General features: G+C 45.3%; 93 protein-coding genes, 9 tRNA genes, 1 rRNA gene, 1 pseudogene and 1 riboswitch (1 of these 105 running past the window's edge). Of the genes and pseudogenes, 95 read left to right on the forward strand and 9 right to left on the reverse strand.

All coding sequences use genetic code 11. From position 1 onward, the window contains the following. Positions 1-56: 56 nt before the first annotated feature. The 17 genes from DXA57_RS09790 (at position 57) to DXA57_RS09875 (ending at position 14,685) form a co-directional block, all read left to right on the forward strand. Positions 57-2,961 (forward strand): 23S ribosomal RNA (locus DXA57_RS09790). Positions 2,962-3,054: 93 nt separating this feature from the next. Next, positions 3,055-3,126 (forward strand) — tRNA-Asn (locus tag DXA57_RS09795). Positions 3,127-3,175: 49 nt separating this feature from the next. Next, a tRNA-Glu gene (locus tag DXA57_RS09800) sits at positions 3,176-3,247 on the forward strand. A 20-nt stretch (positions 3,248-3,267) separates the two neighbouring features. After that, positions 3,268-3,340: transfer RNA gene (locus tag DXA57_RS09805), tRNA-Thr, on the forward strand. Between the two features lie 4 nt (positions 3,341-3,344). After that, positions 3,345-3,418: transfer RNA gene (locus tag DXA57_RS09810), tRNA-Ile, on the forward strand. A gap of 31 nt (positions 3,419-3,449) precedes the next feature. After that, positions 3,450-3,523 (forward strand) — tRNA-Asp (locus DXA57_RS09815). 32 nt (positions 3,524-3,555) lie between these two features. Continuing rightward, a tRNA-Val gene (locus tag DXA57_RS09820) sits at positions 3,556-3,628 on the forward strand. A 33-nt stretch (positions 3,629-3,661) separates the two neighbouring features. Next, a tRNA-Leu gene (locus DXA57_RS09825) sits at positions 3,662-3,747 on the forward strand. 281 nt (positions 3,748-4,028) lie between these two features. Continuing rightward, positions 4,029-4,202: riboswitch (cobalamin riboswitch) on the forward strand. A gap of 238 nt (positions 4,203-4,440) precedes the next feature. Further along, the gene (locus DXA57_RS09835) at positions 4,441-5,190 is read left to right on the forward strand and encodes a class I SAM-dependent methyltransferase (protein ID WP_158571294.1); all 750 of its coding nucleotides are present in this window, start codon (positions 4,441-4,443) and stop codon (positions 5,188-5,190) included. A gap of 1 nt (position 5,191) precedes the next feature. Next, a complete protein-coding gene (gene nikB / locus DXA57_RS09840) occupies positions 5,192-6,127 on the forward strand; it encodes a nickel ABC transporter permease (protein WP_243005769.1) in 936 nt (311 codons plus the stop codon). Then, positions 6,124-6,963: an ABC transporter permease gene (locus tag DXA57_RS09845; protein ID WP_117767081.1), complete on the forward strand. Its 840-nt coding sequence runs from the start codon at positions 6,124-6,126 to the stop codon at positions 6,961-6,963. The genes nikB and DXA57_RS09845 overlap by 4 nt, the downstream gene beginning before the upstream one ends. A 70-nt stretch (positions 6,964-7,033) precedes the next feature. Continuing rightward, positions 7,034-8,563: an ABC transporter substrate-binding protein gene (locus DXA57_RS09850; RefSeq protein ID WP_117767083.1), complete on the forward strand. Its 1,530-nt coding sequence runs from the start codon at positions 7,034-7,036 to the stop codon at positions 8,561-8,563. 3 nt (positions 8,564-8,566) lie between these two features. After that, on the forward strand, positions 8,567-9,361 hold the full coding sequence (locus DXA57_RS09855) for an ABC transporter ATP-binding protein (protein ID WP_199612713.1): 795 nt from the start codon (positions 8,567-8,569) through the stop codon (positions 9,359-9,361). Next, positions 9,351-10,307, forward strand: a complete 957-nt coding sequence (locus DXA57_RS09860; RefSeq protein WP_117767085.1) for an ABC transporter ATP-binding protein — start codon at positions 9,351-9,353, stop codon at positions 10,305-10,307. The genes DXA57_RS09855 and DXA57_RS09860 overlap by 11 nt, the downstream gene beginning before the upstream one ends. Positions 10,308-10,564: 257 nt before the next feature. Continuing rightward, positions 10,565-12,058, forward strand: a complete 1,494-nt coding sequence (locus DXA57_RS09865) for an N-6 DNA methylase (protein WP_117767087.1) — start codon at positions 10,565-10,567, stop codon at positions 12,056-12,058. Positions 12,059-12,272: 214 nt separating this feature from the next. After that, a complete protein-coding gene (locus DXA57_RS09870; RefSeq protein WP_117767089.1) occupies positions 12,273-12,986 on the forward strand; it encodes a response regulator transcription factor in 714 nt (237 codons plus the stop codon). After that, entirely contained in the window at positions 12,961-14,685 is a 1,725-nt protein-coding gene (locus tag DXA57_RS09875) for a sensor histidine kinase (protein ID WP_117767091.1), read from the forward strand. Before DXA57_RS09870 ends, DXA57_RS09875 begins: the two co-directional genes overlap by 26 nt. A gap of 170 nt (positions 14,686-14,855) precedes the next feature. Here DXA57_RS09875 and DXA57_RS09880 read toward each other — a convergent pair whose 3' ends face one another. Then, positions 14,856-16,019, reverse strand: coding sequence for a DUF4317 domain-containing protein (locus tag DXA57_RS09880; RefSeq protein ID WP_117767093.1), 1,164 nt, complete (start codon positions 16,017-16,019; stop codon positions 14,856-14,858). A 406-nt stretch (positions 16,020-16,425) separates the two neighbouring features. Here DXA57_RS09880 and DXA57_RS09885 point away from each other — a divergent pair, with 406 nt between their 5' ends. The 23 genes from DXA57_RS09885 (at position 16,426) to DXA57_RS09990 (ending at position 40,450) form a co-directional block, all read left to right on the forward strand. After that, entirely contained in the window at positions 16,426-17,979 is a 1,554-nt protein-coding gene (locus DXA57_RS09885; RefSeq protein ID WP_117767095.1) for an ABC transporter substrate-binding protein, read from the forward strand. A gap of 123 nt (positions 17,980-18,102) precedes the next feature. After that, a complete protein-coding gene (locus tag DXA57_RS09890; RefSeq protein ID WP_117767097.1) occupies positions 18,103-19,023 on the forward strand; it encodes an ABC transporter permease in 921 nt (306 codons plus the stop codon). Positions 19,024-19,040: 17 nt separating this feature from the next. Continuing rightward, positions 19,041-19,961: an ABC transporter permease gene (locus DXA57_RS09895; protein ID WP_117767099.1), complete on the forward strand. Its 921-nt coding sequence runs from the start codon at positions 19,041-19,043 to the stop codon at positions 19,959-19,961. 37 nt (positions 19,962-19,998) lie between these two features. Further along, positions 19,999-20,973: an ABC transporter ATP-binding protein gene (locus DXA57_RS09900; protein ID WP_117767101.1), complete on the forward strand. Its 975-nt coding sequence runs from the start codon at positions 19,999-20,001 to the stop codon at positions 20,971-20,973. 17 nt (positions 20,974-20,990) lie between these two features. After that, a complete protein-coding gene (locus tag DXA57_RS09905; RefSeq protein ID WP_117767103.1) occupies positions 20,991-21,959 on the forward strand; it encodes an ABC transporter ATP-binding protein in 969 nt (322 codons plus the stop codon). Between the two features lie 347 nt (positions 21,960-22,306). Continuing rightward, positions 22,307-22,927, forward strand: coding sequence for a flavodoxin family protein (locus tag DXA57_RS09910; RefSeq protein ID WP_117767105.1), 621 nt, complete (start codon positions 22,307-22,309; stop codon positions 22,925-22,927). Between the two features lie 158 nt (positions 22,928-23,085). Further along, positions 23,086-23,979 (forward strand): YitT family protein, encoded by an 894-nt coding sequence (locus tag DXA57_RS09915; protein WP_117767332.1) that lies wholly within the window; start codon positions 23,086-23,088, stop codon positions 23,977-23,979. 290 nt (positions 23,980-24,269) lie between these two features. Further along, positions 24,270-24,343 (forward strand) — tRNA-Arg (locus tag DXA57_RS09920). 58 nt (positions 24,344-24,401) lie between these two features. Next, the gene (locus tag DXA57_RS09925) at positions 24,402-26,495 is read left to right on the forward strand and encodes an NlpC/P60 family protein (protein ID WP_117767107.1); all 2,094 of its coding nucleotides are present in this window, start codon (positions 24,402-24,404) and stop codon (positions 26,493-26,495) included. A 74-nt stretch (positions 26,496-26,569) separates the two neighbouring features. Beyond that, the gene (locus tag DXA57_RS09930; protein WP_117767109.1) at positions 26,570-26,980 is read left to right on the forward strand and encodes a DUF1700 domain-containing protein; all 411 of its coding nucleotides are present in this window, start codon (positions 26,570-26,572) and stop codon (positions 26,978-26,980) included. An 18-nt stretch (positions 26,981-26,998) separates the two neighbouring features. Beyond that, positions 26,999-27,766 carry a threonine/serine exporter family protein gene (locus DXA57_RS09935; RefSeq protein WP_117767111.1) on the forward strand — a complete coding sequence of 256 codons (768 nt, stop codon included), beginning with the start codon at positions 26,999-27,001 and terminating at the stop codon, positions 27,764-27,766. Further along, positions 27,763-28,227 carry a threonine/serine exporter family protein gene (locus tag DXA57_RS09940; protein ID WP_117767113.1) on the forward strand — a complete coding sequence of 155 codons (465 nt, stop codon included), beginning with the start codon at positions 27,763-27,765 and terminating at the stop codon, positions 28,225-28,227. Before DXA57_RS09935 ends, DXA57_RS09940 begins: the two co-directional genes overlap by 4 nt. Positions 28,228-28,231: 4 nt before the next feature. Further along, the gene (locus DXA57_RS09945; RefSeq protein WP_117767115.1) at positions 28,232-29,296 is read left to right on the forward strand and encodes a PTS transporter subunit IIC; all 1,065 of its coding nucleotides are present in this window, start codon (positions 28,232-28,234) and stop codon (positions 29,294-29,296) included. A 75-nt stretch (positions 29,297-29,371) separates the two neighbouring features. Then, positions 29,372-30,484 (forward strand): DUF362 domain-containing protein, encoded by a 1,113-nt coding sequence (locus tag DXA57_RS09950; RefSeq protein WP_117767117.1) that lies wholly within the window; start codon positions 29,372-29,374, stop codon positions 30,482-30,484. Positions 30,485-30,575: 91 nt separating this feature from the next. Continuing rightward, positions 30,576-32,228 carry a Na+/H+ antiporter NhaC family protein gene (locus DXA57_RS09955; RefSeq protein WP_117767334.1) on the forward strand — a complete coding sequence of 551 codons (1,653 nt, stop codon included), beginning with the start codon at positions 30,576-30,578 and terminating at the stop codon, positions 32,226-32,228. A gap of 129 nt (positions 32,229-32,357) precedes the next feature. Further along, on the forward strand, positions 32,358-32,501 hold the full coding sequence (locus DXA57_RS17205; protein WP_158571295.1) for a hypothetical protein: 144 nt from the start codon (positions 32,358-32,360) through the stop codon (positions 32,499-32,501). A 21-nt stretch (positions 32,502-32,522) separates the two neighbouring features. Beyond that, the gene (upp, locus tag DXA57_RS09960) at positions 32,523-33,152 is read left to right on the forward strand and encodes a uracil phosphoribosyltransferase (protein WP_117767119.1); all 630 of its coding nucleotides are present in this window, start codon (positions 32,523-32,525) and stop codon (positions 33,150-33,152) included. Continuing rightward, a complete protein-coding gene (locus tag DXA57_RS09965) occupies positions 33,127-33,678 on the forward strand; it encodes a GNAT family N-acetyltransferase (protein ID WP_158571296.1) in 552 nt (183 codons plus the stop codon). The genes upp and DXA57_RS09965 overlap by 26 nt, the downstream gene beginning before the upstream one ends. A gap of 147 nt (positions 33,679-33,825) precedes the next feature. Further along, on the forward strand, positions 33,826-34,440 hold the full coding sequence (locus DXA57_RS09970; protein ID WP_117767336.1) for a GNAT family N-acetyltransferase: 615 nt from the start codon (positions 33,826-33,828) through the stop codon (positions 34,438-34,440). Positions 34,441-34,512: 72 nt separating this feature from the next. Then, complete coding sequence (locus DXA57_RS09975; RefSeq protein WP_117767123.1) at positions 34,513-35,532, forward strand: LacI family DNA-binding transcriptional regulator; 1,020 nt, start codon at positions 34,513-34,515, stop codon at positions 35,530-35,532. 346 nt (positions 35,533-35,878) lie between these two features. Next, positions 35,879-37,057: an AGE family epimerase/isomerase gene (locus tag DXA57_RS09980; protein ID WP_117767125.1), complete on the forward strand. Its 1,179-nt coding sequence runs from the start codon at positions 35,879-35,881 to the stop codon at positions 37,055-37,057. Then, a complete protein-coding gene (locus DXA57_RS09985; protein WP_117767127.1) occupies positions 37,047-38,222 on the forward strand; it encodes a glycoside hydrolase family 130 protein in 1,176 nt (391 codons plus the stop codon). The genes DXA57_RS09980 and DXA57_RS09985 overlap by 11 nt, the downstream gene beginning before the upstream one ends. Positions 38,223-38,725: 503 nt before the next feature. After that, entirely contained in the window at positions 38,726-40,450 is a 1,725-nt protein-coding gene (locus tag DXA57_RS09990) for a phospho-sugar mutase (protein ID WP_117767129.1), read from the forward strand. Positions 40,451-40,584: 134 nt separating this feature from the next. Here DXA57_RS09990 and DXA57_RS09995 read toward each other — a convergent pair whose 3' ends face one another. Further along, positions 40,585-42,135, reverse strand: a complete 1,551-nt coding sequence (locus tag DXA57_RS09995) for a response regulator (RefSeq protein WP_117767131.1) — start codon at positions 42,133-42,135, stop codon at positions 40,585-40,587. 37 nt (positions 42,136-42,172) lie between these two features. After that, positions 42,173-43,933 (reverse strand): sensor histidine kinase, encoded by a 1,761-nt coding sequence (locus tag DXA57_RS10000; protein WP_117767133.1) that lies wholly within the window; start codon positions 43,931-43,933, stop codon positions 42,173-42,175. A gap of 313 nt (positions 43,934-44,246) precedes the next feature. On the opposite strand from DXA57_RS10000, the gene DXA57_RS10005 reads away from it, so the two are divergent. From DXA57_RS10005 to DXA57_RS10020, 4 genes are read left to right on the forward strand one after another with little or no spacing between them, the layout of a single operon-like run. Beyond that, positions 44,247-45,800 (forward strand): extracellular solute-binding protein, encoded by a 1,554-nt coding sequence (locus DXA57_RS10005; RefSeq protein ID WP_117767135.1) that lies wholly within the window; start codon positions 44,247-44,249, stop codon positions 45,798-45,800. A 39-nt stretch (positions 45,801-45,839) separates the two neighbouring features. Then, entirely contained in the window at positions 45,840-46,754 is a 915-nt protein-coding gene (locus DXA57_RS10010; RefSeq protein ID WP_117767137.1) for an ABC transporter permease, read from the forward strand. Positions 46,755-46,766: 12 nt separating this feature from the next. Then, positions 46,767-47,651 (forward strand): carbohydrate ABC transporter permease, encoded by an 885-nt coding sequence (locus DXA57_RS10015; protein WP_117767139.1) that lies wholly within the window; start codon positions 46,767-46,769, stop codon positions 47,649-47,651. Positions 47,652-47,670: 19 nt separating this feature from the next. Continuing rightward, on the forward strand, positions 47,671-49,086 hold the full coding sequence (locus DXA57_RS10020; protein WP_117767141.1) for a sulfatase family protein: 1,416 nt from the start codon (positions 47,671-47,673) through the stop codon (positions 49,084-49,086). 235 nt (positions 49,087-49,321) lie between these two features. Here the strand turns inward: DXA57_RS10020 and DXA57_RS10025 are convergent, their stop codons facing one another. After that, on the reverse strand, positions 49,322-51,115 hold the full coding sequence (locus tag DXA57_RS10025; RefSeq protein WP_117767143.1) for an ABC transporter ATP-binding protein: 1,794 nt from the start codon (positions 51,113-51,115) through the stop codon (positions 49,322-49,324). Between the two features lie 282 nt (positions 51,116-51,397). Between DXA57_RS10025 and DXA57_RS10030 the strand changes: the two genes are divergently transcribed. Next, positions 51,398-52,471: an SEC-C metal-binding domain-containing protein gene (locus tag DXA57_RS10030; protein WP_158571297.1), complete on the forward strand. Its 1,074-nt coding sequence runs from the start codon at positions 51,398-51,400 to the stop codon at positions 52,469-52,471. Between the two features lie 23 nt (positions 52,472-52,494). Next, entirely contained in the window at positions 52,495-53,214 is a 720-nt protein-coding gene (locus DXA57_RS10035) for an MBL fold metallo-hydrolase (protein ID WP_117767147.1), read from the forward strand. On the opposite strand, the pseudogene DXA57_RS17915 reads toward DXA57_RS10035, so the two are convergent. Then, a pseudogene (locus DXA57_RS17915) lies at positions 53,123-53,368 on the reverse strand (hypothetical protein); the annotation flags it as partial. The gene DXA57_RS10035 and the pseudogene DXA57_RS17915 sit on opposite strands and share 92 nt — an antisense overlap. Positions 53,369-53,829: 461 nt before the next feature. Continuing rightward, the gene (locus tag DXA57_RS10045) at positions 53,830-54,744 is read right to left on the reverse strand and encodes an AraC family transcriptional regulator (protein ID WP_117767151.1); all 915 of its coding nucleotides are present in this window, start codon (positions 54,742-54,744) and stop codon (positions 53,830-53,832) included. Between the two features lie 267 nt (positions 54,745-55,011). Here DXA57_RS10045 and DXA57_RS10050 point away from each other — a divergent pair, with 267 nt between their 5' ends. From DXA57_RS10050 to DXA57_RS10155, 22 genes are all read left to right on the forward strand, one after another. After that, the gene (locus DXA57_RS10050) at positions 55,012-56,292 is read left to right on the forward strand and encodes an ABC transporter substrate-binding protein (RefSeq protein WP_117767153.1); all 1,281 of its coding nucleotides are present in this window, start codon (positions 55,012-55,014) and stop codon (positions 56,290-56,292) included. 89 nt (positions 56,293-56,381) lie between these two features. Further along, positions 56,382-57,251 (forward strand): carbohydrate ABC transporter permease, encoded by an 870-nt coding sequence (locus DXA57_RS10055; protein WP_117767155.1) that lies wholly within the window; start codon positions 56,382-56,384, stop codon positions 57,249-57,251. After that, complete coding sequence (locus DXA57_RS10060; protein WP_243005765.1) at positions 57,251-58,087, forward strand: carbohydrate ABC transporter permease; 837 nt, start codon at positions 57,251-57,253, stop codon at positions 58,085-58,087. The genes DXA57_RS10055 and DXA57_RS10060 overlap by 1 nt, the downstream gene beginning before the upstream one ends. Positions 58,088-58,112: 25 nt before the next feature. Further along, positions 58,113-60,137, forward strand: coding sequence for a glycoside hydrolase family 31 protein (locus DXA57_RS10065; protein ID WP_117767157.1), 2,025 nt, complete (start codon positions 58,113-58,115; stop codon positions 60,135-60,137). A 13-nt stretch (positions 60,138-60,150) separates the two neighbouring features. Beyond that, positions 60,151-62,067: a glycoside hydrolase family 127 protein gene (locus tag DXA57_RS10070; RefSeq protein ID WP_117767159.1), complete on the forward strand. Its 1,917-nt coding sequence runs from the start codon at positions 60,151-60,153 to the stop codon at positions 62,065-62,067. 542 nt (positions 62,068-62,609) lie between these two features. After that, complete coding sequence (glmM, locus tag DXA57_RS10075; RefSeq protein ID WP_117767161.1) at positions 62,610-63,968, forward strand: phosphoglucosamine mutase; 1,359 nt, start codon at positions 62,610-62,612, stop codon at positions 63,966-63,968. Between the two features lie 3 nt (positions 63,969-63,971). Then, a complete protein-coding gene (gene glmS, locus DXA57_RS10080; protein WP_117767163.1) occupies positions 63,972-65,810 on the forward strand; it encodes a glutamine--fructose-6-phosphate transaminase (isomerizing) in 1,839 nt (612 codons plus the stop codon). A gap of 144 nt (positions 65,811-65,954) precedes the next feature. Beyond that, the gene (locus DXA57_RS10085; protein ID WP_117767340.1) at positions 65,955-66,539 is read left to right on the forward strand and encodes a TetR-like C-terminal domain-containing protein; all 585 of its coding nucleotides are present in this window, start codon (positions 65,955-65,957) and stop codon (positions 66,537-66,539) included. Between the two features lie 229 nt (positions 66,540-66,768). Next, on the forward strand, positions 66,769-68,739 hold the full coding sequence (locus DXA57_RS10090; protein WP_117767165.1) for an oleate hydratase: 1,971 nt from the start codon (positions 66,769-66,771) through the stop codon (positions 68,737-68,739). A 610-nt stretch (positions 68,740-69,349) separates the two neighbouring features. Continuing rightward, a complete protein-coding gene (locus DXA57_RS10095; protein ID WP_117767167.1) occupies positions 69,350-70,585 on the forward strand; it encodes a hypothetical protein in 1,236 nt (411 codons plus the stop codon). Positions 70,586-70,671: 86 nt separating this feature from the next. Beyond that, positions 70,672-71,364, forward strand: a complete 693-nt coding sequence (locus tag DXA57_RS10100) for an HAD family hydrolase (RefSeq protein ID WP_147345683.1) — start codon at positions 70,672-70,674, stop codon at positions 71,362-71,364. A 79-nt stretch (positions 71,365-71,443) separates the two neighbouring features. Then, the gene (locus DXA57_RS10105) at positions 71,444-72,274 is read left to right on the forward strand and encodes an Rpn family recombination-promoting nuclease/putative transposase (protein WP_117767171.1); all 831 of its coding nucleotides are present in this window, start codon (positions 71,444-71,446) and stop codon (positions 72,272-72,274) included. A 366-nt stretch (positions 72,275-72,640) separates the two neighbouring features. After that, positions 72,641-72,817 carry a hypothetical protein gene (locus DXA57_RS17210; RefSeq protein WP_158571298.1) on the forward strand — a complete coding sequence of 59 codons (177 nt, stop codon included), beginning with the start codon at positions 72,641-72,643 and terminating at the stop codon, positions 72,815-72,817. Positions 72,818-73,161: 344 nt separating this feature from the next. Continuing rightward, positions 73,162-73,431, forward strand: a complete 270-nt coding sequence (locus DXA57_RS10115; RefSeq protein WP_117767176.1) for a hypothetical protein — start codon at positions 73,162-73,164, stop codon at positions 73,429-73,431. 125 nt (positions 73,432-73,556) lie between these two features. Next, on the forward strand, positions 73,557-75,341 hold the full coding sequence (locus tag DXA57_RS10120) for a sensor histidine kinase (protein ID WP_117767178.1): 1,785 nt from the start codon (positions 73,557-73,559) through the stop codon (positions 75,339-75,341). Continuing rightward, positions 75,313-76,863 (forward strand): response regulator transcription factor, encoded by a 1,551-nt coding sequence (locus tag DXA57_RS10125; RefSeq protein WP_117767180.1) that lies wholly within the window; start codon positions 75,313-75,315, stop codon positions 76,861-76,863. The genes DXA57_RS10120 and DXA57_RS10125 overlap by 29 nt, the downstream gene beginning before the upstream one ends. A gap of 203 nt (positions 76,864-77,066) precedes the next feature. Continuing rightward, positions 77,067-78,314, forward strand: a complete 1,248-nt coding sequence (locus DXA57_RS10130; protein WP_117767182.1) for an ABC transporter substrate-binding protein — start codon at positions 77,067-77,069, stop codon at positions 78,312-78,314. A 62-nt stretch (positions 78,315-78,376) separates the two neighbouring features. Beyond that, positions 78,377-79,273 (forward strand): carbohydrate ABC transporter permease, encoded by an 897-nt coding sequence (locus DXA57_RS10135; protein ID WP_117767184.1) that lies wholly within the window; start codon positions 78,377-78,379, stop codon positions 79,271-79,273. A gap of 14 nt (positions 79,274-79,287) precedes the next feature. Further along, positions 79,288-80,121: a carbohydrate ABC transporter permease gene (locus tag DXA57_RS10140; RefSeq protein ID WP_117767186.1), complete on the forward strand. Its 834-nt coding sequence runs from the start codon at positions 79,288-79,290 to the stop codon at positions 80,119-80,121. 69 nt (positions 80,122-80,190) lie between these two features. After that, a complete protein-coding gene (locus DXA57_RS10145) occupies positions 80,191-80,961 on the forward strand; it encodes an amidohydrolase family protein (RefSeq protein WP_147345684.1) in 771 nt (256 codons plus the stop codon). Between the two features lie 727 nt (positions 80,962-81,688). Further along, positions 81,689-82,021 (forward strand): hypothetical protein, encoded by a 333-nt coding sequence (locus DXA57_RS17495; protein ID WP_243005766.1) that lies wholly within the window; start codon positions 81,689-81,691, stop codon positions 82,019-82,021. A gap of 44 nt (positions 82,022-82,065) precedes the next feature. Continuing rightward, positions 82,066-82,662, forward strand: coding sequence for a class I SAM-dependent methyltransferase (locus tag DXA57_RS10155; RefSeq protein ID WP_117767190.1), 597 nt, complete (start codon positions 82,066-82,068; stop codon positions 82,660-82,662). Positions 82,663-83,063: 401 nt separating this feature from the next. Here the strand turns inward: DXA57_RS10155 and DXA57_RS10160 are convergent, their stop codons facing one another. Together DXA57_RS10160 and DXA57_RS10165 are read right to left on the reverse strand one after the other, a co-directional pair. Then, positions 83,064-84,530, reverse strand: coding sequence for a nicotinate phosphoribosyltransferase (locus tag DXA57_RS10160; protein WP_117767192.1), 1,467 nt, complete (start codon positions 84,528-84,530; stop codon positions 83,064-83,066). Between the two features lie 199 nt (positions 84,531-84,729). Next, a complete protein-coding gene (locus tag DXA57_RS10165; protein WP_117767194.1) occupies positions 84,730-85,899 on the reverse strand; it encodes a cation diffusion facilitator family transporter in 1,170 nt (389 codons plus the stop codon). A gap of 414 nt (positions 85,900-86,313) precedes the next feature. Here DXA57_RS10165 and DXA57_RS10170 point away from each other — a divergent pair. From DXA57_RS10170 to DXA57_RS10210, 9 genes are all read left to right on the forward strand, one after another. Further along, positions 86,314-86,385: transfer RNA gene (locus DXA57_RS10170), tRNA-Gln, on the forward strand. A gap of 284 nt (positions 86,386-86,669) precedes the next feature. Next, positions 86,670-87,422: an acyl-[acyl-carrier-protein] thioesterase gene (locus DXA57_RS10175; protein WP_117767196.1), complete on the forward strand. Its 753-nt coding sequence runs from the start codon at positions 86,670-86,672 to the stop codon at positions 87,420-87,422. A gap of 21 nt (positions 87,423-87,443) precedes the next feature. Beyond that, positions 87,444-88,277: a CvfB family protein gene (locus DXA57_RS10180; RefSeq protein WP_117767198.1), complete on the forward strand. Its 834-nt coding sequence runs from the start codon at positions 87,444-87,446 to the stop codon at positions 88,275-88,277. 122 nt (positions 88,278-88,399) lie between these two features. Then, positions 88,400-88,633 (forward strand): polya polymerase, encoded by a 234-nt coding sequence (locus DXA57_RS10185; protein WP_117767200.1) that lies wholly within the window; start codon positions 88,400-88,402, stop codon positions 88,631-88,633. 82 nt (positions 88,634-88,715) lie between these two features. After that, complete coding sequence (locus DXA57_RS10190) at positions 88,716-89,312, forward strand: class I SAM-dependent methyltransferase (protein ID WP_117767202.1); 597 nt, start codon at positions 88,716-88,718, stop codon at positions 89,310-89,312. After that, the gene (locus DXA57_RS10195; RefSeq protein WP_117767204.1) at positions 89,305-90,213 is read left to right on the forward strand and encodes a CPBP family intramembrane glutamic endopeptidase; all 909 of its coding nucleotides are present in this window, start codon (positions 89,305-89,307) and stop codon (positions 90,211-90,213) included. The genes DXA57_RS10190 and DXA57_RS10195 overlap by 8 nt, the downstream gene beginning before the upstream one ends. Positions 90,214-90,230: 17 nt before the next feature. Beyond that, complete coding sequence (locus tag DXA57_RS10200) at positions 90,231-93,713, forward strand: DNA polymerase III subunit alpha (protein WP_117767206.1); 3,483 nt, start codon at positions 90,231-90,233, stop codon at positions 93,711-93,713. A gap of 68 nt (positions 93,714-93,781) precedes the next feature. Next, a complete protein-coding gene (gene pfkA / locus DXA57_RS10205; RefSeq protein ID WP_117767208.1) occupies positions 93,782-94,756 on the forward strand; it encodes a 6-phosphofructokinase in 975 nt (324 codons plus the stop codon). Next, positions 94,753-95,535, forward strand: coding sequence for a TrmH family RNA methyltransferase (locus DXA57_RS10210; RefSeq protein WP_117767211.1), 783 nt, complete (start codon positions 94,753-94,755; stop codon positions 95,533-95,535). Before pfkA ends, DXA57_RS10210 begins: the two co-directional genes overlap by 4 nt. Positions 95,536-95,583: 48 nt before the next feature. On the opposite strand, the gene DXA57_RS10215 is transcribed toward DXA57_RS10210, so the two are convergent. Continuing rightward, entirely contained in the window at positions 95,584-97,356 is a 1,773-nt protein-coding gene (locus DXA57_RS10215; RefSeq protein ID WP_117767213.1) for a sigma-54-dependent Fis family transcriptional regulator, read from the reverse strand. Between the two features lie 230 nt (positions 97,357-97,586). On the opposite strand from DXA57_RS10215, the gene DXA57_RS10220 reads away from it, so the two are divergent. The 18 genes from DXA57_RS10220 to DXA57_RS10305 form a co-directional block, all read left to right on the forward strand. Then, entirely contained in the window at positions 97,587-99,149 is a 1,563-nt protein-coding gene (locus DXA57_RS10220; RefSeq protein WP_117767215.1) for a hypothetical protein, read from the forward strand. Between the two features lie 80 nt (positions 99,150-99,229). Further along, the gene (locus DXA57_RS10225; protein ID WP_117767217.1) at positions 99,230-100,198 is read left to right on the forward strand and encodes an ABC transporter permease; all 969 of its coding nucleotides are present in this window, start codon (positions 99,230-99,232) and stop codon (positions 100,196-100,198) included. An 11-nt stretch (positions 100,199-100,209) separates the two neighbouring features. Further along, the gene (locus DXA57_RS10230; RefSeq protein WP_117767219.1) at positions 100,210-101,088 is read left to right on the forward strand and encodes a carbohydrate ABC transporter permease; all 879 of its coding nucleotides are present in this window, start codon (positions 100,210-100,212) and stop codon (positions 101,086-101,088) included. A 16-nt stretch (positions 101,089-101,104) separates the two neighbouring features. After that, complete coding sequence (locus tag DXA57_RS10235) at positions 101,105-102,271, forward strand: sialidase family protein (RefSeq protein WP_117767221.1); 1,167 nt, start codon at positions 101,105-101,107, stop codon at positions 102,269-102,271. 18 nt (positions 102,272-102,289) lie between these two features. After that, a complete protein-coding gene (locus DXA57_RS10240; protein WP_117767223.1) occupies positions 102,290-103,444 on the forward strand; it encodes an iron-containing alcohol dehydrogenase in 1,155 nt (384 codons plus the stop codon). Positions 103,445-103,456: 12 nt separating this feature from the next. Then, positions 103,457-104,515 (forward strand): 4-hydroxythreonine-4-phosphate dehydrogenase PdxA, encoded by a 1,059-nt coding sequence (pdxA, locus tag DXA57_RS10245; RefSeq protein WP_117767225.1) that lies wholly within the window; start codon positions 103,457-103,459, stop codon positions 104,513-104,515. 13 nt (positions 104,516-104,528) lie between these two features. After that, positions 104,529-105,824 carry a four-carbon acid sugar kinase family protein gene (locus tag DXA57_RS10250; protein WP_117767227.1) on the forward strand — a complete coding sequence of 432 codons (1,296 nt, stop codon included), beginning with the start codon at positions 104,529-104,531 and terminating at the stop codon, positions 105,822-105,824. Between the two features lie 2 nt (positions 105,825-105,826). Then, the gene (dapA, locus tag DXA57_RS10255) at positions 105,827-106,723 is read left to right on the forward strand and encodes a 4-hydroxy-tetrahydrodipicolinate synthase (protein ID WP_117767229.1); all 897 of its coding nucleotides are present in this window, start codon (positions 105,827-105,829) and stop codon (positions 106,721-106,723) included. 253 nt (positions 106,724-106,976) lie between these two features. Beyond that, the gene (locus DXA57_RS10260; RefSeq protein WP_117767230.1) at positions 106,977-108,182 is read left to right on the forward strand and encodes a cell wall hydrolase; all 1,206 of its coding nucleotides are present in this window, start codon (positions 106,977-106,979) and stop codon (positions 108,180-108,182) included. A 92-nt stretch (positions 108,183-108,274) separates the two neighbouring features. Next, a complete protein-coding gene (locus DXA57_RS10265; RefSeq protein WP_117767233.1) occupies positions 108,275-109,345 on the forward strand; it encodes an L-threonylcarbamoyladenylate synthase in 1,071 nt (356 codons plus the stop codon). Next, a complete protein-coding gene (locus DXA57_RS10270; protein ID WP_117767235.1) occupies positions 109,332-109,793 on the forward strand; it encodes an arsenate reductase/protein-tyrosine-phosphatase family protein in 462 nt (153 codons plus the stop codon). Before DXA57_RS10265 ends, DXA57_RS10270 begins: the two co-directional genes overlap by 14 nt. Next, complete coding sequence (gene rpiB / locus DXA57_RS10275; RefSeq protein ID WP_117767237.1) at positions 109,787-110,218, forward strand: ribose 5-phosphate isomerase B; 432 nt, start codon at positions 109,787-109,789, stop codon at positions 110,216-110,218. The genes DXA57_RS10270 and rpiB overlap by 7 nt, the downstream gene beginning before the upstream one ends. 26 nt (positions 110,219-110,244) lie before the next feature. Beyond that, positions 110,245-111,192: an AAA family ATPase gene (locus DXA57_RS10280; RefSeq protein WP_117767239.1), complete on the forward strand. Its 948-nt coding sequence runs from the start codon at positions 110,245-110,247 to the stop codon at positions 111,190-111,192. A 3-nt stretch (positions 111,193-111,195) separates the two neighbouring features. Then, complete coding sequence (locus tag DXA57_RS10285; protein WP_117767241.1) at positions 111,196-112,284, forward strand: DUF58 domain-containing protein; 1,089 nt, start codon at positions 111,196-111,198, stop codon at positions 112,282-112,284. After that, a complete protein-coding gene (locus DXA57_RS10290; RefSeq protein WP_117767243.1) occupies positions 112,281-114,050 on the forward strand; it encodes a transglutaminase-like domain-containing protein in 1,770 nt (589 codons plus the stop codon). The genes DXA57_RS10285 and DXA57_RS10290 overlap by 4 nt, the downstream gene beginning before the upstream one ends. Positions 114,051-114,131: 81 nt before the next feature. Then, entirely contained in the window at positions 114,132-114,440 is a 309-nt protein-coding gene (locus DXA57_RS10295; RefSeq protein WP_117767245.1) for a rhodanese-like domain-containing protein, read from the forward strand. A gap of 73 nt (positions 114,441-114,513) precedes the next feature. Then, positions 114,514-115,080 (forward strand): phosphodiesterase, encoded by a 567-nt coding sequence (gene yfcE / locus DXA57_RS10300; protein WP_117767247.1) that lies wholly within the window; start codon positions 114,514-114,516, stop codon positions 115,078-115,080. After that, positions 115,077-115,343 carry the beginning of a THUMP domain-containing class I SAM-dependent RNA methyltransferase gene (locus DXA57_RS10305; RefSeq protein ID WP_117767249.1) on the forward strand. Its footprint extends 894 nt past the window's final position, so the window shows 267 of its 1,161 coding nt (coding positions 1-267); it begins with the start codon at positions 115,077-115,079; its stop codon lies off the right edge, out of view. Before yfcE ends, DXA57_RS10305 begins: the two co-directional genes overlap by 4 nt.

Below are 115,343 nucleotides of genomic sequence, written 5' to 3' on the forward strand. Positions count from 1 at the left end.
ATGAACTTGATAAAAACCCAGACCAACTGCCGTGACGCTACATGGCAGAGAAAGTTGGTTAAGCGAATAAGAGCGCAGGGTGGATGCCTTGGCACTAAGAGCCGATGAAAGACGTGATAAGCTGCGAAAAGCTTCGGGGAGGAGCAAATATCCATTGATCCGGAGATATCTGAATGGGGAAACCCAGCTGAGCAAACCTCAGTTATCCATACGCCAATCCATAACGTATGGAAGGGAACCCGGTGAACTGAAACATCTAAGTAGCCGGAGGAAAAGAAAGAAAACTCGATTTCCAGAGTAGCGGCGAGCGAAATGGAAGGAGCCTAAACCAGCGTGCGTGCATGCTGGGGTTACGGACTGCACAAGCCATTGTGAAAGCCATTGTGAAAGGTTAAGGGAACGGTTTTGGGAAAGCCGGCCAGAGAGGGTGAAAGCCCCGTACCTGAAAACCGGACACAGGCGGCAGGATCCAAAGTACCACGAGACACGAGAAACCTTGTGGGAAGTCGGGGGGACCACCCCCCAAGGCTAAATACTACTTAGTGACCGATAGCGCATAGTACTGTGAAGGAAAGGTGAAAAGGACCCCGGGAGGGGAGTGAAAGAGAACCTGAAACCCTGTGTTTACAAGCTGTGGAACATCTATATACGATGGACCGCGTACTTTTTGTAGAACGGTCCGGCGAGTTACGCTGGCTGGCAAGGTTAAGGACCCAAGGTCCGGAGCCGGAGGGAAACCAAGTCTTAATAGGGCGGAATAGTCAGTCAGAGTAGACCCGAAACCGGGTGATCTACCCATGTCCAGGTTGAAGTTGCCGTAAAAGGCAATGGAGGACCGAACGCACATCCGTTGAAAAGGGTGGCGATGAGGTGTGGGTAGGGGAGAAATTCCAATCGAACCCGGAGATAGCTGGTTCTCCTCGAAATAGCTTTAGGGCTAGCCTCGACAGAGTCTGATGGAGGTAGAGCACTGAATTTCCTAGGGGACGTCAAAGTCTACCGAAGAATATCAAACTCCGAATGCCATCAAGATGCTTGTCGGGAGTCAGACTGCACGAGATAAGTTGGGCAGTCAAAAGGGAAAGAGCCCAGACCTCCAGCTAAGGTCCCAAAGTGCGTGTTAAGTGGAAAAGGATGTGGGATTTCAAAGACAACCAGGATGTTGGCTCAGAAGCAGCCATACATTCAAAGAGTGCGTAATAGCTCACTGGTCGAGAGGTCCTGCGCCGAAAATGTCCGGGGCTGAAACACGACACCGAAGCTGAGGAATTGGACGCAAGTCGAATTGGTAGAGGAGCATTGCATGCGCGACGAAGCAGTACCGTAAGGAGCTGTGGAGTGCATGGAAGAGAGAATGCCGGAATGAGTAGCGAGATGGAGGTGGGAATCCTCCAGGCCGAATATCCAAGGTTTCCAGAGTAAAGCTGATCTGCTCTGGGTAAGTCGGGACCTAAGGCGAGGCCGAGAGGCGTAGCCGATGGACAACAGGTTGAGATTCCTGTACTGCTGTATATCAGAACTGTGGGGACACAGAGGGAAAGCACAGGCGCGGAACGGAAAGCCGCGTGCAAGCGAGGTACCGGACTGGTAGGAAAAACCGCCAGCCAACGGGAAGGCGTGATGCGTACCGAAATCAAGTAGGGAAGTGTGTGAGCCAGCTGTCAAGAAAAGCCGCTATTGCGTATACAGTACCCGTACCGTAAACCGACACAGGTGGATGAGGAGAGAATCCTAAGGCCGGCGGAAGAAGTATTGTCAAGGAACTCGGCAAAATGACCCTGTAACTTCGGGAGAAAGGGTGCCTCGAAAGAGGCCGCAGAGAATTGGCCCAAGCAACTGTTTAGCAAAAACACAGGTCTATGCGAAACCGAAAGGTGAGGTATATGGGCTGACGCCTGCCCGGTGCTGGAAGGTTAAGGGGAGATGTTAGAGCAATCGAAGCATTGAACTTAAGCCCCAGTAAACGGCGGCCGTAACTATAACGGTCCTAAGGTAGCGAAATTCCTTGTCGGGTAAGTTCCGACCCGCACGAAAGGCGTAATGATTTGGGCGCTGTCTCGACAATACATCCGGTGAAATTGAAGTACCAGTGAAGATGCTGGTTACCCGCGCCAGGACGGAAAGACCCCATGGAGCTTTACTCCAGCTTGATACTGGGATTCGGTATTGCATGTACAGGATAGGTGGGAGGCTAAGAAGCATGGACGCCAGTCTATGTGGAGCCGCTGTTGGGATACCACCCTTGCGGTATTGGATTTCTAACCAGCCGCCGTGAAACCGGCGGTGGGACAATGTCAGGCGGGGAGTTTGACTGGGGCGGTCGCCTCCGAAAGGGTATCGGAGGCGCCCAAAGGTTCCCTCAGAATGGTTGGAAACCATTCGAAGAGTGCAAAGGCAGAAGGGAGCTTGACTGTGACACCGACGGGTGGAGCAGGTACGAAAGTAGGGCTTAGTGATCCGGTGGTATTAAGTGGGAATGCCATCGCTCAACGGATAAAAGCTACCCTGGGGATAACAGGCTTATCACTCCCAAGAGTTCACATCGACGGAGTGGTTTGGCACCTCGATGTCGGCTCATCGCATCCTGGGGCTGTAGTAGGTCCCAAGGGTTGGGCTGTTCGCCCATTAAAGCGGTACGCGAGCTGGGTTCAGAACGTCGTGAGACAGTTCGGTCCCTATCCGGCGTGGGCGCAGGATATTTGAGAGGAGCTGTCCTTAGTACGAGAGGACCGGGATGGACTGACCTCTGGTGCACCGGTTGTTCCGCCAGGAGCATAGCCGGGTAGCCAAGTCGGGAAGGGATAAACGCTGAAGGCATCTAAGCGTGAAGCCCCCCTCAAGATGAGATATCCCATGCGAAAGCGATAAGACCCCTTGAAGACGACGAGGTAGATAGGTCAGAGGTGGAAGCACAGCAATGTGTGGAGCTGACTGATACTAATAGGTCGAAGGCTTAACCAAAAGGTTTTGGGTAGGAAAGATTCGGATGGAAGAAATAAATTTCTGTGTGTGGTTTTGAAGGTACATACCATAAAGGTAGTTACCTTTAGATAATCCTCGATAGCTCAATGGCAGAGCATTCGGCTGTTAACCGAAGGGTTGTTGGTTCGAGCCCAACTCGGGGAGTTAAAAGGAAACCTGCAATAAACAAGCTTCCTTTTTTAATTACTTTTTTGGCTCCTTGGTCAAGCGGTCAAGACATCGCCCTTTCACGGCGGTAACACGGGTTCGATTCCCGTAGGAGTCATTATGATATTTAGTTTTCGTGCCGATGTGGCTCAATTGGCAGAGCAGCTGATTTGTAATCAGCAGGTTATCGGTTCGAGTCCGATCATCGGCTCTCTGGACCTTTAGCTCAGTTGGTTAGAGCAACCGGCTCATAACCGGTCGGTCCCGGGTTCGAGTCCCCGAAGGTCCACTTCTATTGGAAAATATCATAGTATATGTTTGGCCCAGTGGCTCAGTTGGTTAGAGCGCCGCCCTGTCACGGCGGAGGTCACGAGTTCGAGTCTCGTCTGGGTCGTTTACAAGTCTTACTTGTAAATTTCATAATTTGGGGTCTTAGCTCAGCTGGGAGAGCATCTGCCTTACAAGCAGAGGGTCATAGGTTCGAGCCCTATAGGCCCCATTTACTCATTTATTTTTATATATGAGTGTGATTGCCGGCGTGGCGGAACTGGCAGACGCACAGGACTTAAAATCCTGCGGGACTAACCTCCCGTACCGGTTCGATTCCGGTCGCCGGCATACTTAGGAACCCTTGAGAATCAAGGGTTTTTTTGTTGTTTGAATTTCTATTCTCTATTCACCGTACTAAGTTCTTATTTGTCCATACATAATCCATGATGCTTTTTTGATCCCAACAGCTTGATACAAAAGGGGTTAGCCTTTATTCAGAAAACTTCTTGACAAATATTTGACAAAAAACTATAATGAGATGAAGTGTAACGATTCAGAACGCTTAGCGCAACAGAAACAGGTCTGACTTTTTATGCTGCTGAGGCACTGAACTGTTACGCAAAAAATAAATAATTTCAGCATTCAAAACTATATAAGCGAATCGCTTATGGAAACGGGTGAGAATCCCGTACAATGCCGTTGCTGTGTAGGAGGAGTTTTCTTCAAAATGCCACTGGGAAACTGGGAAGGCGGAGAAAACGTAGATACCTGAGTCAGAATACAGGTTTTGAATGTATCAACTTACTGCGTGCCACAGTACAGAAGATCTGACGACAGAGAACTGCCGGTGTATTGTTGTACGCGCAAATACACCGGCTTTTTGTATGTCATGGAAAAAACAGCGGAAGCTATCTGTTATACAAAAAGACTTCTATACAGGACAGGATTTTTCTATTTCAAAGAAAAATTTAGCGTGAAAAAAATCTGCCTTGTTCTGAACAGTTACAAGATAAATAAAAAGAAAGAAAAGAGATGAGAGAGATGCCGCATATTGAAGAAATCAAAGATTATTGGAACATGCGTGCCAATGGGTTTTCTATGGCCGTTGAAGAAGAACTGAAAACAGAATCGAGGAAAGAATGGGAACAGATCTTTCGCGAAAATATCGAAAAAGAAAATGCAGATGTTTTGGATGACGGTACAGGCGCCGGCTTTTTTTCGGTGATTTTAAGCAAACTGGGACATCAGGTGACCGCTATTGATTATTCTGAAGAAATGACAGAGCAGGCAAAGAAGCGATTTGAAGCAGAAGGAGCAGATGTTCTGATTCGTCAGATGGATGCACAGAAACTGGAGTTTGCCGATGAGAGTTTTGATGCAGTAGTGTCTAGGAATGTACTGTGGAATCTGGATGATCCGGCAGCCGCTTATCAGGAAATGTATCGGGTCCTGCGTCCAGGTGGAAAGTTGATCATCAGTGACGGAAATATGTATCTTTACATACACGATGAAGAGTATGCAAGACTTCATGAAAAACAGATGGAAGAAATGAAAAAGAAACCGGAAACGAAAGTCAGTCTTCATGGTAAATACAATGTAGATCATGTGGATTTTTCCATTATTGAAAGAATAGCAGAGGATCTGCCCATGAGTCGTAGAAGAAGACCTCAGTGGGATTTCGAGCAGCTGATCTCACTTGGATTTGATGATATTCATGTAAAATTTCAGGGAAGGGAACTTCCTATGAGCTTTTTGATCATTGCAGAGAAGAAAGAGGTGCAGCGTGTCTAAGATGATCCGAAAGAGACTGGTGTCTCTTGTGATTATTTTGTTTGGACTTTCAGTTCTGACATTCGGCCTTACTTACCTGCTGCCATCTGATCCGGTGGAAGAACTCATCACTTCCATGGGAGGAAGTCACGATCCGGAAACCATTGCAAAGCTGGAAGAACAATATGGAACCAGCAGGCCATTTTTTGTGCAGTATGCAGATTGGATCAAAGGCGTTGTATTTCATGGAGATTTTGGGGTTTCCGTAAAGTATAACAAACCGGTAAAAGAGGTCATCGCACAGAAACTCCCGAATACGGTAAAGCTGGCCTGCACCTCATTTCTTACGATGATTCTGATTTCCTTTCCGCTGGGGATTCTTTCGGCAATTTACAAAGACAGGATCGCAGATTATATCATTCGTTTTCTGTCATTTATTGGAGTATCTATGCCAAGCTTCTGGTTTGGAATGTTGATGATCTGGATCTTTGCAGTCCGGTGTGGCTGGCTTCCGGTAGCGGGTTCTTCATCCTGGAAGCATGTTATCATGCCGACTCTGACACTTGCTGTTGGAATGAGCTGCTACTATATCCGCAGGATCCGTGCAGTGATGGTGGAGCAGCTCAGTGAAGAATATATTACCGGCTGCAGATCCAGAGGAATCGGAAGATTGAAGATTATTTTCTGTCATGTGCTGCCGAATTCTCTTCTGGCAGTGGTGACTATGCTCGGAATGTCTTTCGGAGGCTTGCTGGGAGGAACCATGATCGTGGAGACTGTATTTAGCTGGAACGGAATCGGACAGGTTTGTACTACAGCGATCTCTGCCAGAGATTATTCCTTGATTCAGGGATATACCATGTGGATGGGCTTCATTTATGTGATTGTAAATCTTCTGGTTGACATCTCGTATTCGTTTATTGATCCGAGGATTCGAAGGGGGATGGCACAGAAATGAAAAGAAAAATGAGTCCGACCATGAAAAAAGCATGGATCCGTTTTGCAATTTTGGTTTTGCTTACCCTGATTTTTGTGTTTTTTGCATTGTTCGCCAGTGTTCTGGCACCATTTGATCCATTGGAAAGCCATTATGCAGATATGTTAAAGCCGCCAAACTCCACCTACCTGTTTGGAACGGATCAGTTAGGCCGGGATCTGTTTTCCAGAATTTTATACGGTGGAAAAAGCTCTCTTCTGATCGCATTTGCAGTTACGGCAATTATTTCTACAGTGGGAATTCTGATCGGGGCTATTGCGGGGTTTACCGGAGGATTTTTTGATAATGTGCTGATGCGTTTTTCTGATATGCTGATGGCATTTCCGGGATATATTTTTACCATTGCTCTCGTAAGCTTTATCGGTATTGGTTTGCCGAATATGATCCTTGCCATGTCTTTGACCGGATGGACTTATTATGCCAGAATCAGTAGATCCCTGGTACTCAGTGTGAAAAATAATGTGTATATCGAGCAGGCACGTCTGGGAGGAGCTTCACGTATAAGAATTTTGCTGTATTATATCATTCCGAATGTACTGCCGTCTTTGCTGGTAAATATTTTTCAGGACATCGGGGGAAAACTTCTGACCATTTCCGGACTTTCTCTGCTGGGACTTGGTTCTCCGCCACCTGCACCTGAATGGGGCTTTATGCTTTCGGAAGGAAAGAACTATATGTATTCGGCTCCCTGGATGCTGATTTTTCCAGGCCTGGTGATCCTGGTCAGCGTTGTTATTTTCAATCTTCTGGGGGATTGTATTCAGGATCTGATGAATCCCAAGGAGAATGTGTGGTAGACAAGGTGCATGCCTTTCTAATAGATAGCCTTATAAATTACTTTTCATGAAAAATCAAAGGAGGAACCAAATGAAAAAAAGATTAAAATCCTGTATTCCCGCACTTCTGGCAGCCGCTATGCTTTCCGGCAGTTGTACGACTGTATTTGCTGCAGAAAGCGACAGCCACCTGAACGTGGCTATGTTTATGTGGATGGAAGGACTGGATCCGGCAGAAGGATGGAACGGCTGGACCACCATGCGCTGTGGTATTGGAGAAACACTTTTGACAGCAAATGAAAATATGGATGTTGTTCCCTGTCTGGCTGATTCCTGGGAGCAGGTAGATGATCTTACTTATAAGTTCCATATCCGTCAGGGCGTGAAATTTTCCAACGGAAATGATATGACACCGGAAACAGTAAAGGAATCTATCGAGCGTACCGCAGAGCAGAACAGCCGTGGCGGAAACCTGATGCTGGACAGCATTGAAGTAGATGGTGAGTATGTGATCTTTAAGACGACAGAACCGTACAGTGCGTTTCCTTACTATCTGACAGAACCGATGTGTATTATCGTGGATACAACGGTTGACACTAGCAACTATAACAATGCACCGGTATGTACAGGTCCTTATGTATGTACGGAATTTGTAACGGAAGAAAAATATGAACTGGCAGCCAATGAATATTACTGGGGTGGTAAGCCCGGAACAGACACCATCACGGTTCTGAATGTGGCAGATGATACGAAAGTAAGCGCAATACTGGCAGGTGATATCGATGTTGCGGTTGCCCCAAGCGCTACGACGCTGTCTCAGGTGGAAGGAAATGACAGCATTGAGATGGTAAAAGTAACCGGAACCAGAGAAAATGATCTGGAAATGAACTGCAGAGAGGGGCGTCCTACCGCAGATGTGAACTTAAGAAAAGCACTGTCCTGTGCGATCGACCGTGACGTGATCGCACAGATTGCAGGAGCCGGTTATGCACAGGCGCTTGGAAAAGCATTCCCCGACAGTGTAGGATATGATGAGGGAAAAGAAGTAGAAAGCCAGACTTATGATGTGGAAAAGGCAAAGGAATATCTGGCAGAAGCCGGTTATACTGATGAGGACGGAAATGGCTATGTAGAAAAAGACGGAGAAGAGCTGGTACTGAACATCGCACTTCGTTCCAATGCTTCTACCGCTGTTTATCAGGCAATGCAGGATATGTGGAAAGCAATCGGTGTTCATGTGGAAATCCAGCTCATGGAGAACACTTCTGAAATTCGTGAAAGCGGAGAGTTTGATTTCATGAGCGGCGGCTGGCAGACAGTAAACAATGCAGATGGTCAGTCTTATTTAAAGAACCGCTGGTCTGACAATGGACCGGACAACTATACGGCTTTCCACAGCGATGCATTCCAGGATGTTATGGAACGTCTGGATGCGGCATTTGATTATGAGGAGCGTGTGCAGTGTTTCGTAGATGCCGAGCAGGTTCTGACAGAAGAGTGCCCCACCATTTTCCTGTATGCAAACGAAAATGTAACGCTGATCAATACCGATACGGTAGAAAACGTAACGGTATTCCCGATCGATTATTATATGATTACAGCTGATTGGACAGCAAAATAAAGAATGAACATGCTGGATATTAAAAACTGTACGATATGTTATCAAAATGGTACACCGGCAGTATCTGATGTCTCCCTTTCCGTCTCGGAAGGGGAGATTGTCAGTATTGTAGGGGAAAGCGGAAGTGGAAAAACGACGCTTATCCGGGCAATTCTTGGGTTATTGCCGCCAGGAGGAAAAATCATCGATGGAGAAATCCTGTTTAACGGGATGGATCTGGTGAAAACAGATGAATTGCGGATGCAGGATATCCGGGGAAAAGAAATTGCAATGATTTTTCAGGATGTAGGTGCAGCATTGGATCCGATCCGGAAAATCCGAAGCCAGTATGAAGAAGCAATTGCGGTGCATGAAAAGCAGCCAAAGCACCGGTGTATAGAAAAAGCGGTGGATATGTTGAAAAAAATGCATCTGACAGACCCGGGCAGAGTATTGAATTCCTATCCCTTTGAACTGTCCGGAGGAATGAAGCAACGGGTAGGAATTGCCATGGGAATGACAGCAAAACCGAAACTGCTTCTGGCTGATGAACCGACTTCAGCACTGGATGTGACGATTCAGGCGCAGGTGGTGCATCAGATGAAAGAACTTCGGGATAAATACGGGGTGACGATCATTCTGGTGACTCATAATATGGGAGTTGCTTCTTATCTTTCTGATAAAATCGGTGTGATGTGCAGAAGCAGAATGGTAGAATTTGGTACAAGAGAGGAAATTATTTATCATCCAAAAGAATCGTATACAAAGGAGCTGCTAGAGGCAGTCCCGAAGCTGGGAGGGGAACGTTTTGCAAAATAAGGAAAAATTGCTGGAAGTTTTTCATGTGAGTAAAGTGTTTCCGGTAAAAAAACAGCAGCTTCGCGCCGTATCCGGTGTGAGTTTTTCTATTTCCCGGGGAGAGATTCTGGGGATTGTAGGAGAAAGCGGATGTGGAAAGAGCACTCTGGCCAAAATACTGGTTGGCTCGCTTCCGGCTTCGGAAGGAAAAATGATACTGAATGGAGAAGATTATACTCAGCTAAACGGAAAAGAAAAACGGAAATTTCGAAGAAATATCCAGATGGTATTCCAGGATCCTTTAAGTTCATTTTCTCCAAGAATGAAAATTGGGACATATCTTTGCGAGCCCAGAAGAAATTATGACGGAATTTCAAAAAAGGAAGCAATGAAGGAAGCAGAAGAACTTCTGGAGAAAGTAGGACTTCCGAAAGAATTTGTACTTCGTTATCCTCATGAACTTTCTGGCGGACAGTTGCAGAGAGTGGCAATTGCCAGAGCCATTGCCATACAGCCGGCGCTTCTGATCTGTGATGAGGCAACGGGGGCACTGGATGTGTCGATACAGAATCAGATTGCCAGGCTTTTGGTGGAGCTGATCGAAGAGCAGAATATGGGCTGTATTTTTATCGGACATGATCTGGCACTGGTGCGAAGTGTGACACAGCGGATTGCAGTGATGTATCTGGGAAGAATTGTGGAACTTTTGGACAGTGAACACCTGGAGCAGAAATGTTGTCATCCCTATACGAAAGCACTTTTAAATTCTGTTTTTGATGTTTACTGCAATCAGGAAGCGGAGATCCATTTATTGGAAGGAGATCCTCCGAGTCCTCTTCAGGTTCAGAACGGATGCGCATTTGCATCCCGATGTCCCAGATGCCGGGAGAAATGCCTGAGCAGTGTGCCGGAACTGAAACGTGTGGAAGAAAGGCACTTGGCAGCGTGCTTTTATCCGGAAGGCTAAAAAGATTGGAGGCGTAAAGGCGCCTCCTTTTTATTGCTTGAAGAAAGCGTTGTTCCTGCTGATACTATAGGGAAAGCTTCTCTATTTGGTGGAGGGGACGGAAAATGCGGCAATTTGATCTATCGGAAGGATCATATTTACGAATAAAGAAAAAGATATCTTTTTCGACAGGTTTTGTGTTATAATCCCTTCATAAGACGCAGTTGTCGCACAAAGAGGCGGCTCCTGCCGGAAATTTTGGAAGCGGAGTAGATGATATGGCATTAAGGGAACTGACGAAAGAATATCTGACGAAGGCGGTTTATCAGACACCGCTGGAAATTGTAAGGCTTATGGCAGAGGCTCTGCCACTTCAGGAGGGCACGGTACTGGATCTCTGCGGAGGAAGTGAGGATTTTCTTCTGCGGGCGGCAGCCATGAAGCAGAAAAAATCAGAAGAGGAGCTTCTGATTTTTGAAAACTGGACCGGAACAGAAGATACTTCTGATGGAAGAGAGAATCTTCTTGTCTGCGGACCGGCGGATAAAGCAGCAGACCATTTGAAAAAGAAAAAAGGGAAAAAATCAGAAGAAAAAACGTTTGATGCAGTTTTGATGAATCCGCCTTTCGGTTATACAAAAGGAGAAAAGAAAGGACGGGTGAGGCTGGAAAGCCAGTTTCTGACGCAGGCGGCAGATTGTGTGGCTGAAAATGGACGCTGTGCAGCAGTGGTTCCGGGAGGTCTTTTGAACAGGACCGCAGTGGAGGATGTGGAGCTCAGAAAACGCTTTGTGGAGAAGTTTCATGTGGAACAGGTGATCCTCCTTCCCATCTCTGCGTTCCTTCCTTATGCGGAGGTTCGTACGGGAATTTTTATCTTCGCAAAGGAAAAGGGAGACGGAATGACCCGTTTCTATGATCTCCGAAAGGTAGAACCGGAGAACCGGAAGCTGCTTCCGGAAATCTATCAGAGAAGTGAACCGGTCTGCGTATTGAACCGGACGACCTTATCCGAGCATCAGTATATTCTTTCTACAGAAGAATATCTGGGCGAGGAAAAGATAGATGCAAGAGCTTTGATCTCCAGAGAGAGGATCTTAAGAAGACAATTATCCAGACTTTCGGAAAAGCTTCCGTCTGTATATGAAAATGAACTTGGTCAGATCGGTATGTTCCCCTGTCAGAAAGGGATCCAGACCAGAAAAGCTGTGATAAAGGAGATCCTGGAGTGTGAGTATGGGCTTCTGGAGTGTGCTCTTTTGAAGGCAGCAGGAAAAGAAAAGTGGCCGGAGAAGGAAGGAAACACTTTCTTGAAAATCTGGAGCGGACAGCGTCTGGATGAAGAGGAAAAGGATGGTCCTTACCGGGTTTACGGAGCGGCAGGTGTCCAGGGAAGTGCACGGACAGCCACAATGAAAGAAGAGCAGGCGATCCTTATCGGAAGAGTAGGAAGCTACTGTGGAGCGGTTTATAAAGCCTGGACGAAGGGCTTTGTCTCCGATAATGTCATGCTGGCAGGAGCTGTGGAAGAAGAGGCGGAGGAGGATTTTCTTCTTCTGGTTTTGCGGGCGGCTCATTTCAATGCGGAAAAAAGGGGAAGTGTACAGCCCTATATCACAAAGGATATCATATTGAAACGGAAATATTATCTTCCGGAGCTTGCAAGGCAGCAGAAATTTCTTTTGGAAAATCAGGAAATTTTTGAAAAGATCCGGGAACAGGAAAAAGAAGTGGAGGAGCTGTCTGTGGAAAGTGACAGGCTGCGCTCCTGAGTTGAGACTGCTGAAAACGGAGAGAAAAATTCGTTTTCAGCAGTTTTCTTTTGAAAATCTTTTGATTTTCTGCCGGTGCTTCTTTTTCTTTTTGATGTATACTGTTCATTGATCATTTTCAGACAGGGAGAGAAGGAAGATACACCATGGCAGTGCTTGCAAGAATAACGGAAAACTCTTTATAATCAGGAAATGGAAGGAGAAAGAAAAAGCGATGGAAGCTTACCATATTTTGATCGTTGAGGATGATAAAGAGATCCTCGATGGTGTAGGTATCTATATGAAAAATCAGGGATATGAAGTTTTTAAGGCACAGAATGGGCTGGAAGGCTTAAAAATCCTGGAAAAAGAGGAGATTCATCTGGCGATCATCGATATCATGATGCCGATCATGGATGGAATCACCATGACGATGAAATTACGGGAACATTATGATTTTCCTGTGATCATGCTGTCTGCAAAATCAGAGGAGATCGATAAGGTGACAGGGCTGAATATCGGGGCAGATGATTATGTGACAAAGCCCTTTGCGCCGATGGAACTGATGGCAAGAGTCCATTCGCAGCTTCGACGCTACAGCCGCTATCTGAAGCTGGCAGCGGGGAAGAGAAAGGAAGAATCCGGAGAGCATTTCTATGCAGTGGGCGGTTTGGAACTGAATGAAGATACCGTGGAGGTGACAGTGGATGGAAATCCGGTGACGCTGACCCCTCTGGAATTCAAAATCCTGGCTCTTCTTATGAGAAATCCGGGCAGAGTTTTTTCGCCGGATGAGATCTATGAGAGGATCTGGAATGAAAAACCGATCGGTACGGAGACGATCATGGTGCATATCCGAAACATTCGGACGAAGATCGAGGTCAATCCGAAAAATCCAAAATATTTAAAGGTGGTGTGGGGTGTTGGATACAAAATCGAAAAACAATAATAAATGGCTTGGAAATCTGCTCTGTGTCCTTTTGATCCTGGTTATGGCAGCAGGGACACTGTTCTGCTATCCGGGAATCCGGCAGGCAGCAATGAAACGGATGGACGATTACAGAGCCACAGCAGGGATAACAGACGGACAGAAGGATACGGATGATCTGGTTTATACGGATGAATACGGGGAGTGGAACTATATCAGCTATAGGACGGTCCTGCAGGAAGTGGGACTTCCGCTGCTGGTGATCGTGGTAACGGTCATCCTTGGTCTGGCGGCCCTTTTGCTTCCGCTGATTCCTTCTCTGGAAATCGGAAAGGGGATATTCAGCAGAATCCCGTTGGAGATCAACTTTTTCCTGGCTCTTTCGCCAATCTGGACGTATCTGGCTATGCTGGATATTCTGAGTGATTTTCTGTTTTCCGGAAATTCCTCTAATATGCTGGGAAATATCAGCTATCAGATTTCCTGGCTGATCCAGTTTGGCATCTGGTCGCTGCTTTACAGCTTCTGGTTTGTGGCAGTTTTAAGCTTCCGGTCGCTGGTGACGCTGGGACCGAAGCGGTATTTTCTGGAACGCATCTGGACGGTACGGTTTTTCCGGTGGTTCTGGAGGAATACTTCCGGCACAGTGACAAGGCTTGGAAAATGGGTTTACAGAAAAATACGTGGATTTTTCAGACTTTGCGTGGTAACGCTGGAAGATATCGATCTGACGGATCCTTCAGACCGGATGATCTTTAAAATCCTGGGGCTGAATGCGATCATCCTGTTTGTCTGCTTTATTCTGGGGCAATTCGGGATCATGGCACTTCTTCTTTATACCGTGGTGCTTTTCTTTCTTTTAAAGAAGTACAGCCGTGTGGTCAAGGCGAATTATCAGATCCTTCTCCAGAGTACCAGAAAGCTGGCAGAAGGAGATCTCGAAGCAGTTATCACAGAGAATGTGGGGATTTTTGAGCCGCTGAAGCTGGAACTGAACCGGGTACAGGCTGGTTTTCAGAAAGCGGTAGAAGAAGACCGGAAGAGCCAGAATATGAAGTCTGAACTGATCACCAATGTTTCTCATGATCTGAAAACACCGCTGACGGCGATCATCACATATATCAACCTTCTGAAGGATGAAAAGATTACAGAAGAGGAAAGAAGAAAATATATCGATATTCTCGATCGGAAATCCATCCGTCTGAAACAGCTGATCGAAGACCTCTTTGAGATCAGTAAGGCGAACAGTGGAAATATTAAGGTAGAAAAGAAACTGCTGAATCTGACAGAACTTGTAAGACAGGCAGCCTTTGAGCTGGAAGACCGTTTAAAAGAAGCACAGATCGACTGCCGGGTTTCTGTTCCGAAAGAGGAGATAATGCTGGAACTGGACGGAGAAAAGACCTACCGCTGTCTGGAAAATCTTCTGATCAATGTTTCCAAGTATGCACTTCCAGGAACCAGGGCATACCTGAATCTCTATGACAGGGGAGATCAGGTGGAAATCATTCTCAAAAATATCTCCAGAGACGAACTGACTATGGATGTGGAAGAGCTGACAGAACGGTTTATGAGGGGAGATAAATCCAGAAATACGGAAGGAAGCGGTCTTGGCCTTGCAATTGTAAAAAGCTTTGTGGAGCTTCAGGGCGGAAGCTTTCATATCGAAGCAGACGGTGATCTCTTCAAGGCAAAGATGAGCTTCCCGAAAGAAGAATAGCACAAAGTATGTTTCTGTTTGGCAGGGGTCAGGGTAAAGCGGACATTCGCAATCCGCTTCGCTACTTGCTCATGAACGCAGTCGCTTCGCGATCTGTCAGTGGGAGCTTTCAACTCCCACGTTTGGGCAGGTTCTTATCAGACAGTATCGAGATGGCAGAGCCGGAGTCTTTATTCAAACGAGTCCTCCGGTTCTTTTTTTCTGTCATGAGAGATTGGACGGACACTGAGCCCATTTACTTCCACAGAATCCGTGACTTCGATCATCAGATAGGTCTTACCGTCGATAATCTGGGTTTCTACCAGATCGGTGCGCTCCGGATTGACCTGAATCACGACGTCGGGAGTCTTGATCTCAAACTTTCTGGCGCTGGTGATATTAGAGGCCAGGAAGGAAGAATTTTCTCCGACGGAATCGTCGTAGCGCTCATCAAAATCCTCCAGATCTTCCTTGGTGGCACCGCCCTCCTGAAGAAGCTTTTTCACTTCATATTTGTCCAGCCTGAGCGGCTCCGGCTCGTCGGCATGCTCATCTACCATTTCCGTAATTTTTTCATGAATGGTTTTTACCGCTTCATAGTCGCAGTCCGGACCTAAGGTCTCCTGGATCATGGTATTAAAGGTATCTTTCTGACTTCCGGCAGAAAGAGGGGGCACACAGCCAAGGATCTCATTGATCAGGGTTTCCTGGAGATCTTCTGCATTTTTGGAATAGTAAAGAAGGCTGTGCAGGTCCGTGTTCCTGTCATTAAAGGCAGGGAAAAGGAAGCCCAGGGAAGGCATATCCACGATCCAGTCACGGATCCGCTCTTCGATCGCATTGTTTCTGGCATTGTAGCAGAGCGCTGCTTTGGAAAGCTTCACAGGACAGATGCTGCAGAGGACATACTGGTAAACGTCAGTAGAAGCATCGTCCATATCCAGACCGTCCCTGGTTTTGCCTGGAATATCATAAGCGGCATGAATGAGAAGGATCAGATAATTCTCACCGAAATCATAAGAAGAGATCACACGGTCATAGAACTGGGTGATAAGTTCCTCATCTTTCAGGCCGGAATCGCGGAGCTTCAGAAGAAATTCCTGAGTGCCGCCCTCCAGTTCCTGCTGAAGCGGAAATTCCATATTCAGAAGATTCTTTCCGATAGTTCCGGAAAGAGTCTTGCGGAAAATATCAAAATATTTGAACATTTCTTCATCAGAGAGAGAAAGAAATGCTTCTTTCATTTCCAGCTGTTTTTCTTTCTCAGAGTTTACATAACAGCCGCAGATCCGTGTGATGGCACAGCGGTCCGGTGTAAACTGCTTTTTAATCTCAGCGACTTCTTTTTTATTCATAAGTAAAAATCCTCGTTTCTATATAAAAAATGATGAATGTCTGAAGACAGTTCCGTCTGAATAGTATAGCACGAACATATGTTTGTTTCAAGCGTTTTGAAGAAAAAAGAATGATTCTGGGGGATTTTAGCATAAGGTTCCTGTAAAATACAGTCTTTTTTACACTTTGTCGTCAGCACTTTAATGCGGCACTTTGGTGCATTTTCACAGCTGATTTTTTGAAAAATCATTAATTCTTTGTCTGTTTTAAACAAAATTAGTGGGTTTATTTTTGTTAGTATTATACGATTTTGAATTATTTTCTATTTTCCTCTTGTGTATTTTTTATAAATCATTTAGAATATTCCCATGATGATTCGCGCGCGTAAAAATGAGTCACTATCAACCACAAAGAAAGGATATAAATATGAAAAAGTTAGTATCTCTTATGCTTACTGGTGCTCTGGCATTCAGCCTTTCCACCGGTGCCCTTGCTGCTGAAGAAGTAAAATCTCCTGATAATGACCTTGTTGTTGCACTTCAGGCTGACGCCACTCATCTGGATCCGCATGTCTCCAGTAATGGTTATTCCAACACGATCACCAACGCTATGTACGAGACTCTCCTGACCTTCAATGAGAAATCTGAGGTCGTTCCGCTGCTGGCAAAAGAATGGAGCGTTTCCGAGGATGGTCTGAGTTACACCTTCGTACTGAACGAAGGCATCAAATTCCATGATGGCGAGCCCTTCAATGCAGATGCTGTTGTCGCTGTATATCAGCGCGGCCTCGACGACGACAGCCTGACCCTGAAGAGAAGCATCAACAACTGGGAAAGCGTAACCGCTGACAGTGAATATCAGGTTACCATCAAGTTAAAAGAAGCAAATAATACGTTCGTCAATAAGATCACACAGGTTCGCATGGTCAGCCCCAAAGCAATGGAGCAGGGCAAAGATTACCTGGCAAAGAATTCCGCAGGTACCGGCCCGTTCAAACTTTCCGACCGTGTAGACGGTGGTTACACCAAACTGGTTCGCAACGATGATTACTGGCAGGAGGGACCGGGCGTTGATACCCTGACCTTCACCGTTGTTCCTGAGGATGGTTCCCGTATCGCCATGCTGCAGACTGGCGAGGCAGATATCATTGATCCGGTTCCGGCTATCGATGTTGCCAGAATCGAAGATGATCCGACGATCGTAGTTGAGAACTTCCCGGGTATCACCTACCGTTATGTCACCCTGAATACTCAGATGGAGCTTCCGGACGGCAGAAAACCTTTCGCCGACAAGAGAGTTCGTCAGGCTCTGAACTACGCATTTGACAGCAAGGCTTACGCACAGGTTGTATTCAATGGCTATGCAGTAGAGCCGACCTCCATCTTCTCTCAGAATATCATGTATTATGCTCCGCAGACTCCGTACACACCGGATCTGGACAAAGCAAAAGAGCTGATGAAAGAAGCTGGTTTCGAAGATGGTTTTGATGTACAGATCATCGTAGATAATACCACCATTGAGATGAAAGGTGCCGAGTTTGTAAAACAGCAGCTCTCTCAGATCAATGTAAACGTTGAGCTTCTTGCGAACGAGTCCACTGCAAATGCAGAACTGACCAGCGCTCCTCTTGAGGATACCACCGTTCAGATGTGGTATGTAAACTGGGGTTCCGGTTCCTACGAAGCAGACGGTTCCATGAGAAATATCCTTCATGGCGACAAATTCCCGCCAAACGGCTATAACACCGCATTCTGGAACAACGAAGAGTTCAATAATCTTCTGGACGATGCTCTGAAAATGACTGACACCGAAGAAATCGCAGAAGCTTATGCAAAAGCTCAGGCGATTGCCTGGGAGGAATGCCCCTGGATTTTCCTCGGAAACAACAACACCCTGACTGCTCATAAGAGTTATGTAACAGGTATGCAGTATAAACCTGCCGGTGAGCTTGTATTCCGAACCATCAGCATGAATCACTGAACCTGAATAACCTAAATTAAAAAAAGGGAGTGTTGCAGCACTCCCTTTTTATATGCACGAAAAGTCACATTTCAATGATGGTACTGTCTGCAAAATCCACAGTCCATCCTGACGGAGGTATGTATGAATCGCTATTTTATCAGAAGGTTGCTTGCAACCATTCCGCTGATGTTCGTCATTTCAATCTTTGTCTTCATGTTCATCCATCTGATCCCCGGAGATCCTGCAAAAACACTTGCCGGAGTTGAGGCCAGCGTGGAAGAGGTGGAAGCGATCCGTGAAGAGTTTGGATTGAATAAGCCGATTCTTGTTCAATATGTAGATTATATGAAAAATCTGTTTCACGGTGATATGGGCCGCAGCCTGAAATCCAATCTCCCTGTGACAGAAATGATCGCATCTCGTATGCATTTCACTCTGCGGCTTGTAGTCGCAGGTATGATATGGGCACCATTCCTTGGAATCTTCATAGGTGTCCTTTGTGCCATTTTCCGTGGAAAAGGCTTTGACCACTTCGGTATGCTCTTTGCTATTACCGGACTTTCTGCTCCCGGTTTCTGGCTTGGTCTGATGGGCATCGAAATCTTTTCTGTCCGTCTTGGTCTTCTTCCTACGGCAGGTCTTGAAAACTGGAGGGGCTACATCCTTCCATCTCTGGTTATGGGAACTGGTATCATGGCTGTTCTGGCCCGCTACTCCCGTTCTTCCATGCTGGAAACCCTGCGTGAGGACTATGTACGTACTGCAAGAGCCAAAGGCCAGAAAGAATTCTGGGTTATGTTCTCCCACGCTTTCCGTAACTCCCTGATCCAGATCATAACCATTCTCGGACTGCAGATCGGAGGACTTCTTTCCGGTTCTGTTATTACAGAGACCATTTTCTCCATCCCAGGTCTTGGACGACTTCTGGTAGACTCCATCGCCTACCGTGACTATCCGGTGATCCAGGGACTGCTGATGATCTTTGCTCTTCAGTATGTTCTCATCAATCTGATTGTAGACATGCTTTACGGTGTGATCAATCCGAAGATCCGCTATGACTAATGGAAAGGAAGATTGCCATGTCAAACACAACCAATGAAAAGGAACGCAATGAATTTTCCTTTGAGGAAAATTTTATCGATGAAAATATTATTGCTGATAAAAGCAGCAAAACCAAAGAGTTTATCAAAAAATTCATGAAACGTAAAACGGCAGTAGCAGGCTTTGTTGTCATCGTCTTTCTGGTGATCATCGCTCTTTTCGGACAGTATCTGGCTCCGTATGATCCGGATGCTTATGACTACGCCAATATGCTGGCGGCTCCCAGCTCCGCTCATCTTTTCGGAACCGACCATTATGGCCGTGATATCCTGAGCCGTCTTCTTGCAGGAACCCGTCTGACCCTTGGTGTGTCCCTTTCTTCCGTAATTGTGGGCGCCGCTCTCGGAACGGTCCTCGGACTTCTGGCCGGTTATTATGGCGGTATCATCGAAAGCCTTGTTATGCGTGCTTCCGATGTGCTTTTCAGCTTCCCGGATATCCTTCTGGCGATTGCCATCGTGGCTCTCTTAGGCCCCGGTATCATCAACGTGTTCATCGCTGTTATGGTTTTCACGGTGCCGAGCTTTGCCCGTATCATGCGAAGTGCCACTCTGGCTGTGAAAGGTTCTCTCTATGTGGAAGTGGCTCAGAGCCTGGGCTGTAAAGACAGACGTCTTCTGTTTGTACATATTTTCCCGGGAACCATCCAGTCCCTGATCGTTAACTTCACCATGAGAATCGGTTCCGCTATCATGGCTGCTTCCTCCTTAAGCTTCCTGGGCTTTGGAGCAAATGTAACAGATCCTGAGTGGGGCGCAATGCTTTCCCAGAGCCGAAGCTACCTGAACGTAGCACCGCACATGGTATATTTCCCAGGTCTTGTGATTTTTGTCACGGTTCTTGCCTTCAACCTTTTCGGTGATGGCCTTCGTGATACCCTTGATCCGAAGATCAAATAAGCCAGGAATAATCACAGGAAACAGAAAGGAGTAAATTATGTCCCAGGAAAATTTACTGGAAGTGAAACATCTCCGCACGGAATTCTTTTCCAGCAAAAAGAGCAGCGTTACTGCGGTAGATGATGTGAATTTTGAAATAAAAAAAGGAGAGATCGTAGGTCTCGTAGGTGAGTCCGGCTGTGGAAAAAGCGTTACCTCCCTCTCCATCATGCAGCTTTTAAAGGATACTCCGGGTAAAGTTACCAACGGAGAGATCATCTTCCAGGGCCGCAACCTTCTGGAAGTATCCAAAAAAGAAATGCTGGATATCCGCGGCGATAAGATGAGCATGATCTTCCAGGAGCCTATGAGCAGCCTGAATCCGTCCATGCGTATTGATAAGCAGATGATCGAAGGAATTCGCCTGCATACATCCTTAAACAAAGCAGATGCCAGAAAAAAAGCAGCAGATATCCTCGCACAGGTAGGTATCCCTGATCCGGAGCGGGTGCTGAAAAACTATCCCCATCAGCTTTCCGGTGGTATGAGCCAGCGTGTTATGATCGCTATGGCTATGAGCTGTGAACCGGACCTTCTGATCGCGGATGAGCCGACAACGGCTCTTGATGTAACCATCCAGGCGCAGATCCTGGAGCTGATGAGAAAGATCCAGCAGGACAAAGGTATGAGTATCCTTCTCATCACTCATGACCTTGGCGTAGTTGCAGAGATGTGCTCACGCGTCATCGTTATGTACGCCGGAAAGATCGTGGAGGAAGCACCGGTAGACGTTCTGTTTGCCAATCCGACCCATCCTTATACACAGGGTCTGATCGCTTCTGTGCCGAAGCTTGGTTCCGGAGTAAAGGTCCTTCCCAGCATTCCAGGAAGTGTGCCTGACCTTTCCGCTATGCCGAAAGGCTGCCGTTTTGCTCCCAGATGTAAATATGCCACCGAAAAATGTCATCAGACAGAGCCGGAACTTCGTTCCGTTGGCGAACAGCAGAAATGCCGCTGCTGGCTTAAACAATAGAAAAAGAGGGATAATTTATGGAACCGTTACTTTCTTTAAATCATGTGTCAAAAACCTTCCCGGTTGGCAAAACCCTGCTTGGAAAACCGGACAAGTTTGTTCATGCCGTCAATGATGTGAGCTTTGACGTATATAAAGGAGAGACCTTCTCCATCGTTGGTGAGTCCGGCTGTGGAAAGAGTACCACCGGTCGTCTGATCAACCATCTTCTGACTCCCGACAGCGGTGAGATCAAATTTTTAGGTCAGGACATTTCTCATCTTACGCAGGATCAGATGCGTCCGTTAAGAAAAGACGTGCAGATGATCTTCCAGGATCCGGCAGGAAGCCTGAACCCGCGTATGCGCGTGGAAGACCTCATTGCAGAGCCGCTCCTGATCCATACAGATATGACGAAAGAGCAGCGTCTGGAGACTGTTCATGAGCTTCTCGGCATTGTAGGTTTAAGTGCCAAGCATGCAAAACGTTATCCTCATGAGTTCTCAGGCGGACAGAAACAGAGAATCGGTATCGCCCGAGCTCTGACTGTAAAACCAAAGCTCATCATTGCTGACGAGCCCATTTCCGCACTGGACGTTTCCATCCAGGCACAGGTGCTGAACCTTCTTCATCATCTGCAGGAAAAATTCGATCTGACCTACGTTTTCATTTCTCATGACCTTTCTGTTGTAGAAATGATTTCTGACCGGATTGCTGTTATGTACCTTGGCTTCGTTGTAGAAACAGCTCCCAAGGAAATGCTTTACCAGTCTCCGATGCATCCTTATACACAGGCACTTCTTTCTGCCGTTCCGATTCCGGATCCCGGTCATCAGAAAGAGCGGATCATCCTTGAGGGAGATATACCGAGTACCATCAATCTTCCGAAAGGCTGTCCCTTTGCTGCACGTTGTAAGCAATGTAAACCGGAATGTCTGGACAGACGTCCGGAAACCGTGGAAGTGGCTCCGGGCCATCTGGTTGCCTGCCACCTTTATAAAAAATAATGAGAACCCCCGAAGAGCGGAAACTTCCGTTCTTCGGGGGCTTCTTTTTACAGTGGAAGAAGATTGAGTTTGGAAAACAGTTTTGGTATAATAATGATACCAGTGTCAAAAGGTCAAAAAGCTGTTCGTGCTTGCACGATAAGGCTTTTGAACTTGGGACACGCCAAATATGAGAAAGTAGCGATTTACGAAGTAAATCAGCGGATTTCGAATATTTGGAGGATTGCGGAAGCTGCGTAGCAGCGTAGCAATCCGGGTATCAAATGAGTGTCAAAAGACCTTTTGACACTCATATCATAATAATAGAATCATCATAAAAAATAAGAGTCAAACAGGAGGAATGGATTATGAAAGTACTTTTGGTAAATGGAAGCCCGAAGGCGAAGGGCTGTACGTATACAGCACTTCAGGAAGCTGCCGCTGCCCTGGAAAAGCAGGGGATCGAGACAGAGATTTTTCAGGTGGGAAATCAGCCGGTAGCAGGCTGCATCGGCTGCGGTGCCTGTCGAAAAGAAGGCGAATGTTTCCGCAAGGATGTCGTTAATGAGTTTGTGAAAAAAGCAGGTGAGGCGGACGGCTTTATCTTTGGTTCCCCCATTCATTATGCCTCTGCATCCGGTGCGCTGACATCCTTTATGGACCGGGCTTTCTTCAGTGGTGGAAGCAAAATGGCAGGAAAACCTGCAGCAGCAGTGGTAAGCTGCAGAAGAGGTGGTGCAACTGCAGGTTTCGACCAGATTAACAAATATTTCACCATCAATCATATGCCGGTGGTTTCTTCCCAGTACTGGAATATGGTACACGGAAATACGCCGGAGGAAGTAAAGCAGGATGAAGAAGGTCTTCAGACCATGCGTACACTGGGCAACAATATGGCTTGGCTGATCAAATGCATCGAGGCCGGAAAAAAGGCCGGGATCACCTTCCCGGAGAGGGAGCCGGCGATCAAGACAAATTATATCCGGTAAGCAGATTGACGCCAGGAAAGCGGAATGCTATACTAAATACATAAGAACAAGAGCGATTGCGGATAATGATTGGAAAATCAGTATTTGTAGTCGCTCTTTCTTCTTATAATATGAAGAAATCTCTTTTTGAGAGGGATTGGGGTGTGGAGGATTTTAAGATGCAGAAAGAAAAATGGAAAAAGGTAGTTATGGATATCCTTGCGGAAATGCTTGGAAGCATGCTGATTGCACTTGGGATCTATAACTTTGCGTTGGAGGCCGGATTTCCTATGTCCGGTTTTTCAGGACTGGCGATGATCATTTACCGGTTGACGGGGCTGCCGATTGGTGTGACGACGATCCTGTTGAACATACCGGTGACACTTCTCTGTTTCCGGGTACTGGGGAAGGGCTTTTTTTTCAGATCCCTTCGTTGTATGGTGATCTCATCTATCTGTGTGGACGTGATCGCACCTCTTCTGCCGGTCTATCAGGGAGACCGGATGCTTTCCGCTCTCTGTACGGGCGTCCTTTCCGGAATCGGATATGCGATGATCTATATGAGAAATTCCTCTACCGGTGGAGCAGATTTTGTTATCATGTCACTGAAGGCTGTGAAGCCTCATCTGTCTCTTGGAAAGATCATGTTTGCACTGGATTTTCTGATCGTGCTTCTGGGTGGCGTGATCTTCCAGGATGTGGATGGTATCATTTATGGAATCATCATCAATTCCCTGCTGTCGCTGGTAGTAGATAAAACCATGTATGGCATCAATTCCGGAAAACTGGCTTTGATCGTTACAGAGCGTGGAAAAGAAGTCACAGAGATCATAGATGAAAGGACAGGGAGAGGAACGACCATTCTTCATGCGAGCGGAGGTTACCGGCAGGAGGATAAGCAGGTGGTTATGTGTGCCTGCAATAATAAGGAAATGTATCTGGTGGAACAGGCAGTCAAAGAAATCGATGACAAATCCTTCATGATTATGCTGGAATCCAATGAGGTTCTGGGAGAAGGGTTCCATGTGACCAGAGTGGCACAGACAGACGAACAGAAGAACCGGCAGTTGTGAAGAAAAAGTAACCGTTTTGTAAAAGATCTCGCATAAGAGAAAATTAAGAGGTTTTGAGGTTGCGATGTGTTGTGGTAAGATGATATAATCGGTACCGTAATAAAAGGAAGCTGTGCTTTCACAGAACCGGAAGTACAGCTTCAGAAACCGTTATCGAGAGCCTGAAAATTGGCAGATTTTGGAAAATCACAAAAAATTAAAAAAATTTCAAAAAAAGTGTTGACAAGAACTGGAGAGTGAGCTATAATCTTCATTGTTCCGAGCGAGAGAACGGAACGAAAAGAAAAAATGTGCGTTTAGCTCAGCTGGATAGAGCGTTTGGCTACGGACCAAAAGGTCGGGGGTTCGAATCCTCTAACGCACGGTATCCCCAGACAGATGTCTGGGGATTTTTGTTTGCAGGAAAACATGAGGAGTGTTCAATGAAATTAAAAAAGGTATATAAGACTCTGGCAGTGACGCTGGCGCTGTCCGTGACGTTTCCCTCAGGTTTCCATATGAATCAGAATGGAAAGCAGGCGGCTCATGTTCATGCGGCCGGGCTGGAAGAAGGGAACACGGAGACATCAGAGTTAGCTACAACAGCAGAGACAGAGAAGACAACTGCCCAGGAAAGCAGTGAGCCGGCGACAGAGCCGGCAACAGGATCCGGAAGCAGTGAAGCCCCTACAGAGCCGGCAACAGAAAGCAGCGAGCCGGTGACAGAGCCTGGAAGCAGCGAACCGGTGACAGAACCCGGAAACAGTGAGCCGGTCACGGAACCCGGAAGCAGTGAGCCGGTGACAGAGCCGGGGACCAGCGAACCGGTCACAGAGGTCCCTCCGGTGGTGAATCCGGATGAACCGGCGACAGAGGTCCCACCGGTGGTGGATCCGGACGAACCGTCCACAGAGCCGGTCACAGAGATCCCTCCAGTCGTGGATCCGGATGAACCGGTAACGGAGCCAGTCACAGAGCCGGATACGGAAGAACCGACAACGGCTGATACAGAGCCTCAGACAGACGAAACCGATCCCGATAAAAAAGAGGAAGATCCGAAGGAAGAAAATCAGGATAAGCCGGCTCTTACCAATGAGCAGCTGATCGCACTTCAGAAGATCGTGATTCCTCCTGCCATCGAGGAATCCTTCCGGTTTGTTACAGTGGATAAGGATTATGCGGTGGCAAATGTGGAGACACTTCAGATCTATGAGGGAAAAGATACGTCCTCGGACGTAGTGGGAACTCTGGGAAAGGGAGGCGTCTGCTATGTGCTGAACGCACAGGACCCTTCCTGGTATTATGTGGAGTCCGGTGTGGTAAGAGGGTTTGTGCGGGTTCCGGATCTTCTGACCGGAGCGGATGCAGATGCGTATGTTGCAGAAGAAGGCGAGACAAACCTGGCCGTTGCCACAGCTTCCAAAGAACCTATGGAAAACAGTGCCTATACCTATACAAAGACTACGGTCCGCAGTACGGTAGTAGGAAAACAGTATGCACTTTGTACAACCGATGGTGTGAATGTCCGGGAAGGGCGTACAGAAGATGCCAGAGTGACCGGCGTCATGAAACAGAACAGTCTGTGCTACATACTGGCAGATGCCAGTGAAGAGTGGATCTTTGTAGAATCCGGTGATGTCCGTGGCTTTGTGAAAAGAGAGTATCTTTCCACAGGAGACGGAGTGAAGAGTGAGATCCTGGAAAACGGAGAATCTGCTTATTCCTATGCGGAACTTAAAATTTCTGCAAAGGAGAATAAAGCCTGTTATTATACCATTACTTCCATCAAAAAAGGAAGTATTTCCGATTCCATCCGGGAATCTATGCTGAAATATGCATCCCAGTTTATTGGAAATCCCTATGTATGGGGCGGAACCAGCCTGACGCTCGGTGCGGATTGCTCCGGTTTTGTACAGAGTATTTATTCCGCTTATGGTTACAGCATCCCGAGAGTGGCAGAAGTGCAGGCTCAGTATGGCATGCAGATCCCGGTTTCCGAGGCAAAGCCGGGCGATCTGATCTTTTATGCAAAGGATGGAGCTGTCTACCATGTAGTGATGTATATGGGGGATGGAAAGACCATTGAGGCTGCCAACAGCAATCAGGGGATCATCTGTTCCGTTGTGGATACTGCGCATGCGGTCTGGGCAACCCGGATCATTTCCGACAGCGATTCAGACAAGATCGAGCAGGTAAATGACAACGCAGCCAGAGGGGTATCGTATACCAAGGCAAAAGCCGGAGATTCCGGCAATTATCTGGGAAGATTCAAGCTTACCGCATATTGCAGCTGTCCGATCTGCTGCGGTAAATGGTCCGGTGGAGCCACAGCAGGCGGAACTGTTCCGGTACAGGGACGTACCGTGGCTATGGCAGGTGTGCCGTTCGGAACCAAGCTGGTGATCGGTGGTCTCATTTATACGGTGGAAGACCGGGGAACACCATACGGACATGTAGATATTTATATGAACAGCCATACGGATGCAACGAACTTCGGTGTGCAGTATGCAGATGTGTATCTGGCAAACCAGCAGTAACAGCACGGTATGGCTCAATTGAAAAAAAGGCCGTTAAAGGAAAGCTTTAGCGGCCTTTTTTAGAAAGGAAACCGATGACGAAAGCAGAATTCTTGGAAATGATGGAGCAAAAGCTCACCGGTGAACTGGATGAACACACGGTTGGAAAAACGCTTCGTTATTACAGCGAATATATTGATTCGGAGATGAGGAAGGGAAAAACAGAGCAGGAAGTCCTGGAGGATCTGGGAAGTCCTCTGCTGATCGCAAGGACGATCCTGGATACGCAGGGAAACGGAACGGCGAACTTTTCACAGACTCGTCCGGAGGGGGAAGCAAAGGAAGAAGAAAAGGGGACAGAAAGCCATCGATGGAATAAATGGCTGTTTCTTCTGTGCCTTCTGGCAGTTCTGTTTTTACTGTTTACGATCTTGAGAGTTTTACTTCCGATCTTGCTGCCGGTGCTTCTGGTGCTTTTCGTGATCAGCCTTTTTAAGAAAGAATAAGAGAAGGAAAGGGAAGAAATGGAGGAAAAGAAAGACTATAAATTGTATCTGGACACAGCGACCATGGCCGGGAAGCTGATGCTTCAGAATGGGGCGGAGATTTACAGGGTAGAGGATACGATTCGAAGGATGCTGGAAGTTTCCGGTCTGAAAACGGCGGAAGCGTATGTGACAGCCACCGGCATTATGGTCACACTGGATGATCCCAAAGAGGATTCGATGACAGTGATCAAGAGGATTCCGAGCAGAGGGACGGATCTGAATACGGTCAGTATGGTAAATGATATTTCGAGAAAATTTTGCAGCGGGCAAATGACGCTGAAAGAAGCATTTCATGATCTCAAGCATCTGGATTCCAGACAATATACAGAACTTCAGAAAGCGCTTGGAATCATTGCAGTGTCTCTTTTTTTTGCCCTGGTGTTCGGAGGAACCTGGAAAGATGCTCTGGCGGCAGGGATTGACGGTGTGCTGATCGTCATGGCTTTGTGGCTTTCTAAATGGCTGGAACTGAATCCTTTCATGGAAACCATGTTTTCTTCCGTGCTTCTGGCAGCAGGAGCGGTCATCATGAGCTGGTTCATGGATATCAATGTGGAGATGGTGATCATTGGAGCGATCATGCCGATCGTTCCGGGGGCAGCTTTTACCATTGCCATCCGTGATACCTTGCAGGGAGATTATGTGGCCGGAAGTGCGAAAGCACTGGAGTCGATCATTAAGGTGGCAGCCATTGTGGTGGGAGCCGGTCTTGGAATGCTTATGGCAGGAGGGTTTCGTTTATGACCGTTCAGGTAATCAGCGCATTTTTTGCGATCATTGCTTTTTCTGTGGTAAATAATGTACCGAAAAAATTTTTGTTTTCCTGTGGAGTGGAAGGCTTTGTGGGCTGGTATGTCTATCTCTTGTTTCTGTCAGATACCGGCCCTGTTATGGCCAACTTTTTTGGCTCTCTGGCCCTGGCAATCATGGCCCATGTTTTTGCACGGACATTTAAAGCACCGGTGACGGTTTTTCTGATCCCGGGTCTTTTGATCCTGGTTCCGGGAGCGGGGCTTTTCCGTTCCGCTTATCAGCTGTTCCTTGGGACCAAGAGTATGGCAGCTTTTTATATGCTTCAGACTTTGGAGATCGCAGGAATGATCGCCCTTGCTGTTTTTGTGGTGGATTCTGTTTTCTCCGTTATAAATAAAAAAAGACAAGATCTGGAGGAACTTCTGGTAGAAGAAAAAAAGGAAAGAAGGTAAAGTTATGAATGGAAAAGCAGGAGCGTTTCTAAAGAGAAAAGATGTGGTTTTCTCCGCAAGCCGTTATGGTATCGATGCACTTGGAGCCATGGCGCAGGGATTGTTTGCATCCCTTCTGATCGGAACGATTCTGAGTACTCTTGGAGAGCAGCTGGGAATTGCCATTCTGGTGACGATCGGCGGGTATGCGAAAGCAGCCACCGGACCGGCTATGGCAGTGGCTATCGGTTATGCTTTGAAAACACCTCAGCTGGTATTGTTTTCTCTGATCGCAGTAGGAGCTGCAGCAAATGAACTGGGTGGAGCCGGAGGTCCCCTTGCTGTTCTTGTTGTTGCGATCCTTGCATCGGAATGTGGTAAGATCGTTTCCAAAGAAACAAAGATCGATATCATTGTCACACCGGCAGTTACGATCTCTGTTGGTGTCCTGTTATCTCTGGCTTGTGCGCCGGCGATCGGAAAAGCAGCAAGTTCTGTGGGAAATGCCATTATGTGGGCAACAGAACTTCAGCCGTTCTTTATGGGAATCCTCGTGTCTGTTCTGGTTGGTGTAGCTTTGACTCTGCCCATCAGCAGTGCAGCGATCTGTGCGGCACTGGGACTTACCGGTCTTGCAGGAGGTGCTGCGGTAGCCGGCTGCTGTGCACAGATGATCGGTTTTGCAGTTATGAGTTTTAAAGAAAACAAATGGGGCGGTCTCTTTGCCCAGGGAATCGGTACTTCCATGCTTCAGATGGGAAATATCGTCAAGAACCCCAGGATCTGGCTGCCTCCGACACTGGCGTCTGCGATTACAGGTCCTCTGGCAACCTGCCTGTTCCAGCTGAAAATGAATGGAGCAGCAGTGGCTTCCGGAATGGGAACCTGCGGTCTGGTAGGTCAGATCGGTGTGTATACCGGCTGGGTCAATGATGTGGCAGCAGGTACAAAAGTCGGAATCACAGCTTTTGACTGGATCGGCATGCTTCTGATCTGCTTTATTCTTCCGGCTGTGCTGACTCTTCTCATCGCAGTGCCTTTCCGGAAAAAAGGCTGGATCAAGGAAAATGATCTGAAACTGGATCTGTAAGGTTTTCATATCAGACAAAAGTAAAAATCCCGCTGTAAGCAGCGGGATTTTCATTTTGATGAAAGGACAGATTTTATGAAGGAAAATGAAATTCTGAAAATTTACGGCACGGATTATAAGGAGATGACAAAGCGTCTTCTTATGGAAGCAGAGTTGGAAAAAAGGATTCCGGGAAAAGAGGCCAGGATCGGGATCAAACCGAATCTGGTATCTCCCAGCGAAGCGTCCTGGGGAGCAACGACTCATCCGGAGATCGTAGCCGGTATTGTGGAATATCTTCAGGAGAGAGGATTTTCGAAGCTTCTGATCCTGGAGGGCTCCTGGGTTGGGGATAAAACCTCCGAATCGGCGGAAGTCTGTGGATATCTGGACCTCTGCAGCCAGTACGGGATCCCTTTTGTGGATACGCAGAAGGATTCCTTTCATGCAAGGGACTGCAAAGGACTGGAACTGAAGCTTTGTGATCAGGCGGTGGATCTGGATTTCCTTATCAATGTACCGGTACTGAAAGGCCATTGTCAGACAAAGCTTACCTGTGCATTGAAAAATATGAAGGGACTGATCCCGAATCAGGAAAAACGTCATTTTCATGCGCTGGGTCTTCATAAGCCCATTGCTCATTTAAATGCAGGTCTTCATCAGGATTTTATCGTGGTAGACCATATCTGCGGAGATCTGGATTTTGAAGACGGTGGAAATCCGGTCGTTCGAAACTGTATTATGGCAGCGGCAGATCCGGTTCTGGTGGATGCGCATGCAGCAGACCTTCTCTATTACCGGCCGGAAGAGATCCCTTATATCAAGATGGCAGAAGAACTTGGCGTTGGTTCCGCAGATCTTTCCAGGCTTCAGATCCGTCTGATTGGTGAAAAAAGTACAGTGGAAGATGGGAAACGCCTGCCGGAATCACGGAAAGTGGTAGAACTTAAAGATGCAGTGGAAGAGGTGGAATCCTGCAGCGCCTGTTATGGCTATCTGATCCCGGCCCTTGCCATGCTGAAGGATGAAGGACTTTTTGAGAAGCTTCATGAAAAAATCTCCATCGGGCAAGGGTTCCGCGGAAAAGAAGGGACACTTGGAGTGGGAAACTGCACGAGAAAGTTTGCTTATTCCTGTCCGGGCTGTCCTCCTACGGAACAGGAGATCTACGAGTTCTTAAAAACATATCTTAATGGAAAAAATGCTTGATTTCTTGATTGTATGACTTTATACTGATACTACAAAAAAGCGCCGGATCAGGCGCAAAATATGAAAAAGAGGGAGAAAAACGAACGTGAAAATGCAGAAAAAACAGATCGCGATGTTGATTTTCATTGCAATCATCGCTGTTCTTCTGGTGGTGTCCTTTCAGACACCGGGAAGCATTGCGGACAGTGAAACTTATCAGTGCGGAACCTATGCGACAATCTGGGCTCTGCTTCCGCCGGTGATCGCCATCGGCCTGGCTCTGGTGACCAAGGAGGTATATACATCTCTTCTGGCAGGAATCATCACAGGAGCCCTTCTTTATTCCAATTTCAACCTGGAACTTATGATCAATACCATGCTTTTCAACGAAGAAGGTGGAATGATCTACAAGCTGTCAGATTCCGGAAATGTAGGAATCCTGGTTTTCCTGGTTATGCTGGGAATTCTGGTATCTCTGCTTAACAGGGCGGGCGGTTCCGCAGCCTTTGGTAAATGGGCATCCAAACACATCAAAACCCGGATCGGAGCGCAGATTTCCGTCATGATCCTTGGCGTACTGATTTTTGTGGATGACTACTTCAACTGTCTGACCGTGGGAAGCGTCATGCGTCCGGTGACGGACCGTCATAAAGTGTCCAGAGCCAAGCTTTCCTACATCATTGATGCCACGGCAGCTCCGGTCTGCATCATTGCACCCATCAGTTCCTGGGCAGCAGCAGTTACCTCTTCCGTTCCGTCAGATTCCGGGATCAATGGTTTTGCCGTCTTTATCCAGACCATTCCTTATAACCTGTACGCTCTTCTGACGCTGGTTATGCTTCTTCTCATCACTCTTCTCCGGGTGGATTTCGGTCCCATGAAAAAGCATGAAATGAATGCCATCAAAGGAGATCTTTTCACCACTCCGGGAAGACCTTATGAGGGAAATGAGGAAGAAGTTCTGAAAGAAAATTCCCATGTGCTGGATCTGGTACTTCCGGTGGCAGTGCTCATCGTCAGCTGCATTGTGGCAATGGTTTATACCGGAGGCTTCTTTGAGGGCGTTTCCTTTGTGGAAGCTTTTGCAGATTCCAATGCTTCTGTTGGCCTGGTCCTCGGCGGAGCTGTGTCTCTGGTCTTTACCTTCATTTACTATATGATGCGTGACGTACTTTCCTTCCAGGAATTTACCGAGTGTATCCCGGAAGGCTTCAAGTCCATGATCGCACCGATCCTGATCCTTACCATGGCCTGGACTCTGTCCGGTATGACAAATCTTCTGGGGGCTAAGGTCTTTGTTGCTGATATGGTGGCAAAATCTGCAGGTTCTCTCCAGGGCTTCCTGCCTATGGTGATTTTCCTTGTGGCAGCTTTTCTGGCTTTTGCTACGGGAACCTCCTGGGGAACCTTCAGTATCCTGATCCCCATTGTGCTTGGAGTTTTCCCATCCGGTCAGATGATGGTGATCTCTATTGCATCTTGTCTGGCAGGTGCTGTCTGCGGTGACCATTGTTCCCCGATCTCGGATACAACGATCATGGCTTCGGCCGGCGGTCATTGTGAGCACGTCAACCATGTTGCGACTCAGCTGCCGTATGCACTTATGGTTGCAGCGATCTGTCTGGTCGGATATTTTATCATCGGTGTCCTTCAGGCTGTTGGCATGGCAGCATTTTCCTGGATCGCCCTGCCGGTATGTATCGTCCTCATGGTCGGTGTACTCCTGGTGATCCGCTCCAGAAACGGTGGAAAAGAAGAAATCTGATCAAAACAGGAAAGTCTCCTGCTTTTATTGCATAAAGCGATAAGCAGGGGACTTTTTTGCTGGAAAAACCAGACGGCAGAGTGCTTCATGAGATTCTGAAATAAGACAGGATACTCCTTGCAGACCTGTGTGGAATATGATAAACTGTATGCAGTTTCGGGCAGTGGAAGTCTGTCCAAAGAGGCAGCATCCGGCAGTGGCAGCGGCCGGGGCATGCAGCATGAGACTGCCGCATATTTTTACACAGGAACAGATTCTTTTGAAGATCTGTAAATTCAAGGAGGAGCAAGAAGAATGGAAAATGTATACATTATGGAGCACCCGCTGATCCAGCACAAGATCTCAATGCTGAGAGATAAAAACACAGGAACCAATGAATTCCGTAAACTGGTAGAGGAGATCGCAGTTCTTATGGCGTATGAGGCTTTCCGTGATCTCCCGATGGAGGATGTGGAAGTAGAGACTCCCATTGAGACCTGTCAGACTCCGTTTATTGCAGGAAAGAAACTGGCTGTTGTTCCGGTGCTTCGTGCAGGCCTTGGAATGGTAAACGGTATCCTTACCCTGGTTCCGTCTGCAAAAGTAGGTCATGTAGGACTTTACCGTGATCCGGTGACTCATGAGCCTCACGAGTATTATTGCAAGCTTCCGGAATCTATCGATGAGCGTATCAGTGTGATCGTGGATCCCATGCTGGCAACCGGCGGATCCGCAGAGGCAGCTGTGGATTATGTAAAGAAACAGGGAGGACGCAGCATCAAATTCATGTGTATCATTGCCGCTCCGGAAGGACTGGAGAGACTTCACAAGGCACATCCGGATGTTCAGATCTATTGCGGACACCTGGACCGCTGCCTGAATGACCATGCATATATCTGCCCGGGACTTGGAGATGCCGGTGACCGTATCTTCGGAACCAAATAAGCGTATGGGATATCGTGCAGGAGAAGAAAAAGATCTGGAAAATATCATGACCGTCATTCATGATGCCCAGAGGACGATGGGAGAAGCCGGTCTGGATCAGTGGCAGGATGGTTATCCTTCGGAAGAAGTGATCCTGGGAGATATCAGAAAGGGAGAGAGTAGAATCTGGGAAGAGGAAGGAAAGATCCTCGGAACCGCGATGCTTTCCTTCCGCGGAGAATCTGACTACGATCGGATCTATGATGGAGAGTGGAAGCTTGGAGACGTTTCTTATGCGACGATCCATCGCATTGCCGTATTGTCTGCAGACAGAAGACGGGGAACCGCCGGGAAGCTTCTGAAAGCCATGGAAGAAGAAATCAGGAAAAACGGTTTTTCTGTGATCCGGATGGATACACACAGAGACAATGTGCCCATGCGGACCTGGCTGGGGAGCCATGGTTTTCTCCATTGCGGTACCATCTTCCTTGGAAGAACAGAGGAAATGAGACTGGCATTTGAAAAATCACTTTCCAGTGAAAAATAAGAGCTGTGTTTGAAGAAGGACAGGCCGCGGAAGATTTTCCGCGGTCTGTGTTATTCTGTTAAAGCGTTTAACACAGTTCAACGAAGTTCTGTGTTTCCGAAGCGGGGAGGATAACAGGAGACCTGACTGACGGTGAGAAAAGAAAGGATGAAAAACGTGAACGAGACAGACATTCATATCCGGATCGCAGAACCGGAAGACGCGGAGGCACTTCTGGCTGTTTATGCTCCTTATGTGGAAGAAACGGCAATCACCTTCGAATATGCCGTGCCTTCCGTAGAAGAATTTCAGGAAAGGATCAGGAACACCCTGCAGCAGTATCCCTATCTGGTGGCAGAAGACGAAAACGGGATCCTGGGTTATGCTTATGCCGGCCGTTTTCAGAGCCGGGCGGCTTATGACTGGGCAGTGGAAACCTCTATTTATATCCGGAAGGATCAGAAAGGACGGGGACTGGGACGGCGTCTCTATCATGCGCTGGAGGAAGGGCTGAAAGAGCAGGGAATCCTGAATGTGAACGCCTGCATTGCCTGCACAGTGACGAAGGATGCGCATCTTACCAATGACAGCATTTACTTTCATGAACATATGGGGTACCGTCTGGTAGGAACCTTTTATCAATGTGGCTATAAATTTCAGCATTGGTATGATATGGTCTGGATGGAGCGGATGATCGGAGAGCATAAAGAAAAACAGGAACCGATCCGGCTGTTTCCGGAAATCCGTAGCCATTTTTTATGCTGGCTTTTAAAAAATGAATAAGATATTTAATTGACTTTTAACCTGAATTAAGTATAATGACTTTAATGTTTGTTTTACATGGGAGGTATATAAATGGCGAAAGTCAGACTGGTGGATATTGCCGCACAGGTCGGGGTGAGTACAGTCACCGTGCATAATGCGCTGACCGGTCAGAAAGGTGTCAGCGATGAGCTGAGAGCTGTCATACAGAAAATGGCGTCAGAGATGGGCTATCGTCCGGTATCTTCAGCCAGAAGACAGGAGAGAAACCGGATGCTGCGGAGTATCGGTGTCCTGATCCATGAGCAATATCTGGCGGAATATACGACGTTTTACTGGAAAATGTATCAGGAGCTGGCTCTGGTAGCCACAGATAAAAACTGCATGGCAGCGGTGGAGATCCTGAAACATGACATGGAGGATCACCAGATTCTTCCACGCATGGTGGAAGAAAACCAGGTAGAAGGTCTCATTGTCATGGGAGAGATCAGCAGGGAATATATTCGTTTTATGAAAGAACAGACCAGGATACCGATTATTTTTCTGGATTTTTATGACAAGGAACTGGCGGAGGATGCGGTGATCTCGGATAATTTTTACGGCATGTATCTTCTGACGGAACTACTGTTTGAACGTGGCTACCGGAAGCTGGCTTATGTGGGAAGTATCCACAGGACCAGCAGTATCATGGACCGTTATTGTGGTTTTCATAAGGCAATGCTGGAGCATGGAGAGGAGCTGCCGGAGGAATGGCTCATTGAGGATCGGGACCGGCTCGGAAATATCGAATTTTCCGTTCCGGAAAAGCTTCCGGAGGCCTTTGTCTGCAACTGTGACCTGACGGCAGGAAGGTTGATACTCAAGTTGGAAAAACTAGGCTATAAGGTTCCGGAGGATGTGGCAGTCATTGGTTTCGATAATTTTCTTTACCCTGGTTTGCCGGATAAAAAAATTACGACATATGAGGTAAATACCCGGGCGCTGGTAAAGATCGCTTTGGAGAAGGTTATGAAACGATTGAAAAATCCTTCTTCTGGAAAAGGGCTGAACGTTGTTTCCGGTCATATCGTAGAGAAGGAAAGTGTAGGAAAACTATCACACGGAAATAAATGAAAAATACTGCCTGTGAAAAAGGAGAAATCTTTTTTCACAGGCAGTATTTTTTTGCTTGATTAAAAAAATTAATTTTATCGTTCAAGTGATCGGAAACCAGAGATCAAGCAATGAAAAAAGATAAGATTCATTGTGAAATTTACATAAAAACAGAACTTAAAATTTCCACATAAGTAACAGAATTGAAATTTTAAGTAAAAATAACTTGAAAATTAAGTTAAATATGCTAAAATAATTTAAAGATGCTATTTGCGTGAGTTGCTTTACAGATGAGCAATTCGCAGGCATCCGTTGTGGGCAAAAAAACTTTTGACTCCAATATCATGTGAAAAGGTAGGGGATCAACATGAATACATTTGTTCCGGAAATCAAAGAACATCTGAAAAACAGGCTCATCCCGTTCTGGGAAAGCCTGAAGGATCAGGAGTACGGCGGCTATTACAGCTGGCTGGATTATGATCTGAAGCTTGACAGGAAATATGAGAAAGGCTGTATTTTAAACAGCCGGATCCTCTGGTTTTTCTCCAACGCTTATGCACTTCTTAAGGAGGAACATTTAAAAGAGGATGCAGACCATGCCTATGAATTTCTGAAAAACCACTGCATCGACCGGGAGTACGGAGGTGTGTTCTGGTCTGTGACCTTTGACGGAAAACCGAAGGATACGACCAAGCATACGTATAATCAGGCATTTGCCATCTATGCATTATCGTCTTATTATGATGCCACCGGCTGTAAGGATGCTCTGGATATTGCCAGAGGCCTTCAGCTTCTGATCGAGGAAAAAATGACCGATGCATATGGCTATCTGGAAGCCTTCACCAGGGATTTTCAGCCGGAGAGCAATGAGAAACTCTCCGAAAACGGTGTGCTGGCAGAGAAGACGATGAACACGCTGCTTCATGTGTTTGAAGCTTATACCGAGTTTTACCGGGTGACGAAGGATCCCTTTACAGGCGACCGGCTTCGCTTCATGATGGATCTTTTCGCAGATAAGGTATACAACAGAGAACGGAAACGGCAGGAGGTCTTTTTTGACAGAACCTGGAACAGTCTGATCGACCTTTATTCCTACGGCCATGATATCGAAACATCCTGGCTGATGGACAGAGGGCTGGAGGTACTTGCCGACTCGGCTTATACGGAAAAACTGGCACCTGTTACGGCAGAGATCGCAGAAGCAATCTACGAGAATGCTTATGTAAATCATTCTCTTATGAATGAGGCAGAAAAAGGCGTGAATGATACCACCCGTGTCTGGTGGGTCCAGGCAGAGACGGTCGTAGGCTTTATCAATGCCTGGCAGAAAAAGCCGGAGGAAAAGAAATTTCTTCAGGCTGCCTTGGATGTCTGGGAGTACATCAAAACGTATCTGATTGATCCCAGAGAAGGATCCGAATGGTTCTGGTGTGTGGATGCAGATGGAATGCCCAGCCATAAACCAATCGTAGAACCCTGGAAATGCCCGTATCATAACGGAAGAATGTGTATGGAAGTGATCAGGAGGATGAAAGATGCTTCATAAACAGTATTATGTGGAAAAGGCAAAGGTTGACAGACTGGTTGCCAGAAAAAATCAGAAGAGTGATTTTTACAATGGAATTTATGACCGGTATCAGTATCCGGTTCTGACCCGGGAGTTCGCACCGGTGCACTGGAGATATGATCTCAATGAGGAGACCAACCCGTATTTTGAAGAGCGGCTTGGTATCAATGCCGTGATGAATTCCGGAGCGATCGAACTCAACGGAAAGTATTATCTGGTGGTTCGTGTGGAAGGAAATGACCGGAAATCCTTCTTTGCAGTGGCAGAAAGTGACAATGGCATCGATGGCTTCCACTTCTGGGATTATCCGGTGGTTCTGCCGGATACTTGTCCGGAGGAGACCAATGTATACGATATGCGTCTGACCAAACATGAAGACGGTTGGATCTACGGCGTATTCTGCTCTGAGAGCAAGGATACCACCAATCCTGATCTTTCCGCCGCAGTTGCGCAGGCAGGCATCGTCCGCACCCACGATCTCAAAACCTGGGAGCGTCTGGACAATCTCAAAACCTTACGTTCTCCGCAGCAGAGAAATGTGGTGCTCCATCCGGAGTTTGTCGATGGTAAATATGCATTTTACACCAGGCCCATGGATGGTTTCATCGAGACAGGAAGCGGCGGAGGAATCGGCTTTGGCCTCTGTGATGATATCGAGCATGCAGTCATCGATGAAGAAAAGATCATCAGCCGCAGGGTTTATCATACCCTGACGGAGTCCAAAAACGGAGCCGGAGCTGTTCCGTTTAAGGGAAAGAAATGCTGGATCCATATTGCACACGGCGTAAGAAATACGGCAGCCGGTCTTCGCTATGTGCTCTATGCCTTCGGAACGGACCTGAAAGATCCTTCCAGGGTCATTGCAGAGCCGTCTGGCGTGTTTCTGGTACCGCTTGGCAATGAGAGGGTTGGAGATGTATCCAATGTAGTTTTCACCAACGGAGCCATTGCAAGAGAGAATGGGGATGTATATATCTATTATGCATCCTGTGATACAAGAATGCATGTGGCAACCACAACGGTGGATCAGCTGGAGGATTACTTGTTTCATACGCCGAAGGATCCGCACCGGTCTCCGGATTGTGTGAAGCAGAGGTGTGAGATGATCCAGAAAAATCTGGAGCTTCTGGCTGAATCAAAATAAGATTTTATATGGGGGCTTTTGGAAAGCCCCAACGAAAGATTGCAAGGGGGAAAACCATCAGAGTTGCGAAGTCCTGGTTTTCCCCCTTGCATCCCCCTTTCCAGGGCACGCAGAAAACAGGGGGCTTACGTCAGACTGGGAGAGTGTGAGATGACGGTTGGGTGGTAGATTGCGTTGGTTTGGTTTACATTGTTTTTGTTGACTTATTTTAGCGTTTTGTAATATGCAGCCAATTTAACATGAGAAACTAACCACTATATCATCGTACATTCCCAGTATGACGTAAGCCCCCTATTTTCTAGCGTGCCCTGGAAGGGGGAGCTCGAGGGGGAAACCAGGACTGCAAGACTCCGATGGTTTCCCCCTCGTTATATATTTCTACGCTTTACCAAAGCCTGTACAATATGGTAAAATAGCTTGAAAACAGATTAAGCATTTCCTGCTTCAGATACGCAGAAGCATTGAGCGGCGGAGAAGGGAGATGCGTATGGAGGAGAATTGCTATGGATGCAATGAAAACTTATGAATTTTGGTGTACTTCCCCTTATTTTGATGAGGCAACCAAGGAAGAACTTCGTGCCATCAAAGAGGATGAGAAGGAGATCACAGAGCGGTTTTACAGAGAATTGGAGTTTGGTACCGGAGGTCTGCGCGGAATTCTGGGAGCAGGAACCAACCGCATGAATATTTACACGGTAAGGAAGGCAACACAGGGACTGGCAAACTTTATCATCAAAGAGCATGCACAGGAAAAAGGTGTGGCGATTTCTTTTGATTCCCGTCATATGTCTCCGGAATTTGCCAAAGAGACGGCACTCTGCATGGCTGCAAACGGGATCAAAGCTTATATTTTCCCGTCTCTGCGCCCGACACCGATGCTGTCCTTCGCTGTCCGCGAGCTTCACTGCACCGCAGGTGTTATGGTGACAGCCAGCCACAATCCGCCGGAGTACAACGGATATAAAGTATACTGGGAAGACGGCGCACAGATCACTGCACCGAAGGATGCGGAGATCATCCATGAAGTACAGTCCATCACAGACTACGGTGCATTAAAGACCATGAGCGAGGAAGATGCCAAAGCAGCAGGTCTTTATGAAGTGATCGGAAGCGAGATCGATGATAAATATATGGAAGCCCTGAAAAAACTGGTGCTTCGTCCGGAAGCCATCAAGGAGCAGGCGGATCAGCTGAAGATCGTTTATACTCCGCTTCACGGAACCGGAAATCTGCCGGTGCGTCGTGTTTTAAAGGAGCTTGGCTTCACACAGGTCCATGTCGTAAAAGAGCAGGAACTTCCGGATGGCGCGTTCCCCACGGTCAGCTATCCGAATCCGGAGGACAAGAAGGCATTCGCTCTGGCGCTGAAGCTTGCAAAAGAAGTAGATGCAGATATCGTTCTTGCAACAGATCCGGATGCAGACCGTCTTGGCGTTTACGCAAAGAATACAGAAACCGGCGAATACCAGAGCTTTACCGGAAATATGTCAGGTATGCTGATCCTGGAGTACCTTCTTTCCCAGAGAAAAGAGCTTGGTATCCTTCCGGAGAACGGTGCAGTTGTTACGACCATCGTATCCGGGAAAATGGCCCGCGAGATCGCAAAAGCTTATCATGTAACGCTTATTGAGACCCTGACCGGTTTCAAATACATCGGCGAGCAGATCAAATTCTTTGAACAGGATCACAGCCATGAATTCCTCTTTGGTTATGAGGAGAGCTACGGCTGTCTGGAAGGAACTCATGCAAGAGATAAAGATGCGGTCGTTGCTGTGATGGCTCTCTGTGAGGCAGCAGCTTATTACAAATCCAAAGGTCTTACTCTCTGCCAGCAGATGGAGAATCTTTACAAGACCTATGGCTATTACAAAGAGAATCTGATCTCCCAGACCTTTAAGGGAATGGAAGGAAAAGCAAAGATCGATGCTCTGATGGAAGGCTTCCGTGCCAACCCGCCGAAGAACGTAGGTCCTTTCCGGGTTCTTGCAATGGAGGATTACCGTTCCAGCATCCGCACCGATGTGACGACCGGAGAAACCTCCGAACTGACCCTGCCGAAGTCCAACGTGCTCTACTTTGAACTGGAAGACAAGGCATGGATCTGTGTACGTCCTTCCGGTACGGAGCCGAAGATCAAGTACTATGCAGGTATCAAAGGCGTTGACGAGAAAGATGCCGATGAGAAAGTGGCAGCTCTTTCCGCAGCACTGGAGGCACTGGGAGAGTAACATAGTCTAATTATCCAGTAGTCAATGTTCCATAAGGCGTTTTGACATGAATATGGAAAAATCCAGAGGATTGCATGCAAAATAGAATAAGCTGATGTGCTTCTGCGAAAAATCATAGAAGTACATCAGCTTTTTTATATATTATGATTTTTCAAGTCATACGAAGGTGTATGGCCTGTTTTGTCTTTATAAGCCCGAAGAAAATAATTATATCCATGGAAACCGGTTTTTTCACTGATGGTCTTCAAATCCAGATTACTATGCAGTAACATTTGTTGTGCACGTTCGATACGATAAGTGACCAGATAATCGATAAAAGATGTTTCCAGTTCTTTCCGAAAAAGTCGGGAAAGATGAGTAGGAGACACATGCAGGTGTTCGGCCATGTCATTTAACGAGAAATCTTCCGCAAAATGTTCATGGATATAAGATAACGCTTTTTGAATGTGTTCTGAATAGCGGCGGCTTCCAACACCAGGAACATTCTGAAGAAGAGAACATAGATAATTGGCCAGGAATTTTTCAATTTCTTCCACAGACATATGAGAAAAATCTATTGCCTGTGGCTGAGAGGGAACATTACGGAATTCTGTGTTCTGGCTTTGGTTAAATCGAAAACCCAACTGCAGGATCTGGTGGATTAACTTCTGAGAAAGAATAGAAGAATCCTTTTGGTAGCGGGCAAAAATCTGATGCAGGCTTTCTCTTGTACGGGAAATATCAAGAGAAGAAAGGGCTTCCATAAGATTCTTCTCCTCCAAGAGGTTCAAACCATTTTCAGCAGAAGAAAGAGAGGGAGAAAAATTTTGCTGGCTTAGAGAACAGAAAGTCTGTTGATAAATTTGGGGGAGAAGCTGGAAATCGGAAAATGCAGGACTGACTTCAAAAAGGCAGGACACATTAAAAAGTTTCTGAATATTAGCGGTCAGAACCCGCATACAGCGTGCTGCCTGAGAGCAAAGGTCTGTTTCAGAATACGGATTATCACTATGGAAAAGTATACCGAAGCAGCCATATTCCAGATGAATGATCAGTCCATTGTCGAGTGTGGCAAAAATACTGATAGCAAGATTGAGTACGGAGTCGATCAGCTTTTCACGGTTCATGCCGGAGGAAAAATGCGTGACCAGAATAAAATTTGTAATCTGCATCAGAGCCAGACAGTGTGGGTTTTTGTCAAAGTCTCGTTGTGTGACCATATGTGAATGTTCTGCCGGAGCCGTAATTCCCTGATGGATCAGAGAAGAAAAATAACGTTGTTTGGCCAGTGTTGTGAAATAAGAAAACTGGGAAGTTTTTACACCTTCTTGTTTCATAAGCTGTGTAAGTTCAGACAGCTTGTCAAAGAGAAGGTGCTCTGTGAGCTGATGTTTCAGGAGATAATCATATGCGCCATATCGCATAGCGTCTCGGACAAAAGAAAAGGTATCATAATTACTGAGGATAAGTACTTTAACAGGAAGTTTTCGCTGAAAAATTTCTTTTGTCACTTCTACACCATTCTTTTCGGGCATGTCAATATCAAGTAGCAGAATATCTGGGTGAAGTGTTTCGATGAGTTCAAGACAGATGGCACCATTGGTTGCCTGTCCGGTAATTTCATATTCGGACGGATGAGTATGGATCATTTCAGTCAGTCGATTTAAGATCAGGATATCGTCATCTGCAAGAAATATATGTATCATGAAAATCACTCCTTTGAAAATTCATTTAATCCTAAATTTAACTTTTGCTTCCATCGGGAGAAGTTACTTCAGCAGGAAAAGAGAGGCTGACGGTAGTGCCGCAGCCGGGAGCACTGATGATAGAAAAAGAAGCTTGTTCACCATATTGTAGTCGGAGACGCTCGATGATATTATGAACACCAATCCGAAGAAATGTATTTTTATCAGATTCAGCACCTTGTAAAACAGTATGGATTTTTTCTTCACTCATGCCGTTTCCATTGTCTGAGATATCGATAAAAAGCATTTCTTTTTCCAAATAGATAGAAATATTGATAAGGCAGTCATCTAAGCAACCGGAAAAACCATGGATCATAGCATTTTCTACGATGGGCTGAAGCAGAAGCTTGAGAATCCGGCAATTGTAAGTTGCCGGATCTACCTGAAAATCCGTCTGTACAGTGCATAAAAGATTATATTTTTTGATATCAATATAAGCCTGTAGATAAGAAATCTCCTGCTTGATAGTGACAAAACTTCCCTGATTAGAGAGGGAACGGAGCAGATGAGTGAAGGAGGACGAGACTTCCTGAATGTTATATATATTTTGAGCTTCTGCCAGCCAGGTGATCGTATTTAGTGTATTATAGATCATATGCGGATTGATCTGACTTTGCAGAGAATTAAATTCCAGGATACGTTTTTCCTCTTCTTCTTTTTGAATCTCTTCCAGAAGTGTTTTGATGCGATGTGACATATCAATAACACCAGAAGTCAGTTGACCAATTTCATCTGCAGAATGGATCGGAAGGTTAATATAGAAATCAGCGTTTTTGCCAAAACGTGATACAGCTTGATTCAGGGAAAGTATATTTCGTGTAAACGTGTGGGTCAGAAAAATAATGCCGAATACAGTTGCTGCAATCACAAGAAAAAATGCCAGGATAAAAAGCTGGATCACCTCGGATGATTCACGGAAGACAGAATCTTTTGTGATCAATGTGGCAATTGAAAGACCATGTTGACTGGAAGGCATCTGTGTGAGGAGAAAATCTGTATGATTTATGGAAACGGAAGACAGTTTCTGACGGAGTGCTGTAGAAAGATTTTCTGATATTAAAAGACGGTCATCAGATCTTGAAGAATATAAGATTCGTTGACTGTCCTCCAGTACATATAAAATACCAGAATCACTTTCAAAGGGCAGCAGAAGATTATCTAGATAACTGACAGGAACCTCAACCAGAATTGTACCAAGGTAGCTGCCTTTCTGGTAGACGCTTCTCCCTAAAGTGATCATAGATACATCGTCATAGCCTTCCAAAGCACGGTTAAAGATGATCGGATTTCCATTTCCTGTCATAATACGCTGAATCAAAGCAAAATCTGTGTGCAGCATGGAATTATAGGAAGCTGTGGAATGGTAGATTCGGTCATCGTAACCAACTACTGTGATATTGTACTTATAATCAGAAGTAGAATTTAAGAGTTCCAAAATGCTATTCAGTGATTTGTAATCTTGAAACCATTCATAAGTAGGAACTTCTGCGGAATCAGAAAGTATTCGTATTACATGCCAGTCCAGAATCAGAGAGGTGGCGATACGATCCATGTCAGAAAATAACTGATCAAACTGTTCCTGTGCATAGCTTATCTTCTCCTGGGTGGAAGATAATTCTTTTTTCTGAAGAACAGACTGAAGTTTTACAGCAAAAATCTGGGTAAGGATTATCAGTGGCACGATCAGAAGAAACAAAAAAGTAACAAAAAATTTTGTTGTAAGAGATGAACGGATTTTTATGCATATTCTCTGAAACATAGTTTTTCTCCTGTCTGTATTTATGAAAATATTATAACAACAAGAGGAAGAATGGGTCAATAGAAGAACGAAAAATGCTAAAATAGTGAAGCAGGATGATAAATATGTGTAGTTTCATGAAGGTGATGGTCTGTTATACTAAAAATACTTAGAAGAAGCGAAGCGACTATTCAGTAGCCATATTCCGTGAGATAACTTGCATGAATATACCAAAATACCATCGACGAAAGTGATTTGCACTGAATGTTTGCTTGTAATTGCGAAGGCACTGAACAGTTACGAACCGAAAATAAAATAACAGGGAGGAAAAGTTATGAAACAGAAAAAAGCAATGGCCGTATTACTGACAGCTTGTATAAGTGCAGGAATGTTTGGAAATCTCAATGTGAGTGCAGATGGGGATAATCTGAATAAAGAAGGTTTTCCGATTGTAAATGAAGAACTCACGTTTCGTATTTTTGGACAGCAGGGTCCGGTTCAGTCCAAATGGGATACCATGAATATGTGGAAAAAATATCAGGAGATGACGAATATCAAACTGGATTTTACAGATGTTCTGGCAGCCGAAGGATATGATGAGAAAAAAAGTCTTATGTGGGCAAGCAATGAGTATCCGGATATTTTTGTGCGTGCGTTTTTGAATAATACAGAGATTGTTAAATATGGAAGTATGGGGATTCTGGCCCCGCTGGAGGAGTTGATTCCGGAATATGCACCTAATCTTCAGAAACTCATTGATGAGGATCCGGCAATCCTGTCCAGAATCACGGCTCCCGATGGTCATATTTATGCGTTACCTGCAATATTTACACTGACAGCAGCCAGAGATGACAAATTCTGGATTAATACTTCCTGGCTGGAACAGGTGGGAAAAGAGATTCCAACAACTGTCGATGAGCTGGAGGATGTGCTCAGGGCCTTCAAGGGTGTTGACTTTAATGAAAATGGGGAAGCAGACGAATATCCCATGGGAATTTCAGATGCTCAGGCATTGATTCGTCGTTTTGCGGGAGTATGGGGGCATCAGTACCAGTTTGGCACCTGGTTGGAAGTGAAGGATGATACGGTTTCTACTTATTTAACTGATGACAGTTTTAAAGAAGAACTGGAGTGGTTGGCATCCATGTATGAGGAAGGTCTGATCGATCCGGAGATCTTTACACAGGAATATGCGAAATATGCAGCGAAAATGGCTGGTCAGCAAATGGGGCTGTTTTTTAATCAGGCTGATGATACTTTTGATTCTACAAATTTCCAGGGAATTTCTCCGTTTGCAGGAAAGGCGGATCAACAGTATGTGCAGGCATCACCGGCAGCTCGAGATAATGGCGTATTTGCAATCTGTGCGGACTGTGAAAACATAGAAGCAGCGCTTCGATGGATTGATTATTTCTACAGTTATGAAGGTTCCATTCTTATGCGTTATGGTGTAGAGGGCGAGAACATGTATTTTGATGAGGATGGAAAACCTCATTATAATGATGGAATTCTGGACAGTCCGGAAGGAAGTGGAACAGAGATTGGTAAATTCACAATCTGGCCGGGAGGCGGAGCTCCTCAGTGGGTAAATGATGACAATTGTGAAGCCATTGCTTCTGAAGCAACACTGAAAGCACAGGAAGCGCTGGATGCGTATCTTCCGAAACAGATTTATGCAGAACCGCTTCTGGAGGAAGAAACTTCTGATCGCCTTTCCGTTCTCTGGACAGATCTGGAAAACTATATGAAAGAAACGACTTCCAAGATGATCCGCGGAGAATTGAATTTTGATTCAGACTGGGATACTTATGTAGAGACTATGAATAAGATCGGCTTGGAGGAATGGGTTTCTATTTATCAGGAAACATATGATAATCTGCAGAACTGATAAGAGGGGGATAGACAGAAAAAGATAAAGGAGGAGGAAATGAAACAGAAGAAGAGTATAAAAAGAATTTTGAAAAGTAAATGGCAGTTGTTGGCCATGTTTGCAGTTCCGTTTATCTGGTACGTTATTTTCTGTTATGTCCCAATGTATGGTATACAGTTGGCATTTCGAAACTATAATCCGAGACTTGGATACCTGGGCAGCCCTTTTGTGGGGCTGCGCTGGTTTAAACAATTTTTTTCATCTTACTATTGGAAAAACATTATCTGGAATACGTTTTCTATCAGTTTATATTCTATTCTGATTGGTTTTCCGATTCCGATTATTCTGGCGATTATTATTAATGAACTTCCGGGGAGAAAGTTTAAAAAAATTTTACAGAATATTACTTATATTCCGCATTTTATCTCTATGGTAGTCCTTTGCGGAATGTTGTATCTGTTTCTGTCACCACAGTATGGAATTCTGAATACTTTTCTGGGCGTATTTGGAATCAAACCAATAGGTTTTCTGGAATCTTCTAGATATTTTAAAGGGGTTTATGTAGTATCTGAAATCTGGCAGGAAAGTGGATGGAGTTCTATTATTTATATAGCAGCTCTGGCAGGTATCGATCCATATCTTTATGAAGCAGCAAAGATTGACGGAGCGGGCCGCTTGAAAAGAATCTGGCATATTTCTCTCCCAGGTATTACACCGACCATTGTTACTCTTCTGATTTTAAAGATTGGTCAGATTATGAGCATTGGTTTTGAAAAAGCCTATCTTTTACAGAACGACTTGAATATTCAGGCGAGTGAGATTATTTCCACTCTGGTTTATAAACAGGGAATCCTTCAGGGGAACATCGGTTATGCTACGGCTGTTGGACTTATGAATTCTTGTCTGAATCTGGTTTTGATCATTGCGGCAAACCAGTTCTGTAAACGGACTTTTGATACAAGTCTCTGGTAGGAGGAAGATGATATGTGGAGAAAAAAGAGTAAAACAGACAAGATCTTTGATCTGATTCTGATTCTGATCAGCCTCTGTATCATGATTGTTATTGCATATCCTCTGTATTTTGTGATTATTGCCTCTTTCAGTCAGCCGGAGGCAGTTCTCGGAGGAAAACTTCGTTTTTGCCCAATTGGATTTAATCTGGACTCTTATAAAATGGTTTTGTCGGAACCAAAAGTATGGATCGGTTATAGGAATACATTACTGTATACAGTTCTTGGAACCGCAATCAATCTGGTACTTACGACATTGGCGGCATATCCCTTATCAAGAAAAGATATGCCGGCAAGAACATTTTTTACCTTTGTTATTTCATTTACTATGCTGTTTGGCGGTGGAATGATTCCTGTATATATGGTGGTGAAAAATCTGAAACTTACAGATACGATATGGAGTATGATGATTCCAAATGCTATTGCGACATACAATCTTCTGGTAATGAAAAACTATTTTCAGACATCCATACCAGATGAACTGCAGGAAGCAGCAGCTATTGATGGCTGTAATCATGTACAGACTCTGCTTAAAGTGGTGCTTCCACTTTCAACTCCGATACTTGCGGTAATTCTTCTTTTTTATGCAGTAGGTCATTGGAATGCATTTTTCAATGCTGTGTTATATCTGAGAAAACAGGAACTTTTTCCGCTGCAGATCATTCTTCGTGATATTCTTCTTCAGAATAGCCTGGAAGCCGTAGGAGGAGATCTGACTGGTATGTATGAAAAGGTTATGCGTGGTGAAACTATGAAATATGCACTGATTATTGTAGCAAGTGCTCCGGTAATCATTCTCTATCCATTCATTCAGAAATATTTTGTAAAAGGAATTATGGTAGGTGCAATCAAAGGATGATACAAAGAAGGAGAAAGCTATGAAAAAGCCAAATTTAATTTATGTTTTTGCAGACCAGCTTCGATATTTTTCTATGGGTTATGCGGGGGATTCCAATGCGTTGACACCGAATATTGACAGAATCTGCGGAGAAAGCGTCAATCTTTGTCAGGCAGTATCTGGGCATCCGGTATGTGCACCTTACAGAGCGTCACTTTTTACAGGAAAATATACAACAAGTACAGGAATGGTGATTAATGAGATTCGTATGAATACCCATCATCATACTTTTGCACAGGTCTTAAACGAAGGAGGATATGAGACTGCCTATATTGGAAAATGGCATATGTACGCGGCCGAATTAGGTAATCACTATGATGTGAAAAATTCTTTTATACCCAAAGGACCGGATCGTCTTGGCTTTGATGGATATTTTGCAGGTTATAATTTCCGTCATGAGTATGAACCGGGTACTGCTTACTATCATTTGGATACACCGGAAAAAATCTATTATGATAAATATGAACCAGATGCTCAGACAGATATGGCAATCGAACAGATCAAACGCCTTTCGGAGGGAGATAAACCATTTGCTCTTTTCCTTTCTATAGGAACCCCTCATGATCCATGGACACCTGAGAATGTGCCTGAGGAATATTTGGAGCGGTTTAAAGATAAAAAATTTACGTTGCCTCCCAATTATCTGCCTGAGAATGATCCGCATGCAGATGATTGGGCAAGATTGTCGGAAAAAGAACGTGAAGAACTTCCGGAATGGATGCGAGTTTATTATGCCATGACGGCAAATCTTGATGATAATATTGGTCGTTTGAAAAAAGCTATCCAAGATATGGGGATGGATGAAAATACGATTTTTGTATTTACTTCAGATCATGGAGAACTTTTTGGGGCCCATGGAAGACGGGCAAAAAATATTTTCTATGAAGAAGCGGTAAGGGTGCCGTTTCTGATTCAGTGGAAAAATCATCTGGAGGAAGGAACAAAACGAGATTTTGTTCTGAACACCGTAGATATTATGCCGACCTTGCTATCTATGATGGGCCTTCCGATTCCAAACGAAGTAGAAGGAAAGGATAAAAGCAAAAGTATCTATGGTACAGAATCCGATGAGGATGGTGCGTTGATGATGTGCACCGGTCCGACCGCAATTTTCGGAGATGGTCAGGAATGGCGGGCATTTCGTACAAAAAGATATACCTATGCAGTTTTTAAGTCTGATGGAAAAGAATTTTTATTTGATGATTGGCAGGATCCATACCAGATGAAGAATTTGATTTGCGATCCGAAATATCAGGAAATCGCCAGTGAGCTGAAAGCACAGATGTACAAAAAGATGCATGCGATTAATGATAATTTTCAAAATAATACCTGGTATGAGAAAAACTGGATTAAAGACAGAATCATTCTTAAAACAGCGACGTTGAATCCGGAATAAAGGGAGAAAGCAACTGTCAGACGGTTTATCCGCAGAGAAAAACACAACGGGAAGCGGCGGCAGAAGCAGTCCGTCAGGTGGGATTAAACCAGATCAGAGAGATTGACGAAGAAATTTTCAAAGAAGCGCCGGAATGGAAAGAAATGTTTTTTCAGCGGCTGGAAGAATTAAAAAAATATGAGAGATAAAAAGCACCGTGATTTCCACAAAATGTGGCTGTCACGGTGCTTTTTGCTCATTCCTGTAATGTTTTTAACTGATAGAAATATCCCTTCTTTGCCATGAGCTCTTCGTAGCTTCCGATCTCCGCTACACGGCCGTCTTTGATAAAAGCGATACGGTCGGCTTTTCGGATCGTGGAGAGACGGTGGGCTACGATGAAGGTGGTGCATTTTCCCATCATGTGGTCGGTGGCTTCCTGGACTTTTTTCTCAGAAACAGAATCCAGTGCCGAGGTGGCTTCGTCGAAAATGATGATCTTCGGTTTGCGGATCAGGGCACGGGCAATGGAGATCCGCTGTTTCTGGCCGCCGGAGAGCCGGTCTCCGTGTTCCCCAAGAGGCGTATCGAGACCATCTGGCATCTTATCCAGCAGATCCTCCAGCCCCACTTCATGGATCACATCCCAGATCTCCTCATCAGAGATCTGTTCCAGTCCGTAAGTAATGTTTTCACGGATGGTTCCGGAGAAGAGAAGGGTATTCTGCGGGACTACGGCAATCTGCTTCCGGTATTCCGTCATATCGAGATTCACCAGATTGATGCGGTCAATGAGGATTTTTCCGTCCGTGGGAGGAATAAAGCCGATCAGAAGATTCAGGATCGTGGATTTTCCGGTTCCGGATTCTCCGGCAAAAGCGATACTCTCACCAGGTCTGACCTCCAGATTGAAGTCCTTCAGGATATACCGCTCGCTGTCCGGATATTTGAAATCCACGTTGCAGAAACGGACGTTTCCCTTCAGATCACCGAGAGGAACAATGGAATGGTTGGGTTCCACCTGTTTTTCCTCCAGGATATCTCCGATGGAACGGACGGATTCCATGCCCTTGCAAAGATCCGGGTAAATATTGATCAGAGTGGAGATCTGTCCAACGATCTGTGTGAAATATGTCTGGAAGAGAACGACCTCGCCAACGCCGATCTTTCCCTTTACAGCCAGACAGCCTGTGAAAGCCAGGCAGAGGACCTGGAAACACTGGAAAACCACCCAGCTGGCGGCACCGAAAAGATTGTTCATCAGATCCAGCTGAAAGCCCTGGTGCATGATTCCTTTCAGATACCGCTGCATCTTGCTGATCTCTACTTCCTGCAGGCCGTGGGCTCTTGTGACGGGGATCATTTCCAGCATTTCGGCCACGGCTCCCTGTGTACTTTCCATTTCTGTACGGAATGCCCGGTTGCGTTCAGAGATGGGTTTCTTGAAATAATAGATCCCGGCAACTGCCACGGGGATCGCAGCCAGAAAGACAACAAAGACCAGAGGGCTGTGATAGAGCGTGACGGCGGAAGCTACGATGACGTCCAGAATGAAGAAAAACAGTGTCCGGACGATCTGATTTAAAAGCATCTGGACATTTTCTACATCACGCATGACCTTGGACTGCAGCCGTCCGGACTGGATCTCCTTATAAAACATGATGGAAAGCTGCTGGAGCTTTCGTACCAGAGCGTTTCTGAGAGAGCCTTCGATCTCCCGGTTTGCCCCGGAGAAGTTTTTGGTAGCCATGTAGTTGCTGAACGCATTCTGGCTGATGAAAAGAAGCGCAATAACCAGGTTAAACAGGATCCGCTGAATACTGTTCCTGTCCGGATTGGTGGCAGTATCGATGATGTTTGCAGTCACGATCGGTGTGACCCAGACTGGGGAACGCTGACAGAGCAGCCAGAAAAAACCTTTCAAGCACTGGAGCTTTTTCCCCTTGTAAAACCCCATGAGAATCTTCAGCGGATGATTCTCGTTTCTGGAATAATTCTGAAGGTACTCGTCGAAATGCTCAAGTCCTTCCTCCGGAATGTTTTCTTTCATGAATGACCCTCCTTACATGCGTTTTCCGGTGTGATAGGATTTCTTATTTTTATTGTAGCTGTTTTTGAGGATTCGTCTATAGAAAAATCAGATGTTTTTTTGCATTTTGTTTTTACAAGTTTCCAATGGATTGATGACAAATCCATTGATTTCTTATCCGGAGTCTGATAAGATAGGCAGGTATGAAATTGTCGCGCACAGGTTCTTTCGGATCAATCCGAATCCCAGGGCGCTTTTTTCGGTAAGAAAATGATAGATAGAAGTTAGAAAAGGATGTGTGTTATGACAGAAAATAAGACGGCAAGACCGGAAAGTCTGGAACAGGTCTTTCTTTGCTATACAAAAGACAATCTGCAGGATATTGCAAAGAAACACGGCTTAAAAGGTTTCAGTAAATGGAATAAGAAGGATCTGGCAAAATGGCTGAAGGATCAGCTGTTGGATGAAAACGTCATGGGCGAAATCGTAAAAAAAGCTTCTGCAGATGAGACAGAGTTCTTTGAAGCTGCGATTCGTGAACAGGAAATTCAGATCAGTCAGGATCTGGTAGCGGCTTCCATACTGCTGACTACTTATGGAGCCTATGATCCGAAACAGAGCGTTTATCTTGTGCCGGATGATGTGGAAGAACAGTATGAAAAGATCTGTACACCGGATATGCAGGCAGAAAAAGCAAACAGAGGCCGCATGGAGATATATGCAAAAGCAGCTGCTTATTTGTATGGTGTGATTTCTGTCGAGAAATTTGCAGAGATCTGCGAGACCTATGATGAGGCGCTTACAGATGTAGAAGAAGTAAGGGGCATGCTGGAAGAAATCTGCCGCAACAATGAGGAAATCTGTCTGAAGGATGGTCTTTTGATGTTCTCTGATCTGTCAGAAAACAATGTGTACCAGGAAGTACAGAAGGTGCAGGGTTCCTTTGAATATTATATTCCGAAGACAGAAGAGGAATTTGTGAATTATGGCAGACTGGAATGTCAGGAACCGAATGAAAATACCGTGTTCTTTATCCAGACGATGATGTTTGAGTTCCACAAGAATCAGGCAGAAGCTTTACAGATCTTCTACGAGGTGCAGGATTCTATCCGTATGAACTTTCCGGAGGAAGAAATCATTTCCCTGCTTTATCAGCATGGCTGCTATTTCTCTTCACAGAAGCAGGTGGAGGATACGAAAAAAGAGATCCGTCGTCTGGGCTGCATGACCAGATGCTGGGATTATAAAGGACACATGGAGTCTGAAATGACAAGAAATGCCATGTCTGTTGGCCTTGGAAGAAAAGTTTACCCCAACGAGCCGTGTCCTTGTGGAAGCGGAAAGAAATATAAACGCTGCTGCGGAAGAAAAGGCTGAGATATTAAAAAGGGGGCATTTTCATGATATACAGGCAGATTCAGAGAAATTCATATCTTTTGGATTATGCAGGCCAGCGTTTTTTGGTGGATCCGGTTATGGGTGGTCTGGAAAATGGAACCTCGGAGAATGTGGTAAAATTTGGAGAATTGTTAGATGTGGATGCAGTGATTGCAACACATCTGACAGGAGGGACTTTTGATTCAGAGGCAAGACGTCTGATTCCCAGAGGAATGAAAGTGTTTGTTCAGAATGAATTAGATGCAGATTCTCTGGATGCAGATGGTTTTTCTAATCTGGAGATTCTGACAGAAACAACAGAATTTGCTCATTTAAGTATTCGGAAAACCCCAGCTTTTTATCATGTCGGCGGTGCAGCAGAAAAAAATGAGAAAAGCTGTGGCGTTTTGATTTCTCATCCGGTTTTAAATCCTGCTTATCTGGCTGGAGAAAGTGCTTGGTATGATGGGATGAAACAGGTATTAAAAACCTGGAAACCAAGACTTATTGTGGTGAGTGCGGAATTTTCCGATACAGAAAAAGGCGGCAGCCGTTTCGGAATGAACCGGGAGGAACTGGCAGCATTACATTTAAGTTTCCCGAGAGCCAGAATCATTACCACAGGCTGTACAGATGAGACGTTCAGTACAGTTAGCCGCAGAGAATTAAAACAGTATGTGGAAACGCACCGGATGGAAGAATCTGTCTGGTTTCCGAAAGACGGGGAAGAATATCGATTGTAGTAGAGAAAAGAAAACTCTGTACAGGCAGAATAACAGTTGTCTGTGCAGAGTTTTTTTGATTTAAAATTTTTCTGCCATAAAGCGTCCGACACTCGGATGGTGTCATACCGGTAACAGATTTAAAAGTTCTGGAAAAATTATGACTGTCCGGAAACCCAAGAGAAGCAGGACTACAAGCCGTATTCTCATTACTTTAGTAAGGAGTCATTCGCACATGTTTGTGCCATCAAATAATAACGAATAGAGGGTTTTAGGGTTTATATCAAAATTAGAGAGAATATAGAAGCCTCTTGGTCTGTTGATGATCCTGATATGCCAGAATGGTTGAAGCAGTACGTCTAATCAGAACCGAATACGAAATAAATCAAAGAACCGATTGTTTTATATGAAAAACAATTATTAGTAGCATAAAAATGTTGCCCGGCACATACCGGGCAACACAGAAACTTTATATTTGTCTACTTGACGGGTAGCGCACCATCAACTGCTTCCCGGGGATTTCTGCATGTTATATGCTCTGGCTCTTTTGATGAAGCTTGTATGGAAGCATAGTGAAGATAATGAAGCGTATAAAAGAATACATGCGAGGATGGCGGTCAGTCATCACCGCCTACTCTATTGATTTAAAATTTTTCTGCCATAAAGCGTCCGACACTCGGATGGTGTCATACCGGTAACGGCCTTAAAAGTTCTGGAAAAATTATGACTGTCCGGAAACCCAAGAGAAGCAGAAATCTGTTGAACGCTGTCATTGGTATCAAGAAGCAAAAACTGTGCCTGTTCAATCTTTAATTTCATCATATAGTGTTTGAGTGTGAAACCACTGTATTCCTTACAGATGAGAGAGAGATGTTTGGCATTATATCCAAAGTGGTCGGCGATATCCTGGATTTTAAGATTTTTATGGAGGTTAAGCCGGATATAGTCGCTCATATCACTGTACAGAATGGAGGAAGAGCTGTGGCGTGCAGGTTTACCTTTTTCAGGATCAGCAGCAGCCAGAGATTTTACGGTTTTGCTGTCTGAGCGCATTTGTGAAATATACTGTTGATAAATCTCACAGAGGATCAGGGTTGTAAGATAATTTGCATAATCCAGAGAACTGAGATATTTACTGCGGCGATGATCCTGCAGCATACGCATGAGTAAAAGTACTTTTTCAGGTGCAAGCAAATCAGCCTGAGCAGGAAGATAAATGGAATGATCCGTGCTGATAAAATCATTGGGAGATGGATTCTCAACAAGCAAATGGCTATTGCAGGAAAAATGCATCCAGTAATACTCGGCTGGAGAAGGGCGATATCCTTTTCTTCGTTCTCCCTCTTTTGGATAAAGAAAGAGATACTGACCTTCAGAAACGGCATATTTAGTATCTCCTTTTTTTAAATAAAGAGCTCCTTTTGTCATTACAATTAATTCAAAATTGCTGAGAGGGCGGTCGGCATGCATATAATCAGGAGAATTATCTTGAAATTTTCCGATAGAGTTAAATTCCAGTGGTTTACTGATATCTATAAAATTATAAATCATGGCTAATCTCCTTTCAAATATGAAAAATTGACACCATATATGAGAAAATGAAACTTTGACACAAAAAATGAAACATAAAAAACAATCCAAAAGTGAAAAAAATAAGGATTTTCAGCATTTTTATTATACTCAAAAAAGAAGAATAAGTACAGTTTTTTTGCAATAAATAGGATATTTTGATATTTACTCTGAAATAGGCATTTTGTATAATTATCTCATCAAAACACATAGAAATATGTGTAAAAGAACGAAAGGAAGGAATCAAAAATGAAAAAGACTGGCAAAAAATGTGTATCTATAGTGGCATGTACAGCAATGGCGATGGCTGTATTGACGGGAACTGGAATTGGAGCATCTGCAGATGATGTAACCCTTGAAGTTGAAACCTCCTGGACTGGTGAGCAGTTGGATGCATTGCAGTCTATCATGGATGATTTTACAGAAGAAAGCGGAATCGGAGTAGAATTGATTGCTCCGGGTGAAGATTATGAGAATGTAATGAAAACCCGTATGGCATCCGGAGATCTTCCGGATCTTTGGGAGACACATGGATGGAGCACCACCCGTTATGCAGAATATCTGTCAACCGTAAATGATATGGAGTGGTTTGATCAGATTTCAGATGCAATCAAAGGAACCGTTACGGATAAAGACGGAAACGTTTATGTATTGCCTTTATCTCTGGATCCGGCATCTATCTGTTATAACAAAGATGTTTTTGAAGCAGCTGGCGTGGAACCGGGATCCATTCGTACCTGGGCTGATTTTGAGGCAGCCTGTGATAAGATTCTGGCAGCAGAGAAAGTTCCGGTTTATGTAGGTGGAAAGACCGTGGATAATACCGCAAATCTGATGGAAGTAATCGCTCCGGGCTTCCTGACCAACTCTGATGTGGCAGAGAATCAGGGAGACGCTCTTCTGGATGGTACTTTTGATTTTGATACCTACTGGACGCCGATTGCTGAGATGCTTCAGGGATGGATGCAGAAAGGATATTTCAATCAGGATATTCTGACAGCCAGCAATGATTCTGCTATTCAGGCATTGGCTATGGGCGAATGTGCTTTTGTTATCAGTGGAAATCATACGATTGTTCAGGCACAGGAGTACAATCCGGATGCAAATCTTGGTATTATGGCAATTCCGTCTCCGAGTGAAGAAGGATCTTCATATGTAAGTTCCGGAGAAGGTACTTGCTATGGTATGTGGAAAGACAGTGAGCATCAGGAGGAGTGCAAGACACTGTTAAACTATCTGGCACAGCCGGATGTATGCAAACAGATTGCAACAGTGAATGGTAAGATCCCGGGACTGAAAGGTGTAACTAATGAAGACGAATATGTAACTAAAGAGTTCAATGAAATGCAGGAACTGTATAAAGATGATCTGATTTCCATCCAGTACTTTGATCGCCAGTATCTGCCCAGCGGTATGTGGAATGATATGGGTGTTTCTACAAATGAAATTTTCATGGATCCGGATGGTGATGGAGTTTCAAAATGTGTAGAGTCTATTAAGACAGCATACACAGAAAAAATGAATCAGTAAAGATTGACTAATGTATGAGACCGGGAGTGTTTTGGGGGGATTTCCCGAGACACTCCCGGTCTTTTTGCAGGGAAAGGTGGAGAGTAATTATGAAAAAACGGAAACGGATGCTCAATCTGTTTTACATTCCGGCTCTGATATTGATTTTATTTTTTGTTGTATATCCGCTTTTGGAAGCGTTTCGGATTTCTTTTACGCAGTGGAATGGATATTCTCAGGATTATAAATACATTGGTTTCAGCAATTATGCAAAACTTTTTAAAGATGAAAATTTCCGGACGGCATTTATCAATACAATTATTTATGGTTTTGGCAGTACTTTGCTACAGAATGTGTTTGGTCTGGCATATGCAGTATTCCTGAACAGCCGTTTCCGCGGTCATTCTGTTGTAAGAACATTCATTTATCTGCCGGCAATGATTTCCGGCCTGATCATGGGCTATATTATTTATTTCTTTGTAATGTATAACCATGGAGTATTCAATGAAATCATCGGTTGGTTTGGGGCTGCCCCGGTTGACTGGATGGCAGACGGTCCGCGAGGTGTCATTATTATGACACTGATCAACTCCTGGCAATTTGTTGGTATCTGTATGGTTATTTATCTGGCAGGACTTCAGAATGTGCCACAGATGTATCTGGAAGCTGCGGAAATCGATGGAGCAAATTCCTGGCAGCGTTTCCGTCATATTACATTTCCGTTACTTCTTCCATCGATCGCTTCAGCAGTTGTCTTAAATTTGATCGGTGGCCTGAAATTGTATGATGTAATAGTAGCTCTTTCTGGAGGTGGACCTGGTTTTACTACGCATTCTCTGGCATCTTACATTAGTAATCAGTATTTCAAAGCGCAGAATGCAGGATATTCAGCTGCTGTCGGTATCTTTACATTCTTTTTCATTATGATCGTGGCCAATATTTTCACACGCTACTTTAATAAGAAGGAGGTAGAGATGTGATGAAGAAAAAGAGAAATTATATGCATAAATCTAACTGGTGGAAATATCTTCTGGCAGTGGTGATTGTAATTTTCCATGTACTTCCGCTGTATGTTCTGGTGGTCATGGCGTTTAAGACAAAGACAGATATGTCCTCACTTTTAACGATACCGAACTATTTTTATCCGGACAATTTCATTAAAATTTTTAAGAAAGGCGAGATTCTGAATGCTTTTAAAAACACGGCAATTGTAACGGTCTGTGTCCTGTTTTTAGAGATCGTGGCAGGAGGGCTGGCATCTTATCCGTTGGCAAGGAATAAGAGCAAATGGAATCAGTTTATCAGTTCTGTATTTATGGGTATTATGATGATCCCCTCCTTGAGTATCCTGGTAGGTGTTTATTCTCTTTTGGTTTCTATCCATGGAATTTCTACTTTATGGGGATTGATCCTGGTATCGGTTGCGTTTGGTCTTCCTATGACCATTTACCTGTATACAAATTTCATCAATGCAATACCAGAATCTTTGGATGAGGCCAGTGCTATAGATGGATGTAATGTTTTTCAGAGCTTTTTCAAGATCATTCTGCCGCAATTGAAGCCTGTGACAGTGACTGTATTGATCCTGAACGGAGTTGGTATCTGGAACGAATACGCTTATGGATTATATATCCTGCAAAAACCGAAAACATATACGTTGACGTTGATGATTTCTCAATATTTTTCAACTGGTGGAAAAGATTTTAATGGTGCAGCAGCGGCAGCATGCATTGCAATTATGCCTATTGTTATCGCCTATATTTGTTTACAGAAGTATTTCATACAGGGAACCATTGACAGTGCAGTGAAAGGCTAAAGAAGGATCTGGAGGAATAATAATTATGATTCATGTAATGGAAAATCGCCTGATTCGGAGAATGGATAAAGAAATTCTGATGATTGAACCTTGGGGAAAGAACAGTCTTCGTGTAAGAGCTACACGAAATGGTCGCTTTTTTGAGGATATTCCGTCTGCGTTAACGGAAGAAATCCAGGAAGACGGGAAGAAAGCAGAAATCATTCTGGAGAAAGAAGGAAAGGCAGCAAGAATTACTAATGGAAAACTGGTCTGCCTGCTTTCAGAGACAGGAAAACTAAAGTTTTTAAATGACAAAGGAGAAGTTCTGCTGGAAGAGTATGAGAGAGACCGTTTTCGTGAGGTGATGGAGGGAGATTTCTACAGTGCTCTGGAGATCCATCCCAGAGAAATGAAGCCAATTCCGTTGACAGACAGCTATCAGCTGACCGAACGGTTTGAAGCAGCCGATGGTGAGCAGTTTTTCGGTATGGGACAGTATCAGCAGAATATTCTGGATCTGAAGGGCTGTCGACTGGAACTGGCTCAGAGAAATTCTCAGATCACGATCCCTTTTACGATTTCAAGCAGAGGATACGGATTCTTATGGAACAATCCGGCTATCGGTTATGCGACTTTTGCCCAGAATGTGACAGAATGGCATGCAGATTCTTCCAAACAGCTGGACTTTTGGGTAACTGCCGGAGATACGCCGGCTATGATCGAGGAAGCTTATGCAAATGTTACCGGGAAAGCACCGATGATGCCGGAATACGGCATGGGTTTCTGGCAGTGTAAGCTTCGTTACTGGACTCAGGATGAGCTTCTTTCTGTGGCCCGGGAGTATAAAAAGAGAAATGTGCCGCTAGATGTGATCGTGGCAGACTTTTTCCACTGGCCGAACCAGGGAGATTGGAAATTTGACCGGGATTACTGGCCGGATCCGAAGGCTATGGTGGATGAATTGAATGAGATGGGTGTAAAACTCATGGTTTCTGTATGGCCGACGGTGGAAACTTCCAGTGAAAATTATGCAGAAATGGAAGAAAATGGATTTCTGATCCAGACAGAGGCCGGCAGAAAAGACGGAATTCTGAGCAATGCGGGAATTATGGATGTTACGAATCCGGAATGCCGCAAATATGTGTGGGAAAAACTGAAAAGGAATTATTATAATGACGGAGTCCGGATTTTCTGGCTGGATGAGGCAGAACCGGAACTGACAAAATATGAGTTCCAACATTACCGTTATTACGCAGGGAGTGACATGCAGGTAGGAAATGTCTACCCAAGAGAGTATGCAAAAATGGCTTATGAAGGCATGGAGGCAGAAGGGCAGGAGAATATTCTGAATCTGATCCGTTGTGCCTGGGCTGGTTCTCAGAAATACGGTACACTGGTATGGTCCGGAGATATTGATTCTTCTTTCCGTTCCCTGAAAAACCAGATCACGGCAGGCCTTGGTATGGGGCTGGCCGGTATCCCCTGGTGGAATACCGATATTGGCGGTTTCGGTGGTGCCGATGTGCGTGATGAGAGCTTTAAAGAGCTTCTGATCCGTTGGTTTGAGTTCGGTACCTTCAGTCCGGTCATGCGTCTTCATGGCTATCGAAAACCATTCCGTGAACCTTTGAGCAATAAAGGCGGCGGTAAATGTAACAGTGGAGCAGATAATGAAATCTGGAGCTATGGTCCGGAAGTTTATGAAATTTTAAAATCATATATAGAGCTTCGTGAAAAACTCAGACCTTACATTCGTGAAGTAATGAAAGCAGCGCATGAAAAGGGCACACCTGTAATGAGGACACTTTTCTATGAATTTCCAGAAGATAAGTATTGCTGGAAGGAAAAGGATGAGTATTTCTTTGGACCGGATATACTGGTGAAACCAATCACCGATGATGGAATCCGGGAAACTTCCGTTTATCTTCCGAATGGTTCTGAATGGAAAAATGCATGGACGGGTGAAGAGTATACAGGTGGAGAGAAAATCAAAGTTCAAGCCCCGTTGGAGAAAATTCCATTATTCATTCGTAAAGGAAGTTCGGTAGCAGAAATATTTTTCATTTGAAGGAGAAAGCAAAATGACAGATAAGACAGAAAAAGCAATCCAGCTGAAGAAAGTAACCGTAAAAGATGATTTTTGGAGTTATTTTCAGAACTTGGTACGAGATGTGGTGATTCCTTATCAGGAAAAAATCTTGAACGATGCGATTCCGGGAATTGAAAAAAGCCATGCAATTGAAAATTTCCGCATTGCGGCAGGAGAAGCAGAGGGCGAGTTTTACGGTCAGGTTTTTCAGGACAGTGATCTTGCAAAGTGGATGGAAGGGGCAGCTTATGCATCCCTTCTGGATCCCAGCGGAAAAATTGAAAAAAGTCTGGAAGAAGTACAACGCCTGGTGAAAAAGGCACAGGAGCCAGACGGTTATCTGGACACGTATTTTATCATCAAGGAGCCGGAAAAAAGATGGCAGAATCTGTTGGAATGCCATGAGCTCTATTGTATGGGACATATGATTGAAGCGGCAGTGGCTCACTATGAAGTGACAGGAAAAACAGATTTCCTGGAAGTAGCAAAGAAAGCGGCAGATCACATTGACAGTCGTTTCGGAAAAGAAAAAACAAGAGGAATCCCGGGGCATGAGGAGATTGAGTTGGCATTACTCCGGCTTTTCCAGGCGACCGGGGAGACAAAATACAGGGATCTGGCGGCATATTTCATTAACGAGCGTGGAACAGAACCCAATTATTTTGAAGTAGAGAGAAAGAAGATCAACTGGACACATTGGCCTATGGATCCTTATGACCGGAAATATTCCCAGAATCATAAGTCGGTACGGGAACAGAACACAGCGGAAGGACACAGTGTCAGGGCCATGTATCTCTATACGGCTATGGCGGATCTTGCAGGGGAGTTGAAGGATGATGGCTTAAAAGAAGCCTGCGAAAAGATTTGGGAAAATGCGGTCAATGCCAGGATGTATATTACCGGAGGTATTGGTTCTACAGTGGATGGAGAGGCCTTTACCATCGATTATGATCTTCCTAATGATACAGCCTATGCAGAAACCTGTGCATCTATTGGAATGGTCTTTTTCTCAAGAAAGATGTTGGAGCTGCAGCCGCAGGGAAAATACGCAGATATCATGGAAAAAGAGTTATATAATGGCATTTTAAGTGGAATGCAGCACGATGGCAGCAGATTCTTTTATGTCAATCCACTGGAAGTAGTACCGGGAGTTTCCGGAGAACTTTACGGATATCGTCATGACCTGCCCCAGAGACCGGAGTGGTATGCCTGTGCATGCTGTCCCCCGAATGTATCCAGACTGATCGCTTCTCTAGGAAAGTATGTCTGGGGAGAAAGTATAGATGGAAAAACGTTGTATTCGCATCTTTTTGTAGGGGGAACGGTGGAAACGGCAGGTATGAAGATAAATCTGGAAACCGCTTATCCATGGAAGGGAAGCCTTCGTTATACGGTCCTGGAGGCAGAAGGAGAAAAAACGCTGGCAGTCCGGATTCCAGGCTGGTGTACTTCTTATGAATTACAGTTAAATGGAGAAAAAGTTGCAGATGGATTACAGAAAGACGGATACTTCTATTTGACAAGAACCTGGAAAAGCGGCGATCAGTTAACATTGAATCTTGAACTTCCGGTAAAAAGGGTCTATGCAAATCAGGCAGTTCGGAAAGACGCAGGCTGTGTGGCACTGATGAGAGGACCGGTGGTTTACTGTCTGGAAGAAGCAGATAACGGAAAAGAATTGAGTGCTTTGCGCATTTCAGAGGAGGCAGAAATTGAGGTTCAAGAGAGAGAACTTTCGGAACTTGGAAATTTTGTGGGCCTGACAATCAAAGGAATAAAAGAAGTGAGTAGTCCGGAACTTTACAGCACAGAACCTCCCAGGGAAGAAACAGTAACCATGCAGGCGATCCCTTACTATTTGTGGGGAAATCGAGGTCTGGGAGAGATGCGAGTGTGGATTCGAAGATAGAATTCTGAGCGGCGTTCTTTCCGACTTTTGGTGTAATGCAAGGGAAAACAGAATAAAAGAAAACAGCGAAATCCCCGGGAGTCAGTCTCAACTGCTTCCCGGGGATTTCTCTATGTTATCTGGCTCTGGCTTTTCTGATAGAGCATGTAGCCGGTAGCTCCGGGAACTTTTTTCCATGAGATCCGCTGTTTCCATAAGAAGCTCCTTTTTGTTTTTCACATGGAAATATGCACTGCTTTCTTTTATCATTCATATCTTACAACAGGACGAAGAAAAAGAACAGAGGGAAGAAAGCAGATTTCCGCAGAAAAAAGCAAAGAAAAAAGCTGCAAAAACAGTTCACATTTGCGAAAATACACAAATGAAATAAAAAGTGCAAAAAAACTAGCCAAAAGTACAAACTTGTGGTAGTATAGGTAACTGTAGCTGGTAAATACCAGAATGGCAGGGCAATGAAAGAAAGCAGTCAGGAAGCCCGGCATCGTGATAGTAATCCTGTGAAATACAGATTACTGTAGAAAGGATCATTAAGGAGAATAATTATGGGAAAATATTTTGGAACAGACGGTTTCCGTGGGGAAGCCAATAAAACGTTAACTGCAGAGCACGCTTATAAGATCGGCCGTTTCCTGGGCTGGTATTACGGAAGAAATAAAGAGGAAGGCGAGAAATGTAAGATCGTCATCGGAAAAGACACCCGCCTGTCCTCCTATATGTTTGAGTATGCTCTGGTTTCCGGTCTGACAGCTTCCGGAGCAGAGGCTTATCTGCTTCATGTAACAACGACACCGTCCGTTTCCTATGTGGCAAGAACAGAGGATTTTGATTGCGGTATCATGATTTCTGCCAGCCACAATCCCTACTATGATAATGGAATCAAGCTGATCAACAGCAACGGTGAAAAAATGGATGAAGAGACCATTCTGAAGATTGAGGCTTATATCGATGGTCTTTCCGGTGAGATCCCGTTTGCTGTCAGAGATCAGATCGGACGCACCGTGGATTATGCGATGGGAAGAAACCGTTACATCGGTTATCTGATCTCTCTGGCTACCCGTTCCTATAAGAATAAAAGAGTCGGTCTGGACTGTGCAAACGGCAGTTCCTGGATGATCGCAAAGAGTGTATTTGACGCACTGGGAGCCAAGACCTATGTGATCAACAATGAGCCGGACGGAACGAACATCAATACCAACTGTGGTTCTACGCATATCGAAGGACTGCAGAAGCTGGTAAAAGAAAAAGGCCTGGATGTAGGTTTTGCTTTTGACGGTGATGCAGACCGCTGCCTCTGTGTGGATGAGAACGGAAATGTGATCAACGGTGATATGATTATCTATATCTACGGCTGCTATCTGAAAGAGCGCGGCAAACTGGCCGGAAACAAGGTTGTTACCACGGTAATGTCAAACTTTGGTCTTTACAAGGCACTGGATGATGCCGGAATCGAGTATGAGAAGACGGCAGTAGGCGATAAATACGTTTATGAAAATATGTCTGCCAACGGTTATCGTGTAGGTGGTGAGCAGTCCGGTCATATCATTTTCCGGAAATATGCAACAACAGGAGACGGGATCCTGACCGCGATCAAAATGATGGAGGTTATGCTGGAGAAGAAGAAAACGCTGGCTGAGCTGGCAGCTCCGGTACCGGTATATCCGCAGGTTCTGAAAAATATCCGGGTAACAGACAAGGCCGCTGCACAGAACGATCCGGATGTCCAGGCAGCAGTCAAAGCAGTCGGAGAAAAACTGGGAAGCGACGGCCGTATCCTGGTGCGTGAGAGCGGAACCGAGCCGCTGGTCCGTGTCATGGTGGAAGCCGGAGAAGAGGCACTTTGCGAAAAATATGTGGATGAGGTGATCGAGGTGATCGTGAAAAAGGGCTACCGGGAGGACTGACGAATGTGCGGAATTGTTGGATATACAGGAGCCTGGAATGCAGCACCGGTTCTTTTAAGCGGTCTTTCCAGACTGGAATACAGAGGCTATGATTCTGCCGGCATTGCCGTTTCCGATGTACGGGACGGCGAGAACCGGATCGAAGTTCTGAAGGCAAAGGGACGGCTTCAGGCGCTGAAAGAGATGACAGACAATGGAAATGCAGTAAACGGTACCTGCGGAATCGGTCACACCCGCTGGGCAACCCACGGGGAGCCTTCCGTAGCCAATGCCCATCCTCATTGTTCGAGGGATAAAAGGATCGTTGTGGTGCATAATGGCATCATCGAAAACTACAAGGAACTGAAGGAATATCTCCAGAAAAAAGGGTTTGAATTTCAGTCTCAGACTGATACGGAGGTGGTGGCGCATCTTCTGGATTACTATTATAAGGGAAATCCGCTGGAAGCCATTGCGCGGGTACTGAGCCGTATCCGTGGTTCCTATGCACTGGGAATCCTTTTTAAAGACCAGCCGGGAAAGATTTATGCGGTACGAAAAGACAGTCCGCTGATCATTGGTCGGTCGGAAAACGGAAATTTCATTGCTTCTGATGTACCGGCAATTCTGAAATATACAAAGAATGTCTGCTATATTTCCGATATGGAGATCGCAGAGCTTACAAAAGATTCCATTACTTTCTACGATGTGGATCAGGAAGTACTGGAAAAAGAGTTTCAGACGGTGGAGTGGGATGCAAAATCCGCGGAAAAAGGCGGTTTTGAGCATTTCATGCTGAAGGAGATCTATGAGCAGCCCAAAGCTGTGGCAGATACCATCCATCCCAGGATCAAGGATGGCAGGATCGTGATCGAAGAACTGGGTCTTTCCGATGAGGATATCCGGAAGATCAGCCGGATCCAGATGGTGGCCTGTGGTTCTGCTTATCATGTGTGCGCAGCGGCAAAATATGTCCTGGAGGAGCTTTCCGGTATTCCGGTGGATATCGATCTGGCTTCGGAATTCCGCTATCGGAATCCGATCCTCTCTGAGAATACGCTGGTCGTGATCGTGAGTCAGTCCGGTGAGACGGCAGATTCTCTTGCAGCACTCCGGGAAGCAAAAAAACGTGGTTTTCCGGTGCTTGGCATTGTAAATGTAGTGGGAAGTTCCATTGCAAGAGAAGCGGACAGTGTCTTTTATACCTGGGCAGGACCGGAAATCTCCGTAGCGACCACCAAGGCTTACAGTACGCAGCTGGCGGCTGTTTATCTTATTGGAATCCTTTTCGGAGAAGTGCGGGAATGTATCACCAGAGAAGAGGCGGATCATTATATAAAGGAGTTGTTAAAGCTTCCGGAAAAGATCCAGCGGATTCTGGATGAAAAAGAACGGATCCAGTGGCTGGCCAACAAATTTTCGCATACGAAAGATGTCTTTTTCATCGGACGGGGACTGGACTACGCCATTTCCATGGAAGGTTCCCTGAAACTGAAAGAGATCTCCTATATTCATTCCGAGGCTTATGCGGCAGGAGAACTGAAGCACGGGACCATTTCACTGGTAGAAAATGGCGTTCTGGTGATCGGTGTGGCAACGCAGCAGGAGCTTTTTGAAAAAGAAATCAGCAACCTGGTAGAGGTTAAGAGCCGTGGAGCTTCTGTTCTGGGACTGACCGGTTACGGCAATTACTCCATGGAGGATATTGCGGACTTTACGATCTATGTTCCCCGGACGGAGAGTTGTTTTGCTACCAGCCTGGCGGTGATTCCGCTGCAGCTTCTGGCTTATTATATTTCGGTTGCCAGAGGTCTTGATGTAGATAAACCGAGAAACCTTGCCAAAAGTGTGACAGTAGAGTAAACTGAATGCAGATCGCGAATGTCCGCTTTACGACAGATGGCAAACGGTTCAGAAGCTGTTGTGAAGGAAATGGACAGTTACGGAAAATGGACCGGAGGTTTCCTGCATAAGAAAGCTTCCGGCAGAGAAAGGCGGATTCGATTTATGCAGAACCTGACAAAGTACGCACTGGAAGATTCATTGAAAAAACTGCTTCTGAAAAAGCCGCTGGATAAGATTACCATCAACGATCTGACCAGTGACTGCGGCATCAGCCGGATGGCTTTTTATTATCATTTCAAAGACATTTATGACCTGGTGGAGTGGGCATGCATCGAGGATGCCGCCCGGGCACTTCAGGGGAAAAAAACGTACGCGACTTGGCAGGAAGGGATCCTTCAGATTTTTGAGGTGGTTCAGGAAAACAAACCGTTTATCTTGAATGTCTATCGCTGTGTGAGCCGGGAGCAGATCGAAAACTATCTTTTCAGCCTGACCTACGATCTCATTGCCGGTGTGGTGGAAGAACAGGCGGAAGGAATGGATGTCCAGAAGGAAGAAAGGGAGTTCATCGCTCATTTTTACAAGTACAGCTTTGTAGGTGTCATGCTGGACTGGATCCGTCGTGGAATGAAGGAGGAACCAAGAGAGCTGGCAGAAAAAATCTGTATCACCATGCATGGAAATATCATCCATTCCCTGGAAAATGCAGAGGCTGCGGCAAAGGGAGAACTGAAAATTTTTCAATAAGAAAACGGATCCATCGGAAACGGTGGGTCTGTTTTTTTCGGGAAAAAACGGGGAATACTTTACAAACGGGGCGGATTGTTAAAAAGTTTATCATTCTTCCGGCTTTGTTAATTGAAGATGGGAAAAGACTGCGGTAGAATACGGTCAGAAACAAGAAAGCAAACACTTATCAAAACGAAGTTTGAACGCGGATTGCGAATGTCCGCTTTACTAGAAAGGGGATTTTACTATGGCAAAGAAACATTCTTCTTTAGGACTGGCAGCTTTGGTGGCAGCAGGTGCAGGAGTAGCGGCACTGGCAACAAAGAATCGTCAGGAAAAAAGCGTGGAAAAGGCGGAAGTGAAGAAAACGACCAGTGATTACCGCAATACGGAACGTGGCATGAATCAGAAGAACAGCAAGGGTATTTACTATACCAACGGAAACTACGAAGCTTTTGCCCGTCCGGAGAAACCGGAAGGCGTCGATGACAAGCATGCTTACCTGGTAGGAAGCGGTCTGGCCTCTCTGGCAGCTGCCTGCTTCCTGGTTCGTGACGGTCAGATGCCTGGCTCTCACATCCATGTACTTGAGGCAATGGATGTTCCCGGCGGCGCCTGCGATGGTATTTTTGATCCGACCAGAGGTTATGTGATGCGTGGCGGCCGTGAAATGGAAAACCATTTCGAGTGTCTGTGGGATCTTTTCAGAAGCATTCCTTCTCTGGAAAAACCGGGTGCTTCCGTACTGGATGAATTCTACTGGCTGAACAAACATGATCCCAACTATTCCCTTTGCCGTGCGACCGTAAAACGGGGAAAAGATGCTCATACAGATGGTAAATTCAATCTGAGCCAGAAGGGCTGCATGGAGATCATGAAACTCTTCTTTACCAAAAACGAAGACCTGTACGATAAGACCATTGAAGATGTATTTGATGAGGAAGTCTTCGATTCCGCGTTCTGGCTGTACTGGCGGACCATGTTTGCTTTTGAAAACTGGCACAGTGCTCTGGAGATGAAGCTTTACTTCCAGAGATTTATCCACCATATCGGCGGTCTTCCGGATTTCAGTGCTCTGAAATTTACCCGTTACAATCAGTACGAGTCCCTGATCCTTCCCATGGTGGAATATCTGAAGGATGCCGGCGTGGATTTCCAGTATAACACCGAAGTGACCAATGTGATCTTTGAGATCTCTGACGGCAAAAAAGTTGCAAAAGCGATCGAGTGCAAGGTAAACGGTGTGGAGAAAGGGATCATCCTCACAGAAAACGATCTGGTATTCGTTACAAACGGAAGCTGTACCGAGGGCACGATTTACGGAGATCAGAATCATGCACCCAACGGTGATGCAGAGGTTCGTACCAGCGGCTGCTGGAGCCTGTGGAAGAATATCGCAAAACAGGATCCGTCCTTCGGTCATCCGGAAAAATTCTGCTCCGATGTGGCAAAGACCAACTGGGAGTCTGCAACCATTACCACACTGGATGATAAGATCATTCCGTATATCACCAAGATCTGCAAACGTGATCCGAGAACCGGAAAGGTGGTTACCGGCGGTATCGTAAGCTGTCAGGATTCCAAGTGGCTTTTAAGCTGGACCATCAACCGTCAGGGACAGTTCAAGGAACAGGATCCGGAGAAAGTCTGCGTATGGGTTTATGGCCTGTTCACCGATGTGCCTGGTGATTACATCAAGAAACCGATGAAAGACTGTACCGGTAAAGAGATCACCGAAGAGTGGCTGTATCATCTGGGAGTACCCGAAGAAGAGATCGAAGAGCTGGCTGAGCACAGCGCTGTCAGCGTACCGACCATGATGCCGTATATCACAGCCTTCTTCATGCCCCGTGCAAAGGGTGACCGCCCGGATGTCATTCCGGATGGCTGCAAGAACTTCGCTTTCCTCGGTCAGTTCGCAGAAACTCCGAGAGATACCATCTTCACGACAGAGTATTCTGTACGTACTGCAATGGAAGCCGTATATGGCCTGCTTGGTGTGGACAGAGGTGTTCCGGAAGTATGGGGAAGCGTTTATGATGTCCGTGATCTTCTGGATTCCAGCGTCAAACTCATGGATGGCAAATCTCCGCTGGAGATCGAACTGCCCGGTCCGCTGAACCTCATCAAAAAACCGCTGTTGAAGGTCGTTAAAGGAACCATTATTGAAGATCTTTTAAAAGAACATGGGATCTTGAAAGATTATATGTTGAAATAAAGAATTGCAGGGGGGAAACCATCAGAGTTGCGCAAGTCCTGGTTTCCCCCCTGCACCCCTCTTCCAGGGCACGCTAGAACATAGGGAGCTTACGTCAGACTGCTGCATAGCGATGATATGGTGGTTTGTGCTTCATAGTGAGAAGATGAACGCAGAATAAGCATTTACCCGCTTCAAGTGCGCGGAGCGACTGCGTTCATGAGCAGGTAGCAAAGCGGGCTGCAAATATTTGCTTTGCTTACTTGGTTTCAATATGAGACACGAAATACCATATGATCTCTGCGTAGCAGTCTGACGTAAGCCCCCCTATTTTCTAAGCGGGCCCGTTGGGAGGAGTGCAGAGGAGGGCGGCGGGCTCGCGACTTTGAGCCGCCCTCCTTTGCATAATTTCCTCCGCTTTCTCATAAAGCGTTTCCCATTTGACGTCCCGGAAAAAATATCATATAATCAAACCGCATCTGAAATCATTTTTAACGTTGTTGTATCGACAGCGTAACTGTTCAGTACCTTCACGTGCAACCTTCGGGATTTTGACATATTCATGCCCAAACACCTCGCGGGACAGTGGTGCCTGAATAGTTACCAGCCAACATCAGAAACGGAGTTTTATATGAATAAGAAGAAATCAATCGCATTTTTCTTAAGTATGGCAGCCTGCCTGTCTCTGGGTTTGGGAAGCATTCACGCAAAGGCTTACACCGACGAGGAGAAAGCCTACGTCAAATCCATGCTTCAGGCATACGGTTATTCACCGGATATGGCGGGAGCCAACCAGGCGTATCAGGATTACCTGAGCGGTAAATACAATGATATCTGTGAACAGTACGGTCTTCCGAAGCAGAACGTGGGAAGCGGAGATTCCGGCAGCAGCGACAGCCAGGGAAGCGGAGAAGGAACGGTTTCCGGCGACGGAAGCACGTCTTCCGGGGCAGCGCAGGATGACGGCAGGATCCATTTTGATCAGGCCAGAAGTGAAGAAGGCCTTTATTCCGTAACCTTAAAAGAAATCTGGGTAGAGGATGCCGTCCAGCCTCCTGTCATTACTGCCGGGAGCAGCCGTATCGATTCCCAGGAGACAGATATGCAGTATGCGGACCTGATTTTCGAGGTGACAAACGAAGGCTCTGAGGATATGGATGTATCGGAACTTCTCACCCTCACCCTGAATGACCACACCACAGACTATGAGGAAAGCCTGATCCGCAAAGAGTCCGCCCATGGAGCAGACCTTACCGAAGACACCATGCTGGCAGCGGGAGAAACGGGAAGCTTCCATTATATTACCCTGGTTCCGAAGACCAGCGAAAGCTTTATCGGAAAAGCAGAACTCAACGGAAACACCTATGAGATCCGTTTTGATACCACGACCCATCCGGGGAACAGAGAGACTCTGGAAGAGGGACAGACGTTGGAATGTGCGGATTTTGCAGCAGTTACCATGGGTTCATGGGTTCTGGATACAGCAGAAGGCAGAGAAGATACCGTTTCCGGTGAAACAGAAGAAAATGCTGGAGCGGAGACGGAAGAAGATACAGCTTCTGAAGTGGAAAACACAGACAAAACGGTGGATAACTCTTCCGAAAATCTCATGGGCGGTGCAAAAAACCTGCATCTGACGGCCAAAGTAAACAACCTTTCTGAAAAAGAGAGCAGCAGCGATGCTTATCTTGGTCTTCTGATCCTTGCAGACGGAAATCTTTACCGGGGACAGGTAAGCACTCCGGAAAACATGGCTTCCGGAGAAGAAAAAGAAGTAAACCTGGAGGCAGTCCTTCCCGGAGATGTGACAGAAGAGGCAATACAGGTCCTCGTTTATTTTGATGGAACCTGGTACCATTGCAAGTAAGCATGAAAAAGCATATTTCAGGAGCTCCTGTTTTTCGGTAAAATGTGGAAAACAGGACTCTGTACATTCGGAAAGGTGGAAAAACAGTGGAAGTGCAGAAGAAAAGACCGCTTCAGGCAGTGATTTTTGACGTGGATGGTCTGATGCTGGATTCAGAACGGCTGGTCATGCGCTCCTGGGATATAGCCGGAGAAAAAATGGGCTATGGTCCTCTGGGGCACAACATTTATCATACCCTCGGCATGAATCTTAAAGGCAGGGAAGAATATTTTAAACGCGTGTACGGAGAGGATTTTCCGTTTGCTGAATTTACAGAGGTCTACCGGGAGGAGAGCAGAATGATTCAGGAAAAAGAGGGCGTTCCTGTGAAAAAAGGTCTGCCGGAACTGATGGCGTTTTTGAAAAAAGAAGGCTTTGCTCTGGCAGTAGCCACTTCATCCAGTCAGGAGCGGACAAAGGAGAAACTGAAAGGTTGTGGTGTATGGGATGATTTTTCTGTGATCATCTGTGGTGACCAGGTACACCGCTCCAAGCCGGATCCGGAAATTTATGAAAAGGCAGGAACCGCTCTTAGAGCAGAGCCCGGAAAAACGCTGGTTCTAGAGGACTCTCAGAATGGCCTCAGATCCGCCCTGAACGCAGGCATGCTTCCCATCATGATACCGGACATTCTCAGATCCGCTCCGGAACTGGAACCACTCATCGAAGCGAAACTTGACGATCTCGCCCAGGTGATTCCCTATGTGAAAGAACATTTTTATAAAGAGAAAGTTGAATAATTTTGCAAAATCCAATTGTAAAAAAATAAAATATAAGTTATACTTACATTAAGAATTCTTCCTCTTAGGAAGGAAAATAATGGAAAATAAAAAATTTAAAAATCTGACGATTCGTGATGCCTTTTTATTTGCAGCAGTTATGACAGACCAGGAAATCTGCAGGAAACTGCTGGAGCTTTCCTTAGGAATTATCATTGCCAGTGTTCAGGTACAGACCGAAAAGACGATGTCCTATCATTCGGAATACCATGGAGTTCGCCTGGACGTATATGCTGCAGACGAAAAGCATACGAGGTACAATGTGGAAATGCAGGTGGCTCGTCAAGATTATCTTCCGAAAAGGAGCAGGTATTATCATGCTCAGTTGGATATGGATGCTCTGCTTGCCGGAGAATCCTATGAAAATTTACCGGATACCTATGTGATCTTTATCTGCGATTTTGATCCGTTTGGAGATGGCTTTTACCGGTATTACACCAGAACAAACTGTGAAGAAACCGGAAAGGCGGTAACGGATGGTGTAATAAGTGTATATCTGAATACCAGAGGCGAAAAAGAAGAGGGAATTTCTCCGGAACTTGTGGAATTTTTAAATTATGTGAAAAATTCCGGAAGGAAAGTGATCCAGGAAACGCCAGGTTCCTTTGTGAATCAGATTCAATGCTATATTGAGGAGATAAAAAGCAGTCGTGCAATGGAGGAACGTTATATGCTGTTAGAAGAGATGTTGCAAAAAGAAAAACAGGAAGGTATTTTAGAAAGCATTTTTACAATTCTCGATTCTAAGTTTTCTGTACCTGAAGAATTGAAAAATCAGATGAAAACAGAGAAAAATCCTCAAAAACTGAAAAGCTGGCTCTTGCTCTCAACGAAAGCAGTTTCGTTAGAAGATTTTTGCAGGCATATGTAATCAACTATTCTTATAAAATATCTATGTCCATTCTGGACAAAATACGTCTTATCATTCCCCATCATTTTATACATATAAATACGAGGAAGAATTCTATCTATCATGTATTTATCGGAATAAGCGCATAAAAGCCTCCGTGCAGTCAGGAAAAACTTCTGCGCGGAGGTTTTTTCGTGAAAAAAGGGAAATATAAAATTTTGGTTTTAAAAGTATTTATAGTAGGTATAATTAGAAATACAGAAAAAAATTATGGTATATTTAAAAACACAAACTGTGTACAACGAGTAAACAAAAAAGAAAATTTATATATAAAACGAAAACTTGTGAAAGAAAATGACATATTTCAGAAAAAAAGAGGGTGGAGATATGGAAGGATTCCGTTCAGCAGCAGGACGGCTTCATATGCTGTTTGCGGATGAAGACGAATATTATACAGACAGTCTGGTAAAGATGGACCGGGAAACGTATATCGGTTATTGCCTGCAGAGAGCCGGTTACCAGGGGATTTATTTGAAGGAAATAATGAACGCGAGAAGATCCTAATCTTTGAAATAATCAGCCCATTGACTTGTCTGTAAATTCGCGTGTACATTTGAAAAGCCTTAGTGTAGCCCGTATCAAAAAGATTCATAAAAACATATAAAATATTATATCCTATATGCAAAGTAATAATCAAAAAATGCATTTATATATGATATTGTTATAGCTACGGGGAAACAGAAAAATAAAATTTGTCTATGGAAAATCCGGTTGATTCCTGAGGCAATTTTGCCTTATAATAACAGTAGATTGCTAGCCTTTTGTGGAGTCGTAGAAGATACCTGGACAATACAAAAGGAGGCTGTACCGTTTGTACACGGAGATGAGAAATGCAGTAGCAGCTGCCGATGAAAAAGCACAGTATGATGAATATGCAAAGTAAGATTCCTCTGACAGAAAAGGAAAGAAGAGATGTGAAACTTATGTGTAATTTAAGCGAAGGTATAGAAGAAAAAGCATTGGAGAAAGGAAGAGCAGAAGGACGAGAAGAAGAAAAAGCAGAGTTTATTTTAAATATGCATAGAGAAGGCTTTTCTCTTGAACAGATCGCCCGAGTTGCAAGGATGGAAATCGAAGAGATAAAAACAATCATAAAAGAAGTGCCTCCATCCTGTTAAACAGGAGAAATAACAAAAAGCAGCAGATTCGTAAAGGTCTGTTGTTTTTTTGACTTTCAATAAGTTGAGGATGTGGTATATTGGTAATAAGGGAGGCGAAAAATAAATATCTCCCGGAGGTATCGATGAAAATGAAAAAAGGAAAGAAAAAATCACTGTTTTATAAAATCTGCGCCGCCATGATTCTGACAGGCATGTTGCCGTTGATTTTGATAAATGGCATCTGGCTTCATAACACGAGTAATATTGTCTATAAGAATGAGATCCAGACGGCATCTTCCATGCTTTATCAGCTATCGATGCGGATGGAAAACATTATGAATTTTGTAAATACCTGCTCCTACTCCTTCCTGTTTGATACAAAGGCGAGAGCGATTCTGTCCGCGAAGCCTAAAAGCGAAGAAGAACGGGAAAAGAATGAAACTTATATCAAGAATATCTTTTCTCAAATCAAGAAAAACAATACGATGATCCGGAGTCTGGAATTTGATGGAAAATATTATCAAATTTCATCCGAAGATACAGCAGACTTTGAGATGCTGCAGCAGTATGACTGGTATCAGGACTTTGTAGATTATTATCTGGAGGGATTTTCTCCGGTTTACTGCAATTCTTACATAGAAAGGATGAACACACCTGTTTTTGGCTGGATAAGGAAGGTCGCATATGCAAAGACAAGTGATGTTGCAGGAAATTTCCTCATTGAGATCGCATATTCCAGTATTCGCAGCCTTGCAGAAGAAATTCAAGATGATATGGGAAATTCGATCCTTGTTTTTGATAAAAAGGGTAATTTGATTTTTCATCCGGAAGGAAGATTTTCGACAAACGAAGAGGAGAAAAAACTTTTTCAACGGATAAAAAGCGGGGAAAACGAGATTGCATTGAGTGGTGGAAGGGAAAAATACACCTGTCTTGTGACCAGAGTATCGACTCCTCAGTGGTACATTGCTATGTTTGTAAATGAAAAACAGCTGATGGCATATGGAAAGCAGTCCACCATGCAGAGCATGATTCTGGGTATCTTGATTCTGATTGCAGGCATCGTGCTTGCCTACATGATCTCAAGACATATCACCAGACCAGTCAAACAGCTGGCAGAGACCATGGAATTGGTGGAAAAAAATTATCTGGATGTATCGGTACCGACAGACCAGAAAATCGTGGAACTTGAGATATTATCGAAGGGTTTTAACAATATGTTATCTCATATCCAACAGCTTCTGGAAGACGTACGGGCGGAGGAACAGGAAAAGAAGGCACTGGAGATAAAAATGCTACAGGCGCAGATCAATCCGCATTTTCTTTACAATATACTGAATGTCATTCGTTGGAAAGCAATGATGCACGGAGAAAAATCAATCAGCAATATGATCGTTTCTCTGATTAAGCTTTTGGAATTCAGTGGAAAAAGAGTCAATACCTTTGTGCCGATCGAGAAAGAACTAGAACATGTGTCAAGTTATCTGGATTTGATCAAATCGCAGTATCAGGATGATTTTGATGTGATTTATGAGGTAGATCCGGAAGCACTTCCCTGCTATACGGTAAAATTTTTACTGCAGCCGCTGGCTGAAAATGCGGTCTTTCATGGGCTGGAGCCGATGGAGGGCAAAGGAAAGATTTTTATCGGGATCAAAAAAGCGGAAAACTGGATTCATTTTCAGGTAAAAGACAACGGTGTAGGAATGTCTGAGGAAATGCAGCGGAATCAGTCAGCATTTCGGGGACTTGGCATTTATAACGTGAATGAGCGTCTGAAAAAGCATTTTGGCGAAGCAAGCATGCTGAATATTGAGAGTCAGCCGGGAGAAGGAACAAAAATTTTCTTTAAGATACCGGTAATAACGGAAGCACCTTTGGAGGAAGGGGAGAAGGAAAATGGAACGGATACTGCTGGTGGACGATGAACCGATCTTTCGCATGGGACTGCGTTCTGTGATATCCTGGGAGGAACTGGGTTGCCAGATCGTAGGGGAGGCGAAAAATGGGGAGGAAGCACTGATTCAGATCGAAGAAAAAAAGCCGGATATTGTTTTTCTGGATATTAAGATGCCTAAAATGGATGGAATCCGGGTGCTGGAAAAACGAAAAAGATATGAGAAAAATCCCAAGTTTGTCGTGCTCAGCTGTTTTAATGAGTATGAATACGTTCGTGAAGCCATGAAATTGGGCGCTTTTGATTATCTTTTTAAACCCTTGATGGAAGGAAAGGATATTGCTGCCGTCATAAAAGAGATTCAGGCGCAGGATAACAAAGGCGAGCAGGGAGAAGAACAGAAAAAACAGCAGCGGATCAGTCATGCGCTGAGGGAAGTTCTGGATGGCGGTTCAGAAGAGCAATTGTTTGAACTCTGTGATCTGTTTGAAAAATATCCCTATTTTCTGATGGAGATAAGGGTTCCTCATGGAGAAACGAAAAAATCAAAAAGAGCGACCATGCTTACCTTGGCGGGGGAGGTGCTGACGGGATGCTTTGACGAAGGAATGTTTCCTTTCTTGGTAAAGCAGGAGGAAAAAATTTCAGGTCTGTTCTTTTTTAAGGAAACAGAAGGGTATGAACTTCCATCTGCCCGGAAAAATTTATGGAAGAAAGTGAAAGAATACATAGAAATTCCTGTTTGGATCAGCTGCTCCGGGATTCAGAGAGGAAAAGCTTCCTTGAAAAGGGGCATTTCTGAGATGCAAATGGCGGCAGAAGCCCATTTTTTTAGCTGTTATGGAAATAAGAATGAAGAATATCTGGAATTTAAAGAATGGATGGAGAGAAGCTATGATCTTGTAAGTCTGTATCAGAAAGACTACTTTAAGATGCGGAAATTATTTGGTGAGGAAAAGACGGAAGAGATTAACAAGTGTCTTCAGGAAATCTGTCAGAGCATATTAAAAAATGAGCAGAAAAATGCCAAAGACTTTGCTCATTTTCTGGCAGATGTCATTGTTGGAAGTATGCGCTATTATGATAGAAGAGAGCTTCTGGAAAATCTTATTATGGGAGAATATGATATGATTTCAAGGTTGTATCATCAGGAGACGATGGAAGATTGCTGCAATTATTTTCTGATGGTCTTGGATAGAATTTTTGCGGAAAATAGGAAAAAAGAAGAACAGATTGATTCCAGAACAGCAACCATATGGAAGGTAAAAAAGTACCTGGCAGTTCATTACAGTGAGAAACTTAAGCTTCAGGACATAGCGGATCAGTTTCATTTGTCAGTGAAATATTTTTGTAAGATATTTAAAGAAGAAACTGGAGAGACTTTTGTGAGTTATCTTACTGAACTTCGTCTGAAGGAAGCAGAGAAACTTTTAAAGACGACAGAGCTAAAAACTTATGAGATTGCGGAGCGGACGGGATTTTCGGACTATCATCATTTTTGTAAGACCTTTAAAAAAGTGACAGGAAAAACGCCATCGGATATCCGGGGCTGAGAAACAGACCACAGGTAAAACACCTGTTGGTCTGTTTCTGTATAGAAGCGAAGATATGATACGATAGAAGAAAATATGATACAAAAAAGAAGAGAAATCCGAAGAGAGAGGATTTATGACACAGGAAAACGAATATTTTCAATGTTTTTTACATCTGATATTTTATATACTACAGTCACAAAAAAACAAAGGAGGTACGAGGTATGAAAAGAAATGTAAAAGGCTTTATGGCACTGGCAATTGCAGGAGGACTGGCAATTTCCGGATTGGGAGGAATCCCTTCTGTGGAGGCATCCGATGGAAAGACAGTTATCAACTTTTACTATTGGGATGAAGGTCAGAAAGAAGGCATGGACGAGCTGATCTCTATGTTTGAGACATCTCAGGATGAGATAGTTGTGGAGTCTACCATCGTACCCTGGGGTGAATACTGGACGAAACTGAAAACAGCTCTTCCAACGGGAACAGGACCGGATGTATTCTGGATGAATATGTATGCACCAGATTATATGAATGCAGGGCTTTTGTTGGATCTTACAGATAATCTGAATGAAGCAGGAGTGGATATGAGTAAGTATCCTGAGGCTGTTTCAGAAATGTATACGCAGGATGGAAAGATTTATGGTGTACCAAAGGATTATGATGGAATGGCACTCTATTATAACAAAGCTATTTTTGATGAGATGGGAGTAGAGTATCCGACAGCAGACTGGACTTGGGATGATCTTCTGGAAAAAGCACAGGCACTCACCAATGAGAGCCATTATGGATTTATCGCAAGACCGGATGGAAACAGTGGATATCAGAACTTTATTTATGAAAATGGCGGTTCTCTGGTAGATGCAGATGGTATGCCAACAGTAAATGGAAAAGAAGTGACAGAGGCGTTACAGTTCGAGCATGATCTCATGTATGAATACAAAGTAGCACCGACAGGTACGGAACTTCTGGAATTTGCACCGGATGATATGTTCATTTCCGGACAGGCTGCGATGATCACCAGTGGTTCTTGGTCTATTCAGACTTATGTAGAGGCATTGGGAAGTGACTGCCAGATAGCAGAATTGCCGATGAAGGTAAAAAAAGGAGCAACCACTCATGGACTGGCTTACAGTGTGGCAGCAAACAGCAGCAATAAAGAAGCCGCAATGAAATTTGTTGAATTTGCAGCGACAAAGGAAGCTCAGGAGGTAACTGCAAAAGCAGCGATTCCAGCATATGAGGGAACATCTGAACAGTGGCTGGAACTCTATCCGGATCAGGATGTGCAGATTCTTCTGGATTCTGTAGCTTATGCGTCTCCGAATCCATATTATGCAAAAAATCATTCAGAGACCGCTCAGATCTTTACCGATACGATCTCCGCTATGTGGGTAGATGAAAATGCAGATATTCAGGCAATGTTGGATGAAGCGCAGGAAAAAATGCTTGAGACCGTAAATAAGGAATAAAAGAAACAGGAAAATGGGAATGGGCTGCGGTAGAGCGGCCCATTTTTCAAAAGGGTGATCGTATGAGGAAAAGAAAATTTAAACAAGAATGGTTCTGGGCCTATGTATTTATAGCTCCCATGGTGATAGGCACCCTGATCTTCGGAATTGTACCAATCCTGTATTCTGCAGGTTTATCATTAATGAAATGGGATGGATTGGGAGAAAAGACATTTAATGGTCTGACAAATTTTGTGAATCTTATGAAAGATGAAAAATTTAGATATGAGATAAGGAACACGCTAGTCTATACCATTGCAGTAGTACCGATCACGTTGATGTTATCTTTGGGCGTTGCGAACCTTTTAAATAAAGGACTTCAGGCAACTGGTTTCTTCCGCGTAATCTATTTCCTACCGAATATTGTTATGCCGGTGGCAGTAGCTATGGTATGGCGTTTTCTGTTAAATTCAAAAGTGGGACTGGTGAATGTTTTCCTAAGAGTACTGCATCTTCCAACACCGGGATGGATTTCAGATCCGAAATATATTATGGCTTCTCTAGTGATAATCAGTGTCTGGAGCGGAGTCGGTTATAATGCGATTATCATGCTGGCCGGTTTGCAAGGAATTTCCCCGTCTCTGTATGAATCGGCGCGGCTGGATGGAGCAAGCAGTATCCGGATTTTCTGGAAAATCACATTCCCGTTATTGAGCCCCACCTTATTTTTCCTGACAACCATGAGTATCATGAACAGCATGCGTGCCTTTGATATCATTTATACCTTTATCGGAAAGGCTGATCAGGGAGGACCGATTGTGGATGCGTCCAGAACGGTTGTATTTGGAATTTATGATAAAGCATTCAAATTTCTGAATATGGGAGGCGCGTCCGCAGAAGCAATGATTCTGTTTTTCATGATAGCAGTGATTACCGTTGTACAATTTAAGTTACAGGATAAATGGGTATTTTACGAATAGGGGAGGAGATTGGTATGAATAAAAAAAGCAGAGAACTAAGAGAAAAAATCATCTCCTATACGATTCTGACCTTAGGGGCAGTTGTCATGCTGGTACCATTTCTGTGGATGATACTGACATCCTTTAAAACCTATGCGGAGACGGTCAAAATCCCGATTCAGTGGTTGCCTTCTGTGTGGAATCTCAATAATTACCGGGAAGTGCTCGTAAAGCTGGATTTTGTCAGATATTATGGAAATACGATCCTCGTTACTGTGATTACGACCTCGTTGATGCTATTCATTGGTTCTTTATCCGCATTTGCTTTTGCAAGGATGAATTTTCCCTTAAAAAATTTACTCTTTTATATGCTTTTGACTGTATTTATGGTTCCATCACAGATGACGATGATTCCAAAGTATCTGATCATCACAAAATTGAAATGGGTGGACAGTTTAAAGGCACTTGTTATTCCGAATCTATTCAGTGTATATACTATGTTCATGCTGAGACAGTTTTTTGCATCACTTCCCAGGGAACTGGAAGATGCGGGAAAGATAGACGGCTGTTCTTATTTCAGATTGTACTGGAATATTGAAATGCCTCTATGTAAAAGTTCCATCGTAGCAATCACAGTGTTGAATGTACTGTGGTGTTGGAATGATCTTCTGTGGCCGCTGATTGCTACCAGTTCTGATAAAATGCGTGTGCTGTCTGTTGCGATGGCAACGTTGCAGGGACAACATGGCACACAGTATCAGCTTTTGATGGCAGCAGGCGTTTTGGCGGTCATACCGATGATTATTATTTATATTTTTGGACAGAAATATTTTATCGAAGGTGTAGCTTTTTCAGGATTGAAAGGATAAAGGTGAGATGATATGAGAATAGACGCACATGTACATATGCATGGACAGGAAAAGGATTCCGGTGAATTTATGAAAAGACTTGAAATGGCTGGTTTTGATGGAGCGGTTGTTTTTTCACCCGCGCCGGACGGAATGCTTGGACCTGGAAAAACAGGTACTCCAAAGGAGAGACTAGAGAAACTGATGACCTATGTGAAAGGACGTGATACGTTATATCCATTCTATTTCCTTGATCCAACGGATGAGGATGCTCTAGAGCAGGTGAAGCTGGCAAAAGAAGCGGGTGTATACGGTTATAAAATCATCTGCAGCCATTTTTATCCATGGAATCCGCAGGCAATGGAAGTATACCGTTGGATAGCAGAGCAACATATGCCACTTATGTTCCATTCTGGAATCCTTTACGATGGAATCAATGCATCAGGAAAATACAATAGACCTTGTGAATTTGAACCTCTTTTATCTGTGGCTGGTTTGCGTTTTTCAGTTGCTCATGTATCATGGCCCTGGACTGGAGAATGTATTGCTGTTTATGGAAAATTTAATGCTTTTCTGAAAAGAAATCCTGGAGGAAAAGCAGCTGAGTTGTTCCTTGATCTGACACCGGGAACACCGCCGACATTCAGAAAACCGGTTTTAACGGACGTTTATGGAAATGGTTTTGATGTGGAACAGACAACCTTTTGGGGTAGCGACAATGTGGCGGAAGGCTATAACTGGGAATATGCGAAACGAATCAGAGAGAGAGACGAGGAGATTTTCAAGGAACTTAGACTATCAGAAAAAATAAAAGAGAGTATTTTCTGTGAAAATTTTATGAGATTTATGAATAATAACTAGAAAAAGACATTTGAATTAATGTTTTTGCTTTGAAACACAGCACAATACGATGCCTGGCGGAATCGCGATGGGTTGCGTCCTCGAAGCCAACACACATTCTTAAATACACTACAAAGCCCGGGTCATGCACAACTATATGCACTCCCGGGCTTTTCAATTTTTCAATCTCTCTTACTTAATGCTCCAGTGCCTCTTTGCCCATCTACTCCAGCAGCTTTAGCTAGCACAGCACTTTTTGAAATAATCAGCTCAGTGACTTATCTGTAAATTCGCTTGTACACTTGAAAAGCTTCGGTGTAGCCCGTATCAAAAAAATCCATAAAAACATATAAAATATTATATCTTATATGCAAAATAATAATTAAAAAATGCATCTACATATGATATTGTTATGGCTGCGGGAAAATAGAAAAATAAAATTTGTCTATGGAAAATCCGGTTGATTCCTGATGCAATTTTTCCTTATAATAGCAGTAGATTGCTAGCCTTTTGTGGAGTCGTAGAAGAGTGAACCGACAGTGTACAAAATACTAAACCGGGCGATCTTCTATGCAAGTCGTCTGATATCATCTCAAAAAGAGCGGGATTTTGTTGGCTCTGATTATGATGACATTAAACGGGTATTCAGCATCTGGATCTGTATGAACATGGATGTCAACAGCATGAGTTTTATTCATTTGATGAAAGAAGACCATTTGGAAGCTCATACTGGGGTGGAAACCTCAATTTGCTGAACATCATTCTTATTGGGATCACGAATGATCTTCCGGCGCATGAAGAGAAATACGAACTCCATCGTCTACTTGCTGCCTTATTTTCTACGCAGCTGGTCGAACAGGAGAAATTGGAAATCATTGGAGAGGAATATAAGATTCCTTTGACGGAAAAGGAAAGAAGGGACGTGAAACTTATGTGTAATTTAAGCGAAGGTATAGAAGAAAAAGCAGAGTTTATTTTAAATATGCATAGAGAAGGCTTTTCTTTTGAACAGATCGCCCGAGTTGCAAGGATGGAAGCCGAAGAGATAGAAACACTCATAAAAAAGGAAACTCTGGATTGAAAAAATACTTTCCAGCAAGAGTAATACCCGGGAGATAAAACTTTATGAATGAAAACGAATCCCAATGGGACAAACTGTTAAAAATCAAAACCACCGGTCGCGACGATTCTCACGCAGACCAGTACCGTTATCCCTATGAACCGACGCCCTACTCTGTACTGGAGCGTCTGGCAAACAGCGGGCTTATCGGAAAAAACAACACCCTCCTGGACTATGGCACCGGCAAAGGCAGAGTCTGCTTTTTTCTATCTTATCAGACACGCTGCCGTTCCATTGGTGTAGAATACGATGAACGGATCTTTTCCGGGGCAGAAGAAAACAGACTCCGTGCCGTTTCCGGGAAGCGGACTGTCTTTGAAATGCAGGCAGCCGAAACCTATCCCGTACCGGTAGAAGTGGATCGCTGCTATTTTTTCAATCCATTTTCTGTAGAACTTCTGCAGAAAGTTCTGGCCCAGATCTACACTTCCTATTACGAAAATCCCCGCGAGATGCTGTTGTTTTTCTACTACCCGTCCGAAGAATACGTCAGCTGCCTGATGACAGAAGAACAGCTCCTGTTTTACGACGAAATCGATACCAGGGATCTATTTGAGGGAAATAATGAACGCGAGAAGATCCTGATCTTTGAAGTGGTATGATTTGAACGCAGATCGCGAAGCGACTGCGTTCATGAGCAAGTAGCGAAGCGGATTGCGAATGTCCGATTTACCACAGTCGCGAAGCGGATTGCTATCATAAACCAGCACCCCATCCCGATTCCAGTCAGGCGTCATGTGGAGGCAGGGCAGAAATTCTTGGCTCGCAGAAATCTGCGCTATGAGCGGAAATCCATTGTCTGAGCGAAGCGAGTTATGGATTTCCACGAATGCTTTTAGCAGATTTCCGCAAGCCTTAGAATTTCGCCCCGCCGCAACTGAAAGCCTGGCGGAATCGGGACGGGGTGCGTCCTCGAAGCCATCTATAACCACATATTACCAAAAGCCCGGGTCATGCACAACCATATGCACTCCCGGGCTTTTCAATTTTCAATCTCTCTTACTTAATACTCCAGTGCCTCTCTGCCCATCTTCTCCAGCAGCTCAGACTTGATCTTATAAAGCTTATCGGAAAGATCCACATAAACCTCATGCGGATTGATCAGACGTTTGGTCTCATCCCAGAGAGTCTCTTTTTCTCTGGTACAGATGTCACGGATCTCCATGACAGAAGGAGACGTATAAACACACTCACCGTCCTTAAATACCGGAACCAGAAGCTCTCTTAAAGTATAAGTGTTGGCGTGTATCTTTGTTTTCTTCCAAGTCTCCAGCGGATCAAAGACGATCATATCCTTTGTCTCATCGAACGTCTCATCCGCCAGACAGATCAGGTCTGCACGGATCTTGCCGGTCTGCCGGTCGTAGATCCGGTAGATGGTCTTGTTACCCGGGTTGGTGATCTTTTCCGTGTTTTCAGAAAGCTTGATCTTCGGGATAAATTCACCGGTCTCTGCATCCTGAACAGCAGCCAGCTTGTATACGCCGCCGAAAGCCGGGCAGTCCTTACTGGTGATGAGGTTGGTGCCGACACCCCAGGAAGTGATCTTTGCACCCTGAGTCTTCAAGCTGTCGATGAGGTACTCATCCAGGTCACTGGAGGCGGAAATGAAAGCATCCTCAAAACCGGCAGCATCCAGAAGCTTTCTGGCCTGCTTGGACATGTAAGCCAGGTCGCCGCTGTCCAGACGGATACCATAATTTTTCAAAGGAATGCCCGCTTCGCGCATCTCCTTGAAAACACGGATGGCATTGGGAACACCGGATTTCAGCGTGTCGTAAGTATCTACCAGCAGGCAGCAGGCATTGGGATAAAGATCAGCATAGGTCTTGAATGCGGTGTATTCATCAGGGAAACTCATGATCCAGCTATGCGCATGGGTTCCTTTGACCGGCACATCAAAGAGCTGGCCGCAGAGTACGTTGGAAGTACCGACACAGCCGGCAATGACAGCCGCTCTGGCACCGTAGACACCTGCATCCGGACCTTGGGCACGGCGAAGACCAAACTCCATGATGCTGTCACCTTTTGCTGCATAAACGACTCTGGCAGCCTTGGTTGCGATCAGACTCTGATGGTTCAAGATCGTGAGGATGGCAGTTTCCACCAGCTGCGCTTCCATGATAGGTGCTACGACTTTGATCAGCGGTTCGCGGGGGAAAACAACCGTTCCTTCCGGAATGGCATAAATGTCGCCGCTGAAATGGAAGTCTTCCAGATATTCCAGAAAATCTTCATCGAAAACATGAAGGTCACGGAGATAATTGACATCTTCTTTGGAAAAACGAAGATTTTTGATGTAATCGATGACCTGTTCAAGACCTGCAGCGATGGCATAGCCGCCGTCACAGGGATTTTTCCGGTAAAAAGCATCGAAGACGACTTTTTCTTTGTTCTGGGATTTAAAATATCCCTGCATCATGGTCAGCTCATAGAAATCAGTCAGCAGTGTCAGATTCATTGTACTCATAGTGATTACCTCTTTTTTATAATTTAACCGAATCAAGCAAGTCCCCTGCTTCAATTGCGCAAAGCAATAAGCGTCATCCGGTTATGGGCAAGTAACAAAGCGGATTATGGATATCCGCCTGGCGGCAGCCGTTTTTTAAAAAAACAACTGTACAGGAGCAGGTTTCTCAAAGCTTACAGAAATGTTGAAACTTGGCTGCTCAATAGGAAATAAAGTCTGTATCCACGGTGATGATACAGTGATAACGGGGATCCTTTGTTTTCAGAACCTCAATGACCTGATTTTTGATCAGCTCCGGATCCTTGACTTTATCCGGAATGACCAGGTCAAAAATCAGATTGATCTGATTTTTTCCGTCAATCATACGAAAATCGTGGAAAGAAAGTTCCGGATCGACGGTATGTACTGCTTCTGCAACCTGAGAACGGACAGAAAGGACACGTTTGTCATGTGTTTCGATAGGATCCATATGGATCACCAGAAGAATATTTAACTTCCGGCTGACTTCCCGCTCCGCTTTATCTATGATCTCATGAGAGGCACGGATATCTGCGTCCTGAGGAACTTCTGCATGAATGGAAGCAATGCTCCTGCCGGGGCCGTAGTTGTGTACGATGAGATCGTGGGTTCCCATGATGCCGTCGTAACTTTCCACCAGATCGGTAATGGCCTGACAGGTTTCCGGATCACCGGGCGCACCGATCAGCGGAGAAAGCGTATCCCTGGCGATTCCGACACCGGCCCACATGACGATGGCGGCAACGATGATTCCGATAAAACCATCCACATTTAAATGGAAGAAGTGGAAGATCAGGATCGACAGGATCGTAACGGAAGTCGTGATCATATCTCCCATAGCGTCAGCAGCAGTAGCCATCATGATCTTGGAATTGATCTTTTTCCCGAGAGAAAGATTGAACCGGCTCATCCAGAATTTTATTCCGATGGAAAGGATCAGGATCGCAACGGAAGGTGCATGGAAAGTCAGTTCCTCCGGATGAAGGATCTTTGCAAAAGAATCCTTGAAAAAACCAAAGCCGACATCTAGAACCAGGAAGGCAACGATGAGAGCAGCGATATACTCGATCCGCCCGTGACCAAAAGGATGATCCTTGTCAGCCGGTTTCTCCGCCATCTTGACGCCGACCAGACTGATAATAGAAGAACCGGCATCAGAGAAGTTGTTGAAGGCATCTGCCGTGACGGCTACGCTGTGGAGCAGGCTTCCTGAGATGAACTTCACTGCGAAGAGGAAGAGGTTACAGAAAATGCCCACGACCCCAGCCAGAATCCCATAAGCGGTCCGGACTTCCAGGTCCTCAGTGTCCTGGTAATTATGGACGAAATGCTTGACCAGAAAGTTAGTCATAAATATCCCCCTATATAATAATGATGGGGGCAGAAAAAAACTGCCCCCGGAAAATGTCGGCGAGAGCAGACATTTTGATTTTGCTGTATCGCTTCCATTATACTCAGTGAACTAAGATTTGACCAGAGCAAAATAAAAGTTTTTTTGGATCAAGGGTTGGATCGGCCTCGGAAAAAACTTTTCTTTCGCATGTTTTTCATAAAAAGACATGAAAATCAGAAAAATTTTAAAATCACAAACACCGAAAAATGCCGGTTTTATGCGGGTTTCCGGGCATCGGAAAATAAATTGAAAAAATTTTTAAAAAAATTTCAAAAAAGGGGTTGACGAATCCGGAAACATCGTATATAATTCATTGTGTTGTGAGGGACACGACAAAGCAACACAGAGAAGCAAAACAAAAACGTGTCACGATGGGCTATCGCCAAACGGTAAGGCAACGGACTCTGACTCCGTCATTTCAAGGTTCGAATCCTTGTAGCCCAGTTAAGGATTGTCTTGAGAAAAGACAATCCTTTTTTTTATCTAGCAATGAGCCGGGCACAGGAATAAAGAAAGAACCCGGAAGGGGAGCTTGCTCACATTCCGGGTTCTTTCTTTATTCCTGTATGCGGCGAATGCCGCAAAGCGAAAAAGCGAAGCTTTTGAGCTTAAGCCCGCGGAGTAGTGAGAAACCACCCCCGGCCAGCCAAGGCGCCTGCGGCGCAGCCGCACAGCCCACCCGGGAATCCACCCACCCCCACCCTTGCACCAACAGGAGGAACCACATCATGTATTCATTCACCAGCCGTATCCGCTTCAGCGAAGTAGACACCCATTTGAACCTTACTCTTGGTTCTGTTATCGATTATTTCCAGGACTGCAGTACCTTTCACTCGGAAGCTGCAGGTATGAGCATCGCCCGCCTTAACGAAAAAAAGCGTGCCTGGCTTCTATCCTCCTGGCAGATCGTTCCGGTACGTCTTCCAAAGCTTGGAGAAAAGGTGACTGTCAGTACCTGGCCCTATGCATTCAAGGGATTTTTCGGTTATCGAAATTTTACCATGACCGGAGAAGATGGGGAGTGTCTGGTTTATGCCAATTCCATCTGGATTTATTTGGATACGGAAACAGGAAGACCGGTGAAGGTGGATGAGGAACAGAAAACGAGCTTTCCATTAGAAGAAAAATTTCCAATGGAATATGCAGACCGGAAGATCTGCGTGCCCGAAGAAATGGAAGAACAGGAATCCTTCCAGGTGGCGAAGCACCATCTGGATATCAACCATCACGTAAACAATGCCAGGTACATCAAAATGGCAGAGGAATATCTGCCGGAAGGCTTTGTGATAGAAGAAATGCAGGCAGAGTACAAAAAGGCAGCGATGCTTCATGATGTCATTGTTCCCCGAGTGGCCAGAGAGGATGGCCGTCTGACGGTGGCACTGACAGACGCAGGGGGAAGCCCCTACGCCGTGATGGTTTTTCAGCCGAAAACAAAAGAGACACGGGTACAGGAGTACACCGGTGCCAAAACAGAATGAAAGAAATAAGAGGAGAGTAGTATGTTAGAATTAGGAAAAAGACAGAGCCTGACAGTAGTCAAGACTGTGGATTTTGGGGTATATTTAAGCGAAGGAGAAGGAGCAGGGGAGGAAGTGCTCCTTCCGAAAAAAGAAGTTCCGGAGGGAACCAAAACAGGAGATGTATTGGAAGTCTTCTTATATAAAGATTCCAAAGACCGTCTCATTGCGACCAGAGAGGAAGCAGCGATCCAGCTTGGAGAGGTTGCTCTTCTGAAAGTGGCAGAGACAGGAAAGATCGGAGCCTTTCTTGACTGGGGACTGCGGAAGGATCTTCTCTTACCCTTCCGCGAGCAGACCAGAAAGGTAGAACCGGGAGATGAATGCCTGGTAGCGCTCTATATCGATAAGAGCAGCCGTCTGTGTGCGACGATGAAGGTTTACCATTATCTGAAAAAAGAATCTCCCTATGAAAAAGGAGATCATGTGACAGGACGGATCTATGAAATCAGCAATAATTTCGGCGCTTTTGTGGCTGTGGATGACTGTTATTCCGGTTTGATTCCGAAGAGAGAGGCGGCAGAACATTATCAGGTAGGTGAAGTGCTTCCCTTACGTGTCACTGCTGTAAAGGCGGACGGAAAACTGGATCTGAGTTCCAGAGAGCGGATCCCCGAGCAGATGAACCGGGATGCGGAAGAAGTTCTGCAAAAGCTGGATGAAAAAGGCGGTTTCTTCCCCTTTACGGATAAAGCGGATCCGGAGCTGATCAAAGAAGAACTGGGACTTACCAAAAATGCGTTTAAACGTGCGGTCGGCCGTCTTCTGAAGCAGCGAAAAATCGAGATTTCCGATGGAAAGATTATCAAGAAATAGATTGCTTTCTTTCTCTGAATGCTTTATAGTATAAACGGAACGGTTCAGAAACGGCTGTTCTGCCGGGGACTTCAGAAGCCCGGCGCATAGCGGTAAAAGTACTGAGCAAAGGAGGATTTTCGATGAAAGTAGAAAATATCAGAGACATCAGTAAATTTTTTGAAGTGATCGATCAGTGTACTGGTCGTGTGGAACTGGTAACCGGAGAAGGCGACCGTCTGAATTTGAAATCAAAGCTGTGTCAGTACGTTTCCATGGCAAATATTTTTTCAAATGGTGAGATCCCGGAGCTGGAACTCATTGCATATGAAAAAGAGGATATTGATCGTCTGGTACGTTTTATGATGGATAACTGATTGTGTATGGATGTGAAAGCTGCCCCGATCTTTTCGCGGCAGCTTTTTTCCAAATAAAAGTATATGTTTAAGGAGAAGAAGAGTGGACTCGATAGACTATTATGAACGGCAGGGGAGCCAGTATTTTGAAGAAACCATTGATCTTGATATGACAGAGCATCTGCAGAACTTTCTGGAACGGCTTCCGGAAAATGCGGAGGTTCTGGACCTGGGCTGCGGCTCGGGACGGGACAGCCGCTGTCTGGAGGAAGCAGGCTGCTATGTGACGCCGATGGACGGCTCACCGAAAATGTGCAGCCTGGCAGAAATCTACACCGATCTTGAAGTGCTCTGCCTGACCTTTGAAGAGATGGAATTTCAGGAGGTTTTTGATGGGATCTGGGCTTCCGCTTCGCTGCTTCATGTGGCCTCAAAAGATATGCCTCGTATTCTGAAAAAGGTTTACGATGCACTGAAGCCTGGAGGTGTTGCCTACATGTCCTTCCAGTACGGAGAGAGTGAAGAATACCGGAATGGGCGTTTTTTCTGTGATTATACGGAGAAAACCATGAAAAAACTGCTGCAGACAGAAAGTGATTTTGAAATTCTGGATATTTATCAGAGTGATGATGTCCGGGAAGGACGGCCGCGGTGGCTGAATGTACTTGTGAAAAAAGAAGGCGGGGAAGAGGATGACTAAGAGTAAAAAAGCCAATGGACTGTTTCTTTTGATGACGGTCGGAATCATCTGTTTCAATCTGTTCGGAAGAACGGTCACGGCAGAGCTTCCGGTCGGATTACGGTTGATCTCATCGGAGATTGTATATCTCATACCAGTGCTTCTTTGCCTTCTGGTCGGAAGGGATTCTCCGGGAAAGCTGATCCCGCATAAGGCTCCACGGCTCTCTACTCTGCTGATGACGGTTCTTTTTGTGCTCCTGCTGGAGCCGCTTGTGACTTGTCTGAATGCCTTTACCATGCTGTTTTCGCCAAACTATGTGCTGGAGACACAAAATGAGCTTACCTCGGTTTCCCTGACTTTGCAGCTTCTCTGCATTGCAGTAGTTCCGGCACTGGCGGAAGAATTTATGTTCCGTGGAGTGTTTGAAGGTTATTACCGGGAAAAGGGCATTCTTTCTGCCGCGCTTCTGAGCGGGCTGGTATTCGGGCTTTTTCATCTGAATTTTAATCAGTTCGGTTATGCTTTTGTGATCGGCATTGCGTTTGCTCTTCTTCTGGAAGGAACAGGAAGCATCTTTTACGGAATGGCAGCCCATTTTCTCATCAATGGCTTCAGCGTTATCATTACTGCTTTATCCGATCAGATCCTTCCGCTGACCGGACAGGAAAGCATGGCAGCGGCAGCAGAAAGCATCACTGCAGAAGTAATGGTCAATACATTCTGTGTTTATGCGGTGCTGGCGGCAGTCACGACCTGCCTTGCAGGAGCTGTGTATATCTGGATTGTAAAACATTCCGGGCGGACGGCATATCTTGAGGAAAACTGGAAAAAACCAGGTGAGAAAAAACTTTCTCCTGTTTTTCTCCTTGGCGTGATCCTCTGTGTCGGTTTTATGGTCTGGAGAGATTTTATGAGATAAATACGAGGAGGTAAGGCTTGAAATTTTCACATTTGCACGTCCATACGGAGTACAGCCTCCTGGACGGCTCGAATAAGATAAAAGAATATGTTGCCAGGGTCAAGGAGCTGGGTATGGACAGCGCGGCTATCACAGACCATGGTGTGATGTATGGTGTCATTGACTTTTACCGGGCAGCCAAAGCGGCGGGGATCAACCCCGTCCTGGGCTGTGAGGTATACGTGGCACCTAATTCTCGTTTTGACAGAGAAATCGGTAAGGACGAGGACCGGTATTATCATCTGGTTCTTCTGGCAGAAAATAACACCGGTTACAGCAATCTGATGAAGATCGTCTCGAAAGGCTTTGTAGAAGGTTTTTATTACAAACCAAGAGTAGATATGGACGTTCTGAACCGTTATCACGAGGGGATCATTGCCTTAAGTGCCTGCCTGGCAGGAGAAGTGCAGCGTTACCTGGTGCGGGGCATGTATGAAGAGGCCTGCAGGACGGCGAAGAAGTATGAGGCTGTTTTTGGAAAAGGGAATTTCTTCCTGGAGCTTCAGGATCATGGGATCCCGGAGCAGAAAATGGTCAATCCGCAGCTTCTACGGATGAGCAAAGAGCTGGGTATCGGCCTGGTAGCGACCAATGATGTCCATTATACCTACGCAGAGGATGCGGCAGCACATGATATCCTGCTTTGTCTGCAGACCGGAAAAAAACTGCAGGATGAGGACCGGATGCGCTACGAGGGCGGACAGTATTATGTAAAATCGGCAGAGGAGATGGAGGCACTTTTTCCGTATGCAAAAGAAGCCCTGGAAAACACCTGGAAGATCGCGCAGCGCTGTCATGTGGAGATCGAATTCGGCGTGACCAAGCTGCCGAAATTTGATGTTCCGAAAGACTATACTTCCTGGGAATATCTGAACAAACTCTGTCATGAGGGGCTGGTGAAGCATTATGGAGATCCGTCACCGGAGCTTACCGAACGCCTGGATTATGAGCTTTCCGTCATTAAGACGATGGGATATGTGGATTACTTCCTCATTGTGTGGGATTTCATCCGTTATGCCCGTGATCATGACATCATGGTAGGACCCGGCCGTGGTTCTGCTGCAGGAAGCCTGGTGGCGTACTCTCTTGGTATCACAAAACTGGATCCGATCCGTTATAATCTGCTGTTTGAACGTTTCCTGAATCCGGAACGAGTGTCCATGCCGGATATCGATGTGGATTTCTGCTTCGAACGGAGACAGGAAGTGATCGATTATGTCGTACGGAAATATGGAAAAGACCAGGTGGTACAGATCGTTACCTTCGGTACGCTGGCAGCCAGAGGCGTGATCCGGGATGTGGGCCGTGTCATGGATCTGCCCTATGCAAGAGTGGATTCCATTGCCAAAATGGTACCGAATGAACTGAACATCACCATTGATAAAGCGCTGAAAGGAAATTCCGAGTTTCAGGAGCTTTATAACAGCGATGAAGAGGTGAAAAACCTCATTGATATGGCAAAAAGGCTGGAGGGTCTTCCGAGACATACCTCCATGCACGCAGCAGGTGTGGTTATCAGTCAGAAGGCTGTGGATGAATACGTCCCCCTTTCCAGGGCAAACGACGGAACCATCATCACGCAGTTTACCATGACCACGCTGGAAGAACTGGGACTTCTGAAAATGGATTTCCTGGGGCTTCGGACACTGACGGTGATCCAGAACGCCCAGAAAGAAATCGAGCGTGAGACGGGTGTGGCCATCGATATGGATGCCATTGACTACGATGATAAAAAAGTACTGGCCTCTCTTGGAACCGGTCATACGGACGGTGTATTCCAGCTGGAAAGTGCGGGAATGAAAAGCTTCATGAAGGAGCTGAAGCCGCAGAACCTGGAAGATGTCATCGCCGGCATCTCTCTTTACCGGCCGGGTCCCATGGATTTCATTCCCAAATATATTGAAGGAAAAAACAATCCTGGAGAGATCCATTACGACTGCCCGCAGCTGCAGCCGATCCTGGAACCTACATACGGATGTATCGTTTATCAGGAGCAGGTAATGCAGATCGTGCGTTCTCTGGGTGGATATACACTTGGACGAAGTGATCTGGTGCGCCGCGCCATGTCCAAGAAAAAAGCGGCCGTCATGGAGAAAGAGCGTCAGAATTTCGTTTATGGAAATAAGGAAGAAGGCGTGCCCGGCTGTATCTCCAACGGCATTCCGGAGAAGGTCGCCAATAAGATCTATGATGATATGATCGATTTTGCCAAATATGCGTTTAACAAGTCCCATGCGGCGGCTTATGCCGTGGTATCGTATCAGACGGCCTGGCTGAAGTATTATTACCCTATGGAATTTATGGCGGCCCTTATGACCTCTGTGATCGATAACCCGGGAAAGGTTTCCGAGTATATTTACACCTGCCGTCAGATGAAAATTCCAATCCTTCCGCCGGATGTCAACACCGGTGAAGTGGGCTTTTCCGTAGAAAAAGGCGGCATCCGCTATGGTCTTTCCGCGATCAAAAGCATTGGCCGTTCCTTTATCGAAGGACTCTTAAAAGAACGGCAGGAGAACGGTCCGTTCCAGTCCATCAAGGATTTCGTGGAACGGATGACGGGAAAAGATCTGAATAAACGCGTCATTGAAAACTTCATCAAGGCAGGGGCACTGGATGGCCTTGGAGCGACCAGGCGCCAGCTTATGATGATCTATGTCTCTCTCATGGATCAGGTGGCACAGGAACGGAAAAACAGTCTGTCCGGTCAGATGAGTCTCTTTGATTTTATGGGAGAAGAAGAGAAAAAAGAGTTTGAGGTCCGCCTGCCGGATGTAGGTGAATACGACAAAGAGGAAATGCTTTCCTTTGAAAAAGAAGTTCTGGGGATCTATATCAGCGGTCATCCGCTGGAAAAATATGAGACCATGTGGCGGAAAAACATTTCTGCCCTGACCAGTGATTTTCAGCTCAATGAAGAAACCAACAAGAGCCGGGTGGAGGATGAATCACGGCAGATCATTGGCGGTATGATCATAGCGAAGACCATTAAATATACGAGAAACGGTAAAACGATGGCTTTTCTGACGCTGGAAGACCTGGTGGGAACGGTAGAGGTTGTTGTTTTTCCAAAGGATTATGAGAAATACAGAAATCTTCTGGAAGAAGAGAAAAAAGTCTTTATCAAAGGCCGTGTCAATGCAGAAGATGATAAGCCAAGCAAGCTGGTCTGTGAACGGGTCTGGGGCTTTGAGGAAGTGCCGAAAGAACTCTGGATCCAGTTTGCAACAATGGAGGATTTCAAAGCCAGAGAAAGGGAACTCTACGATATTTTACGGACCTCGGATGGAAAAGACCATGTAGTGATCTATATCCGGTCACCGAAAGCGGTCAAAAGACTGGCAGGAAGCTGGGACATTCTGGTAACGGAGGCACTTTGCCGGAAAATAGAAGAAAATTTTGGCAAAGAGAATGTGAAAGTTGTGGAAAAGTCTATTGAAAAACTGGGAAAAATGAATTAAACTTAATCGTGGATAAACAAAAAATGATAAAGAATAGAAAATACCAATAATTTCTGGAGGGTAAAATCATGGCAAACGCGATTAAAACAATCGGAGTTCTTACAAGCGGCGGCGATGCACCGGGCATGAATGCTGCCATCCGGGCGGTTGTCCGCAGCGGTATTGCAAAAGGTCTGAAGGTAAAGGGTGTTTATAAAGGATACAATGGCCTGATCAACGGCGAGATTACAGATCTTACTGCAAGAGATGTGTCTGATACTATTTCCCGTGGTGGTACCATGCTTTATACTGCGCGTTGTGCAGAGATGCGTACACCGGAAGGACAGGAGCAGGCGGCAAAGGTCTGCCGTGAGCATGGCATCGAAGGTCTGGTGGTGATCGGTGGTGACGGTTCCTTCGCAGGAGCGCAGAAGCTGGCTGCTCTCGGAGTCAATACCATTGGAGTTCCGGGTACCATTGACCTGGATATTGCCTGTACCGATTATACCATCGGTTTCGACACCGCAGTCAACACCGCGATGGAAGCCATCGATAAGGTTCGTGATACCTCTACTTCCCATGAGCGTTGCAGTATCATCGAGGTAATGGGAAGAAATGCCGGTTATATTGCTCTCTGGTGCGGTATTGCCAATGGCGCGGAGGATATTCTTCTTCCGGAAAAATACGATTATGATGAGCAGAAGCTGATCAATAACATCATCAATAACCGGAAACACGGAAAGAAACATCACATCATCATCAATGCCGAAGGTATCGGTCATTCTACCAGCATGGCACGCCGGATCGAGGCAGCCACAGGCGTTGAGACAAGAGCGACGATCCTTGGTCACATGCAGCGAGGCGGAAGCCCCACATGTAAAGACCGTGTCTATGCATCCATGATGGGCGCTTATGCGGTAGATCTTCTGGCTGACGGCAAGACAAAACGTGTTGTTGGTTATAAGGGCGGCGAATTCGTAGATTATGATATTGATGAAGCACTGGCAATGCAGAAAAACCTGCCGGAGTATTGGCTGAGAGTTGCCAAGGCGCTGTCCGTATGATCACCAGCACCTCGAATCAGCAGATAAAAAATCTTCTTCAGCTGCAGAAAAAGTCCAAGGTTCGTAAAGAACAGGGTGTTTTTGTAGTGGAAGGAGTCCGGATGTTCCGGGAAGCTCCGGCGGACTGGATCATAAAGACGTATGTTTCGCAGGAATTTCTGAAGAAAGAAGAAGCTTCTGTTTTAAAAGGCCGGGAGTATGAGATCGTGGAGGACCGGGTGTTTAAGACCATGTCAGACACCATGACCCCGCAGGGGATCCTGGCAGTGGTGAAACAGCCGTCCAACAGTCTGGAAACACTTTTGGATGCGTCCGCTCCTTTTTTCATGGTACTGGAGAACATTCAGGATCCCGGAAATCTGGGAACGATCCTTCGTACGGCAGAGGGGGCAGGTGTTACAGGCATCCTCATGAGCCGGGACACAGTGGATATCTTCAATCCCAAGACCATTCGGAGCACCATGGGTTCTGTTTATCGGGTTCCATTCCTTTATGTGGAGGATATCTGTGAGACCGTCCGGGAATTAAAAAACAAAGGCATCTGTACCTATGCGGCTCATCTGAAAGGCACCGGATCCTACGATGAGCAGGATTATACCAAAGGCACGGCGTTCCTGATCGGAAACGAAGGAAACGGTCTCACCGATCAGCTGGCAGACCTTGCAGATACCTACATCCGCATCCCCATGTACGGACAATTGGAGTCCCTGAATGCAGCAGTTGCGTCAGCAGTGCTGATGTATGAAACGCAGAGACAACGACGGAAAAACGGAAAATAAAATGAAAACACGCGGAAGACTTGTTTGAGAGAGTCTTCCGCGTGTTTTTTATAATTCTCCTTTTTGCAGCATCCGCCATAAAGTAGTTCGGCTGATGCCCAGCTTTTTTGCAGCAATGCTTTGGTTTCCACCGCATTCTGCCAGAATCTGGCAGGCGATATCATAATTGATCTGCTCCAATGTCCGATGAATATCAAAAGAAGAGGAAGCAGCTGCCCGTGGCAGCTCTCTTTTCAGCAGACGACTGACCTCAGAAGCGTGGATATAGGGACCGTCAGCGGCGGCTACCAGCTCATTCATAATCCGTTCCAACTGATCGTAATTGCCGGGCCATTTGTAGGACTGCATCTGAGTAATACCTTCTGCTTCAATACCGATCACTTCTTTGGCCAGTTTGATGTTCAGGTTGCTGATATAGAGGCTGACCAGATTTGGAATATCGGAAAGATGCGTGCGCATGGGAGCAATTTCCAGAAGAAGGCAAGTCAGCATGTTTAAGGTTTTTTGACAACGTTCGGTCATGTTTCCGTTCTGATCATAACGGAACGTGATAAGAATGCGGTTTTTATGAGTAAGATTAAGGTCTACAATAATGTTGAGAAGTTCCATAAATTGCTGGTCTGTGAGTGCACTGACATTTTGAAGATAGATGGTAGTATTCGTATCTGAAAGTGGAGAAGAGTTGTGGCTGGTAAGAAAATTCCAGCCTTTTTCACCCATTCTTGCACAGTCAATAATCGCCAAAGGTCTGTTTCTAAGTTTACTTTTTGCATAGATCAGCCGTGCAAGAGATTCTTTTCCTGTGCCTGGTTCACCGACAATAACAAGAGGAGCGCTGCTTTCTGCATATTGTTCAATAGACATGCCCTGAGGAGTAGCAGAATGAGTAATGCCATAAAAACTGTTATGAAAAACGTCAAAAGCTTCCTCTTTGTTAATGTAAGAAATTCCGTTTTTAGTCAGTGCAAGAGGAACTTTCCGATGATTGATATAGTAGATGACATAGGTTGCATTCTCAAATCTTTGGCAGAAACCATGAAAGACATAAAGAAGACCGGAAAATTCCTGATAAATCTTTTTTTCACCCTGTTCCAAAACAGCGTGAAGGTTTGATTTCAATGTACGGGTGACAGCTTCCGACAATTCAGAGAGTTTTGTGAAAAAAATGATTTTTTCATTCTCATCAAAAACGACCACAGGCCAGGGATGTTTTTCAAGGATCATGTGTGAGAAAGAAAGTTCCGTCTGAAGCTGATGATGAGACTGAACAACCTGAATAGCCTGGTCAAAGGCGGATTCAATACTTTCCGTTCCGGAAGCGATCAGAATAGAAGTGAGACCGTATTTCTGAGCCAGAGAGTTTGTGATCATATCGCATAAGATCATATTGCAGCCTTCCTGTTGTAGCTTTTTTAAACTGGTTTCAGCTTCCTGTTCATTATGAATGGTATAAATATCTATGTTATACTGCATCATGTCGCAGAGAAAATGTGCATTTCGCGTGATGTTTGGAAATCCGATAAGTGCATATTTGCTGGTATAGTTTTCAGCCAGTTTAATGGAGCGGAAAATATCATAGACAGAAAGCGGAATATCCACAACTGGCAGTGGAGTCAGAGAACGGATAAGTTCCGCAGTTCCGCCACGGGAAATGATGACGTCAAAATTTTGTTCCGGAAGTCGTGACACGATATTGCCTCCGGCTTCCATATCACCGATAAACACTTCTAATTCAATATTATTTCTTTTGGCTGCAGCCTGCTGCATCAGATGTTTGATGGCTTCATAGGGAGCAATTCCCAGAATTCGTATTTTTTTCATAACCCACCTCAATGTATCATTTTGAAATGATTATAGCAGAAAAACGGTGATGTTTCAAATAAAAACATTAAATGTTTCAAATAGAAACACAAGATGGCAAAAAATGACTAAAAAAGACTTGATAAACGAGGAAAAAGTGGTAATATATACATATCAAATGAAACGAGATGTAAAAAAACGAAAAAGGAACTCAATAAACATTTCAAAATGAAACAAACAAGGAGGAAAAAATGAAGAAGAAATTAATTTCAACACTTCTCGCAGCCGCTATGCTGGGAACCATGGTGGCAGGAACTACTGTATCTGCTGATGAGGCAGCAGGCGATAATACTTATACCATGTTTATGAGAAATACCTATGTAAACTGGATCAAGGAACTGAAATGGTATGATGCAGCAGAAGAAGCTACCGGAATCCATGTGGAGTATGTGGAAGGTCCGGATGAGTTCAGCGATGTTTATGCAGAAGTTGACCAGAGAATCATTTCCGGAACCTTACCGGATGCGACCATGACGAAACTGTCACAGACCAATGTATACGGTCCTCAGGGTGCTTTTGCAGATCTGGCTCCTTATATTGAGAAATATGCGCCGAATCTTCAGAAATACATTGATGAGAACCCGGATTATAAAGCACTGGTAAGCGACGAGAATGGCGCAATCTATGGTTTGGTAAAAGAATCTCCGATTTTTCAGGATTTTCTTGGTTATCGTGCCGATCATCTGGAAAAAGCAGGTATTGATCCGGCTTCCATCCAGACTGTCGAGGACTTCACAGAGGCTCTGAGAACTCTGAAAGATTATTATGGAAAAGATAACCCAAACTACTATCCGTTGACCGGACGTGAGGGCGTGTTCCGTTTTGCTGCATGGTTTCAGTGTCTGAGTGATGTTTCTGCCGAGGCAAGTCATGGCATTTATATGTCACATTTCAAAGACTATTCCTTTGACATCATGAGTGATAATGCATACACCATGGTAGAGACTATGAAGACTTGGTATGATGAAGGACTGATTCAGCCGCAGTTTGCAGAGGGAACTTTCACCGAAGGTGACTGGGAAGCCGATATGATCAACGGAAACGGAACCTTCTTCTATGACTATTACAACCGTGCAGAGTGGTTCATGGAGAACGGTGGCCCGGAGGCTGATCCGGATTATCAGATGGCTGTTCTGGACAACTTCAAGGATGCAGATGGAAATGTCATTGTTGGTGCAGGTGCCTGCAAATATAACGAAGAGTGTGTAACTGCCGTAAACGCAAATTGTGGCGAAGAGAAGATTAAAACAATTCTGACCTTCATTGATTATTTCTACAGCGAAGAAGGAATTGCTCTTGCCAATTATGGTGTAGAAGGTGAAAGCTATGAGGTAGAAGCAGACGGAACCAAGAAATTTATTGCAGATTACACTACAGAAGAGTCTAAACCGGAAGGTGAGAAAAAATGGTCCTTCTTAAGTGACCGTTTTACCGTATGCAAACCTGTTGATAACACCGCATTCTTTGCATGGAACGCTCCGCTGATCGCAGACGCTTGTGCAAACTACATGACGGAAGATCACATCCGTACCGGACTGAACCTGACCTATACGGCAGAAGAGTCGGAAGAGCTGGCAAACCTGGTAGCAACTGTATTTGATGCAGAGGTAGCTGGTATGACTTCTTTTGTAACCGGAAGCAAAGAACTGAATGCAGATAACTGGAGTGCTTTCCAGGATGAGATGAACGGCATGGGACTTTCCAGAATTGAGGAGCTTCAGTTTGAAGCATACAACAATACATACGGCGAGTAATCAAAACTGAAAAGGCGGGGCTGGGCGGACGCCCACCTCGCTTTTTCAACAGAAGAGTCAGAAATACAGGAGGAAAAAACATGGCGGGAAAAAGAAAAGCTGCAGTCGTCAGTGCGGCCAATAAGAAAAGTCTCCCACAACGGATAAAAAAAGACTTAAAGCGGAACTGGATTTTATATCTGCTTCTGCTTCCGGGAATCTTAAGCCTGATTTTATTCAAGATCGGGCCGGTAGGCGGCATGGTGATCGCATTTGAAAAATTCAGTGCCTTTCAGGGTGTGTTCCACAGTAAATGGGTGGGCCTGGATAATTTTGCACGTATTTTTAAAGATCCATACATCCCTAAGGTAGTAGGAAATACCATCATACTGGCAGTTCTCTCCATTGTTGTTGTATTCCCGATTCCCATCATTTTTTCACTGTTTTTAAATGAAGTCAAACAGAAATGGATTAAAAGCACCGTACAGTCTTTGAGCTTTCTGCCGTATTTTATCTCTGCAGCAGTTATGGTAAGTATTCTTTACACGCTGCTTTCTCCGAGCTCCGGACTTGTTAACAATATCATTCGGTGGTTTGGTGGAAAATCGGTAAACTTTATGGCGAAACCGGGCTGGTTTCGACCGGAATACGTATTACTTGAAGTGTGGCAGACATTGGGGTATTCAGCAATCATTTATATCGCAGCAATCAACAATATTGACCAGGAACTGTATGAGGCAGCTGAAGTGGACGGAGCAAACCGTTGGGATAAAATTTTCCGTATCACCTTACCGTGTATTTCCACATCTATTATTGTAATGCTGATCATCAGCGTAGGAAATATATTCACAGTAAATCTGGACAGGATCCTGCTGATGTATAATCCGAGTGTCTATGATACCGCAGATGTAATCCAGACGTATGTATACCGAATTGCATTTGAATCAAAAGGTTTCCCGGATTACAGTTATGGTACGGCAGTAAACCTGCTGAAATCTGTCATTGCCTTTGCGCTGGTAACAGCAGTGAATAAACTGGCAGACAAATTTGCAGAAACACGTCTGTTTTAAGGAGGAAGAGAATGATGCGTAAGAAAAGAAAAACATTTGATATTGTGAATAATACCATTCTTCTTCTGGTTGCTTTTGTCTGTGTGTATCCGTTCCTGTATGTGCTTTTTACTGCCTGTAGTGACGGTGCGTTTTTACAGAGAGGAGAAGTAAGCTTTCTGCCAAAGGGATTTAATCTGGAAGCTTTTAAATATATCATGGGAAGCAGTAAATTCCATGTATGGAGTGGACTGCGCAATTCCTTTATTTATACTGTGGCAGGAACCGCACTTTCTATCTTTATTACTTACATCACGGCCTTTGCTTTATCCAGAGAGAGGGTAAAAGGAAGATATTTCCTGATGGGTGCCTTTATTGTGACCTGGGTTTTTGATGCAGGTATCATTCCACAGTATATTATCTACAGTAAACTTGGCTTTGTGGACAATCCATGGGTAATGATCGTTCCGGGTGCAATTAATACACAGTTTCTGATCATCACCAAAACCTTCATTGAGGGATTTCCGAAAGAGCTGGAGGAAGCGGCCTTTGTAGACGGAGCCAATGACTGGACTGTCCTCACCAGGATTTTCTTCCCGCTTTCGAAAACAATTATCGCTACGATCGGTACTTTCTATGCGGTTTCAATCTGGAATCAGTATCTGATTCCTCAGATCTATCTGAAATCCGATAACTACAAGGTTATCCAACAGGTACTGAAAGAGGTTGTTATTACCGATGCCGGTGCAAGCACCGCTTTTAAAAATGTGATCGTAAACGGAATCACCCTGAATCAGCAGAACCTGAAAGCGGCAGCCATCTTTATTGCCATGCTGCCGATCATACTGGTGTATCCGTTTGTACAGAAATACTTTAAGAAAGGTATCATGATAGGTGCAGTCAAAGGCTGACCGGAAAGGAGTATCTATGGGAAATTATATTGAGCTGCCGACTTTGACAAGAGATGGAAAGCTGTATCATAACAATCTTCTGGACAGTGTGGAGGCACTGATCCCGAATCACTTTGCAAGTGTTCATGCAGCGGATCTTCTGGAACTTCCAAACGGAGACCTGCTGGCCTGCTGGTTTGCAGGAAGCGATGAAGGAAACGCAGATATCAGTATTGCAGTCTCTCGGCTGAAAAATGGAGAAAGTCAGTGGGAGGATGAAAAAATCGTATCCGATGACCCGACAAGATCCGAGCAGAATCCATCGTTATTTTTGACGCCGGATGGCGATGTGTGGCTGATGTATACGGCTCAGGTTTCCAGAGCACCGGAGCACAATCCGCATTTTAACTTACAGTATACAGCGGAGATCCGGAGAAAAATATCTAAGGATAACGGTTATACCTGGGGACCGACAGAAACCATGTTTTCACGGGCAGGTTCTTTCTGCCGTCAGAAAATACAGGTTCTTTCTAACGGCAGATGGGTTTTCGGAAACTGGATCTGTTTTCCGGATGAAACGAGAAACGGCAGTGATATCACTGTAGTTCAGATTTCAGATGATAAAGGAAAAACCTGGAGAGAAGTGGAAGTACCGGAAAGTGCAGGTCGTGTACATGCCAATCTGATCGAAATGGAGCCGGGACATATCACTGCACTTTTCAGAAGCCGTTTTGCTGATAATATTTATATTGCGTATAGTGATGATTATGGAGATACCTGGACAAAACCGGAACGGACCAGTCTTCCAAATAATAATTCTTCGATTTCTGCAATCCGCCTTCAAAGCGGTGCACTGGCTCTGATCTATAATGAGTTACGCTTTAATGATGATGTGACAAAGACGGTATGGCCGCATCAGAGATGTCCGGTGACATTTGCAATCTCGGATGATAATGGAAAAACATGGCCGTATAAACGGACGATTGAAATGGGAGAAGGGTTTACCGGCATTTATAACGATATCAATAACAGACGTTATGAATATCCGGTCATGATGCAGGGAAAAGACGGCAGAATCCATGCAGCCTACAGCTTCGGAGACAGAAGCTGTGTAAAATATGTTTGTGTGGATGAAAAATGGATCCGCGGAGAGAAGAAATTGGAAGGCGCGGAGGGTGATCCTTCCATGCCATGTCAGAGATAAATCAGGGAGGCAGAAAAAATGGCAGTATATCAGGTGAAAATTCCTGCCTGTACTTTTGCAGGAGAAGGAAGTATTGAAAAGGTAAAAGATATCGTAGAAAAAGAGCAGGCAAAAACAGCGTTGGTATTTACGGATCAGGGAATAAAGAATGCAGGAATTCTGGATTGCCTGACGGAAGAACTGGACAAACTGGGTATCGTTTATCATGTAACAGATGATCTGAAAGCAGAGCCTGCATATACGGACGTGGAAAAAGCAGTAGAGGAGTCTTCCGCATTTGCATGTGATCTGATCTTTGCCATTGGCGGAGGAAGTGTGATGGATGCCGCAAAACTGTTTTCTGTGTTAAAAGGAGCAGATTATACGCTGCGTGATCTGTTAAAGGATCCGTCACAGGCAAGAAAAAGAATAAAAACAGTAATGATACCGACTACCTGCGGTACCGGTGCGGAAGCTACCTGTAATGCAATCGTGGCAATTCCGGAGGAACAGTCCAAAAAAGGAATTGTAAATGACAGTATGATTCCGGATTATGTGATCCTGGACAGCCAGATGATCCGAAAACTGCCAAAATCCATTGTAGCAGCTACAGGGGTTGATGCGCTGGCTCATGTAGTAGAGTGTTATACTTCCAAAAAGGCAACTCCTCTCAGCGATACCTATGCTCTTGCAGGGGCAAAACTGATCTTCCGAAACATTCAGGCTGCCTATGAAAATCCGGATGATATGGAAGCAAAAAACAAAATGCTTCTTGGCGCTTATTATGGCGGAATTGCAATCACCGGAAGTGGAACAACCGCAGTACATGCGTTATCCTATCCTCTTGGCGGAAAGTATCATATTCCCCATGGTGTTTCTAATGCAATCCTGTTTGCACATGTGATGGACTTTAACAGGAGTGCCTGTGAGACAGAACTGGCAGAACTGTGTGATGAGGTATATCCGGAACTTTCCGGAAAAAGTGTGGGAGAAAAATCCTGTTATATCATTCAGAAGATCGCAGAGATTGTGAAGACCACCAATATTCCCACGGATTTAAGTCAGTTTGGAATTACAGCAGAAGATCTTGATTTTCTGGTGGAGGCAGGCAGTCAGCAGACACGGCTTTTGGTGAATAACAAACGGGAACTGAGTAAAGACGATATTCGGGAAATTTATAAAAAAGTGTTGTGACGGAGGTGAAAAATGAATAAAAGGCCGATTTTAGGAATTACGATGGGAGATCCGGCAGGAAACGGACCGGAACTCTCTGTTAAAGCACTGGCAAAAAAAGAGACTTATGAAAAATGTTCTCCGCTTATTGTCGGGGATGCCGCCTGCTTGGAAAAGGCAGTAAAGATCACAGGATATGAAGGAAAGATTCAGATCCATCCGGTAAAGACAGTGGAAGAAGCTTTGTTTCAGTACGGGACCATTGATGTGTTTGATCTGAAACTTCTGGATATGAGTAAACATGAATTTGGCAAGATTTCTTCTATGTGTGGAGATGCAGCCTTTCAGTATGTAAAAAAAGTGATCGAGTTAGCTATGGCTGGAGAAGTGGATGCCACAGTAACAAATGCTTTGAATAAGGAGGCTATGAATCTGGCCGGACATCATTTTTCGGGTCATACGGAGATTTATGCACATTATACCAACACACCCAAATATACTATGATGCTAGCTCATGAAAATCTGAGAGTGGTTCATGTATCGACTCATGTATCTCTTCGGGAGGCATGTGACCGGGTAAAAAAGGAACGGGTTCTGGAGGTTATCCGGATTGCAGCGGAAGGCTGTAAGAGTCTTGGAATTGAGAATCCGAAGATCGGAGTAGCAGGCCTGAATCCGCATTGCGGAGAAAACGGACTTTTTGGAAGAGAAGAGATTGATGAAATTCAGCCGGCCATTGATGCGGCTATGGCGGAAGGAATCTGTATTCCGGAAAAAAAGCCGACTCCGCCGGATACGATCTTTTCCAAAGCTCTGGGCGGCTGGTATGATATTGTTGTGGCAATGTATCATGATCAGGGACATATTCCTCTGAAAGTAAAAGGGTTTGTTTATAATCAGAAAGAACAGCACTGGGAAGCTGTGGCCGGAGTGAATATTACACTTGGAATTCCGATCATAAGAACTTCTGTGGATCACGGTACAGGATTTGATCTGGCGGGTACGGGAGAATCCAATGAGCTGAGTCTTGTAAATGCGATTGATTATGCAGTCACAATGGCAAAAACAAAGATGAAAAGAAGCGAGAAATAAGCGGAGGCAGCCTATGGTGAAGTTGTTGATAATCGCGGATGATTTTACAGGAGCGTTGGATACCGCTGTACAGTTTGTAAATAAAGGAATTGAGACGCTGGTTTTTACAGGAAAGTCTGTGACGGAAGCAACTGTCAGCGTGTCAGCGGAAGTGCTTGTAGTAGATGCAGAGACCAGACGAATGACTTCCAAAGAAGCGTACACTACAGTTCTGACATTGGTTCGTCAGGCGCTGGAAGCAGGAGTAAAAACAATATATAAAAAGACAGACTCCGCACTTCGCGGAAATGTAGGAAGCGAGTTAGCCGCAGTTCTGGACGGAGCAGAAGTGAACCAACTGTTTTTCATCCCGGCGTTTCCGGCGCTTTATCGGACGACTCAGAGCGGAATCCAGTATATAGACGGGGTAAAATTGGAAGAAAGCAGTTTTGGGGAGGATCCCTTTGATCCCATGAGATGCTCCTTTATTCCGGAAATACTGAGAAGGCAGACAGATAAAAAAGTTCGCCTGATTTCTACAGAAAAAGAGATTCCAGATGGCAGGAAGGAAGAAAAAGAGATTCTGGTTTTCGATGCAGTTACGGATGAAGATATCCGAAAAAGAGTTCGCGAGCTGCAGGAAAAACATTGTCTGACATTTTTGGCGGGCTGCGCTGGATTTGCGTCCTTTCTTCCAGAAGTGCTGGGACTTACAGGAAGTCATCATGATAAGTTAGATAAAACGGATTGCCTTTTTGTATCCTGTGGGAGCCTGAACTCTATTACGAAAGAGCAGATTTTATATGCACAGAAAAAAGGATTCTACCGAAGCACCCTCTCTCCGGTTCAGAAACTTTGCCCTGAATATTATAAGACAACAGAAGGGAAGGAATTTCTGGACAGACTGGCAGATACCTGTAAAAAGGAACAATGCGTGGAAGTCGATTCTTTTGATATTGACGGGCAGGAAAATACAATGGATTATGCAAAACGCAGAGGAATGGATAAAAATCAGATCCGTTTTTCCGTCTGCGCAAGTCATGGAAAGATTGTTCATTATTTATGGAAACATAAAGTGAATATGACGGTACTGATGACCGGCGGTGATACGCTTATGGGATTTATGGAGGAGATTGGTATAAACCAGATTTCTCCAGTGGGCGAACTGGAAAAAGGCGTTGTATTGTCGAAACTGGACTGGAATGGAAAACAACTGCAGGTGATTTCAAAGTCAGGGGGATTTGGCGAGGAAGCAACCCTTGTGGAGATTGCAAAACAGGTATTGAAAAAGCCGAAGAAATGGCTGAAGGATGAAAAGACAGGAGAATAGAAATGGCAGAGATAAAAGGAATCGTAGCTGCGATGCAGACACCCATGCATGAGGATGGCAGTATTAATGAAGCGGAGATGAGACGGCAGATCAACCGCCAGATCGCTGCCGGAGTTGATGCAGTATTTTGTCTGGGAACAAATGGAGAATTTTATATCCTTGATGCGGATGAAAAGATAAGAGTAATGGAGATCTTTGTAGATGAAGTGAAAGGTCGTGTTCCAGTCTATGCAGGTACAGGATGCATCAGTACGAAAGATACCATTGCACTTTCAAAACGTGCCCAGGAGATAGGGGTAGATGTTTTGTCCGTGATCAGCCCATACTTTGCAGCCCTGAATCAGGATGAACTTTACAGTCACTATGCGGCTCTTGCTGAATCTGTGGATACGCCTATTGTTTTATATAATATTCCGGCACGGACCGGTGTCTCTATTGCTCCGGCTACCGTTGGAAAGCTGGCAGCAAATTATAGTAATATCAAAGGCGTAAAGGATTCCAGCGGGAACTTTACAAATATTCTCCAATATCTGGATGCTACAGATCCAAAGACTTTTTCTGTATTATCCGGAAATGATGCCTTGATCCTTTGGACATTGCTGGCAGGAGGCAAAGGAGGAATCACAGCCATTGCCAATATTCTGCCGGAGATTATGGTCAGCATTTATCAGAATTATCTGTCCGGAGATATGGAGGCTGCAAAAAAAGCACAGTCATCCATTGCTCCAATCCGAGCCTGTTTTAAATACGGAAATCCCAATTCCATTGTAAAACGGGCAGCAAATCTGATCGGACAGCCTCTGGGACCCTGCCGGGCACCGTTCGGTCAGGTGTCAAAAGAAGCAGACGAGGCAATTCTCGATACAATCCGGAAATATTACAGTCAGTATCAGAAATAAAAAAGCCGGGAAGAGAACAGATGCACCATGCTTAAAGAAGACTAAAAAACTGAGATGCACGCGGAAGACTTGTCTGGGAGAGTCTTCCGCGTGTTTTTTATTGGTAGAAACAAAAGAATCTTAATTTTCACCCCACCAGTTGACAAATTCCCGTCATTATAGTAAAATGCTCTCGTAACAAAGTTTAATAAATTTGTAATATTTGTAACGAAATTGTAGAAAAAATCTTCTGCAATTCATTAGGAGGGCATTTATGAAACATTATGATATAAAGAAGGTATTGATCTCTGCGGCAACCATCGCTGCCTGTTCTGCTTTTACCGTGCTTCCGGTTTATGCGGATGATACATACAGCGACGATGTCTGGGCTTACCGGGCAGTGGCCAATGTGGCTGAGGCGGCAAATATCCGTGCAGCCGCTTCCGAGGACAGCACGATTGTCGGCTATCTGACCACCGCGGCTTCTGCTGACGTGATAGAGAGAGGCGAGACTTGGTCTCTTGTGATCTCCGGCGGTGTGGAAGGTTATGTAAAGAATGAATACCTTGCTTTCGGAGAGGAAGCAAAAAATCTTGCCAGTGTATATGGTTCCCAGGGTGTAAAGACCTACTGGGATGGTGTAAGCCTTTTTGCTGCACCGGATGGATCTTCAGAGGTTCTGGCGACCGCAGCTGCAGGAAAAGAATATGAAGTGATCAGCAATGACGGTTCCTGGGTAGCTGTACAGATGGATGATGTGACGGTTGCCTATGTTCCGGCAGAGGATGTGATGGAGACCACGATCCTGGATCGTGCCGTATCTACCGGAGATGCCTACGGAGACGTGAGCAGCTATAGCGACAGTACCGGCTACGACGACGGAAGCTCCTACACGGACAGCAGCTATGATACCAGCTGCGATGACGGAAGCTCCTACACGGACAACAGCTATGATACCAGCTACGATGACGGAAGCTCCTACACGGACAGCAGCTATGATACCAGCTATGACGATGGAAGCTCCTATACGGACAGCAGCTACGATGACGGAAGTTCCTATACCGACAGTAGTTCTGATAACAATACGTCTTATGAGGACAACTCCGGAAGCTCTTCCACAACGGATACTTCCGCAAGCACCGCTTCTTCCAGCGATCGAGAGCTTCTGGCAGGCCTGATCTACTGTGAGGCAGGCAATCAGAGCAGAGAAGGAAAAGTGGCAGTTGGTGCAGTTGTCATGAACCGTGTAGCCAGCAGTTCTTTTGCAAGCACCATCAAAGATGTTATTTATGAGAGTGGGCAGTTCAGCCCGGCTGGTTCCGGATGGCTGGACAGCGTGATCGCAAACGGGGCGATCCCAAGCAGCTGTTATGAAGCGGCAGATGCTGCTCTGGCAGGTGAAAATCCCATCGGAAGTGCCATGTATTTCAATACCGGATCCGGAAGAGGAGTCAAGATCGGAGCACATCAGTTCTACTAAAGAATCCTCCCGTTGAAAAAAGCGTTGTACAAACAGCGCTTTTTTTGTTATACTGAACTCGGTATGAACCTTTTGATTTGAGGTGAAAAAATATGGTAAATATCATAGACACAGTCTGTGTGAAGGCAGATGAAGCATCCATTCGCCAGGCTGGTCAGATTTTGAAAAGAGGAGGCCTTGTGGCATTTCCCACAGAAACCGTTTACGGACTGGGGGCAGATGCACTGAATGAGGATGCGGCAGCGAAGATCTATGCAGCGAAAGGAAGGCCTTCGGACAACCCGTTGATCGTACATATCACAGAGAGAAAGATGCTGGATGCCATTGTTTCGGAGGTATCTACGCAGGCAGAACTTCTGATGGAAAAATTCTGGCCGGGTCCGATGACACTGATCTTCAAAAAAAGCGCACTGGTGCCTTATGGAACGACAGGCGGTCTGGATACCGTGGCAGTCAGAATGCCATCTCATCCGGTTGCAAGAGCTGTCATTGATGCGGGCGGCGGTTATATTGCAGCTCCGAGTGCCAATACCTCGGGCAGGCCGAGTCCCACGAAGGCAGCCCATGTGGAAGAGGATCTCTGTGGAAAAATCGATATGATCCTGGATGGAGGAGAAGTGGAGATCGGGCTGGAGTCCACCATTGTGGATGTGAGTACGGATCGACCGGTGATCCTGCGCCCCGGGTATATCAGCCAGGAGATGCTGAAAGAGGTCATCGGACCGGTGGAGATCGACAGAGCTTTGTTGCTGGACAGCAGTAAGGCACACCCGAAAGCACCGGGCATGAAATATAAGCATTACGCTCCGAAAGCGGATCTTAAGATCGTGGAAGGCAGAGAGGAAGAGGTTATCGCTGCCATCAACCGTCTGGTGGAGCAGGGAAACAAGGCTGGAGAAAAAGTCGGTGTCATTGCCACAGAAGAGACGAAAGATCTCTATGCGGGCGGCATTGTGAAGTCCATCGGAAGCCGGAAAGAGGAGTTGAGTATTGCCCGTCATCTTTTTGGTATTCTCAGGGATTTTGATGAGCTGAAGGTAGACAGGATCTATTCGGAGGCTTTTGATACACCGAGAATGGGCCAGGCGATCATGAACCGTCTTATGAAGGCGGCCGGTCATCAGGTGATCCGCCTTGGGGAGAAAAAGGATGAAACGGTTTGACAGATTGATTTTTGTAAGCAACAGCGATACCTACATGGGACCCATGGCAAAAGGGATCATGCGGAGTAAATACCTTCTGAGTGATCTTGATGTGGATTCCAGAGGACTGGTGGTTCTTTTTCCGGAGCCGGCAAACCCGAAGGCGGAGGCAGTGATGGAAATGCATGAGCAAAGCCTGAAGGACCATGCAGCGGAAGCTTTACAGGAATCGGATTTTGATGAGAGGACTCTGATCCTTGCAGTCAATGAGGAGAGTCAGAGGAAAATTTTTGAAAACTATGAAAATGCGCAGAATGTATTTCTGCTTTCAAACTATGTGAGCAGTACGGAAGAGATCAAAGATCCCTATGGCGGTTCCCTGGAAGATTATGGAGCCTGCTATGATGTTTTGGAAAGCCTGATCTCAAAACTGGTAGTACTGCTGAATGAGGAGGAATTATTATGTTAGCGATTGGATGCGATCACGCCGGATATGAACTGAAACAGGAGATCATCAGACATCTGGAGGAAAAGGGCATTGCCTGCAAGGATTTCGGCTGTTACAGCGAGGAAGCGGTAGATTATCCCGTATATGGAAAGCTGGTAGGCCATGCAGTAGCGGATGGCGAGTGTGAAAAAGGAATCCTGATCTGTGGAACCGGTATCGGTATTTCCATGGCGGCAAACAAGATCAAAGGTGTCCGTGCGGCACTTTGTTCCGACTGCTTCAGTGCTGAGGCAACCCGTCTGCATAACGATGCAAACATCTTGGCGATGGGTGCAAGAGTGGTAGGAAGCGGTCTTGCACTGAAAATCGTAGATACCTTCCTGGAGACGGAGTTTTCCGGTGCAGAGCGTCATCTGGCACGGATCCGTCAGATCGAAGAAGACTGATCTATTCCTTGCAAGGGGGGACGACGATGATTGAAAATAAATCAGCAGCCATTATGGCAGAGATCACCAAGGCCGTGATCGGAAAGAACGACATTGTGGAAAAAATCCTCATGGCCGTCCTGGCTGGTGGACATGTATTGATGGAAGATATCCCCGGTGTGGGAAAAACCACCATGGCACTGGCTTTTTCCAGAGTCTTGAGCCTGAAAGAAAACCGTATGCAGTTTACGCCGGATGTTATGCCTTCGGATATCACCGGCTTTTCTGTTTTTCAGAAAGATAAAAATGAGTTTGTATACCAGCCGGGTCCGATCATGTGCAACCTGTTTCTGGCAGATGAGATCAACCGTACTTCTCCGAAGACGCAGTCCGCACTTCTGGAGGTAATGGAAGAGGGAAATGTGACGGTGGATGGCGTGACAAGGGAAGTTCCCAAGCCGTTTATCGTGATCGCCACACAGAATCCCATTGGCTCTGCAGGAACACAGATGCTTCCGGATTCTCAGCTGGACCGTTTCATGATCTGTACTTCTCTTGGTTATCCGGATGTAGAGACAGAGATCGAGATCATCAAGCACAACAATGGTCAGAGTCCGCTGGACCAGCTGCAGCCGTTAGTCAATGCGGAAGAACTTCTGGAGCTTCAGAAGGAAGTAGAACAGGTTTTTGTACATGATGTGATTTTCCAGTATGTGGCTCATCTGGTGGCAGCAACGAGAGAGCATCCCATGCTGGATCTTGGTATCAGCCCGCGAGGAACCATTGCCCTTACCCGCATGGCAAAGGCGTCTGCTTATATAAAAGGCAGAAATTATGTGGTACCCACGGATGTTTCTGATGTATTTAAAGAGGTTGCGGTTCATCGTCTGCAGCTCTCGGCCAAAGCCAGAGTCAACCATGTGACAGCAGAAGGGATCATTTCCACGATTCTGGAAAGCGTGGCGCAGCCTCTTCCGGAGAAAAGACAGGGGTAGTATATGAGGAAGATCGCATATCTGATCCTGACGGCGGTAAGCATTTATCTCTGTATCATGTATGACGGAGCAGCCCCTTTTTATCTTCTCGGGTTTCTGATCCTTCTGGCACTGGTTCTCTATGGAAGCTCCTGGTATCTTCGGGCACATCTACAGGTCCGTCTGAATGTGCAGATCCCGGTTGTGGAAAAAGGGCAGGAGTTTCCGGTAGAGATCTGGGTGGAAAACACAGGGATCCTTCCGATGCCGAAGATCCGGCTGACGTTGCTGCATGACAGTGATTATGTGGGAAAACCGGAAAAAAAGAGACTGATCCTTGGTATCGGTCCGAAGAAAAAGGAACGGCAGAAAGAGAAGTTTACCATGAAATATGCCGGCCGTTATTATTTTTATGTGACGGAGGCAAGAGTTTACGATGTGATCCGGCTTTTTTCTAAAAAGGTTTCCGTACGGGATGACAATGTGTTTGTAAATGTCCTGCCTACGATCCGGGAAATCCCGGTGGAAGTGGATCCCAGGACCAGACAGCATATGCCGGACAGCGATGAATATGCCACGGACCGGAAAGGCGAGGATGTTTCCGAGATTTATGCGATCCGGGAATACCGTCCGGGTGATTCGATGAAGACCATTCACTGGAAACTCAGTGCCCGCATGGATCACTGGATGGTGAAAGAGTTTTCTTTCCCGCAGGGAGTGCAGGTGCTTTTGCTTCTGGATCTTTATACAGCGAGCTCGAAGAATTTCCGGGAGGAAGAGATGGATGCTCTTCTGGGGAATTTTTCCTCCCTTTCCTACAGTCTGGCCGGAAAAGGCGTGAGCCATGTGGCGGCCTGGTATGATGATGCGATGGGAGAGCTTCAGCGCTGCAGGATCGATGATGAGGAAGGAACCTATGCCATGGTGGATCAGCTTTTGGCAGCTGTCCCCTATGGCTGGAAATATGATATTGAAAATGGTTATGACAAGGAATATCCGGGTGAGATTTTTGCGGCCAGTCTGATCCTTGATACGGAAGGAAAACTACGGAACAACGGAACCGTGATCGCAGAATTTTCGACGGAAGGCCAGGAGCAGCAGGTGATTGTATGATACAGGATTTTCAAGTTTTTCTGAATATCGTCGGACAGGGGCTTTCCTGGTTTTGCGGTCTGGAACTTTCTGACTGGTGGAATACTCTGGTTCAGAATGGAACGGATCGCTTCTGGATGGCCGGGATCGTGATCTTTCTCGGTCTGATCCTGGCAGGCGGTTTCTTTTTCTGGGGGCTTCGCTTTCTGGCATACTGTCTGATCGGCAGTTACCTGGGACTGATCCTTACCGCTGGTGCAAGCCCGTCGATCTGGACGATGACAGCCGCCATTTTGTATGTGACCGTTACCCTGGCGGCCGGAACCGGAAAAAAGGGAAAGCATTTCAAAATGGCCGGGATCAATGTACTGTCTGTCCTGATTTTAAGCGGTGTACTGCTGGTGGTGAGTGCCCAGGCGGGAGTGCCGCTTCTTCAGAAGGCCTTTGGTGATGTGATCCCTTTGAGAACACGGATCCAGCAGACTTCTCTCATTCATGTGCTGAACCAGTTTCTTCCGGAAGAACTGAAATTCCAGGATGGAACCGGAGAGTATGAAGGCGGAAGCCTGGAAACGCAGGGCGAAGGACCGGATTTCAGCGGACGGACGGTAGTTACCGTTGAAAGCGACCAGAAGCCGGAAAGTCCGGTTTACTGGTCCCGCTATATGGGCAACCTGTATACCGGATACAGCTTTAATGATGAGGGAGATCTGGACAATCCGAAGAACCGTTTCAATCTTCAGTATTCGAAAAAACGTCTGCCGGAATTAAAAGCTTTTTGTGATGCGAATCCGCAGGAGAATACACAGGATGTTATTGATTTTATTGTAAATACCTTAAGAGACAGGACAGTATACAATCTTCGTGTGGATGCCCCGCCGGAAGGAAAGGATTTCATTGAATACTTTTTCTTTGAGAAGAAAGAAGGGTATTGTATCCATTATGCGGCTACGGCTGTGATGATGCTTCGTATGTACGGGATCCCTTCGCGGTATGTGACAGGCTTTCTGATCCCGCCCTCTCTGTTTTATCTGAATGAAGAGGGCGTCTGGCAGGCGGATGTTCCGGATGATCACGCACATGCCTGGGCGGAAGCCTATATAGATGACCATTGGGTACGGGTGGAGACCACACCGTCCGGAGGTTTTCCGGATGATGTGCAGGAAGCTCTTGGAGAAGAGATCGAGACGGAGAAAGCCACCGGGACAGAGCAGCAGACGGAAGGAGTCAGCCCGGAGGCGGGCACAGAGAAAGCGGAACAGGAAGCCGGCGGTACAAGCCGGACGTCAGATGGAAACGAAGAGCAGACAGAAACCGGAGGGGCAGCAGCAACTCTGGGAGAACTGGAAGCATCCGGAGACCTTCCGGTAAACCTTGGTCCGTCCTGGATCTTCCTTCCGGTGATTTTTCTTCTGGCATTGATCCTGATCTTTGCCGGTCTTTTCATTCGCCGTGTCATGATCCTGGAAAAACGGAAAAAAGCTTCGGTACAGGAGATTTTTGCAGAACTTTTTGAGGTACTGACCGTAGGCGGACTTCCGGCGTCCTACAGCATTCTGACAGAAAATCTGGAAGATGAGATCCTGAAGAAATTTGAATGGATTCAGGAACCGGAGCTTCATAAAGTCCTGGAGATCGTTCTTCGGACGACCTATGGACCGGAGATAGCTTCAGAAGAAGAACGGGCAGAGGTGCAGAACCTTTATTACTTCATCTGCCGTCATCTGGGAAAAGAACAAAAAGGCATGTCAAGATTTGCCTTTTATCTGATCGATGTATGGATCTGAAAAATGGGAAGAGCAGCTTTTAAAGGCTGCTTTTTTCACGCTTTTTTTTCGCCTGCATAGGATAGTAGTGGGGGTGAAGAAATGGATTTTGAAATGATCGCGCCAAAGGAAGTGGAACGGTATCTTCACCGTCAGGATACCTTTATCATAGACCTTCGTTCACCGGAGGAATACCGGGACCGACATCTTTTGGGAGCCTTGAACATTCCCTATGAAAGAAGAAAAAACTGCTGCCTTTTTCCAAAAAATGTGCTTCTGGTGTTTTACTGTGACCGTGGCTCGCTGAGCATGGCTGCAGCGAGGGAATATGCCGGGAAAGGCTATCGCACCAGGACAGTGGTGGGAGGACTGTCGGCCTATCAGGGAAAAGAGACGGAATCTTTCCGTTGACAGAGAACCATTTCCTAACTAAGATAGAAGAGAAACGAGAAACAAAAGTGAAGAACAGGAGGATAGGCTCAGTATGAAGCTTATGTTTGCATCCGATATCCATGGCTCCGCATATTATTGCAGAAAAATGCTGGAGGCATTTGAGAATGAAAAGGCAGAACGCCTGATTCTGCTTGGAGATATTTTATATCACGGCCCGCGCAATGACCTGCCGAAGGAATATGCGCCCAAGGAGGTCATTGCTCTTTTAAATCCCATGAAGAATAGGATTTATGCGGTGCGCGGAAACTGTGAGGCAGAGGTAGACCAGATGGTTTTGGATTTTCCGGTGATGGCAGATTATTGCGTCCTTCTTGCAGATGGAAAAGCCATTTATGCTACGCATGGACATGTTTACAACGAACAGAACCTTCCGCCCTTCTGCGAAGGAGATGTGTTGATCCACGGTCATACGCATGTCCTGAAAGCGGAGCATCGGGAAGGCTATATTCTTTTAAATCCCGGCTCGGTTTCCATCCCGAAAGAAGGAAATATTCCTACGTATGCAGTTCTGGAGGACGGCATTTTTACGATTAAGGGATTTGAAGGCGAGATCGTGAAAACACTGGATCTGAATGAGAAAGGAACAGAAAAAGCATGAAAATGATTGAACTGGTAGCACCCTGTCATTTTGGAATGGAGGCTGTGCTGAAGCGGGAAATCCTGGATCTCGGCTATGAGATCAGTCAGGTGGAGGATGGCAGAGTGACCTTTCTGGGGGATCTGGAGGCAGTGGCCTATGCCAATGTATTTCTCCGGACGACAGAACGGATCCTGATCAAAGTGGGAAAAATCCATGCGGAAACCTTTGATGAACTTTTCGAAGGAACCAAGGCACTTCCCTGGGAGGATTACATTCCTGAA

The organism is Blautia sp. OF03-15BH (assembly GCF_003463065.1).
Lineage (GTDB): Bacteria > Bacillota > Clostridia > Lachnospirales > Lachnospiraceae > Limivivens.

Bases quoted from the DNA above. Each gene is read 5' to 3' on its own strand.
- DXA57_RS09835 (WP_158571294.1), top strand. From the start codon at position 4,441: ATGCCGCATATTGAAGAAATCAAAGATTATTGGAACATGCGTGCCAAT.
- nikB (WP_243005769.1), top strand. From the start codon at position 5,192: ATGATCCGAAAGAGACTGGTGTCTCTTGTGATTATTTTGTTTGGACTT.
- DXA57_RS09845 (WP_117767081.1), top strand. From the start codon at position 6,124: ATGAAAAGAAAAATGAGTCCGACCATGAAAAAAGCATGGATCCGTTTT.
- DXA57_RS09850 (WP_117767083.1), top strand. From the start codon at position 7,034: ATGAAAAAAAGATTAAAATCCTGTATTCCCGCACTTCTGGCAGCCGCT.
- DXA57_RS09855 (WP_199612713.1), top strand. From the start codon at position 8,567: ATGAACATGCTGGATATTAAAAACTGTACGATATGTTATCAAAATGGT.
- DXA57_RS09865 (WP_117767087.1), top strand. From the start codon at position 10,565: ATGGCATTAAGGGAACTGACGAAAGAATATCTGACGAAGGCGGTTTAT.
- DXA57_RS09870 (WP_117767089.1), top strand. From the start codon at position 12,273: ATGGAAGCTTACCATATTTTGATCGTTGAGGATGATAAAGAGATCCTC.
- DXA57_RS09880 (WP_117767093.1), bottom strand. From the start codon at position 16,019: ATGAATAAAAAAGAAGTCGCTGAGATTAAAAAGCAGTTTACACCGGAC.
- DXA57_RS09885 (WP_117767095.1), top strand. From the start codon at position 16,426: ATGAAAAAGTTAGTATCTCTTATGCTTACTGGTGCTCTGGCATTCAGC.
- DXA57_RS09890 (WP_117767097.1), top strand. From the start codon at position 18,103: ATGAATCGCTATTTTATCAGAAGGTTGCTTGCAACCATTCCGCTGATG.
- DXA57_RS09895 (WP_117767099.1), top strand. From the start codon at position 19,041: ATGTCAAACACAACCAATGAAAAGGAACGCAATGAATTTTCCTTTGAG.
- DXA57_RS09900 (WP_117767101.1), top strand. From the start codon at position 19,999: ATGTCCCAGGAAAATTTACTGGAAGTGAAACATCTCCGCACGGAATTC.
- DXA57_RS09905 (WP_117767103.1), top strand. From the start codon at position 20,991: ATGGAACCGTTACTTTCTTTAAATCATGTGTCAAAAACCTTCCCGGTT.
- DXA57_RS09910 (WP_117767105.1), top strand. From the start codon at position 22,307: ATGAAAGTACTTTTGGTAAATGGAAGCCCGAAGGCGAAGGGCTGTACG.
- DXA57_RS09915 (WP_117767332.1), top strand. From the start codon at position 23,086: ATGCAGAAAGAAAAATGGAAAAAGGTAGTTATGGATATCCTTGCGGAA.
- DXA57_RS09925 (WP_117767107.1), top strand. From the start codon at position 24,402: ATGAAATTAAAAAAGGTATATAAGACTCTGGCAGTGACGCTGGCGCTG.
- DXA57_RS09930 (WP_117767109.1), top strand. From the start codon at position 26,570: ATGACGAAAGCAGAATTCTTGGAAATGATGGAGCAAAAGCTCACCGGT.
- DXA57_RS09935 (WP_117767111.1), top strand. From the start codon at position 26,999: ATGGAGGAAAAGAAAGACTATAAATTGTATCTGGACACAGCGACCATG.
- DXA57_RS09940 (WP_117767113.1), top strand. From the start codon at position 27,763: ATGACCGTTCAGGTAATCAGCGCATTTTTTGCGATCATTGCTTTTTCT.
- DXA57_RS09945 (WP_117767115.1), top strand. From the start codon at position 28,232: ATGAATGGAAAAGCAGGAGCGTTTCTAAAGAGAAAAGATGTGGTTTTC.
- DXA57_RS09950 (WP_117767117.1), top strand. From the start codon at position 29,372: ATGAAGGAAAATGAAATTCTGAAAATTTACGGCACGGATTATAAGGAG.
- DXA57_RS09955 (WP_117767334.1), top strand. From the start codon at position 30,576: ATGCAGAAAAAACAGATCGCGATGTTGATTTTCATTGCAATCATCGCT.
- upp (WP_117767119.1), top strand. From the start codon at position 32,523: ATGGAAAATGTATACATTATGGAGCACCCGCTGATCCAGCACAAGATC.
- DXA57_RS09970 (WP_117767336.1), top strand. From the start codon at position 33,826: ATGAAAAACGTGAACGAGACAGACATTCATATCCGGATCGCAGAACCG.
- DXA57_RS09975 (WP_117767123.1), top strand. From the start codon at position 34,513: ATGGCGAAAGTCAGACTGGTGGATATTGCCGCACAGGTCGGGGTGAGT.
- DXA57_RS09980 (WP_117767125.1), top strand. From the start codon at position 35,879: ATGAATACATTTGTTCCGGAAATCAAAGAACATCTGAAAAACAGGCTC.
- DXA57_RS09985 (WP_117767127.1), top strand. From the start codon at position 37,047: ATGCTTCATAAACAGTATTATGTGGAAAAGGCAAAGGTTGACAGACTG.
- DXA57_RS09990 (WP_117767129.1), top strand. From the start codon at position 38,726: ATGGATGCAATGAAAACTTATGAATTTTGGTGTACTTCCCCTTATTTT.
- DXA57_RS09995 (WP_117767131.1), bottom strand. From the start codon at position 42,135: ATGATACATATATTTCTTGCAGATGACGATATCCTGATCTTAAATCGA.
- DXA57_RS10000 (WP_117767133.1), bottom strand. From the start codon at position 43,933: ATGTTTCAGAGAATATGCATAAAAATCCGTTCATCTCTTACAACAAAA.
- DXA57_RS10005 (WP_117767135.1), top strand. From the start codon at position 44,247: ATGAAACAGAAAAAAGCAATGGCCGTATTACTGACAGCTTGTATAAGT.
- DXA57_RS10010 (WP_117767137.1), top strand. From the start codon at position 45,840: ATGAAACAGAAGAAGAGTATAAAAAGAATTTTGAAAAGTAAATGGCAG.
- DXA57_RS10015 (WP_117767139.1), top strand. From the start codon at position 46,767: ATGTGGAGAAAAAAGAGTAAAACAGACAAGATCTTTGATCTGATTCTG.
- DXA57_RS10020 (WP_117767141.1), top strand. From the start codon at position 47,671: ATGAAAAAGCCAAATTTAATTTATGTTTTTGCAGACCAGCTTCGATAT.
- DXA57_RS10025 (WP_117767143.1), bottom strand. From the start codon at position 51,115: ATGAAAGAAAACATTCCGGAGGAAGGACTTGAGCATTTCGACGAGTAC.
- DXA57_RS10030 (WP_158571297.1), top strand. From the start codon at position 51,398: ATGACAGAAAATAAGACGGCAAGACCGGAAAGTCTGGAACAGGTCTTT.
- DXA57_RS10035 (WP_117767147.1), top strand. From the start codon at position 52,495: ATGATATACAGGCAGATTCAGAGAAATTCATATCTTTTGGATTATGCA.
- DXA57_RS10045 (WP_117767151.1), bottom strand. From the start codon at position 54,744: ATGATTTATAATTTTATAGATATCAGTAAACCACTGGAATTTAACTCT.
- DXA57_RS10050 (WP_117767153.1), top strand. From the start codon at position 55,012: ATGAAAAAGACTGGCAAAAAATGTGTATCTATAGTGGCATGTACAGCA.
- DXA57_RS10055 (WP_117767155.1), top strand. From the start codon at position 56,382: ATGAAAAAACGGAAACGGATGCTCAATCTGTTTTACATTCCGGCTCTG.
- DXA57_RS10060 (WP_243005765.1), top strand. From the start codon at position 57,251: ATGAAGAAAAAGAGAAATTATATGCATAAATCTAACTGGTGGAAATAT.
- DXA57_RS10065 (WP_117767157.1), top strand. From the start codon at position 58,113: ATGATTCATGTAATGGAAAATCGCCTGATTCGGAGAATGGATAAAGAA.
- DXA57_RS10070 (WP_117767159.1), top strand. From the start codon at position 60,151: ATGACAGATAAGACAGAAAAAGCAATCCAGCTGAAGAAAGTAACCGTA.
- glmM (WP_117767161.1), top strand. From the start codon at position 62,610: ATGGGAAAATATTTTGGAACAGACGGTTTCCGTGGGGAAGCCAATAAA.
- glmS (WP_117767163.1), top strand. From the start codon at position 63,972: ATGTGCGGAATTGTTGGATATACAGGAGCCTGGAATGCAGCACCGGTT.
- DXA57_RS10085 (WP_117767340.1), top strand. From the start codon at position 65,955: ATGCAGAACCTGACAAAGTACGCACTGGAAGATTCATTGAAAAAACTG.
- DXA57_RS10090 (WP_117767165.1), top strand. From the start codon at position 66,769: ATGGCAAAGAAACATTCTTCTTTAGGACTGGCAGCTTTGGTGGCAGCA.
- DXA57_RS10095 (WP_117767167.1), top strand. From the start codon at position 69,350: ATGAATAAGAAGAAATCAATCGCATTTTTCTTAAGTATGGCAGCCTGC.
- DXA57_RS10105 (WP_117767171.1), top strand. From the start codon at position 71,444: ATGGAAAATAAAAAATTTAAAAATCTGACGATTCGTGATGCCTTTTTA.
- DXA57_RS17210 (WP_158571298.1), top strand. From the start codon at position 72,641: ATGGAAGGATTCCGTTCAGCAGCAGGACGGCTTCATATGCTGTTTGCG.
- DXA57_RS10115 (WP_117767176.1), top strand. From the start codon at position 73,162: ATGAAAAAGCACAGTATGATGAATATGCAAAGTAAGATTCCTCTGACA.
- DXA57_RS10120 (WP_117767178.1), top strand. From the start codon at position 73,557: ATGAAAATGAAAAAAGGAAAGAAAAAATCACTGTTTTATAAAATCTGC.
- DXA57_RS10125 (WP_117767180.1), top strand. From the start codon at position 75,313: ATGGAACGGATACTGCTGGTGGACGATGAACCGATCTTTCGCATGGGA.
- DXA57_RS10130 (WP_117767182.1), top strand. From the start codon at position 77,067: ATGAAAAGAAATGTAAAAGGCTTTATGGCACTGGCAATTGCAGGAGGA.
- DXA57_RS10135 (WP_117767184.1), top strand. From the start codon at position 78,377: ATGAGGAAAAGAAAATTTAAACAAGAATGGTTCTGGGCCTATGTATTT.
- DXA57_RS10140 (WP_117767186.1), top strand. From the start codon at position 79,288: ATGAATAAAAAAAGCAGAGAACTAAGAGAAAAAATCATCTCCTATACG.
- DXA57_RS10145 (WP_147345684.1), top strand. From the start codon at position 80,191: ATGAAAAGACTTGAAATGGCTGGTTTTGATGGAGCGGTTGTTTTTTCA.
- DXA57_RS10155 (WP_117767190.1), top strand. From the start codon at position 82,066: ATGAATGAAAACGAATCCCAATGGGACAAACTGTTAAAAATCAAAACC.
- DXA57_RS10160 (WP_117767192.1), bottom strand. From the start codon at position 84,530: ATGAGTACAATGAATCTGACACTGCTGACTGATTTCTATGAGCTGACC.
- DXA57_RS10165 (WP_117767194.1), bottom strand. From the start codon at position 85,899: ATGACTAACTTTCTGGTCAAGCATTTCGTCCATAATTACCAGGACACT.
- DXA57_RS10175 (WP_117767196.1), top strand. From the start codon at position 86,670: ATGTATTCATTCACCAGCCGTATCCGCTTCAGCGAAGTAGACACCCAT.
- DXA57_RS10180 (WP_117767198.1), top strand. From the start codon at position 87,444: ATGTTAGAATTAGGAAAAAGACAGAGCCTGACAGTAGTCAAGACTGTG.
- DXA57_RS10185 (WP_117767200.1), top strand. From the start codon at position 88,400: ATGAAAGTAGAAAATATCAGAGACATCAGTAAATTTTTTGAAGTGATC.
- DXA57_RS10195 (WP_117767204.1), top strand. From the start codon at position 89,305: ATGACTAAGAGTAAAAAAGCCAATGGACTGTTTCTTTTGATGACGGTC.
- pfkA (WP_117767208.1), top strand. From the start codon at position 93,782: ATGGCAAACGCGATTAAAACAATCGGAGTTCTTACAAGCGGCGGCGAT.
- DXA57_RS10210 (WP_117767211.1), top strand. From the start codon at position 94,753: ATGATCACCAGCACCTCGAATCAGCAGATAAAAAATCTTCTTCAGCTG.
- DXA57_RS10215 (WP_117767213.1), bottom strand. From the start codon at position 97,356: ATGAAAAAAATACGAATTCTGGGAATTGCTCCCTATGAAGCCATCAAA.
- DXA57_RS10220 (WP_117767215.1), top strand. From the start codon at position 97,587: ATGAAGAAGAAATTAATTTCAACACTTCTCGCAGCCGCTATGCTGGGA.
- DXA57_RS10225 (WP_117767217.1), top strand. From the start codon at position 99,230: ATGGCGGGAAAAAGAAAAGCTGCAGTCGTCAGTGCGGCCAATAAGAAA.
- DXA57_RS10230 (WP_117767219.1), top strand. From the start codon at position 100,210: ATGATGCGTAAGAAAAGAAAAACATTTGATATTGTGAATAATACCATT.
- DXA57_RS10235 (WP_117767221.1), top strand. From the start codon at position 101,105: ATGGGAAATTATATTGAGCTGCCGACTTTGACAAGAGATGGAAAGCTG.
- DXA57_RS10240 (WP_117767223.1), top strand. From the start codon at position 102,290: ATGGCAGTATATCAGGTGAAAATTCCTGCCTGTACTTTTGCAGGAGAA.
- pdxA (WP_117767225.1), top strand. From the start codon at position 103,457: ATGAATAAAAGGCCGATTTTAGGAATTACGATGGGAGATCCGGCAGGA.
- DXA57_RS10250 (WP_117767227.1), top strand. From the start codon at position 104,529: ATGGTGAAGTTGTTGATAATCGCGGATGATTTTACAGGAGCGTTGGAT.
- dapA (WP_117767229.1), top strand. From the start codon at position 105,827: ATGGCAGAGATAAAAGGAATCGTAGCTGCGATGCAGACACCCATGCAT.
- DXA57_RS10260 (WP_117767230.1), top strand. From the start codon at position 106,977: ATGAAACATTATGATATAAAGAAGGTATTGATCTCTGCGGCAACCATC.
- DXA57_RS10265 (WP_117767233.1), top strand. From the start codon at position 108,275: ATGGTAAATATCATAGACACAGTCTGTGTGAAGGCAGATGAAGCATCC.
- DXA57_RS10270 (WP_117767235.1), top strand. From the start codon at position 109,332: ATGAAACGGTTTGACAGATTGATTTTTGTAAGCAACAGCGATACCTAC.
- rpiB (WP_117767237.1), top strand. From the start codon at position 109,787: ATGTTAGCGATTGGATGCGATCACGCCGGATATGAACTGAAACAGGAG.
- DXA57_RS10280 (WP_117767239.1), top strand. From the start codon at position 110,245: ATGATTGAAAATAAATCAGCAGCCATTATGGCAGAGATCACCAAGGCC.
- DXA57_RS10285 (WP_117767241.1), top strand. From the start codon at position 111,196: ATGAGGAAGATCGCATATCTGATCCTGACGGCGGTAAGCATTTATCTC.
- DXA57_RS10290 (WP_117767243.1), top strand. From the start codon at position 112,281: ATGATACAGGATTTTCAAGTTTTTCTGAATATCGTCGGACAGGGGCTT.
- DXA57_RS10295 (WP_117767245.1), top strand. From the start codon at position 114,132: ATGGATTTTGAAATGATCGCGCCAAAGGAAGTGGAACGGTATCTTCAC.
- yfcE (WP_117767247.1), top strand. From the start codon at position 114,514: ATGAAGCTTATGTTTGCATCCGATATCCATGGCTCCGCATATTATTGC.